This is a genomic window from Streptomyces sp. NPDC026092 (genome assembly GCF_040638605.1).
In the GTDB taxonomy this organism is placed as follows: domain Bacteria; phylum Actinomycetota; class Actinomycetes; order Streptomycetales; family Streptomycetaceae; genus Streptomyces.
This window is the reverse complement of record NZ_JBEZYN010000016.1, coordinates 1-112,934: the sequence shown is the minus strand read 5'-3', so window position 1 is coordinate 112,934 and position 112,934 is coordinate 1. Positions and strand designations below refer to the sequence as shown.

General features: G+C 71.8%; 102 protein-coding genes and 2 riboswitches (1 of these 104 running past the window's edge). Of the genes, 55 read left to right on the top strand and 47 right to left on the bottom strand.

What is annotated here, in order from left to right; translation table 11 throughout:
- A protein-coding gene (locus AB0F56_RS25065) for an SDR family oxidoreductase (protein WP_362013467.1) crosses the window boundary here: on the top strand, positions 1 to 533 show its 3' portion. It extends 388 nt beyond the left edge of the window; 533 of the gene's 921 nt are visible here — the last part of the coding sequence; its start codon lies beyond the left edge, outside the window; its stop codon occupies positions 531 to 533.
- 7 nt (positions 534 to 540) lie between these two features.
- On the opposite strand, the gene AB0F56_RS25060 is transcribed toward AB0F56_RS25065, so the two are convergent.
- From AB0F56_RS25060 to AB0F56_RS25035, 6 genes are all read right to left on the bottom strand, one after another.
- Positions 541 to 1,503, bottom strand: coding sequence for a WYL domain-containing protein (locus AB0F56_RS25060; RefSeq protein WP_362013465.1), 963 nt, complete (start codon positions 1,501 to 1,503; stop codon positions 541 to 543).
- A 52-nt stretch (positions 1,504 to 1,555) separates the two neighbouring features.
- Complete coding sequence (gene aceE / locus AB0F56_RS25055; RefSeq protein WP_362013463.1) at positions 1,556 to 4,270, bottom strand: pyruvate dehydrogenase (acetyl-transferring), homodimeric type; 2,715 nt, start codon at positions 4,268 to 4,270, stop codon at positions 1,556 to 1,558.
- 416 nt (positions 4,271 to 4,686) lie between these two features.
- Positions 4,687 to 5,310 carry a GntR family transcriptional regulator gene (locus tag AB0F56_RS25050; protein ID WP_362013462.1) on the bottom strand — a complete coding sequence of 208 codons (624 nt, stop codon included), beginning with the start codon at positions 5,308 to 5,310 and terminating at the stop codon, positions 4,687 to 4,689.
- Positions 5,311 to 5,441: 131 nt separating this feature from the next.
- A complete protein-coding gene (gene sucB / locus AB0F56_RS25045; RefSeq protein ID WP_362013460.1) occupies positions 5,442 to 7,196 on the bottom strand; it encodes a 2-oxoglutarate dehydrogenase, E2 component, dihydrolipoamide succinyltransferase in 1,755 nt (584 codons plus the stop codon).
- Positions 7,197 to 7,258: 62 nt separating this feature from the next.
- Entirely contained in the window at positions 7,259 to 8,647 is a 1,389-nt protein-coding gene (lpdA, locus tag AB0F56_RS25040; RefSeq protein ID WP_362013458.1) for a dihydrolipoyl dehydrogenase, read from the bottom strand.
- Positions 8,648 to 8,932: 285 nt separating this feature from the next.
- Positions 8,933 to 10,438 (bottom strand): leucyl aminopeptidase, encoded by a 1,506-nt coding sequence (locus AB0F56_RS25035; RefSeq protein WP_362013457.1) that lies wholly within the window; start codon positions 10,436 to 10,438, stop codon positions 8,933 to 8,935.
- A 324-nt stretch (positions 10,439 to 10,762) separates the two neighbouring features.
- Here AB0F56_RS25035 and AB0F56_RS25030 point away from each other — a divergent pair, with 324 nt between their 5' ends.
- The 4 genes from AB0F56_RS25030 to AB0F56_RS25015 are packed head-to-tail and all read left to right on the top strand — an operon-like array spanning position 10,763 to position 16,429.
- Positions 10,763 to 12,823 carry a hypothetical protein gene (locus AB0F56_RS25030; RefSeq protein ID WP_362013455.1) on the top strand — a complete coding sequence of 687 codons (2,061 nt, stop codon included), beginning with the start codon at positions 10,763 to 10,765 and terminating at the stop codon, positions 12,821 to 12,823.
- 55 nt (positions 12,824 to 12,878) lie between these two features.
- Entirely contained in the window at positions 12,879 to 14,399 is a 1,521-nt protein-coding gene (pelF, locus tag AB0F56_RS25025) for a GT4 family glycosyltransferase PelF (protein WP_362013453.1), read from the top strand.
- Positions 14,396 to 15,793: a hypothetical protein gene (locus AB0F56_RS25020; protein WP_362013451.1), complete on the top strand. Its 1,398-nt coding sequence runs from the start codon at positions 14,396 to 14,398 to the stop codon at positions 15,791 to 15,793. Before pelF ends, AB0F56_RS25020 begins: the two co-directional genes overlap by 4 nt.
- 9 nt (positions 15,794 to 15,802) lie before the next feature.
- On the top strand, positions 15,803 to 16,429 hold the full coding sequence (locus AB0F56_RS25015; protein WP_362013449.1) for a spherulation-specific family 4 protein: 627 nt from the start codon (positions 15,803 to 15,805) through the stop codon (positions 16,427 to 16,429).
- Between the two features lie 12 nt (positions 16,430 to 16,441).
- Here AB0F56_RS25015 and cobS read toward each other — a convergent pair whose 3' ends face one another.
- Positions 16,442 to 17,209: an adenosylcobinamide-GDP ribazoletransferase gene (gene cobS, locus AB0F56_RS25010; RefSeq protein ID WP_362013447.1), complete on the bottom strand. Its 768-nt coding sequence runs from the start codon at positions 17,207 to 17,209 to the stop codon at positions 16,442 to 16,444.
- Positions 17,210 to 17,276: 67 nt separating this feature from the next.
- Here cobS and AB0F56_RS25005 point away from each other — a divergent pair, with 67 nt between their 5' ends.
- Positions 17,277 to 18,077 carry a hypothetical protein gene (locus tag AB0F56_RS25005; protein WP_362013446.1) on the top strand — a complete coding sequence of 267 codons (801 nt, stop codon included), beginning with the start codon at positions 17,277 to 17,279 and terminating at the stop codon, positions 18,075 to 18,077.
- Here AB0F56_RS25005 and AB0F56_RS25000 read toward each other — a convergent pair.
- The 4 genes from AB0F56_RS25000 to AB0F56_RS24985 form a co-directional block, all read right to left on the bottom strand.
- Positions 17,984 to 18,727: a hypothetical protein gene (locus AB0F56_RS25000; protein WP_362013445.1), complete on the bottom strand. Its 744-nt coding sequence runs from the start codon at positions 18,725 to 18,727 to the stop codon at positions 17,984 to 17,986. The genes AB0F56_RS25005 and AB0F56_RS25000 overlap by 94 nt on opposite strands.
- Positions 18,724 to 20,484, bottom strand: a complete 1,761-nt coding sequence (locus tag AB0F56_RS24995; protein ID WP_362013443.1) for a phosphatidylglycerol lysyltransferase domain-containing protein — start codon at positions 20,482 to 20,484, stop codon at positions 18,724 to 18,726. The genes AB0F56_RS25000 and AB0F56_RS24995 overlap by 4 nt, the downstream gene beginning before the upstream one ends.
- A gap of 93 nt (positions 20,485 to 20,577) precedes the next feature.
- Positions 20,578 to 21,675: a nicotinate-nucleotide--dimethylbenzimidazole phosphoribosyltransferase gene (gene cobT / locus AB0F56_RS24990; protein ID WP_362013441.1), complete on the bottom strand. Its 1,098-nt coding sequence runs from the start codon at positions 21,673 to 21,675 to the stop codon at positions 20,578 to 20,580.
- Between the two features lie 62 nt (positions 21,676 to 21,737).
- Positions 21,738 to 22,940 (bottom strand): bifunctional adenosylcobinamide kinase/adenosylcobinamide-phosphate guanylyltransferase, encoded by a 1,203-nt coding sequence (locus AB0F56_RS24985; protein ID WP_362013440.1) that lies wholly within the window; start codon positions 22,938 to 22,940, stop codon positions 21,738 to 21,740.
- Positions 22,941 to 23,031: 91 nt separating this feature from the next.
- On the opposite strand from AB0F56_RS24985, the gene AB0F56_RS24980 reads away from it, so the two are divergent.
- A complete protein-coding gene (locus AB0F56_RS24980; RefSeq protein ID WP_362013438.1) occupies positions 23,032 to 23,241 on the top strand; it encodes a hypothetical protein in 210 nt (69 codons plus the stop codon).
- Between the two features lie 69 nt (positions 23,242 to 23,310).
- Here AB0F56_RS24980 and AB0F56_RS24975 read toward each other — a convergent pair whose 3' ends face one another.
- Positions 23,311 to 24,090, bottom strand: coding sequence for a methyltransferase domain-containing protein (locus AB0F56_RS24975; RefSeq protein ID WP_362013610.1), 780 nt, complete (start codon positions 24,088 to 24,090; stop codon positions 23,311 to 23,313).
- A 50-nt stretch (positions 24,091 to 24,140) separates the two neighbouring features.
- On the bottom strand, positions 24,141 to 24,737 hold the full coding sequence (locus tag AB0F56_RS24970) for a DUF3043 domain-containing protein (RefSeq protein WP_362013436.1): 597 nt from the start codon (positions 24,735 to 24,737) through the stop codon (positions 24,141 to 24,143).
- A 269-nt stretch (positions 24,738 to 25,006) separates the two neighbouring features.
- On the opposite strand from AB0F56_RS24970, the gene AB0F56_RS24965 reads away from it, so the two are divergent.
- From AB0F56_RS24965 to AB0F56_RS24945, 5 genes are all read left to right on the top strand, one after another.
- Positions 25,007 to 25,804 (top strand): PspA/IM30 family protein, encoded by a 798-nt coding sequence (locus AB0F56_RS24965; protein WP_362013434.1) that lies wholly within the window; start codon positions 25,007 to 25,009, stop codon positions 25,802 to 25,804.
- 42 nt (positions 25,805 to 25,846) lie between these two features.
- Positions 25,847 to 26,125, top strand: coding sequence for a hypothetical protein (locus tag AB0F56_RS24960; protein ID WP_362013432.1), 279 nt, complete (start codon positions 25,847 to 25,849; stop codon positions 26,123 to 26,125).
- Positions 26,126 to 26,212: 87 nt separating this feature from the next.
- The gene (locus AB0F56_RS24955; RefSeq protein WP_362013430.1) at positions 26,213 to 27,481 is read left to right on the top strand and encodes a sensor histidine kinase; all 1,269 of its coding nucleotides are present in this window, start codon (positions 26,213 to 26,215) and stop codon (positions 27,479 to 27,481) included.
- Entirely contained in the window at positions 27,478 to 28,170 is a 693-nt protein-coding gene (locus AB0F56_RS24950) for a response regulator transcription factor (RefSeq protein WP_362013428.1), read from the top strand. The genes AB0F56_RS24955 and AB0F56_RS24950 overlap by 4 nt, the downstream gene beginning before the upstream one ends.
- Positions 28,171 to 28,318: 148 nt before the next feature.
- A complete protein-coding gene (locus AB0F56_RS24945; protein WP_362013426.1) occupies positions 28,319 to 31,474 on the top strand; it encodes an efflux RND transporter permease subunit in 3,156 nt (1,051 codons plus the stop codon).
- A 102-nt stretch (positions 31,475 to 31,576) separates the two neighbouring features.
- Here the strand turns inward: AB0F56_RS24945 and nadA are convergent, their stop codons facing one another.
- A complete protein-coding gene (gene nadA, locus AB0F56_RS24940; RefSeq protein WP_362013424.1) occupies positions 31,577 to 32,758 on the bottom strand; it encodes a quinolinate synthase NadA in 1,182 nt (393 codons plus the stop codon).
- Between the two features lie 264 nt (positions 32,759 to 33,022).
- On the opposite strand from nadA, the gene erpA reads away from it, so the two are divergent.
- A complete protein-coding gene (erpA, locus tag AB0F56_RS24935; RefSeq protein ID WP_362013422.1) occupies positions 33,023 to 33,379 on the top strand; it encodes an iron-sulfur cluster insertion protein ErpA in 357 nt (118 codons plus the stop codon).
- 86 nt (positions 33,380 to 33,465) lie between these two features.
- Here erpA and AB0F56_RS24930 read toward each other — a convergent pair whose 3' ends face one another.
- Together AB0F56_RS24930 and AB0F56_RS24925 are read right to left on the bottom strand one after the other, a co-directional pair.
- Positions 33,466 to 34,911: a hypothetical protein gene (locus tag AB0F56_RS24930; protein ID WP_362013421.1), complete on the bottom strand. Its 1,446-nt coding sequence runs from the start codon at positions 34,909 to 34,911 to the stop codon at positions 33,466 to 33,468.
- An 86-nt stretch (positions 34,912 to 34,997) separates the two neighbouring features.
- The gene (locus AB0F56_RS24925; protein ID WP_362013420.1) at positions 34,998 to 35,204 is read right to left on the bottom strand and encodes a hypothetical protein; all 207 of its coding nucleotides are present in this window, start codon (positions 35,202 to 35,204) and stop codon (positions 34,998 to 35,000) included.
- Positions 35,205 to 35,335: 131 nt separating this feature from the next.
- Here AB0F56_RS24925 and AB0F56_RS24920 point away from each other — a divergent pair, with 131 nt between their 5' ends.
- Positions 35,336 to 36,310, top strand: coding sequence for a carbohydrate kinase family protein (locus tag AB0F56_RS24920; RefSeq protein WP_362013419.1), 975 nt, complete (start codon positions 35,336 to 35,338; stop codon positions 36,308 to 36,310).
- Between the two features lie 60 nt (positions 36,311 to 36,370).
- Here the strand turns inward: AB0F56_RS24920 and AB0F56_RS24915 are convergent, their stop codons facing one another.
- Positions 36,371 to 37,756, bottom strand: coding sequence for an aminotransferase class V-fold PLP-dependent enzyme (locus AB0F56_RS24915; RefSeq protein ID WP_362013417.1), 1,386 nt, complete (start codon positions 37,754 to 37,756; stop codon positions 36,371 to 36,373).
- A 357-nt stretch (positions 37,757 to 38,113) separates the two neighbouring features.
- On the opposite strand from AB0F56_RS24915, the gene coxB reads away from it, so the two are divergent.
- From coxB to AB0F56_RS24895, 4 genes are all read left to right on the top strand, one after another.
- A complete protein-coding gene (gene coxB / locus AB0F56_RS24910; RefSeq protein WP_362013415.1) occupies positions 38,114 to 39,040 on the top strand; it encodes a cytochrome c oxidase subunit II in 927 nt (308 codons plus the stop codon).
- Positions 39,037 to 40,779, top strand: a complete 1,743-nt coding sequence (ctaD, locus tag AB0F56_RS24905; RefSeq protein ID WP_362013413.1) for a cytochrome c oxidase subunit I — start codon at positions 39,037 to 39,039, stop codon at positions 40,777 to 40,779. Before coxB ends, ctaD begins: the two co-directional genes overlap by 4 nt.
- Positions 40,776 to 41,174: a cytochrome c oxidase subunit 4 gene (locus tag AB0F56_RS24900; RefSeq protein ID WP_361669642.1), complete on the top strand. Its 399-nt coding sequence runs from the start codon at positions 40,776 to 40,778 to the stop codon at positions 41,172 to 41,174. The genes ctaD and AB0F56_RS24900 overlap by 4 nt, the downstream gene beginning before the upstream one ends.
- Before the next feature lie 123 nt (positions 41,175 to 41,297).
- Entirely contained in the window at positions 41,298 to 42,551 is a 1,254-nt protein-coding gene (locus tag AB0F56_RS24895) for an Ig-like domain-containing protein (RefSeq protein WP_362013411.1), read from the top strand.
- Between the two features lie 15 nt (positions 42,552 to 42,566).
- On the opposite strand, the gene AB0F56_RS24890 is transcribed toward AB0F56_RS24895, so the two are convergent.
- The gene (locus tag AB0F56_RS24890; RefSeq protein WP_362013410.1) at positions 42,567 to 42,968 is read right to left on the bottom strand and encodes a hypothetical protein; all 402 of its coding nucleotides are present in this window, start codon (positions 42,966 to 42,968) and stop codon (positions 42,567 to 42,569) included.
- Between the two features lie 177 nt (positions 42,969 to 43,145).
- Here AB0F56_RS24890 and AB0F56_RS24885 point away from each other — a divergent pair, with 177 nt between their 5' ends.
- The 6 genes from AB0F56_RS24885 to AB0F56_RS24860 all read left to right on the top strand — a co-directional run bounded on the left by AB0F56_RS24885 (position 43,146) and on the right by AB0F56_RS24860 (position 50,331).
- Entirely contained in the window at positions 43,146 to 43,766 is a 621-nt protein-coding gene (locus AB0F56_RS24885; RefSeq protein WP_352189322.1) for a heme-copper oxidase subunit III, read from the top strand.
- 67 nt (positions 43,767 to 43,833) lie between these two features.
- On the top strand, positions 43,834 to 44,643 hold the full coding sequence (locus tag AB0F56_RS24880) for a c-type cytochrome (RefSeq protein WP_362013408.1): 810 nt from the start codon (positions 43,834 to 43,836) through the stop codon (positions 44,641 to 44,643).
- Positions 44,640 to 45,692: a Rieske 2Fe-2S domain-containing protein gene (locus AB0F56_RS24875; protein WP_362013406.1), complete on the top strand. Its 1,053-nt coding sequence runs from the start codon at positions 44,640 to 44,642 to the stop codon at positions 45,690 to 45,692. The genes AB0F56_RS24880 and AB0F56_RS24875 overlap by 4 nt, the downstream gene beginning before the upstream one ends.
- Entirely contained in the window at positions 45,689 to 47,314 is a 1,626-nt protein-coding gene (locus AB0F56_RS24870; RefSeq protein ID WP_362013405.1) for a cytochrome bc complex cytochrome b subunit, read from the top strand. Before AB0F56_RS24875 ends, AB0F56_RS24870 begins: the two co-directional genes overlap by 4 nt.
- Positions 47,315 to 47,444: 130 nt before the next feature.
- The gene (trpD, locus tag AB0F56_RS24865) at positions 47,445 to 48,509 is read left to right on the top strand and encodes an anthranilate phosphoribosyltransferase (RefSeq protein ID WP_362013403.1); all 1,065 of its coding nucleotides are present in this window, start codon (positions 47,445 to 47,447) and stop codon (positions 48,507 to 48,509) included.
- A 110-nt stretch (positions 48,510 to 48,619) separates the two neighbouring features.
- Positions 48,620 to 48,736, top strand: a riboswitch (SAM riboswitch).
- A 191-nt stretch (positions 48,737 to 48,927) separates the two neighbouring features.
- Positions 48,928 to 50,331 carry an aminotransferase class V-fold PLP-dependent enzyme gene (locus AB0F56_RS24860; protein ID WP_362013402.1) on the top strand — a complete coding sequence of 468 codons (1,404 nt, stop codon included), beginning with the start codon at positions 48,928 to 48,930 and terminating at the stop codon, positions 50,329 to 50,331.
- Between the two features lie 13 nt (positions 50,332 to 50,344).
- On the opposite strand, the gene AB0F56_RS24855 is transcribed toward AB0F56_RS24860, so the two are convergent.
- The 7 genes from AB0F56_RS24855 to AB0F56_RS24825 all read right to left on the bottom strand — a co-directional run bounded on the left by AB0F56_RS24855 (position 50,345) and on the right by AB0F56_RS24825 (position 56,508).
- On the bottom strand, positions 50,345 to 51,496 hold the full coding sequence (locus AB0F56_RS24855; protein ID WP_362013400.1) for a glycerate kinase: 1,152 nt from the start codon (positions 51,494 to 51,496) through the stop codon (positions 50,345 to 50,347).
- On the bottom strand, positions 51,493 to 52,926 hold the full coding sequence (locus AB0F56_RS24850) for an SLC13 family permease (RefSeq protein ID WP_362013398.1): 1,434 nt from the start codon (positions 52,924 to 52,926) through the stop codon (positions 51,493 to 51,495). Before AB0F56_RS24850 ends, AB0F56_RS24855 begins: the two co-directional genes overlap by 4 nt.
- A gap of 80 nt (positions 52,927 to 53,006) precedes the next feature.
- Entirely contained in the window at positions 53,007 to 53,669 is a 663-nt protein-coding gene (locus tag AB0F56_RS24845; RefSeq protein WP_362013397.1) for a response regulator transcription factor, read from the bottom strand.
- Positions 53,666 to 55,108, bottom strand: a complete 1,443-nt coding sequence (locus AB0F56_RS24840) for an ATP-binding protein (protein WP_362013396.1) — start codon at positions 55,106 to 55,108, stop codon at positions 53,666 to 53,668. The genes AB0F56_RS24845 and AB0F56_RS24840 overlap by 4 nt, the downstream gene beginning before the upstream one ends.
- Positions 55,083 to 55,346, bottom strand: a complete 264-nt coding sequence (locus tag AB0F56_RS24835) for a small hydrophilic protein (RefSeq protein ID WP_362013394.1) — start codon at positions 55,344 to 55,346, stop codon at positions 55,083 to 55,085. Before AB0F56_RS24835 ends, AB0F56_RS24840 begins: the two co-directional genes overlap by 26 nt.
- Before the next feature lie 131 nt (positions 55,347 to 55,477).
- Positions 55,478 to 55,759 carry an Lrp/AsnC ligand binding domain-containing protein gene (locus tag AB0F56_RS24830; RefSeq protein ID WP_362013392.1) on the bottom strand — a complete coding sequence of 94 codons (282 nt, stop codon included), beginning with the start codon at positions 55,757 to 55,759 and terminating at the stop codon, positions 55,478 to 55,480.
- Positions 55,756 to 56,508, bottom strand: coding sequence for a rhomboid family intramembrane serine protease (locus AB0F56_RS24825; protein WP_362013391.1), 753 nt, complete (start codon positions 56,506 to 56,508; stop codon positions 55,756 to 55,758). Before AB0F56_RS24825 ends, AB0F56_RS24830 begins: the two co-directional genes overlap by 4 nt.
- Before the next feature lie 155 nt (positions 56,509 to 56,663).
- Here AB0F56_RS24825 and AB0F56_RS24820 point away from each other — a divergent pair, with 155 nt between their 5' ends.
- The 5 genes from AB0F56_RS24820 (at position 56,664) to AB0F56_RS24800 (ending at position 62,070) form a co-directional block, all read left to right on the top strand.
- Entirely contained in the window at positions 56,664 to 56,906 is a 243-nt protein-coding gene (locus AB0F56_RS24820; protein WP_362013389.1) for a hypothetical protein, read from the top strand.
- A 34-nt stretch (positions 56,907 to 56,940) separates the two neighbouring features.
- A complete protein-coding gene (locus tag AB0F56_RS24815; protein ID WP_362013387.1) occupies positions 56,941 to 58,305 on the top strand; it encodes an NYN domain-containing protein in 1,365 nt (454 codons plus the stop codon).
- A gap of 255 nt (positions 58,306 to 58,560) precedes the next feature.
- Positions 58,561 to 59,589, top strand: coding sequence for an NlpC/P60 family protein (locus AB0F56_RS24810; RefSeq protein WP_362013385.1), 1,029 nt, complete (start codon positions 58,561 to 58,563; stop codon positions 59,587 to 59,589).
- 194 nt (positions 59,590 to 59,783) lie between these two features.
- Positions 59,784 to 60,800: an NlpC/P60 family protein gene (locus AB0F56_RS24805; RefSeq protein WP_362013384.1), complete on the top strand. Its 1,017-nt coding sequence runs from the start codon at positions 59,784 to 59,786 to the stop codon at positions 60,798 to 60,800.
- Between the two features lie 40 nt (positions 60,801 to 60,840).
- On the top strand, positions 60,841 to 62,070 hold the full coding sequence (locus AB0F56_RS24800) for a hypothetical protein (protein ID WP_362013382.1): 1,230 nt from the start codon (positions 60,841 to 60,843) through the stop codon (positions 62,068 to 62,070).
- Here the strand turns inward: AB0F56_RS24800 and AB0F56_RS24795 are convergent.
- Positions 62,027 to 63,316 (bottom strand): glycosyltransferase family 87 protein, encoded by a 1,290-nt coding sequence (locus AB0F56_RS24795; RefSeq protein ID WP_362013381.1) that lies wholly within the window; start codon positions 63,314 to 63,316, stop codon positions 62,027 to 62,029. The genes AB0F56_RS24800 and AB0F56_RS24795 overlap by 44 nt on opposite strands.
- Positions 63,317 to 63,413: 97 nt before the next feature.
- On the opposite strand from AB0F56_RS24795, the gene AB0F56_RS24790 reads away from it, so the two are divergent.
- Positions 63,414 to 64,556, top strand: a complete 1,143-nt coding sequence (locus tag AB0F56_RS24790) for a glycosyltransferase family 4 protein (protein WP_362013379.1) — start codon at positions 63,414 to 63,416, stop codon at positions 64,554 to 64,556.
- A gap of 66 nt (positions 64,557 to 64,622) precedes the next feature.
- Here the strand turns inward: AB0F56_RS24790 and AB0F56_RS24785 are convergent, their stop codons facing one another.
- Complete coding sequence (locus AB0F56_RS24785; RefSeq protein WP_362013378.1) at positions 64,623 to 66,419, bottom strand: AMP-dependent synthetase/ligase; 1,797 nt, start codon at positions 66,417 to 66,419, stop codon at positions 64,623 to 64,625.
- A gap of 254 nt (positions 66,420 to 66,673) precedes the next feature.
- Here AB0F56_RS24785 and AB0F56_RS24780 point away from each other — a divergent pair, with 254 nt between their 5' ends.
- The 6 genes from AB0F56_RS24780 (at position 66,674) to AB0F56_RS24755 (ending at position 71,492) form a co-directional block, all read left to right on the top strand.
- Complete coding sequence (locus tag AB0F56_RS24780; RefSeq protein WP_362013377.1) at positions 66,674 to 67,441, top strand: metallophosphoesterase; 768 nt, start codon at positions 66,674 to 66,676, stop codon at positions 67,439 to 67,441.
- A gap of 91 nt (positions 67,442 to 67,532) precedes the next feature.
- Complete coding sequence (locus AB0F56_RS24775) at positions 67,533 to 67,976, top strand: SRPBCC family protein (RefSeq protein ID WP_362013375.1); 444 nt, start codon at positions 67,533 to 67,535, stop codon at positions 67,974 to 67,976.
- A 66-nt stretch (positions 67,977 to 68,042) separates the two neighbouring features.
- Positions 68,043 to 69,167: an ArsA-related P-loop ATPase gene (locus AB0F56_RS24770; RefSeq protein WP_362013373.1), complete on the top strand. Its 1,125-nt coding sequence runs from the start codon at positions 68,043 to 68,045 to the stop codon at positions 69,165 to 69,167.
- A 41-nt stretch (positions 69,168 to 69,208) separates the two neighbouring features.
- On the top strand, positions 69,209 to 69,655 hold the full coding sequence (locus AB0F56_RS24765; RefSeq protein WP_362013372.1) for a DUF5304 domain-containing protein: 447 nt from the start codon (positions 69,209 to 69,211) through the stop codon (positions 69,653 to 69,655).
- 66 nt (positions 69,656 to 69,721) lie between these two features.
- Positions 69,722 to 70,663 carry an ROK family glucokinase gene (locus tag AB0F56_RS24760; RefSeq protein WP_362013370.1) on the top strand — a complete coding sequence of 314 codons (942 nt, stop codon included), beginning with the start codon at positions 69,722 to 69,724 and terminating at the stop codon, positions 70,661 to 70,663.
- Positions 70,664 to 70,739: 76 nt separating this feature from the next.
- Positions 70,740 to 71,492, top strand: a complete 753-nt coding sequence (locus tag AB0F56_RS24755; RefSeq protein WP_362013369.1) for an endonuclease/exonuclease/phosphatase family protein — start codon at positions 70,740 to 70,742, stop codon at positions 71,490 to 71,492.
- A 46-nt stretch (positions 71,493 to 71,538) separates the two neighbouring features.
- Here AB0F56_RS24755 and AB0F56_RS24750 read toward each other — a convergent pair whose 3' ends face one another.
- Together AB0F56_RS24750 and AB0F56_RS24745 are read right to left on the bottom strand one after the other, a co-directional pair.
- Positions 71,539 to 72,201, bottom strand: a complete 663-nt coding sequence (locus AB0F56_RS24750) for a hypothetical protein (RefSeq protein WP_362013367.1) — start codon at positions 72,199 to 72,201, stop codon at positions 71,539 to 71,541.
- Positions 72,194 to 72,976, bottom strand: a complete 783-nt coding sequence (locus AB0F56_RS24745) for an alpha/beta fold hydrolase (protein WP_362013365.1) — start codon at positions 72,974 to 72,976, stop codon at positions 72,194 to 72,196. Before AB0F56_RS24745 ends, AB0F56_RS24750 begins: the two co-directional genes overlap by 8 nt.
- A 226-nt stretch (positions 72,977 to 73,202) precedes the next feature.
- On the opposite strand from AB0F56_RS24745, the gene AB0F56_RS24740 reads away from it, so the two are divergent.
- The 5 genes from AB0F56_RS24740 to AB0F56_RS24720 all read left to right on the top strand — a co-directional run bounded on the left by AB0F56_RS24740 (position 73,203) and on the right by AB0F56_RS24720 (position 78,100).
- The gene (locus AB0F56_RS24740) at positions 73,203 to 73,934 is read left to right on the top strand and encodes a lysophospholipid acyltransferase family protein (RefSeq protein ID WP_362013609.1); all 732 of its coding nucleotides are present in this window, start codon (positions 73,203 to 73,205) and stop codon (positions 73,932 to 73,934) included.
- Between the two features lie 38 nt (positions 73,935 to 73,972).
- Entirely contained in the window at positions 73,973 to 75,184 is a 1,212-nt protein-coding gene (locus tag AB0F56_RS24735) for a DUF5931 domain-containing protein (RefSeq protein ID WP_362013364.1), read from the top strand.
- Positions 75,181 to 75,864, top strand: coding sequence for a response regulator transcription factor (locus AB0F56_RS24730; RefSeq protein ID WP_362013362.1), 684 nt, complete (start codon positions 75,181 to 75,183; stop codon positions 75,862 to 75,864). Before AB0F56_RS24735 ends, AB0F56_RS24730 begins: the two co-directional genes overlap by 4 nt.
- A gap of 109 nt (positions 75,865 to 75,973) precedes the next feature.
- A complete protein-coding gene (locus tag AB0F56_RS24725) occupies positions 75,974 to 77,002 on the top strand; it encodes a 6-phosphofructokinase (RefSeq protein ID WP_362013360.1) in 1,029 nt (342 codons plus the stop codon).
- Between the two features lie 99 nt (positions 77,003 to 77,101).
- A complete protein-coding gene (locus AB0F56_RS24720; RefSeq protein WP_362013359.1) occupies positions 77,102 to 78,100 on the top strand; it encodes a 2-hydroxyacid dehydrogenase in 999 nt (332 codons plus the stop codon).
- A 7-nt stretch (positions 78,101 to 78,107) separates the two neighbouring features.
- Here AB0F56_RS24720 and AB0F56_RS24715 read toward each other — a convergent pair whose 3' ends face one another.
- Both AB0F56_RS24715 and AB0F56_RS24710 read right to left on the bottom strand, forming a co-directional pair.
- The gene (locus tag AB0F56_RS24715) at positions 78,108 to 79,976 is read right to left on the bottom strand and encodes an anthranilate synthase family protein (RefSeq protein ID WP_362013358.1); all 1,869 of its coding nucleotides are present in this window, start codon (positions 79,974 to 79,976) and stop codon (positions 78,108 to 78,110) included.
- A 277-nt stretch (positions 79,977 to 80,253) separates the two neighbouring features.
- A complete protein-coding gene (locus tag AB0F56_RS24710) occupies positions 80,254 to 83,034 on the bottom strand; it encodes an N-acetylmuramoyl-L-alanine amidase (RefSeq protein ID WP_362013356.1) in 2,781 nt (926 codons plus the stop codon).
- Between the two features lie 157 nt (positions 83,035 to 83,191).
- On the opposite strand from AB0F56_RS24710, the gene AB0F56_RS24705 reads away from it, so the two are divergent.
- Together AB0F56_RS24705 and AB0F56_RS24700 are read left to right on the top strand one after the other, a co-directional pair.
- Positions 83,192 to 84,544, top strand: a complete 1,353-nt coding sequence (locus AB0F56_RS24705; protein ID WP_362013354.1) for a class II 3-deoxy-7-phosphoheptulonate synthase — start codon at positions 83,192 to 83,194, stop codon at positions 84,542 to 84,544.
- Between the two features lie 130 nt (positions 84,545 to 84,674).
- Positions 84,675 to 84,920 (top strand): (2Fe-2S)-binding protein, encoded by a 246-nt coding sequence (locus AB0F56_RS24700; RefSeq protein ID WP_362013353.1) that lies wholly within the window; start codon positions 84,675 to 84,677, stop codon positions 84,918 to 84,920.
- A gap of 46 nt (positions 84,921 to 84,966) precedes the next feature.
- Here AB0F56_RS24700 and bfr read toward each other — a convergent pair whose 3' ends face one another.
- Entirely contained in the window at positions 84,967 to 85,443 is a 477-nt protein-coding gene (gene bfr / locus AB0F56_RS24695) for a bacterioferritin (protein ID WP_362013351.1), read from the bottom strand.
- Between the two features lie 176 nt (positions 85,444 to 85,619).
- On the opposite strand from bfr, the gene AB0F56_RS24690 reads away from it, so the two are divergent.
- The gene (locus tag AB0F56_RS24690) at positions 85,620 to 86,252 is read left to right on the top strand and encodes a sulfite oxidase-like oxidoreductase (RefSeq protein ID WP_362013349.1); all 633 of its coding nucleotides are present in this window, start codon (positions 85,620 to 85,622) and stop codon (positions 86,250 to 86,252) included.
- Between the two features lie 47 nt (positions 86,253 to 86,299).
- On the opposite strand, the gene AB0F56_RS24685 is transcribed toward AB0F56_RS24690, so the two are convergent.
- From AB0F56_RS24685 to thiO, 6 genes are all read right to left on the bottom strand, one after another.
- Complete coding sequence (locus AB0F56_RS24685; RefSeq protein WP_362013347.1) at positions 86,300 to 86,836, bottom strand: DUF4396 domain-containing protein; 537 nt, start codon at positions 86,834 to 86,836, stop codon at positions 86,300 to 86,302.
- A gap of 82 nt (positions 86,837 to 86,918) precedes the next feature.
- Positions 86,919 to 87,770, bottom strand: coding sequence for a deoxyribonuclease IV (locus AB0F56_RS24680; RefSeq protein WP_362013345.1), 852 nt, complete (start codon positions 87,768 to 87,770; stop codon positions 86,919 to 86,921).
- Between the two features lie 6 nt (positions 87,771 to 87,776).
- Entirely contained in the window at positions 87,777 to 89,720 is a 1,944-nt protein-coding gene (gene pknB / locus AB0F56_RS24675; RefSeq protein ID WP_362013343.1) for a Stk1 family PASTA domain-containing Ser/Thr kinase, read from the bottom strand.
- 111 nt (positions 89,721 to 89,831) lie between these two features.
- Positions 89,832 to 90,626 carry a thiazole synthase gene (locus tag AB0F56_RS24670; protein ID WP_362013342.1) on the bottom strand — a complete coding sequence of 265 codons (795 nt, stop codon included), beginning with the start codon at positions 90,624 to 90,626 and terminating at the stop codon, positions 89,832 to 89,834.
- A 5-nt stretch (positions 90,627 to 90,631) separates the two neighbouring features.
- Entirely contained in the window at positions 90,632 to 90,847 is a 216-nt protein-coding gene (gene thiS / locus AB0F56_RS24665; protein ID WP_362013340.1) for a sulfur carrier protein ThiS, read from the bottom strand.
- Complete coding sequence (gene thiO, locus AB0F56_RS24660; protein ID WP_362013339.1) at positions 90,844 to 92,046, bottom strand: glycine oxidase ThiO; 1,203 nt, start codon at positions 92,044 to 92,046, stop codon at positions 90,844 to 90,846. The genes thiS and thiO overlap by 4 nt, the downstream gene beginning before the upstream one ends.
- Positions 92,044 to 92,156: riboswitch (TPP riboswitch) on the bottom strand. (Overlaps the previous gene by 3 nt.)
- Before the next feature lie 54 nt (positions 92,157 to 92,210).
- Between thiO and AB0F56_RS24655 the strand changes: the two genes are divergently transcribed.
- The 6 genes from AB0F56_RS24655 to AB0F56_RS24630 all read left to right on the top strand — a co-directional run bounded on the left by AB0F56_RS24655 (position 92,211) and on the right by AB0F56_RS24630 (position 97,102).
- On the top strand, positions 92,211 to 92,552 hold the full coding sequence (locus AB0F56_RS24655; RefSeq protein WP_362013337.1) for a hypothetical protein: 342 nt from the start codon (positions 92,211 to 92,213) through the stop codon (positions 92,550 to 92,552).
- A 40-nt stretch (positions 92,553 to 92,592) separates the two neighbouring features.
- Entirely contained in the window at positions 92,593 to 93,795 is a 1,203-nt protein-coding gene (locus AB0F56_RS24650) for an FAD-dependent oxidoreductase (protein ID WP_362013607.1), read from the top strand.
- Positions 93,796 to 94,066: 271 nt separating this feature from the next.
- Positions 94,067 to 94,432, top strand: a complete 366-nt coding sequence (locus AB0F56_RS24645) for an Rv2175c family DNA-binding protein (RefSeq protein WP_331908833.1) — start codon at positions 94,067 to 94,069, stop codon at positions 94,430 to 94,432.
- A gap of 89 nt (positions 94,433 to 94,521) precedes the next feature.
- Complete coding sequence (thiE, locus tag AB0F56_RS24640) at positions 94,522 to 95,172, top strand: thiamine phosphate synthase (protein ID WP_362013336.1); 651 nt, start codon at positions 94,522 to 94,524, stop codon at positions 95,170 to 95,172.
- A gap of 121 nt (positions 95,173 to 95,293) precedes the next feature.
- Positions 95,294 to 96,211, top strand: coding sequence for a methylenetetrahydrofolate reductase [NAD(P)H] (metF, locus tag AB0F56_RS24635; protein WP_362013335.1), 918 nt, complete (start codon positions 95,294 to 95,296; stop codon positions 96,209 to 96,211).
- Between the two features lie 51 nt (positions 96,212 to 96,262).
- A complete protein-coding gene (locus AB0F56_RS24630) occupies positions 96,263 to 97,102 on the top strand; it encodes a hypothetical protein (RefSeq protein ID WP_362013333.1) in 840 nt (279 codons plus the stop codon).
- A 27-nt stretch (positions 97,103 to 97,129) separates the two neighbouring features.
- Here AB0F56_RS24630 and AB0F56_RS24625 read toward each other — a convergent pair whose 3' ends face one another.
- The 5 genes from AB0F56_RS24625 to AB0F56_RS24605 form a co-directional block, all read right to left on the bottom strand.
- Positions 97,130 to 98,563, bottom strand: a complete 1,434-nt coding sequence (locus AB0F56_RS24625; protein WP_362013331.1) for an NAD(P)/FAD-dependent oxidoreductase — start codon at positions 98,561 to 98,563, stop codon at positions 97,130 to 97,132.
- A gap of 35 nt (positions 98,564 to 98,598) precedes the next feature.
- Entirely contained in the window at positions 98,599 to 99,222 is a 624-nt protein-coding gene (locus AB0F56_RS24620; protein WP_362013330.1) for a DUF4126 domain-containing protein, read from the bottom strand.
- A 287-nt stretch (positions 99,223 to 99,509) separates the two neighbouring features.
- The gene (locus tag AB0F56_RS24615; protein ID WP_362013329.1) at positions 99,510 to 100,118 is read right to left on the bottom strand and encodes a helix-turn-helix domain-containing protein; all 609 of its coding nucleotides are present in this window, start codon (positions 100,116 to 100,118) and stop codon (positions 99,510 to 99,512) included.
- Between the two features lie 29 nt (positions 100,119 to 100,147).
- Positions 100,148 to 102,235, bottom strand: a complete 2,088-nt coding sequence (locus AB0F56_RS24610) for a YhgE/Pip domain-containing protein (RefSeq protein WP_362013328.1) — start codon at positions 102,233 to 102,235, stop codon at positions 100,148 to 100,150.
- Positions 102,207 to 103,148 carry an ATP-binding cassette domain-containing protein gene (locus tag AB0F56_RS24605; RefSeq protein ID WP_362013326.1) on the bottom strand — a complete coding sequence of 314 codons (942 nt, stop codon included), beginning with the start codon at positions 103,146 to 103,148 and terminating at the stop codon, positions 102,207 to 102,209. The genes AB0F56_RS24610 and AB0F56_RS24605 overlap by 29 nt, the downstream gene beginning before the upstream one ends.
- Before the next feature lie 165 nt (positions 103,149 to 103,313).
- On the opposite strand from AB0F56_RS24605, the gene AB0F56_RS24600 reads away from it, so the two are divergent.
- The 3 genes from AB0F56_RS24600 (at position 103,314) to AB0F56_RS24590 (ending at position 105,327) form a co-directional block, all read left to right on the top strand.
- Positions 103,314 to 103,784 (top strand): SAV_6107 family HEPN domain-containing protein, encoded by a 471-nt coding sequence (locus tag AB0F56_RS24600; protein WP_362013324.1) that lies wholly within the window; start codon positions 103,314 to 103,316, stop codon positions 103,782 to 103,784.
- 80 nt (positions 103,785 to 103,864) lie between these two features.
- Positions 103,865 to 104,653, top strand: coding sequence for a methyltransferase (locus tag AB0F56_RS24595; protein WP_362013323.1), 789 nt, complete (start codon positions 103,865 to 103,867; stop codon positions 104,651 to 104,653).
- A gap of 269 nt (positions 104,654 to 104,922) precedes the next feature.
- Positions 104,923 to 105,327 carry a DUF3040 domain-containing protein gene (locus AB0F56_RS24590; protein ID WP_362013321.1) on the top strand — a complete coding sequence of 135 codons (405 nt, stop codon included), beginning with the start codon at positions 104,923 to 104,925 and terminating at the stop codon, positions 105,325 to 105,327.
- A 214-nt stretch (positions 105,328 to 105,541) separates the two neighbouring features.
- On the opposite strand, the gene AB0F56_RS24585 is transcribed toward AB0F56_RS24590, so the two are convergent.
- From AB0F56_RS24585 to AB0F56_RS24570, 4 genes are all read right to left on the bottom strand, one after another.
- A complete protein-coding gene (locus AB0F56_RS24585) occupies positions 105,542 to 107,968 on the bottom strand; it encodes a DUF3488 and transglutaminase-like domain-containing protein (protein WP_362013319.1) in 2,427 nt (808 codons plus the stop codon).
- The gene (locus tag AB0F56_RS24580) at positions 107,965 to 109,341 is read right to left on the bottom strand and encodes a DUF58 domain-containing protein (protein WP_362013318.1); all 1,377 of its coding nucleotides are present in this window, start codon (positions 109,339 to 109,341) and stop codon (positions 107,965 to 107,967) included. Before AB0F56_RS24580 ends, AB0F56_RS24585 begins: the two co-directional genes overlap by 4 nt.
- On the bottom strand, positions 109,341 to 110,360 hold the full coding sequence (locus tag AB0F56_RS24575; RefSeq protein ID WP_362013316.1) for a MoxR family ATPase: 1,020 nt from the start codon (positions 110,358 to 110,360) through the stop codon (positions 109,341 to 109,343). Before AB0F56_RS24575 ends, AB0F56_RS24580 begins: the two co-directional genes overlap by 1 nt.
- Positions 110,361 to 110,528: 168 nt before the next feature.
- Positions 110,529 to 111,059: a carbonic anhydrase gene (locus tag AB0F56_RS24570; RefSeq protein ID WP_362013315.1), complete on the bottom strand. Its 531-nt coding sequence runs from the start codon at positions 111,057 to 111,059 to the stop codon at positions 110,529 to 110,531.
- 312 nt (positions 111,060 to 111,371) lie between these two features.
- Between AB0F56_RS24570 and rsmH the strand changes: the two genes are divergently transcribed.
- Together rsmH and AB0F56_RS24560 are read left to right on the top strand one after the other, a co-directional pair.
- On the top strand, positions 111,372 to 112,331 hold the full coding sequence (gene rsmH / locus AB0F56_RS24565) for a 16S rRNA (cytosine(1402)-N(4))-methyltransferase RsmH (protein WP_362013314.1): 960 nt from the start codon (positions 111,372 to 111,374) through the stop codon (positions 112,329 to 112,331).
- Complete coding sequence (locus AB0F56_RS24560; RefSeq protein WP_362013313.1) at positions 112,328 to 112,834, top strand: cell division protein FtsL; 507 nt, start codon at positions 112,328 to 112,330, stop codon at positions 112,832 to 112,834. The genes rsmH and AB0F56_RS24560 overlap by 4 nt, the downstream gene beginning before the upstream one ends.
- Positions 112,835 to 112,934 lie beyond the last annotated feature (100 nt).

Here is a 112,934-nt window from a genome sequence, read left to right as displayed (position 1 = left end):
TGATGGAGCTCGGCGTGCGGACGCACGCGATCACCTCCCGCCTCGCGCTTCCGCTGCTGATCCGCCACCCGGGCGGACTCGTCGTCGAGATGACCGACGGCACCGCCGAATGGAACACGCGGTTCCGGGAAAACTTCTTCTACGACCTCACCAAGAACGCCCCGATCCGGATGGCCTTCGCGCTCGCCCACGACCTGAAGGACGTCGGCGCCACCGCGGTCTGCCTCACGCCCGGCTGGCTGCGCTCCGAGCAGATGCTGGCGGCCTTCGGCGTGAGGGAGGAGAACTGGCGGGACGCCATCGAGAAGATCCCCGGCTTCGAGATCGCCGAGTCCCCGACCTACGTCGGCCGCGCCGTCGCCGCCCTCGCCGCCGACCCCGACCGGGACCGCTGGACCGGCCAGTCGCTCTCCAGCGGCCAGCTGGCCAAGGTGTACGGCTTCACGGACGCGGACGGCTCCCAGCCGGACGCCTGGGGCTACATGCTCGCCGGCGAGTCGGGCGGAAAGCCGGACGTGGCCGACTACCGGTGACGGCCGACTATCGGTAAAGCGCCGACAGGCCCTCCGCCGCCGCCACGAAGCGGGCCCGGAGCGACTCCGGGCCAAGGACCTCCACCTCCGCGCCGAGCGCGAGCAGCTGGCTGAAGGCGACCTCCTCGTTCTCCACGAGGAGGGTCGCCGTCGTCCGGCCCGCCCGGTCCTTCGTACCGCCCGCCAGGGCCTCCTCGGCGGCCGCGCGGTCCGTCACGTACGGCAGGCGGCGCGCGCCCGCCTCCGAAAGCCGCAGCACGACCTCGGCGCGCAGGATCGAGCGGGCGAACTCCGCCGCGCGCTCCGCCCAGAACGCGGACAGGTCGAACTCCTCGTCCCGTACGAACCGTTCCTCCGTGAGCGCGACCGCCGTGAAGCGGTCCACCCGGTACGTACGAAGGGCCGTACCCGCACGCGCGCACAGGTACCAGACGCCCGCCTTCAGCACGAGGCCGTACGGAGCGAGGTCACGGTCCACCTCGCCGTCCCCGCGGCGGTAGCGGGCGGAGAGCATCCGGTCGTCCCAGACCGCCTCCGCGATCGGCGGCAGCAGGTCCGGCGTATCCGGCTCCTGGTACCAGCCGGGAGCGTCGAGCAGGAAGCGCTGAGCCGCCGACTCCGGGGCGTCGCGCAACGAGGGCACCAGCGCCGCCGACACCTTCAGCCGGGCCGCCGAGGCCGCGTCCTCAAGGCCCATGTCCCGCAGCGCGCCCGGCAGTCCGGACAGGAACAACGCCTCGGCCTCACCGCGCGCGAGACCCGTGAGCCGTGTGCGGTACCCGCCGATCAGCCGGTACCCACCCGCCCTGCCCCGGTCCGCATACACCGGAACCCCCGCCTCCGAGAGGGCGAGGGCATCGCGCGTGATGGTCCTTTCGGACACCTCCAGCTCCTCCGCCAGCTCGGCCGCCGTCATCGAGGGCCGGGACTGGAGGAGCAGCACCATCTTGATAAGCCGGGCGGCACGCATGAATCCATCATGCGTGCCGCCACTGACAAGCCGGGGGCAGACCCCGAGGCCCTTACAGGCCGTAGCGCTCGCGCGCCTCCTTCACGGCCGAGGCCGGGACCTCGCCGCGCCGGGCGAGCTGGGCCAGGGCCGCGACGACGATCGACTGCGCGTCGACACCGAAGTGGCGGCGGGCCGCGTCACGGGTGTCGGACAGGCCGAAGCCGTCCGCACCGAGCGAGGACCAGTCCTGCTCGACCCACTGCGCGATCTGGTCCGGGACCTGGCGCATGTAGTCGGAGACGGCCAGGACCGGGGAGTCCACGCCCTCCAGCGCCTTGCGGATGTACGGCACCTGCTCCTCGCCGCGCAGCAGCGCCGCGTCGGCCTCGAGCGCGTCGCGCCGCAGCTCCGTCCAGGAGGTCGCGGACCACACGTCGGCGCCCACGCCCCACTCGGCGGCGAGCAGCTTCTGCGCCTCCAGGGCCCAGTGGATGGCCGTACCGGAGGAGAGCAGCTGGATCCGGGCGGCGTTCGCCGGGAGGTCCAGGCCGGCCGACTCCGCCGTGTTGAAGCGGTACAGGCCCTTGACGATGCCCTCGTCGACGCCGGCCGGCTTGGCCGGCTGCGGCATCGGCTCGTTGTAGACCGTGAGGTAGTAGAAGACGTTCTGGTCCTCGCCCTCGGCGGCCTCGCCGTACATCCGGCGCAGACCCTCCTTGACGATCGCCGCGACCTCGTAGGCGAACGCGGGGTCGTACGTCAGGGCGGCCGGGTTCGTCGCCGCGATGACGGGGGAGTGCCCGTCGGCGTGCTGGAGACCCTCACCGGTCAGCGTCGTACGACCGGCGGTGGCGCCGACGAGGAAGCCGCGGCCGAGCTGGTCGCCGAGCTGCCACATCTGGTCGGCGGTGCGCTGCCAGCCGAACATCGAGTAGAAGATGTAGAACGGGATCATCGCCTCACCGTGCGTGGAGTACGCGGTGGACGCGGCGATGAAGTCGGCCATCGAACCGGCCTCGGTGATCCCCTCGTTGAGGATCTGGCCGTTGACGGCCTCCTTGTAGTACATCAGCTGGTCGCGGTCGACCGGCTCGTACGTCTGGCCCTTCGGCGAGTAGATGCCGAGCGACGGGAACAGCGACTCCATACCGAAGGTGCGGGCCTCGTCAGGGACGATCGGGACCCAGCGCTTGCCGGTCTCCTTGTCGCGGACCAGGTCCTTCACCAGCCGGACGAAGGCCATCGTCGTCGCGACCGACTGCGAGCCGGAGCCCTTGTCGAAGGCGGCGAAGGTCTTCTCGGCCGGGGCCGGCAGCGGGGCGAGCGGCTGCACGCGGCGGGCCGGGGCCGGGCCGCCGAGCGCCGCGCGGCGCTCCTGGAGGTAGCGGACCTCGGCGGAGTCGGCGCCGGGGTGGCCGTAGGGGACCACGCCGTCGACGAACTGCGCGTCGGAGATCGGCAGATCGAGCAGGTCACGCATGGCCTTGAACTCGTCCGTGCTGAGCTTCTTCATCTGGTGGTTCGCGTTCTTCGACGCGAAGCCCTCACCGAGGGTGAAGCCCTTGACGGTCTGCGCCAGGATGACGGTCGGCGCGCCCTTGAACTCCACGGCGGCCTTGTACGCGGCGTACACCTTGCGGGGCTCGTGGCCACCGCGGGAGAGGTGGAAGCACTCCAGGATCTTGTCGTCGCTCAGCAGCTGCCCCATCGCGACGAGCGCGGGGTCGGAGCCGAAGAAGTCCTGGCGGATGTAGGCGGCGTCGCGGGTCTGGTACGTCTGGACCTGCGCGTCCGGGACCTCGCGGAGGCGGCGGACGAGGGCGCCGTTGGTGTCGAGCGCGAAGAGCTCGTCCCAGGCGTTGCCCCACAGCGACTTCACGACGTTCCAGCCGGCGCCGCGGAACTGGGCCTCCAGCTCCTGCACGATCTTGAAGTTGGCGCGGACCGGGCCGTCGAGGCGCTGCAGGTTGCAGTTGATGACGAAGGTCAGGTTGTCCAGACCCTCGCGGGCGGCGAGTGCGAGGGCCGCCGTCGACTCGGGCTCGTCCATCTCGCCGTCGCCGAGGAACGCCCACACGTGCGAGGACGAGACGTCCTTGATGCCGCGGTTGGTGAGGTACCTGTTGAAACGCGCCTGGTAGATGGCGGAGAGCGGGCCCAGACCCATGGAGACGGTCGGGAACTCCCACAGCCAGGGCAGGCGGCGCGGGTGCGGGTAGGAGGGCAGACCGTCGCCGCCGGACTCCTGCCGGAAGTTGTCGAGGTGCGCCTCGGTGAGGCGGCCGTCGAGGAAGGCGCGGGCGTAGATGCCGGGGGAGGCGTGGCCCTGGATGTAGAGCTGGTCGCCGGAGCCGGCGGCGTCGCCGGACTCCTTGCCCTTGAAGAAGTGGTTGAAGCCGGTCTCGTAGAGCCAGGCCGCGGAGGCGAAGGTGGCGATGTGGCCGCCGACGCCGTGCTTGGCGCCGCGGGTCACCATGGCGGCCGCGTTCCAGCGGTTCCAGGCGGTGATCCTGCGTTCCATCTCCTCGTCGCCGCCCGCATCGCTGATGGAAGGCTCGGCTGCGGTGGGGATGGTGTTGACGTAGTCCGTCTCCAGCAGCTTGGGCAGGGCGAGACCCGCGCCCTCGGCGTGCTGGAGCGTGCGGCGCATCAGGTAGGCGGCCCGGTGAGGGCCGGCGGCCTTGGTGACGGCGTCCAGGGAGGCCGCCCACTCGGCGGTCTCCTCGGTGTCACGGTCCGGGAGCTGGTCGAGCTCGCTCGGAATCTTGCCTACGGGATCGGTCATGATCGCCGCCTTCCGGACAGATGGGGGTGGAGAAGGGGTGCCTTGTCTGGCAGGACAGGGCGAAGGGCCGGGTAGCGGCCCGCCGAAGACTGTAAGCCGCCGATCGATGATCGATCAAAGTGTTGAAGGGAAAAACTTCCCTGGAACCCAAAAGTCGGCACAGGGTGCCGCGAAATCGGGCACCCGGTGCCTTGTTTTCGCAGGTGGGGGAGCGGATGAGGGGTGCGTCGCACGAATGAGCGGTCTGTGGGTGGGGCGGCTTCGAAGGCTCTCTGCACGCGGCCCCGGGCGGCGCGGAGCTGCCGCCTGGGGGTCGGGGGCGGAGCCCCCGGAAGCAGCACTCCCCACCCCCGCCCCCGGCAGGGTTTCGGGAAGGGGTGGGGTGGGGGAGGTCCGGGGCTGCGCCCCGCGGAGCGTTACGCCCGCGGGGCGCAGCCCAGGACGTGGGCCTTCACCAGGGCGCCGATGTTCGGGTCGGCCCGGCGGAAGGCCTCCACCAGGTCCTGGTGCTCCTCCGCGTACGACTTCTGGACCGTGCCCAGCCAGCGGATCGAAAGCGCCGTGAAGACCTCGATGCCCAGGCCCTCCCACGTGTGCAGCAGCACGCTGTTCCCGGCCGCCTTCACCAGCTCGCGGTGGAAGCCCACCGTGTGCCGCACCTGCGCCGTCCCGTCGGCCGCCCGGTCCGCCTCGTACAGGGCCGCCACGTGCGGCTCCAGGGCCGAGCAGTCGGCCGCCAGCCGGTTCGCCGCCAGCTCCGCCGCGATCTGCTCCAGGCCCGCCCTGACCGGGTAGCTCTCCTCCAGGTCGGCCGCCGTCAGATTCCGTACCCGTACACCCTTGTTGGGGGAGGACTCGATCAGCCGCAGTGACTCCAGCTCACGCAGCGCCTCGCGGACCGGGGTCTGGCTGACCTCCAGCTCGGTGGCGATCCGGCGCTCCACGATCCGCTCACCCGGCTTCCAGCGCCCGCTGACGATGCCCTCCACGATGTGCTCGCGGATCTGTTCGCGCAGCGAGTGGACGACGGGGACGCTCATGAAGCCCCTCCTTAAGGGACGCGTTGACACTCAAGACAATACGGCGGCGCCCCCGTCCGGAAACACTTCCGGGCGGGGGCGCCGCAGGTGAGGCTTGTTACGTTGCCAAGCACGAGGCCAGGCACGTGCCCTTAGAGACCGAGGTCGACCTCGAACTCGCCGGCCTCCAGGATCGCCTTGACGGCCGTCAGGTAACGGGCCGCGTCGGCGCCGTCCACCAGACGGTGGTCGTAGGAGAGCGTCAGGTACGTCATGTCGCGGACGCCGATGACGGTGCCCTCGGCGGTCTCGATGACGGCCGGACGCTTGACCGTGGCACCGATGCCCAGGATGGCGACCTGGTTCGGCGGCACGATGATCGTGTCGAACAGCGCACCGCGCGAACCGGTGTTGCTGATGGTGAAGGTCGCACCGGCCAGCTCGTCCGGGGTGATCTTGTTGCCGCGGACCTTGCCGGCCAGCTCGGCCGTGGCCTTGGAGATACCGGCGATGTTCAGGTCGCCCGCACCCTTGATGACCGGCGTCATCAGACCCTTCTCGGAGTCCACGGCGATGCCGATGTTCTCCGAGTCGAAGTACGTGATGGTGCCTTCGTCCTCGTTGATCCGGGCGTTGATGACCGGGTGGGCCTTCAGCGCCTGGGCCGCCGCCTTCACGAAGAACGGCATCGGGGACAGCTTGACGCCCTCACGGGCGGCGAACGCGTCCTTGGCACGGGCGCGCAGCTTCATCAGCTTGGTGATGTCGACCTCGACGACCGAGGACAGCTGGGCCTGGCCGTGCAGCGCCTTCATCATGTTGTCGCCGATGACCTTGCGCATGCGGGTCATCTTGACGGTCTGACCGCGCAGCGGGGAGACCTCGAGGGCCGGGGCGGCCTTCGGCGCGGCGGCGGCCGGAGCGGCGGCGACGGGGGCCGGGGCGGCCTTCTTGGCCTCGGCGGCCGCGAGGACGTCCTGCTTACGGATACGGCCGCCGACGCCGGTGCCCTTGACGGACGCCAGGTCGATGCCGTTCTCGGAGGCCAGCTTGCGGACCAGCGGCGTCACGTAGGCGCCGTCGTCCACCGGCTGAGCGGCGGGGGCCGGAGCGACCGGAGCCGGGGCGGCCACCGGGGCGGCGGGCGCGACCGGGGCCGGAGCGGCGACCGGGGCGGCCGGAGCGACCGGGGCGGGAGCCGGGGCCGGGGCGGCCGGAGCGACCGGGGCCGGGGCGGCGGCGGCCGGAGCCGGGGCGGCCGGAGCCGGGGCGGCGGCCGGGGCGGCACCCGCGGCGCCGATGACGGCCAGCTTGGCGCCGACCTCGGCGGTCTCGTCCTCGGCGACGACGATCTCCAGGAGGACACCCGAAGCCGGGGCCGGGATCTCGGTGTCGACCTTGTCCGTGGAGACCTCGAGCAGCGGCTCGTCGGCCTCGACGGTCTCGCCGACCGACTTCAGCCAGCGGGTCACGGTGCCCTCGGTGACGGACTCGCCGAGCGCCGGCAGGACGACGTCCGTACCGGTGGCGCCACCGGCGGGGGCGGCGGCCGGAGCGGCGGCGGGGGCCTCGGCCACGGGGGCCTCGGCCACGGGGGCCGGGGCGGCCGGGGCGGCGGGGGCCTCGGCAGCGGCGGCGGCCGGGGCCGGCGCGGCGGCCGGAGCGCCGGAGCCGTCGTCGATGATGGCGAGCTCGGCGCCGACCTCGACGGTCTCGTCCTCGGCCACCTTGATGGAGGCCAGGATGCCCGACGCGGGCGCCGGGATCTCGGTGTCGACCTTGTCGGTCGAGACCTCGAGCAGCGGCTCGTCGGCCTCGACACGCTCACCCTCGGCCTTGAGCCAGCGGGTGACGGTGCCCTCGGTGACGCTCTCGCCGAGCGCCGGCAGGGTTACGGAAACCGACATGGTTTCAGTTGCTCCTAACGAATTGCGGGAAGTGGTCGTCGCGCCCGTTGATGACGTGAGCGTCAGTCGTGGGAGTGCAGAGGCTTGCCGGCCAGCGCCAGGTGCGCCTCGCCGAGAGCCTCGTTCTGCGTCGGGTGGGCGTGGATCAGCTGCGCGACCTCGGCCGGCAGCGCCTCCCAGTTGTAGATCAGCTGCGCTTCGCCGACCTGCTCGCCCATGCGGTCACCGACCATGTGGACGCCGACCACGGCACCGTCCTTGACCTGGACGAGCTTGATCTCGCCCGCGGTCTTCAGGATCTTGCTCTTGCCGTTGCCCGCGAGGTTGTACTTGAGGGCGACGACCTTGTCCGCGCCGTAGATCTCCTTGGCCTTGGCCTCGGTGATGCCGACGGAGGCGACCTCGGGGTGGCAGTACGTCACCCGGGGCACGCCGTCGTAGTCGATCGGAACGGTCTTCAGACCGGCAAGCCGCTCCGCGACGAGGATGCCCTCGGCGAAGCCGACGTGCGCGAGCTGGAGCGTCGGGACGAGGTCGCCGACCGCCGAGATCGTCGGCACGTTCGTACGCATGTACTCGTCGACCAGGACGTAGCCGCGGTCCATCGCGACGCCCGGCTCCTCGTAGCCGAGACCGGCCGAGACCGGGCCGCGGCCGATGGCGACGAGCAGGACCTCGGCCTCGAAGGTCTTGCCGTCGGCCAGGGTGACCTTGACACCGTTCTCGGTGTACTCGGCGGACTGGAAGAACGTGCCGAGGTTGAACTTGATGCCGCGCTTGCGGAACGCGCGCTCAAGAAGCTTGGAGCTGTTCTCGTCCTCGACCGGGACCAGGTGCTTCAGGCCCTCGATGACCGTCACGTCGGTGCCGAAGGACTTCCACGCCGAGGCGAACTCGACGCCGATGACACCGCCGCCGAGGATGATCGCCGACTCCGGGACACGGTCCAGGGTCAGGGCGTGGTCGGAGGAGATGATCCGGTTGCCGTCGATCTCCAGGCCGGGGAGCGACTTCGGTACGGAACCGGTGGCGAGGAGGACGTGACGACCCTCGACGCGACGGCCGTCCACGTCGACGGAGGTCGGGGAGGAGAGCCGGCCGTGGCCCTCGATGTACGTCACCTTGCGGGAGGCGACGAGACCCTGCAGACCCTTGTACAGGCCCGAGATCACGTCGTCCTTGTACTTGTGCACGGCCTTGATGTCGATGCCCTCGAAGGTGGCCTTGACACCGAACTGCTCCGCCTCGCGCGCCTGGTCGGCGACCTCGCCGGCGTGGAGCAGGGCCTTCGTGGGGATGCAGCCGTTGTGCAGGCAGGTGCCGCCGAGCTTGTTCTTCTCGATCAGTGCGACGTCCAGGCCCAGCTGCGCTCCGCGCAGCGCCGCGGCGTAACCGCCGCTACCGCCGCCGAGGATCACTAGGTCGAAAACGGTGCTGGCGTCGTTCGCCACGTCACGTCCTCCATGCATGTGCGCTCGTCGCCGGTCTCCTGTGACCGGGCGGCGGCTGGTGTCCGGCCGCTTTTATGTCGGCCCTGTGGTGGGGGCCCTGTCCTGCCGAGAACCCATCTTCGCACTTGTTGCCGGAAGGCGGGACGCGGGGCCGGTGTGTGAGACCGGCCGATCGCCCGTACGGACAGGTAACCGGGCCGTACGAACGTACGGATTTCGTCGAGGGTGAACACGCGCGGCCCCGGGACCGGGGTCCGGGGGCCGCGCTCCGTGTCACCGGACGGGTCAGAGCTCGCCGTCGGCGGTCTTCTCCGCCAGCTTCACCAGCGTGCGGACCGAGGAGCCGGTGCCGCCCTTCGGGGTGTAGCCGTACGGGGCGCCCTCGTGGAAGGCCGGGCCGGCGATGTCGAGGTGGGCCCAGGTGATGCCCTCGCCGACGAACTCCTTCAGGAAGAGACCGGCGACCAGGCCGCCGCCCATCCGCTCGCCCATGTTGGCGATGTCGGCGGTCGGGGAGTCCATGCCCTTGCGCAGGTCGGCGGGGAGCGGCATCGGCCAGGAGGCCTCGCCGACCTCCTCGGCGGTCTCGTGGATCGCCGTGCGGTAGTCGTCGTCGTTGGCCATGATCCCGAAGGTGCGGTTGCCGAGGGCGAGCACCATCGCGCCGGTCAGGGTCGCCACGTCGACGATCGCGTCCGGGTTCTCCTCCGAGGCGCGGGTCAGCGCGTCGGCCAGGACAAGACGGCCCTCGGCGTCGGTGTTGAGGACCTCGACGGTCTTGCCGCTGTACATCCGCAGCACGTCGCCGGGGCGGGTGGCGTTGCCGGACGGCATGTTCTCGGCGAGCGCCAGCCAGCCGGTGACGTTGACGGCCAGACCGATCCGGGCGGCGGCGACGACGGCGGCGAACACGGCGGCCGCGCCGCTCATGTCGCACTTCATCGTCTCGTTGTGACCGGCCGGCTTCAGGGAGATGCCGCCCGAGTCGTAGGTGATGCCCTTGCCGACCAGGGCGAGGGTCTTCTCCGCCTTCGGGTGCGTGTACGCGACCCGGACCAGGCGCGGGCCGCGGACGGCGCCCTTGCCGACGCCGAGGATGCCGCCGTAGCCGCCCTTGTCGAGCGCCTTCTCGTCGAGCACCTGGACCTTGAGGCCGTGCTCCTTGCCGGCGGCGGTCACGATGGCGGCGAAGGTCTCGGGGTAGAGGTCGTTCGGCGGCATGTTGATCAGGTCGCGGGCGCGGTTGATCTCCTCGGACAGCGCCTGCGCGCGCTCCGCGGCGGCCTTGAAGGCCTTGTCGCGGGGCTTGCCACCGAGCAGGGCGACCTCGCCGAGCGGCTTCTTGGCGTCCTTGGACTCCTGGTACGCGGTGTACGCGTACGCGCCGAGCAGCGCGCCCTCGGCGATCGCCTCGGCGTCCTCGGTGGAGGCGACGGGCAGCGCGAAGGCGGCCTTCTTGGCGCCGTGCAGGGTGCGGGCGGCGGTACCGGCGGCGCGGCGGAGCGTCTCGGCGCGGTACGACGCGCCGTCCTCGGGCACGGAGCCCAGACCGACGGCGAGCACGACGGGGGTCTTCAGACCCGCGGGGGAGGGCAGCTTGGTCGCCTCACCCTCGGCACCCGCAGCGCCCAGGGTCTCCAGGACGGCGGCCAGCTTCCCGTCGAACGCCTTGTCCACGGCCTCGGCGCCGGGCGCGACGACCAGGCCCTTGCCGGACTTGGCGACACCGACGACAAGAGCGTCCGCGCGCAGCGTCGCGGCGCCGGCTGTGCTGAGAGTGAGAGCAGTCACGGTGGTGAAATCTCGCTTCCATTGAGTTCTGTGGCGGTCGAGGGATGGGCCGACCATGCCCGCCGCATCGTATTTCGGCCCGGAGAGCGCCGAGAACGAGCCTACGCTCGCTCTTCGTGTTCGCTCACGGCGACGGTGATTCACTCATCCGTGGTGTCTCTTTCACGTTTACCCCTCAGAGTCGGTGAGCTCGTCCACACTCGCCTCATTCGCGCAAGGGCAGCACACGCTCCTTTGCATCATCCGCATCATCTCCACAGGTCCTCCGCGTCCGGCGGGCCTGTCGAGGGGGGACACCACACGATGGACTCTGCCGGATCCCGCATGCCCAGAACTTCCCCCAAGGCCTTCGGCCTGGGGGGTGCCCCCAGGACCGCCGCGATGGTCGCCGCCGCGCTCCTCGCGACCGTCGTTCCCTCGGCCGGGGCGAGCGCCGCCGCGCCGCCCGTGCCTCGGGTCGACCTCACCGTGCTCGTCGTGGACGACGGCGGCAGCGCCGTGCAGGCGATCGTCGCCGAGCTGCGCTCCACCGGCGTCCCGTACCGCCGGGTCGATCTGGCCGATTCCGGTCGCCCGGTCATCAACGCCGCCTTCCTCAGCGACACGGTGTCGGGGCGCCCCCGGGCCAAGTACCAGGGCGTCGTGCTGCCGCACGAGTCGGCGTTCGGGCCCGACTCCGCCGAGCAGGCCGCGCTCGCGGCATACGAGACGACCTTCAAGATCCCGCAGGTCGACGCGTACACCTGGTCCCACCCCGGCGTCGGCCTCGACTACACCAACGAGGGCGGCTACTCCGGCTCCCTCGACGGGGCCACCGCCGACCTCACGGCCGCCGGCAAGGCCGGGCCCTTCCGGTACCTCGACGGGGCGGTGACCTTCGAGGACAACGACGCCGCCATCACCGAGAGCTACGGCTACGCGGGCCGCCCGCGCGCGGGCTTCACCAGCCTCCTCGACGTGCCCGTGTCCGGCGGCGGACGGGCCAGCCTGATCGGCGAGTACGCCCACGACGGGCGCCGCGAACTCGTCGTCACCTTCGCCTACAACCAGTACCAGCGGCAGTTCCGGGTCCTCGCGCGCGGCATCGTCGAGTGGCTCACCGAGGGCGTCCACCTGGGCCAGAGCCGCAACTACTTCTCCGTCCAAGTCGACGACGTCTTCGCCCCCGACGCCCGCTGGGACACCGCGCGCAACTGCACCCCGGGCGACTTCGACTGCCCCGGCGGCGACGGCGAGGCCGGCGAGAACCCGGTCCGGATGACCGCCGCCGACGCCACGTACGCCGCCGCCTGGCAGAAGACCGCCGGCTTCACGCTCGACATGGTCTACAACGGCGGCCAGGGCGAGCAGTGGAAGACCGAGCACGCCGGCGCCGACCCGCTCGCCGCCAAGCTGATCGCCGACCGCGCCCAGTACCGCTGGATCAACCACACCTACACGCACCCCTTCCTCGGCTGCGTCCAGGACACCAGCACCGTCCCCTGGCAGTGCGCGAAGACCGCGGCCGGTGCCACCCAGTGGACCAGCCGGAGCACCATCGCCGCGCAGATCCGCGACAACCACAACTGGGCCGTCGCCAAGGGCATCTCCGTCGACCGCACCGAACTCGTCACCGGCGAGCACTCCGGCCTGAAGACCTCGCCGCAGCAGCCCGTCGACAACCCGAACCTGGCCGGCGCGCTCGCCGACAACGGCGTGAAGTGGATCGCCAGCGACAACTCCCGCGAGCCCCAGCAGCGGGCGGTCGGCGCAGCGAAGACCGTCCCGCGCCACCCGATGAACGTGTACTACAACGTGGGCACCGCCGCCGAGATGGCCGACGAGTACAACTGGATCTACACCTCGCGAGCCGACGGCGGCAGCGGGATCTGCGAGTCCAACCCGGCCTCCACCTGCCTGCCCGCCCCGCTCGACACCGCCACCGGGTACGCCGCCCACATCGTCCCGCAGGAGGCCCGCACGGCCCTCTCGCACGTGGTCGCCAACGACCCGCGCCCGCACTACGTCCACCAGTCCAACCTGGCCGAGGACCGCATCCTCTACCCCGTCCTCGACCGGGTCCTCGCCGACTACCGGGCCCTGTACGCCGACAACGCACCGCTGGTGAACCCCCGTCAGCGCGACGTCGGCACCGAGCTCGACCGCCGCGCCGCCTGGGACCGTGCGCTCGCGGCCGGCCAGGTCACCGCGTACCGCATCGGCACCGCCGTCACCGTCAAGGCGCCCTCCGGAGTGACCGCCCCGGTCACCGTCCCCGAGGGGACGCGCAAGCAACTCCTGCTCGGCACGGCGGTGTTCGGCACGGCCTACGCGGGAGCGCGCTCGGCCTGGACCGCCCCCGAGGCGCTCCAGTCCACGACCACGCTCAAGCTCCCGACGGCCTGACGACGACCGTACGACCGTACGAACCGACCACCGTACGTTCTGGGGGGAAACGCACATGCCGAGCCGTGGCCGTCACGTCACCATGCTCACCGAAGGCACCTATCCGCACGTGCACGGGGGAGTCAGCACCTGGTGCGACCAGCTCGTGCGGGGCATGCCCGAGGTCGACTTCGAGATCCTCGCCCTCACCGGCAACGGCCGCGAACCCGTGACCTGGGAGCTGCCGTCGAACATCTCCCGTCACACCGCCTTCCCGCTCTGGGGCTCCGCCCCGGAGCGGGGGCGGGCCCCACGGGGCCGTGAGCGACGCCGCTTCACCGACACCTACGAGCGCTTCCTGCTCTCCATCCTCGACCCCGACGCCGGCTGCGACTTCGGCGAGGGCCTCTACGCCCTCGCCGCGCTCGCCCGGCGCGGCGGACTGACCGCCGCGCTGCGCTCCGAAGGCGCGCTGCGCTCCCTGATGTGGATCTGGACCATGCCGCATCTGCCGACCGCGGCCGCCCGGCCCACGGTCCACGACGCGCTCACCGCGACCGACCTACTCGAACACGCGCTGCGCCCGCTCGCCGCCCGGATATCCGACGGCAGCGTCGCGCACGCGGTCTCCAGCGGCCTCGCGACGCTGCCGGCGCTCGCCGCCCAGCACTTCGAAGGGGTGTCCTTCCTGCTCACCGAACACGGCATCTATCTCCGCGAGCGCTACCTCGGCTACCGCACCGAGGCCCAGCGCTGGCCCGTCAAGGCCCTGATGCTCGGCTTCTACCGCGAGCTCAACACCCTCGGCTACCGCAAGGCCGACCTGATCACCCCCTGCAACCAGTACAACCGGCGCTGGGAGGAGCGCGGTGGCGCGCCCACCGCCCGGATCCGGACCGTCTACAACGGCGTCGACCCGCACGCGTTCCCCTACGCGGGGCCCGAGCCGGAGGTCCCCACCCTCAGCTGGTGCGGACGTGTCGACCCGATCAAGGATCTGGAGACGCTGATCAGGGCGTACGCGATCTCCCGCGCCGAACTCCCGGAGCTGCGGCTGCGGTTGTTCGGCCCGGTCCCGGCGGGCAACGAGGACTACCGCACCGGCCTGGAGAAGCTCGCCGCCGAGCTGGGTGTGACCGACGGGATCACCTTCGAGGGCCGGGTCTCCGACGTGGCCGGCGCGTACGCGGCCGGGAGCGTGGTGATGCTCTCCTCGATCAGCGAGGGGTTCCCGTTCTCGCTGATCGAGGCGATGTCCTGCGGTCGGGCCACGGTCTCCACCGATGTCGGCGGGGTACGGGAGGCCGTCGGCGACACCGGGATCGTCGTCCCGCCCCGCGAGCCCGCCGTGATGGCCGCGGCCGTCACGGAGCTGCTGCGGGACGGGGAGCGCAGGGCCGAACTGGGGCGCAGGGCCCGGCAGCGGGTCGTCGACCGGTTCACCCTGCACCGCTCGGTGGACGGCTTCCGCCGGATCTACCTGGAACTGGCCGGCGAGCCGCCCGTGCCCGCCGCGCCGGAGGCCCCGGAGGACTGGACCGTGCTGCTCACCGACCCCTGGCGGCCGGAACTCGTCGGCGGGGGGTCCCTGTCATGAGCGGTTCCCTCTGGCTGAAGAACGGCACGATGCGGGACACCCTGCCGGTGATCCCGCGCCAGCGGGTGGCGGGGGCGGGGACCCTCGCCGCCGACCCCGTCGACGAACTGGCGGACCGGCTGGCCGGGTTGGCGGCGGTCGCGGTGCATCCGGACGAGATCGCCGCGATCCTGGAGTCCGACGGCATGACGGACGACCACATCCGGCTCACCTACGGCCGCGCCGACTCCTTCGCCCTCGCCGAGGACCTCTACGCGCGCGTGGAGCGGCGCCACCCCGAGCCGGAGGCCCCGCCCGCGGGGCCGTGGCACCACGGCCTCGGCGGCTGTCTGCTGCGGGGCGTCGTCTTCGCCCTGCCCGGGCTCGCGTACGTCCTGGGGGCCCCGCTGTTCGGCGGTGCGGGAACGGTTCCCCTGCTCGCGGGCGCGGTGGCGGGCTGGGTCTGGAACCAGGCGCTGTCGCACCGCGCGTACACCTGGCTCGGGCTCGGCGACCGGGACTCCGCCGTGCGCAGCCTGCGCGTCGGCGCCCCGGCGGGCGCGCTTGTCGGCTCGGCGGTCGCCCTCGCGGTGGCAGGGCCAGGCGAGTGGCCGGTCGTCGTGTTCGCCGCGGGCCAGTCGCTCTACCTGGCGGCCGCGACCGTCCTCCTCGTCCTCGGCCGCGAACGCGCCCTGCTCTGCGCCCTCGCCCCGCTGGCGGGCGCGGTCCCGGCGTTCCGGTACGACGTCCCGGACGCCCTCAGGGCCGGCCTCCCGGCCCTCTCCCTGGTGGCGGCGATCACCTTCGCTGCCCTGGTGCTGCGGGGCGGGGGCGTACGGAGCCCCGCCCCCCGCCGCCCCCGCTCGGGCCCGCCGCTCCTCGCCTCCGTCCCGTACGGGCTCTTCGGGCTCGGGACCGGGCTGCTCGTGCTGTACGCGGGCGGTGACGACGCGCTCGTCACCGGGGCGGGGCCCGTGCTCGCGCTGACGCTCTCCATGGGGCCCGCCGAATGGCTCCTGCACCGGTTCCGGCGCCTGAGCGTCGCCGGGCTGCGGACCCTGACGAGTGCGCGCGAGTTCCGGCGGGCGGCTGCGGGGGCCCTCGCGCAATGCCTCGGCGCGTACCTCGCCGTGCTCCTCGCCCTGGCCGTCGTGGGCGTCCTGCTGTGGCCCGGAGCCCCCGGGCCCGACGGTGCCGGGCTGTTGGGGCTGCTGCTCGTGGGGGTGGTGCTCTGGCTCGGGCTGCTGCTCCAGGCCTTCGGCGCGGTGCGTGGCGCGGCCGCCGTGTGCACGCTCGCGGCGGCGGCCCAGACCCTCGCCCCGTCCTCGGGGCCGCTGGTCGCGGGGGCGGCGGCCGCCGCCATGGCCGTCCTGACCTGCGCCCTGCTCGTCCGACCGACCGCCCACCGTGTCTGAGGAAGGCTCGTGAACGCCCCCAGCCCCACCCTTCTCGTGCCCTTCTACGAGCACCCGGCCGACCGCCCCGACGCCTGGGAGGCCGTGGTCGAGGCGGCGCCGTCGCTGTACGGCGTCGTCCTCAACCCGGCGAACGGCCCGGGTACGGCCCCCGACCCCGCGTTCGCCGCCCTCGCGGCCCGGCTCCGCACCGCGGGCGTCCGCGTCCTCGGCTACACCGACACCGCGTACGGGCGCCGCCCGCACGGCGAGGTCGTCGCCGAGCTGCTGCGCCACCGCGACTGGTACGGAGCCGACGGCGCCTTCCTCGACCAGGTGCCGACCGCGCCCGAGGCGCTCGGCCATGTGCGCCGCATCGGCGTCGCCGCCCGCGCCGCCGGGGCCCGCACCCTGGTCCTCAACCACGGCGCCCACCCCGGCCCCGGTTACGCCGAACTCGCCGACCTGCTGGTCACCTTCGAGGGCCCCTGGGACTCCTACCGGGGCCTCGACCTGCCGGTCGCCGACCACTACTGCCACCTGGTCTACGCGGCCCCCCGCGACGCCCTCCCGACCACCCGGGTCCACTGCGCGGTCCCGGGCACCGGCGCCCACCCCTGGGGCACGCTCCCGCACGGCCTGGAACGGAGCCTTTAGCCTTTCGAGGCCCTAGAGTCCCAGCGTCAGCGCCACGAGCACCGCCGTGGCCGCCGTCTCCTCGACCGCGCCGAAGACATCGCCCGTCACCCCGCCGAACCGGCGGACGCAGCGGCGCAGCAGCAGGGCCGCCGCCGCGAGGCCCACGCCCGCCGCGAGGACGTGGCGCAGGGCGTCGTACGGGGAGAACAGCGCGGCCGTCGCGGCGCACGCCGCCAGGACGGCCGCCGTGACCAGGGCCGCGGCGCGGACCGGGACGGTGCCGGCGACCATCGCGCCCAGGCCCTCGGGGCGGGCCGCCGGGATGCCCTCGCGGGAGGCGTGGGTCAGGGCGAGGCGGGCGACGGTCGCGGCGAGGGCGGCGCCGACGGTGCCGTACGCCCAGCCCTCCTCGTACAGCCGGTACAGCGCGGCGACCTGGGCGAGCAGGACGAAGACGAGCGTGATCACGCCGAACGGGCCGATGTCCGACTGCTTCATGATCCGCAGCGCGTCCTCGGCGGGCTTCGCGCTGCCGAGCCCGTCCGCCGTGTCCGCGAGCCCGTCCAGGTGGAGGCCGCGGGTCATCAGCGCGGGGACGGCGGTCGTGGCGACCGCCGCCAGCAGCGGTCCCGAACCGAGCAGCAGGAGCACCCCGCCGAGCGCGGCCGCGAAGAGGCCGAGGACGAGGCCCGCGAGCGGTGCCCAGAGCATGCCGGCGCGCGCCGCGTCCCGGTCCCAGCGGGTGATGCGGGCGGGCAGCACGGTGAGGGTGCCGAAAGCGAAACGCAGGCCGTCCATCCGGGCAGGGTAAGGCAGAGCCTGACACGGTAAATTGCGCATCAGGCACAAATCGGAAGCAGGTGGCATGGGTCACTGGTTCTACCGCAACTTCGTCGAGCCGGGGAAGCTCCCGCTGCTCATCGCCCTTGCCTCCTTCATGATCACCTTCCTGGTCACGCGCACCATCGTGCGGATGATCCGGGCGGGGAAGGGGCCGTTCGGCAATGTGCAGTCCGCCGGCGGACTGCACATCCACCACGTCGTGCCAGGCGTCGTCCTCACCGTCATCGGCGGCTTCGGCGCGGTCGCCAGCGGCCGGGAAGGGGTCACGCCCTGCGTCTTCGCGGCGGTCTTCGGGATCGGCGCGGGGCTCGTCCTGGACGAGTTCGCGCTGATCCTGCACCTCGACGACGTCTACTGGAGCGACCAGGGTCGCCAGAGCGTCGAGATGGTCGTGTTCACCGCCGCCCTGGGCATGCTGGTCCTCGGCGGCTTCTCGCCGCTGGGGGTCAACGAACTGACCCCGGACGAACGGCAGAACCGGGGCACCTTCGTCCTGACGCTGCTCGTCAACTTCCTGTTCGTCCTGATCGCCCTCGTCAAGGGGAAGTTCCGGATCGCCGTCATCGGGACGCTGGTGCCCTTCGTCGCGATCGTCGGCTCCCTCCGGCTGGCCAGGCCCGGCTCCTGGTGGTCCCGCCGCTTCTACCGCCGGCGCCCCCGCGCCCGCGCCAAGTCCCGGCTGCGCACCTACCGGCACGACCGGCGCTGGGACAAGGTGCGACGGCGCGCTCAGGATGTGATCGGCGGCTTCCAGGAACGGGTGCCGGGACGGACCCCCGGCTCGGGGTCGTCCCCGCCCTCGGACCCCGGCGGCGGGGAGTGATGGCGCTCGTACCAGGCGACGACCGCGATCAGCGCGAGCACGCCGAGGATCGCCGCTAGGTGCTCCTTGCCCGCGAGGTTGGGCTTGATCAGCACCTCCACCACCATCGCGAGGACCACGAGCCCCGCGGTCCACCGGGCGCGGTAGCGCCAGCAGACGTACACCGCGAGGCCGACCACCGCCGCCGACGGGCCGGTGTCCACGACCCGCGCGTCGGAGGCGGGCAGCCCCAGCGGGTTGTCCGGACCGAGCGCGATGCCCACGCGCGCGTACAGCGTCCCGGCCAGCGTGGCGAGATAGGCGATGGCGAGCGTCCGCCACCGCCCCAGACAGATCTCGGCGATGCCGAAGACCAGCAGGATCTGCGCGAGGGCACCCCAGACCGGCAGATCGAGGGCGGGGACGAAGAGGGAGAGCGGGGTACGCAGCAGCGAGAGCCAGACCGGGTCCTCGGCGCGCACCGAGCCGATGTTCTGGACCGGCTGGTAGCCCCAGTCCTGGTTCTGGACCAGCTGGAAGAGGCCGGTGAGGCAGACGGCCGCCAGCGTCATCGGTATCGCTCGCCACCTCCTGGTGACGAGCGCGGTCCGTACGGTGGCGTACAGCGGCCCCCACTCGCGGCAGGCGAAGCCCTTCAGAGCGGACTTCACCGCCGGCCCTCCAGGTGCTTGCGGTGCAGCCACTTCGGCAGCCCCGGGGCCTCCAGGAAGCCCTCGGCGCGGCCGGCGGCGAGGCCGATGCGGAGCAGGTCGGCGCTCTTCTCGAAGAGCATGAAGCGGGGCTCCCAGATCGGTCGGTACTTGGCGTTGGCGCGGTACAGCGACTCGATCTGCCACCAGCGCGAGAAGAAGCTGAGCAGCGAACGCCACATCCTCAGCACAGGCCCCGCACCGAGCTTCGAGCCACGTTCGAAGACGGACCGGAACATGGCGAAGTTGAGCGAGACCTGGGTGATCCCGATCTCCTTGGCGCGCTGGAGGAGTTCGATGACCATGAACTCCATCAGGCCGTTCTCGGAGTCCCGGTCGCGGCGCATCAGGTCCAGGGAGAGCCCCTTCGGCCCCCAGGGCACGAAGGAGAGCACCGCCCGCAGGTCGCCGTCCTCGTCGGAGCACTCCAGCATCACGCACCGCCCGTCGCGCGGGTCGCCGAGCCGGCCGAGCGCCATGGAGAAGCCGCGCTCGGTGGCGCCGTCGCGCCAGTCGTCGGCCTTGCGGAGCAGCGCGTCCATCTCGTCGGCGGGGATGTCCTCGTGGCGCCGGATCCGTACCTCGTACCCGGCCCGCCTGACCCGGTTGAAGGCCTGCCGGACGGTTCGCATGGCCCGGCCGTCGAGGGTGAACTCGTCGGTCTCCACGATCGCCTCGTCGCCCAGCTCAAGGGCGTCCAGGCCGTGCCGGGCGTAGATGGTGCCGGCCTCCTCGCTCGCGCCCATGACGGCCGGGATCCAGCCGTGCTCGCGGGCCTCGGCGAGCCACGGCTCGATCGCGCCGGGCCAGGCCTCGGGGTCGCCGATCGGGTCGCCCGAGGCGAGCGAGACCCCGCCGACGACCCGGTAGGCGACGGCGGCCTTCGCGCTGGGGGACCACACCACGCTCTTCTCGCGGCGCAGCGCGAAGTAGCCGAGCGAGTCGCGGTCGCCGTTCTTGTCGAGGAGGGCCCGCAGCTTCTCCTCGTCGTCGTCGGTGAGCGGGTCGACGGCCCGCCGGGAGCGGAACGCGGCGTAGAGCACGGCGATGATCAGCAGCGTGGAGAGCACGTTGATGACGACGTTGACCCAGCCGGGGGTGGCGATCCCGTCGAAGGCCGAGTCGTCGGCGGCCAGGGTGATCAGCCGCATCACGCCGTACCGCCAGCGCTCCAGGAAGGTGGAGGTGCCGGTGGAGGTGTTGGTGACGGTGACGAGCACGGCGGCGAGCAGCGAGGTGACGAGCAGGCCGCCGACCGCCACGACGGCGGCCAGCCAGGGGTTGGAGCGGTCGCCCTTCGCGTAGAACTCCTTGCGGCCGAGGATCAGCGCGAGGACGAACGCGGCGGTGAGGACGAGCGAGATCCAGTTCTGGGCGTGCTGCCGGATCTCCGGGAAGAACATCGCGAAGGCGAAGAGCAGCAGGAAGAGCCCGCTGAGGACGATGTTGAGGATCCACGCGGCGCGCTTGCGGCGGCGCATGGTGATCGCCAGGAAGAGCGTGAAGACGCCCGAGGCGAAGCCCGCCGTCAGCATGTACGGAGTGAAGTAGTTGTCCGTGTTGTGCCGACGGAGGTCCTGGCCGAGGGAGACCCACACGGCGCTCAGGAAATTGATGAACGTGACGGCGCGCAGGTACCAGACGGCGAACGCGGCGCTGCGCCGCGAACGGGCCGTGCCCCTGGGCGTTCCTTCGGTGGACAAACGGACCTCTCCCATGAAAAGCGATCATATGGGGCATCGCTCGTCATGGCGGGGCGCCGGAAGCGGCCGCCCGTGTGTGGCGAAGTCGCTTCCGGCGCCCTGATCCGTCTAGTTCTCCCCGTCCGGCGAGTCCGCCGTGCTGTCCGAGGTGTCTTCCGGAGTGGTCGGCTCCGGCTTCTCGGGCAGCTCCGCCGCCAGTGCGGCGGCGGCCTGGACGAGGGGAAGAGCGAGCAGAGCCCCGGTTCCCTCGCCCACAGTGACGCCGTGGTCGAGCAGCGGGTTGAGTGCCATCCGGTCCAGCGCCTTCGCCTGCGCCGGCTCACCGCTCACCTGACCCGCCAGCCACCAGTCCGGCGCCCGGAACGCCGCCCGCTGCGCCACCAGCGCACAGGCCGCGCCCACCACGCCGTCCAGGATCACCGGCATCCGGCGCACCGCGCTCTGCAGCAGGAAGCCCGTCATCGCCGCCAGGTCCGCCCCGCCGACCGCGCCGAGCAGCGCCAACTGGTCGCCCAGGACCGGCCGCGCGCGCCGCAGCGAGTCCCGGACCGCCGCGCACTTGCGCATCCACGCCAGGTCGTCGATGCCCGCGCCGCCCCGGCCGGTGACCACCGAGGCGTCCGTCCCGCACAGGGCCGCGATCAGCGTCGACGCGGGCGTCGTACCGCCCACGCTCAGATCGCCGAGCACCACCAGATCCGTACCGGAGTCGGCCTCCTCGTCCGCGATCGCCACCCCGAGCCGGATCGCCGCCTCGGTCTCCTCGGCGCTCATCGCGTCCTCGATGTCGATCCGGCCGCTGCCGCGCCGCACCCGGTGCCGGACCACCTCGGCGGGCAGCAGCTCCGGCTCGCAGTCCAGACCGGCGTCCACCACCCGTACCGGAACGCCCGCGCTGCGCGCGAGGACCGCGAGCGGGCTCGCCCCGTCGAGCACCGAGCGGACCAGCTCGTACGCCGTGCCGGCCGGGCGGCCCGACACCCCGAGCGAGGCCACCCCGTGGTCGCCCGCGAAGAGCACCGCCTTCGGCTGCTCGATCGCCCGCACCTTGACCGAACCCTGCGCCGCCGAGAGCCACTCGCCGAGCTCGTCGAGCCGGCCGAGCGCGCCGGGCGGAACGATCAGCCGCTCCCGGCGTTCCTCGGCGTCACGCCGCACCCCGCCGTCGGGGCGCTCGATCAGATCGGAGAAGTCGTCCAGGTTCAAGGCTCGTCCTCGTGACGTCGACGTCGGCTGTGGCCAAGCTGTGGCCAATGGGTGATCGAACCCTACCCGCGCAGCACCAGCGCCTGCCCCGAGACGACCAGGAGGACCTGCTCGCACTCGTCCCCGAAGGCCGCGTTCAGCCGCCCCAGCTCGTCCCGGAACCGCCGCCCGGCCGCGCTGGCGGGAACGACCCCCGAGCCCACCTCGTTGGTCACGGTGACGACCGTGCGGGACGTGGCGCGCACCGCCGCCACCAGCTCCTCGACCCGCCTGCGCAGCGCCTCCTGGCCCCCGCTCGCCCACCGCTCGTCCTCCCAGGCGCCCACCTGGTCCATGGCGTCCGTCAGCCACAGCGACAGGCAGTCGATCAGCAGCGCGGGCCCCTCGGTCGCAAGCAGCGGGACGAGGTCGCAGGTCTCCTCCGTACGCCAGGAGCCGGGCCGCCGGTCCCGGTGCAGGGCCACCCGCTGCGCCCACTCCGGGTCCTCCTCCCGGGTCCCGCTCGTCGCCACGTACAGCACCTCGGGGAAGGTCTCCAGGCGCCGCTCGGCCTCCACCGACTTGCCCGACCGCGCGCCGCCGGTCACCAGCGTGCGGCGCGGCACGTCGGGCACGGCGTGGTACTCGCCGACGTACAGCGTCGTGCCGTCCGGGACCGCCCGCGCCCCCGCCGCCGCGAGCCGCCGGTCCAGCTCACGCCCGTTCGGCACGTCGTGGTCGAGGTGGACGGCGATCACGTCGGTGCTCGCCCCGACCGCCCCGGTCGCCCGCAGCCGCGCGAGCGCGTCCGGCCGGCCCGTGACGTCCATGACGACCATGTCGTACGGCGGCCGGTGGTTCTCCGGCAGACCGGCGGGGGAGCCCCCGGGCGGCAGGTAGAGCAGCCGCTCGCCCTCCGCCGAGGTCACCTCGTACCCCGTACCGGGGGAGTCCATCGGCACCGCCCGCACCCGGTGCCCGCTGATGAGCGTCAACTCGCGTCCGTCCGGCACCCTTCCGGCTGCCGGAAGCCCGGCAGGCACCTCCACCGCGGGCCCGTCGTGCGGGTGCGTGAGCAGCACCTGCCGTACGTTGACCAGCGAGTGCCCCGCCCGGGCGGCGGCCAGCGCGGCCCCCGGCGTCAGGTCGAGCAGCAGCGCCTCGTCCACGAGCAGCGCGGTGGCGGCGCGCGCCCGGGGGCCGCGGGAGGTCGCGCAGACGGCGCAGGGGCATTCGGGGCGGGGGAGCCCGAGGGGGGCGCCGGTGCCGAGCAGAGTCAGTTCCACCCAATGATCCTCCCGCGACACCGCGAGGGGTGCGCGCCCGGCTACGCTGCGGGCAGGAAACCGATCATCCGGTGAGCCTCAGGAGGCGGACATGGCATGGACGTGGCGGTTCGAGAAGGCCGACGGCACGGAGACCGCTCCCTCGGTGGAACCGGAGGACTGGACGACCCAGGGCGACGCCGAGTCCTGGATCGGTGAGGTCTGGAAGGACCTCCTGGAGGGCGGCACCGAACAGGCGTCGCTCTTCGAGGACGACACGAAGATCTACACGATGTCCCTCCGCGAGGCGGCGGAGAGCTAGCGGGACACCGGGGACCGCCCCAGGACGTGCTTGACCACGGCCCCGGCCCTCCGGGGCCGTGCGTCGTTCTCAGCCGCCCCGTACCCCGCACAGGTGCAGCAGCGCCGCCACCCTGCGGTACGGCTCCGTCCGCCCCGCGCGGTCCTCGGCGGTCAGCAGACGTTCCAGCTCCTCGGCGGCCGGCAGGCCCACCTCGCCGGGCACGCCGTCGGTGAAGACCCGTACGCCGTACCAGGTGTGCAGCGGCGCCGCGATCCCCGCCAGCGTCGACGTCAGCGCGTCGAGCCGGTCGGCCCGCACCTTCGCGCCGTTGCGGTCGGTGTACGTGTCCGAGTCGAAGCCGGTCAGCGCGTCCGACCAGGCCCCGGCGAGCCCCGGCCGCATGGCGAGGGCGTCGGCGTTCCGTACGACCAGGGAGAGCAGACCGCCGGGCGCCAGCATCCGGGCGAGCCCGGCGAGCAGCGCGTCCGGCTCGTCCGCGTACATCAGCACGCCGTGGCAGAGCACGACGTCGAAGCTGCCCGGCAGGAAGTGGACGCCCGTCTCGCGGCCGTCGCCCTCGATCAGCCGGACCCGCTCACGGATCCCGGCCGGTTCGGTGGCCAGCGCCTCACGCGCCGCCTTGAGCAGCTCGGGATCGGACTCCAGACCGGTCACGGTGTGACCGGCCCTGGCGAGGCGCAGGGCCTGGGTGCCCTGACCCATGCCCGCGTCCAGGATCCGCAGCCGCTGCCCCACCGGGTAGCGGCCGGCTATCTGCTCGTCGAGCTGGCGCGCGACGAGTTCCTGGCGGACGGTCTCGCGCAGCCCGCCGTACCCGCTCGGCCACGGGGAGGAGGCGGCGGCCAGCGGGCCGCTCGCCGTGCCGGACTCGGAGCTGTCCGTGCCGACGTCCGCGCTCAGGGCCGCTCTCCGCGCTTGACCTGCGGCTTCGGCAGTCGCAGTCGGCGCATCTGGAGCGTACGCATGAGGCCGTAGGCCACGGCTCCGCGCTTCGGCTCGTTCGGGAAGCGCTCGCCCAGCTGCTTCTTCAGACGGAGCCAGATGCCGATCGAGTCGATGACGATCATCACGATCACACCGAGCCAGAGCAGCAGCGAGACGTTCTGCAGCACCGGGACGCGGACCATCGACAGCACGAGGATCACCACGGCCATCGGCAGGAAGAACTCCGCGATGGCGAAGCGCGAGTCGACGAAGTCGCGCACGAAGCGGCGGACCGGACCCTTGTCGCGGGCCGGCAGATAGCGCTCGTCACCGCTCGCCAGCGCCTCGCGCTGCCGTGCCAGGTCGGAGCGGCGCGCCTCGCGCTGGCGCTTGGCGGCCTCCTTGCGGTCGGTCGGCACCGTCGCGGCGCGACGGCGCTGGGTCTGCGCCTCACTCCGCTTCGGGGTCGGGCGGCCCTTGGGGGCCTCGGGGTCGCGGGTCTGCTTGGAGAAGTCCACGCTCACCTTGTCGGTGGCGGCCTTCTCTTCCTTGGAACGGCTACGGAACACAAAACCCAGAGTACGTGGTGGGGGGTGTGGACCCCAGTGCGGGCGGGAACGATCTGGTATCGGACCGCGTCTGTGGGGGTACGCACGGACGACACGCACGGTTTCCCCGAGGTCCATCTACTCCCTGGGCCGGAGAGAGCCCGCTCGCAGTCGTCCTTGGGGAGGAGCACATCCGCCCCCGAACAGTGCGGTAATGGAGACAGGGACCGTACTGTGGATCCTGTTGGAGAGCTTGAGCCGAGTCCGTCAGAAGGGGGCGCGCGAAGCCCATGAGCGGTGTCATGAAGCGTATGGGGATGATCTTCCGCGCGAAGGCAAACAAGGCCCTTGACCGGGCCGAGGATCCGCGCGAGACCCTCGATTACTCCTACCAGAAGCAGCTGGAGCTCCTGCAGAAGGTCCGGCGGGGCGTCGCCGACGTGGCGACCTCGCGCAAGCGGCTCGAACTGCAGCTGAACCAGCTCCAGGGACAGTCCTCGAAGCTCGAGGACCAGGGCCGCAAGGCGCTGGCGCTCGGCCGTGAGGACCTGGCCCGTGAGGCGCTCTCCCGGCGCGCCGCCCTGCAGCAGCAGGTGAGCGACCTCGAAGTGCAGCACCAGACGCTGCAGGGCGAGGAGGAGAAGCTCACGCTGGCGGCCCAGCGGCTGCAGGCCAAGGTCGACGCCTTCCGTACGAAGAAGGAGACCATCAAGGCGACCTACACGGCGGCCCAGGCGCAGACCCGGATCGCCGAGTCCTTCTCCGGCATCTCCGAGGAGATGAGCGACGTCGGCGTGGCCATCCAGCGCGCCGAGGACAAGACCGCCCAGCTCCAGGCGCGGGCCGGCGCGATCGACGAGCTGCTCGCCTCGGGCGCGCTCGACGACCAGTCGGGCCTGGCCAAGGACGACATCCAGGCGGAGCTCGACCGGCTCTCCGGCGGCACGGACGTCGAGCTGGAGCTCCAGCGGATGAAGGCGGAGCTGGCCGGAGGGCCTTCGGCCTCGAAGCAGGCCATCGAGGGCGGCAACGGCACGGCCACGCCGCAGGACCAGCAGCAGTCCCAGCCCCGTTTCGACAAGCAGTAGAGCCCGCTGCGACCAGCAGGAACGAGCCCGAAGGAACGCGTCATGATCGTACGGATCATGGGGGAGGGCCAGTGGAAGCTGGCCGACAGCCACTTCGCCGAGCTGAACAAGCTCGACGACGAGCTGCTCGCGGAGATGGAGTCGGGGGACGACGAGGGCTTCCGCCGGACCCTGTCCGCGCTCCTCGACGAGGTCCGCCGGATCGGCGAACCCCTCCCCGACGACGCACTGGAACCCTCCGAGCTGATCCTGCCGGCGCCGGACGCGACCCTCGAAGAGGTCCGCGCGATGCTCTCCGACGACGGCCTCATCCCGGGCTGAGCCGCACTCTCCAACAGATCGGTGCCCCGCCCCTCCCCACCGGAGGAGCGGGGCACCGGCGCGTTCCACCCCGTACCGTTGCTTGTCGTGACCACCCTCGACAGCGGCTTCCCGCGAGGCCGGCAGTGGCTCCGGGCTCACCCCCTCGCCTTCGACGCGGCGCTCGCGCTCGGCGCGCTCATCTGCATGATCACCGCGTCCTTCGCCGACCCCCACGGCAGCCCCAACGGCCCCACCTTCGGCGACCGCACCCCCGACATCGGGAGCGTGGGCCTCATGGTGATCGGCGCCGCCGCCCTGATCCTGCGGCGCCGCGACCCGCTCGCCGTCCTGGCCTTCACCGGCGCGGTCACCCTCGTCGAGCTGATCGTCGACGACCGGCCCGCGCCCGTCGTGATGAGCGCCGTGATCGCGGTCTACACGGTCGCCGCGCGCACCGACCGGCCCACCACCTGGCGCGTCGGCCTCATCACCATGGCCGTGCTCACCGGCGCCTCGATGCTCTTCGGGCCGACGCCCTGGTACGCGCAGGAGAACCTGGGCGTCTTCGCGTGGACCGGCATGGCCGCGGCCGCCGGTGACGCCGTGCGCAGCCGCCGCGCCTTCGTCGACGCCATCCGGGAGAGGGCCGAGCGCGCCGAGCGGACCCGCGAGGAGGAGGCCCGCCGCCGCGTCGCCGAGGAGCGGCTGCGGATCGCCCGCGATCTGCACGACGTCGTCGCCCACCACATCGCCCTGGTCAACGTCCAGGCCGGAGTGGCCGCCCACGTCATGGACAAGCGGCCCGACCAGGCCAAGGAGGCCCTCGGGCACGTCCGGGCCGCCAGCCGCTCCGCCCTCGACGAGCTGCGGGCCACCGTCGGGCTGCTCCGCCAGTCCGGCGACCCCGAGGCCCCCACCGAACCGGCGCCCGGCCTCACCGTCCTCGACGAGCTCCTCACCACCTTCCGCAACGCCGGCCTCCCCGTGGAGCTGGCCTGCGCCGGCGACGACACCGCCCCCCTCAGCCACCGGCCGGGGGGCGCCCCGACGGCGCTCCGGCTGCCGGCGGCCGTGGACCTCGCCGCGTACCGGATCATCCAGGAGGCCCTGACCAATGTGCGCAAGCACGCGGGCCCGGGCGCCAAGGCCGAGGTGAGCGTGATCCGGGTGGGTCGTACGGTCGAGATCACCGTCCTCGACAACGGCGTGCCGCAGCCGACGCCGTCCACCGACACCGGCGGCCACGGGCTGCTCGGCATGCGCGAGCGGGTCACCGCCCTCGGCGGCACGCTGACCGCGGCACCCCGCTACGGCGGCGGCTTCCGGGTCCAGGCGATACTGCCCGCTACGGCCCGTACGGGGGAGGACGCATGACGATCCGGGTACTGCTCGCCGACGACCAGGCGCTGCTCCGCAGCGCCTTCAAGGTGCTCGTGAACTCCGAACCGGACATGGAGGTCGTCGCCGAGGCCGCCGACGGGGCCGAGGCCGTCGCCCTCGCCCGCTCCACCCGGGCCGACGTCGTCCTGATGGACATCCGGATGCCCGGCACGGACGGGCTCGCCGCCACCCGGCTGATCACGGCGGACCCGGAGCTCTCCGACGTACGGATCGTCATGCTGACCACCTTCGAGGTGGACGAGTACGTCGTGCAGTCGCTCCGCGCCGGGGCCTCCGGCTTCCTCGGAAAGGGCGCGGAACCGGACGAACTGCTCAACGCCATCCGGATCGCCGCCGCGGGGGAGGCCCTGCTCTCGCCCGTGGCGACCAAAGGGCTGATCGCCAAGTTCCTCGCCCAGGGCGGCAGTTCGGACCCCGACGACGAGGACGGCGCGCCGGCGTACTCGCAGCGCCTGGCAGCCCTCACCACCCGGGAGCGCGAGGTCCTCGTCCTCGTCGCCGGCGGCCACTCCAACGACGAGATCGCCGAACGCCTGGAGGTCAGCCCCCTCACGGTGAAGACGCACGTCAACCGGACGATGGCCAAGCTCGGGGCCCGCGACCGCGCCCAGCTGGTGGTCACCGCCTACGAGTCGGGGCTGGTACGTCCAAGGGTGGAGTGACGGAGTACCCCGGCGTACTCCAGACGCGGTATGCGCGGCATAAGGAATTGAGCCCCGGGGCCGAGGATCCGTTGCCTCTCATGGCTGATCGTGGATGCGGGCACCCATCACCGCCCGCCTGCCGAGCACGCCACAGAAGAGAGACCCCATGTCCTGGCTGTCAAGATTCAGCCTCGCGCAACGGGCCCTGATCGGGCTGATGTCCATCGTCGCCATCGTCTTCGGGGCGATAGCCATCCCGCAGCTGAAGCAGCAACTGCTGCCCTCGATCGAGCTGCCGATGGTCTCGGTCCTCGCGCCCTACCAGGGCGCGTCCCCCGATGTGGTCGAGAAGCAGGTCGTCGAACCGCTCGAGTCCACGATCAAGGCCGTCGACGGCATCAAGGGCGTCACGTCCACCGCCTCCGAGGGCAACGCCGTCATCATGGCCACCTTCGACTACGGCGACGAGGGCACCAAGCAGCTCGTCGCCGACGTCCAGCAGGCCGTGAACCGCGCGCGCGTCGCGCTGCCCGACGGTGTCGACCCGCAGGTCGTCGCCGGTTCCACCGACGACATCCCGACCGTCGTCCTCGCCGTCACCTCCGACAAGGACCAGCAGGCGCTCGCCGACCAGCTGGAGCGCACCGTCGTCCCCGCCCTGGAGGACATCGACGGCGTCGGCCAGGTCTCCATCGACGGCGTCCAGGACCTCCAGGTCTCCGTCACCCCGAACGACGCCAAGCTCGCGGCGGCCGGCCTGAACACCGGCAAGCTCGCCGAGGCCATCCGCTCCGGCGGCGGCACGGTGCCGGCCGGTTCGTTCTCCGAGGACGGCAAGAGCCGCACGGTCCAGGTCGGCGGCGGCTTCACCTCGCTGCAGCAGCTCCAGGAGCTGCGGATCAAGCCCGAGCAGGGCAAGGCGGTCCGCCTCGCCGACGTGGCCGAGGTGAAGCAGGAGGAGGCCTCCCGGGTCTCCATCACCCGTACCAACGGCAAGCCGAGCCTCGCCGTGATGGCCACCATGGACAACGACGGCAGCGCCGTCGCCATCTCCGACGCCGTCAAGGAGAAGCTGCCCGAGCTCCGCAAGGACCTCGGCGCGGGCGCCGAGCTGACCGTCGTCTCCGACCAGGGCCCCGCGGTCTCCAAGTCGATCTCCGGTCTGACCACGGAGGGCGCGCTCGGTCTCGTCATGGCTGTCCTGGTGATCCTGGTCTTCCTGACCTCGATCCGCTCCACGCTGGTCACCGCGGTCTCGATCCCGCTCTCGGTCGTGCTGGCCCTGATCGTGCTGTGGACCCGTGACCTCTCGCTCAACATGCTGACCCTGGGCGCCCTCACCATCGCCATCGGCCGGGTCGTCGACGACTCGATCGTGGTCCTGGAGAACATCAAGCGGCACCTCGGCTACGGCGAGGAGCGCCAGTCGGCGATCCTCACCGCCGTCCGCGAGGTCGCGGGCGCGGTCACCTCCTCCACGCTCACCACGGTCGCGGTCTTCCTGCCGATCGGTCTGGTCGGCGGCATGGTCGGTGAGCTGTTCGGCTCGTTCAGCCTGACGGTCACCGCCGCCCTGCTCGCCTCGCTCCTCGTCTCGCTCACCGTCGTCCCGGTCCTCTCGTACTGGTTCCTGCGCGCCCCCAAGGGCACGTCGGAGAACCCGGACGAGGCCCGGCGCCTCGCGGAGGAGAAGGAGAACAAGAGCAGGCTGCAGCGCCTGTACGTCCCGGTCCTGCGGTTCGCGACCCGGCGCCGGCTCACCAGCGTGGCGATCGCGATCGTCGTCCTGGTCGGCACCTTCGGCATGGCCCCGCTCCTGAAGACGAACTTCTTCGACCAGGGCGAGCAGGAGGTCATGTCCATCAAGCAGGAGCTGGCCCCCGGCACCAGCCTGGCGGCGGCCGACGCGGCCGCGAAGAAGGTCGAGCAGGTCATCGCCGACACCGACGGCGTGAAGGACTACCAGGTCACCGTCGGCTCCTCCGGCTTCATGGCCGCCTTCGGCGGCGGCACGGGCGCCAACCAGGCCTCGTACCAGCTGACCCTGGAGGACTCGGCCTCGTACGAGAAGACCCGGGACGCGATCGACGCGGCCCTCGGCAAGCTCGACGGCATCGGCGACACCACGATCGCGGCCGGCGACGGCTTCGGCAGCCAGGACCTCAGCGTGGTGGTCAAGGCCTCCGACGCGGACACCCTGAAGAAGGCCTCCGAGGCGGTCAAGGCCGAGGTCGCCAAGCTCGACGACGTCACCGACGTCCAGAGCGACCTCTCCCAGTCCGTGCCGCGGATCTCCGTCAAGGCGAACGCCAAGGCGGCGGAGCTCGGCTTCGACGACACGACCCTCGGCATGGCCGTCGCCCAGGCGGTCCGGGGCACCCCGGCTGGCAAGGCGATCCTCAACGACACCGAGCGGGACATCGTCCTGACCTCGGCGAACCCGGCCACCACCATGGCGAGCCTGAAGGCGCTGCCGTTCGGCCCGGTCAAGCTCGGCGACATCGCCGAGGTCGAGCTCGTCCCCGGCCCGGTCTCCATGACCCGGATCGACGGCTCGCGGGCCGCGACGATCTCGGCCAAGCCGACCGGTGACAACACCGGCGCGGTGAGCACCGAGCTCCAGTCGAAGATCAGCGCGCTCGACCTGCCGGAGGGCGCGACCGCGTCCATCGGCGGTGTCTCCGAGGACCAGTCCGAGGCGTTCCTCAACCTGGGCCTGGCGATGCTCGCGGCCATCGCGATCGTCTTCATGCTCCTGGTCGCGACCTTCAAGTCGCTGATCCAGCCGCTGATCCTGCTGGTGTCCATCCCGTTCGCGGCGACCGGCGCGATCGGTCTGCTCGTGATTACGGGTACGGCGATGGGCGTGCCGGCGATGATCGGCATGCTGATGCTGATCGGCATCGTCGTGACCAACGCGATCGTCCTGATCGACCTGATCAACCAGTACCGCGCCCAGGGCCTGGGCGTCGTCGAGGCGGTCGTCGAGGGCGGCCGGCACCGACTGCGCCCGATCCTGATGACGGCCCTGGCGACGATCTTCGCGCTGCTCCCGATGGCGCTCGGCATCACCGGCGAGGGCGGCTTCATCGCGCAGCCGCTCGCGGTGGTCGTGATCGGCGGTCTGATCACGTCGACGCTGCTGACGCTGCTCCTGGTCCCGACGCTCTACGCGATGGTGGAGCTCCGCAAGGAGCGCCGCGCGAAGAAGAAGGCGGCCAAGAAGGCGAAGAAGGGCAAGAAGGGCGACGGCACCGGCAACCCGGAGCAGCCGGACGTGACCCCCGCGGACGCGACCCTGCTGGACGCGCTGGACGTCTGACGTCCGTACCGGCGCAGGGAGGCCGGTACCGGCCCAGGTACGCCGAAGGGCGCCCCGCGAGATGCGGGGCGCCCTTCGTACGTCGTGTGCCGTGGGGAATCGTTACGGCAGGGCCAGCATCCGCTCGAGCGCCAGCTTCGCGAAGCTCTCGGTCTCCTTGTCGACCTGGATCCGGTTGACCAGCTTGCCCTCGGCGAGCGACTCAAGGGCCCACACCAGGTGCGGCAGGTCGATCCGGTTCATCGTCGAGCAGAAGCAGACCGTCTTGTCGAGGAAGACGACCTCCTTGTCCGGGTGCGCGTTGGCCACGCGGCGGACCAGGTTCAGCTCCGTGCCGATCGCCCACTTCGAGCCGGCCGGGGCCGCCTCCAGGGTCTTGATGATGTACTCCGTCGAGCCGACGTAGTCCGCCGCCGCCACGACCTCGTGCTTGCACTCGGGGTGGACCAGCACGTTGACCCCGGGGATCCGGGCCCGTACGTCCTCGACCGAGTCCAGCGAGAAGCGGCCGTGCACCGAGCAGTGCCCGCGCCACAGGATCATCTTGGCGTTCCGCAGCTCCTCGACGGTCAGGCCGCCGTTCGGCTTGTGCGGGTTGTACAGGACGCAGTCCTCCAGCGTCATGCCCATCTCGCGCACGGCCGTGTTCCGGCCCAGGTGCTGGTCGGGCAGGAAGAGGACCTTCTCGCCCTGCTCGAAGGCCCAGTCGAGGGCCCGCTTGGCGTTGGACGAGGTGCAGATCGTGCCCCCGTGCTTGCCGGTGAAGGCCTTGATGTCGGCCGAGGAGTTCATGTACGAGACGGGCACGACCTGCTCGGCGACGCCGGCCTCGGTCAGCACGTCCCAGCACTCGGCGACCTGCTCGGCGGTGGCCATGTCGGCCATCGAGCAGCCGGCCGCGAGGTCCGGCAGCACGACCTTCTGGTCGTCCGTGGTGAGGATGTCGGCCGACTCGGCCATGAAGTGCACACCGCAGAAGACGATGTACTCGGCCTCCGGGCGGGCCGCGGCGTCGCGGGCGAGCTTGAACGAGTCGCCGGTGACGTCGGCGAACTGGATGACCTCGTCGCGCTGGTAGTGGTGGCCGAGGACGAAGACCTTGTCCCCGAGCTTCTCCTTGGCGGCCCGGGCGCGCTCCACCAGGTCCGGGTCGGAGGGCGACGGAAGGTCGCCGGGACACTCCACCCCGCGCTCGCTCTTCGGGTCGGCCTCGCGGCCGAGCAGCAGCAGGGCGAGCGGCGTCGGCTGGACGTCCAGGGGCTGGGCGGTGGTCACGTCACGCACCCTTTCTTTCTGCGGAAGAGCTGGCTTTTCGTCTAAATGACGCTATCTATCATAACCGCTTCACGTCAGTTTGACGATGGCCATAGTGTCGATGTGACGAGTTCGCGTGCGCGCAGGCACTCGCTCCGGGTTCGCGAGCGGGTGTGCGAGCATGAAAGGGACAACGACGCGAAGCCGAGCCTCGCCCGGAATGAATCCGGGACCCCGCTGGTTGCAACCGTCGGCAAGCAGTCTCCGTCTCCGTACAACCCGGGAGAGAAGCAGATGTCCGTATCGGACGAGAAGACCACTGTCAGCGACGGCATCCTCCTGTCTGACGCCGCCGCGGCCAAGGTCAAGGCCCTGCTCGACCAGGAAGGCCGCGACGACCTGGCGCTGCGCGTCGCCGTACAGCCCGGCGGCTGCTCCGGCCTGCGCTACCAGCTCTTCTTCGACGAGCGCTCGCTCGACGGCGACGTCGTCAAGGACTTCGACGGTGTCAAGGTCGTCACCGACCGCATGAGCGCCCCGTACCTGCACGGCGCCTCCATCGACTTCGTCGACACCATCGAGAAGCAGGGCTTCACGATCGACAACCCGAACGCCACGGGCTCCTGCGCCTGCGGCGACTCGTTCAGCTAAGCCTCACGCAGTACGCCGAAGGCGGCCGCCCGGACTCCGGGCGGCCGCCTTCGCGCTTCTCAGGACGCCTCTCAGGGCGTCTCGGGTCACTTCCTCGGTACGGACTCCCCGCTCGCCCCGTCCACGACCGCACGGCCGCCCAGCGGCTGCTCCAGGGTCACCGTGCGGGTCACCTCGACCGCGATGGCGATGCACGCCCGGTCCGGGTCGATCGGCTTCTCCGTGATCCGTACGGAGACCTTGTCGGCGCTCTCCTGGGCCGTCGCCGTGTACGTGCTGCACACCCCGCCCCAGAAGGTCACCGACAGCTTCGTGCCGGCCCCGTCCACCCGGTACGACTGGATCTGCCGCGCGGGCGCCGTGCCCTCGCCCGGGTCCGGCGTCGTGGTCGGGGTGGGCGTCGGCTTCGCCGGGGGCACCAGGTGCTCGGGAGCCACGGCCGTGCGGACGACCGTGTGGGGCTTCGCCCCGGCCTCCGCCTCCACCTGGAAGAGCCACGACGGTACGAGCGCCCGCTCACCGTCCACGAACTGCGCCGCGAGCCCGAAGACCGCGCCCGTCACGGCCAGCTCGCGCGGCTCGTTCCTCGGCTCGCAGGGAGCCGTGGCCGTGTCCCCGGCGGAAGCGTCGGGCTTCTCCCCGGCCGGCGGGGCCGTCGCGCAGCCGCCGATGCCGATCGAGCCCGGAACGGCCGACCTGTTCAGCTCCTCCAGGGCCTTCTCCGCACCGACCACCGGATACTCGGCGCCCTTCGCCGGCTCCTTCAACTGGCCGCTGCCGGAGACCAGTTCACCGCCCGGGCCGACCTGGATCCCGGTCGACCAGCCGTACGTCGGCAGCCCGCCCACGACCGGGTCGGCGTTGACCACCCGGAGCGAGCCCATCAGCTGGCTCGCGTCCACCTTCGCGTCGTCCTGGCCGACCGCCTTCAGGACCGGCGCGGCCGCCGCCCGCGCCGCCGCCTCGCTCACCGGGCCGCCCTTCGGTGCCTCCGCCTCACCCGGGGGCGGGCAGGCCTTGCCCTTGAGGCAGGTGTCGCCGACCGGACCCCCGTCGTGCCGGGCGAACGTCCAGCTGCCCGGCGCCTCGGCCGACACGTCGAGCCGCAGCCCCGAGCCGTCCTTCTCCGGCGCGAGCTTCCAGACCTCGCCCTCGAGCCGCGGCGTGCCCGCGATGCCCAGGGCCTTCGCCAGCCGGGTCACCTCCGCCGAGGTGACCCGGCCCTCGGGCCGGTGGACCGCGGCCGAGGAGGGCCCCTTGGGGAGTGGACCCTTGGCCTTGTAGACGGCTCCGCCGCCGTTCGGGTCGGGCTCGCCGGGCGCGATACCGGGACCGCCGTCCCGGTTCGCGCCGTCGTCCGGGGCGTCCAGGCTCAGCGGCGGGGGCGCCGCCGGGGCGCCGCTCGACGTGGCGGTGCCGTCCGAGGTGTTCGCGAAGTACACCCCGCCGCCCCCGACGAGCAGGACGCCCGCCGCGACCGAGGCCACGAGGAGCGGCCGGGGCCGCGTCCGCCGGTTCTCCGTACCGCTCACCGCATCGCTCCTTCGTCCCTGGCCCGGGAGGACGCCTCCCGGAAGACATCAGTGGGACGGAACGGACGTGCGAGCGGTTCCGTCCCTCAGACGCCGTATTCGGGCGTGGCGTCGATCAGCCGCGCCGAAGCGGGCGGGACGACGACCCCGTGGATCGCCGCGGGGGAGACCCGTGCGGGTGCGGCGTCCGCCGGAACCACCCAGTGCGGAGCCATGCGCGCGCTGTCGCCGCGCAGCTGGGCGAGGCTGAACTCGGACTCCTGAGGCTCACGAGGAGCGGGTTGCGTGGACATGTGCGCACCGTACGCACGCCACCGCTCCGGGGAAAAGGCCTACTCTGGGGTAGTTTCCACTGTTCGGCTGGGGCCTCCGAGCCGGTAACGTGAGGTGTCAACCGCTTTCCGTCCCGCAGGAGCGCCCAGCCGTGCGTATCGCAGTCACCGGCTCCATCGCCACCGACCACCTCATGACCTTCCCCGGCCGGTTCGCAGACCAGCTCGTAGCGGACCAGCTGCACACGGTCTCCCTCTCCTTCCTCGTCGACAACCTCGACATCCGGCGGGGAGGCGTGGGCCCGAACATCTGCTTCGGCATGGGTCAGCTCGGCGGCAACCCGATCCTGGTGGGTGCGGCCGGTTACGACTTCGACGAGTACCGCGCCTGGCTCGACCGCCACGGTGTCGACACCGGCTCCGTGCGGATCTCCGAGGTCCTGCACACCGCCCGCTTCGTCTGCACCACGGACAAGGACCACAACCAGATCGGCTCCTTCTACACGGGCGCCATGAGCGAGGCCCGGCAGATCGAGCTGAAGGCCGTCGCCGACCGCGTGGGTGGCCTCGACCTGGTCCTGATCGGCGCCGACGACCCCGAGGCGATGCTGCGCCACACCGAGGAGTGCAAGACGCGGGGCATCCCCTTCGCGGCCGACTTCTCCCAGCAGATCGCGCGGATGAACGGCGACGAGATCCGCACGCTCCTGGACGGCGCCACCTACCTCTTCTCGAACGAGTACGAGAAGGGCCTGATCGAGTCCAAGACGGGCTGGAGCGACGAGGAGATCCTCGGCCGGGTCGGCCACCGGGTCACCACCCTCGGCTCGCGCGGTGTGCGCATCGAGAGCGTGGGCGGCGAGACCATCGAGGTCGGCTGCGCGGAGGAGGACGCCAAGGTCGACCCGACCGGCGTCGGCGACGCCTTCCGGGCCGGCTTCCTGACCGGTCTGTCGTGGGGCGTCAGCCTGGAGCGCGCGGCCCAGGTCGGCTGCATGCTCGCGACCCTGGTGATCGAGACCCTCGGCACCCAGGAGTACACCCTGCGCCGCGCCAACTTCATGGAGCGCTTCACCAAGGCGTACGGCGACGAGGCCGCCGCCGAGGTCCAGACGCACCTGAGCTGACGCGACGCGCCAGGGGCTCCGCCGCGGCGGAGCCCCTACGCGCTGTCCCTAAGGGCTGCCCTAGGACACCCGCCGCACCACGTACGCCACCCCGCCCTTCGGGGACGGCTCCTCGCCCATGTACTCCTGGCCGCGCATCTCGCACCAGGCCGGGATGTCCAGGCGGGCCGCCTCGTCATCGGCGAGGACCGTGACCGTGCCGCCCACCGGCACGTCGCCGATCACCTTCGCCAGCTCGATCACCGGGATCGGGCAGCGCCGGCCCAGCGCGTCCACCACGAGAGAGCCGGCCGGCCCCGGCTCCGCGGCGGCCGCCTCCGGCGCCCCGAGCCGCTCCCGCACCCCCGCGACCACGCCCGGCAGCACGGTCAGGAAGCGGTCCACGTCCTCCTCCGCCGTGCCCACCGGCAGCGACACCCGGACGTTCCCCTCGCTCAGCACCCCCATCGCGCGCAGCACATGGCTGGGCGTCAGGGTCGAACTCGTACACGACGAACCGGACGAAACGGAGAAACCCTCCCGGTCCAGCTCGTGCAACAGGGTCTCTCCGTCGACATAGAGACAGGAGAACGTGACGAGATGGGGGAGCCGGCGCACCGGATCGCCCACCACCTCCACGTCCGGCACCAGCTCCGGCACCCGCGCCCTGATCCGGTCCACCAGACCCCGCAGCCGCGCCCCCTCGGCCTCCGCCTCCGCCCGCACCGCCCGCAGCGAGGCCGCCGCGGCCACGATCGCCGGCAGGTTCTCGAAGCCGGCCGCCCGCCCCGACTCCCGCTCGTCCGCAGGACCTTGAGGGGCGAAACGGACACCCTTGCGGACCGCGAGCAGCCCCACGCCCGCAGGGCCGCCCCACTTGTGCGCGCTCGCCGCGAGCAGCGACCAGGCCCCCTCCACCGGCCCCCAGCCCAGCGACTGCGCCGCGTCCACGAGCAGCGGCACGCCCGCCGCCCGGCACGCCTCGGCGACCTCGGCCACCGGCTGCGCCGTCCCCACCTCGTGGTTGGCGGACTGCAGACAGGCGAGGGCCGTCCCCGGCCCCAGGGCCGCCGCGAAGGCCGCGGCCTCCACCGCGCCGGACCGGCCGACCGGAACCTCCGTCACCGTGCCGCCGGCCGCCGCGTGCGCCTCGCCCGCGTGCAGGACGGCCGAGTGTTCGACCGCCGAGACCACCAGGCCGGCCCCGACACGCCGACGCCCCGCGAGCGCGCCGGAAATTCCGGAATGCACCGACCTTGTCCCCGAAGGAGTGAACACGAGCTCGTCGGCGCGGCAGCCCACCGCCTCCGCCGCGGCCTCCCGCGCCGCGTCGAGCAGCATCCTGGCCCGCCGCCCCTCGCGGTAGAGCCGGGCGGGGTCGGCCCAGCCCTCGTCGAGGGAGGCAAGCAGGGCCTGGCGGGCGACGGGGTGGAGCGGCGCGGAGGAGGCGGCGTCGAAGTAGGGCACCGGACCACGCTAGCCCCCGCTCCGTAATCCCCCGTCAGATGCCCCGCCCGCAGCGCCGATCGCCCCACGTCCGGGGGGTCGCGACCGCCCGGCGGAAGCCCGGCGTCCACCCCTTCGGGGAGTCGGACGGCGCGTTGGGCACCCTCCCCGCGCGACCCCAAATAGCGTCCAGTAGGGTTTGGTCCGCATAAACATCCAAACCCCTGCCCGCGGCCGGGGCGGCGACCGACCACGAGACGGACGGCCGTGGCCGACCAGCGCGGGCCGAGACTCTCGGGAAGGCGCTACGTGAGTCCCAACGGCTCCGACCTCCCCCGCAGCCAAGGCGCGGGTGGTACCCCCACGTCTCGGCGCCCGATGCGGCGGAAGCTGCCGCAGGTGCTGACTGCGGGCCTGATCCTGGCGACAGCCACCGGCTGCTCGTACAACTGGGAAGACTTCCCCCGCCTTGGTATGCCCACGCCGGTCACGGAAGAGGCACCCATCATCCTCTCCCTCTGGCAGGGCTCGTGGGCGGCCGCGCTCGTCACGGGCGTGCTGGTGTGGGGGCTGATCGTGTGGTCGGTCATCTTCCACCGGCGCAGCCGCACCAAGGTCGAGGTACCTCCGCAGACGCGGTACAACATGCCTATCGAGGCGCTGTACACGGTCACCCCGCTCATCATCGTCTCCGTGCTCTTCTACTTCACGGCGCGCGACGAGTCGAAGCTCCTGTCGCTCTCCGACAAGCCGGCCCACACGATCAACGTGGTCGGCTACCAGTGGAGCTGGGGCTTCAACTACGTCGAGAACGTGCCGGGTGTGACGGGTGACGCGCAGACGGCCCCCAACCTCGACGCGATCCCGGACAAGTACCAGGACGACTTCCCGGCGAACGCCGGCGGCGTCTACGACGCCGGTATCCCCGGTGACCGGAACCCGCAGACCGGCAACCCGGGTCCGACCCTGTGGCTGCCGAAGGGCGAGAAGGTCCGGTTCGTCCTGACCTCCCGTGACGTCATCCACTCCTTCTGGGTGGTCCCCTTCCTGTTCAAGCAGGACGTCATCCCGGGTCACACCAACGTCTTCGAGGTGACTCCGACCCAGGAGGGCACCTTCATGGGCAAGTGCGCCGAGCTCTGCGGCGTGGACCACTCCCGGATGCTCTTCAACGTCAAGGTGGTCTCTCCGGAGCGCTACCAGCAGCACCTGAAGGAGCTGGCGGAGAAGGGGCAGACCGGCTACATCCCGTCGGGCATTGAGCAGACGGACCCGGCCAGGAATGCGGAGAAGAACCAACTGTGAGCATCCTCAACGAACCCCAGGGTGCGGCCGCGGCTGAGGACTCGTACGAGAACGAGCTCCCGGTACGCCGCAAGCAGCCCGGCAATGTCGTGGTGAAGTGGCTGACCACCACCGACCACAAGACGATCGGCACGCTGTACCTGGTCACGTCGTTCGTCTTCTTCTGCATCGGCGGACTCATGGCGCTCTTCATGCGCGCCGAGCTGGCCCGTCCGGGTACGCAGATCATGTCGAACGAGCAGTTCAACCAGGCGTTCACGATGCACGGCACGATCATGCTGCTGATGTTCGCGACGCCGCTGTTCGCCGGATTCGCGAACTGGATCATGCCGCTGCAGATCGGCGCGCCCGACGTGGCGTTCCCGCGGCTGAACATGTTCGCGTACTGGCTGTACCTCTTCGGCTCGATCATCGCGGTGGCCGGCTTCCTCACCCCGCAGGGTGCGGCCGACTTCGGCTGGTTCGCCTACTCCCCGCTGTCGGACGCCGTCCGCTCGCCGGGTGTCGGCGCCGACCTGTGGATCATGGGTCTGGCCTTCTCCGGCTTCGGCACGATCCTCGGCTCGGTCAACTTCATCACCACGATCATCTGCATGCGCGCTCCGGGCATGACGATGTTCCGTATGCCGATCTTCACCTGGAACGTGCTGCTGACCGGTGTCCTGGTCCTGCTCGCCTTCCCGGTCCTCGCGGCCGCGCTGTTCGCCCTGGAGGCGGACCGCAAGTTCGGTGCCCACGTCTTCGACGCGGCCAACGGCGGTGCCCTGCTGTGGCAGCACCTCTTCTGGTTCTTCGGACACCCAGAGGTGTACATCATCGCCCTGCCGTTCTTCGGCATCGTCTCCGAAGTGATCCCGGTCTTCAGCCGCAAGCCGATGTTCGGTTACATCGGTCTGGTGGCCGCGACCATCGCGATCGCCGGTCTCTCCGTGACGGTGTGGGCCCACCACATGTACGTCACCGGTGGCGTGCTCCTACCGTTCTTCTCCTTCATGACGTTCCTCATCGCCGTACCGACCGGTGTGAAGTTCTTCAACTGGATCGGAACGATGTGGAAGGGCTCGTTGTCCTTCGAGACACCGATGCTCTGGACGATCGGCTTCCTGGTCACCTTCACCTTCGGTGGTCTGACGGGCGTCATCCTGGCCTCGCCGCCGATGGACTTCCACGTCTCCGACTCGTACTTCGTCGTCGCGCACTTCCACTACGTCGTCTTCGGCACCGTGGTCTTCGCGATGTTCGCCGGCTTCCACTTCTGGTGGCCGAAGTTCACCGGCAAGATGCTGGACGAGCGGCTCGGCAAGATGACGTTCTGGACGCTGTTCATCGGCTTCCACGGCACGTTCCTGGTGCAGCACTGGCTCGGTGCCGAGGGCATGCCGCGTCGTTACGCGGACTACCTCGACGCCGACGGCTTCACCGCGCTCAACACGATCTCGACGATCTCCTCGTTCCTGCTCGGTCTGTCGATCCTGCCGTTCCTCTACAACGTCTGGAAGACCGCCAAGTACGGCAAGAAGATCGAGGTCGACGACCCGTGGGGCTACGGCCGTTCGCTGGAGTGGGCGACCTCCTGCCCGCCGCCGCGGCACAACTTCCTCACCCTGCCGCGGATCCGTTCCGAATCCCCGGCGTTCGACCTGCACCACCCTGAGATCGCGGCGGTCGACCAGCTGGAGAACAAGCCGCACGAGGCCGAGGCTCTCACCGCCGGCAGCAGCAAGGAGGCCGGCAAGTGAAGATCCAGGGCAAGATGTTCATCTGGCTGAGCGTCTTCATCCTCGCCATGGCGATCCTCTATGGCGTGTGGTCGAAGGAGCCGGTCGGCACCACGGCGCTCTTCCTGGCCTTCGGCCTCGCCATCATGATCGGCTACTACCTGGCCTTCACGGCCCGGCGGGTCGACGCGATGGCGCAGGACGACAAGGAGGCCGACGTCGCGGACGAGGCCGGCGAGGTGGGCTTCTTCGCCCCCCACAGCTGGCAGCCGCTCTCGCTGGCCGTCGGTGGTGCGCTCGCCTTCCTCGCCGTCGCGATGGGCTGGTGGATCCTGTACTTCTCGGCTCCGCTGATCCTGGTCGGCCTGTTCGGCTGGGTGTTCGAGTTCTACCGCGGTGAGAACCAGAACCAGTAGCACCACCCGCTTCACCCCGTAACACCCCGAGGGGCCCGGACACTTCGTCGCCACGAAGTGTCCGGGCCCCTCGTTTGCAGTACTCGACGCGCTGGTCGGCCGGAATGTTCTTACGGTGATGTCATGAACGACACGCCGCGCATTCGGACTGTTCTGAGCTGCACTCTTATGGCCCTGCTCGTCAGCGTGGGCGCCGGTGCCTGCGCGGGCTCCGACGGCCATCCGCTCTCGGCGAAGCCGTACGACGCGGCGGAGCAGGTCTCCTTCAGCGCCCCCGAGGGCGACAAGAAGGCGGACCCGGACAAGGCGCTGGAGATCACGGCCAAGGGCTCAGACGGCCGTATCACCGACGTCACGGCCGTCGACGCGACCGGGCACCACCTGGCCGGCGAACTGACCGCCGACGGCCGCCTCTGGCGCTCCACGGGCTCCCTGACGGCCGGCGCCCGCTACACCGTCAAGGTCTCCGTGGAGGACGAGGACGGGGCCCCAGGCACCCGTACGTTCACCTTCGAGACCGCCCCGGCCAAGCGGGCCCTGACCGTCGAGTTCGGCCCGGAGGCGGGCAAGTACGGCGTCGGGCAGCCGATCACGGCCGAGCTCAGCCTCCCCGTGAAGGACAAGAAGGCCCGCGCGGTGGTCGAACGGGCCCTGAAGGTGCGCTCCACGCCGGCCGTCGCGGGCTCCTGGCACTGGGTGGACGACCGGAAACTGCACTTCCGTCCGAAGGAGTACTGGCCCGCGGGCGCGTCGATCACCGTCACCGGCAACCTCGCGGGCGTCAAGGTCGGCGACAAGCTCTACGGCGGCGAATCGAAGCCGCTCAAGCTGACCATCGGCGACCGGATCGAGGCCGTCGCGGACGCGGGCTCGTACTCCATGACCGTGCGGCGCAACGGAGAAGTGATCAAGACCATGCCGGTGACCACCGGCAAACCGGGCTTCTCCACCCGTAACGGCATCAAAGTCGTGCTCGGCAAGGAGTACTACGTCCGGATGCGGGGCACCAGCGTCGGCATCGCCGAGGGCAGCTCGGAGTCGTACGACCTGCCCGTGTACTACGCCACCCGGGTGACCTGGAGCGGCGAGTACGTCCACGCCGCGCCCTGGTCCGTCGGCTCGCAGGGATTCGCGAACGTCAGCCACGGCTGTGTCGGCATGTCGACGGGGAACGCGGCCTGGTTCTTCGAGACCGTCCGCCCCGGCGACATCGTGCAGACCGTCAACAGCATCGGCGACACGATGGACCCGTTCGGCAACGGCTTTGGCGACTGGAACCTGGAGTGGGACAAGTGGCGCCAGGGCAGCGCCCTGGTGGCCGACACCAAGAGCGCCGCCCACGAGCCCGACCCCAGCCGCCTCGCGCCCTCGATCTAGGTCCTTCCGAGGCCGTTACGCGTCGATGGACAGGCGCTCGCGCAGCAGACCCGCCAGGGACGCCGCGAACTCGACAGGTTCCACCGGAAGAGTGACCGCGGCGTCCGCCCGGCTCCAGGTCGCCAGCCAGGCGTCCTGCGGCCGGCCGATCAGGAGCAGCACCGGCGGGCAGCGGAAGACCTCGTCCTTGATCTGCCGGCAGACGCCCATCCCGCCCGCGGGCACGGCCTCGCCGTCCAGGACGCAGGCGTCGATCCCGCCCTCCTCGAGGCGCGCGAGCACGGCCGGGAGTGTCGCGCACTCGATGAACTCGACCGGCGGAACGTCGGCCGCGGGCCTGCGCCCGGCAGCCAGCCGCACCTGTTCCCGCGTGTTCGCGTCGTCGCTGTAGACCAGGACCGTGGCGCTCGACTGCATCGTTCCTCCGTGAAGGTCATCAACCGATGCGCGGGATGCTACTCCGTCCCACACCCCGTCAACACCGGTACGACACCGGTTGGGAGGCCACTTCGATGGGCCGTTCGGGCTGGACAGAGGCCCCTGACACTCCGAACGGCACCCCCCGGAGTGAGGGCGGGATAAGCGACCGACATAATGTCGGTCGTGGCGACAGTAACGACAGTAGAAACCGGGCACGCGCACCCGTCGGTCAATCGACCGAACCTCACCAGCGTCGGAACCATCATCTGGTTGAGTTCCGAGCTGATGTTCTTCGCGGCCCTCTTCGCGATGTACTTCACCCTGCGATCGGTGACCGGCCCCGAGTTCTGGACGGAAAAGGCCGACGCCTTGAACTTCCCGTTCTCGGCGACCAACACCACGATCCTGGTGCTCTCCTCCCTCACCTGCCAGCTCGGCGTCTTCGCCGCGGAGCGGGGCGATGTGAAGAAGCTCCGGACGTGGTTCATCATCACGTTCGTGATGGGTGCGATCTTCATCGGCGGCCAGGTGTTCGAGTACACCGAGCTGGTCAAGCACGAGGGGCTCTCGCTCTCGTCGGACCCGTACGGCTCGGTGTTCTACCTGACCACCGGCTTCCACGGCCTGCACGTGACGGGCGGTCTCATCGCCTTCCTGCTGGTCCTGGGCCGGACGTACGCCGCCAAGAGGTTCACTCACGAGCAGGCAACCGCCGCCATCGTCGTGTCCTACTACTGGCACTTCGTCGATGTCGTCTGGATCGGCCTCTTCGCCACGATCTACATGATCAAGTAATCGGGTCCCGGGACCCGAGCACATCCAGCAAGCATCGACGCAGAAGATCCTGACACCGGGGTAATCCGTGAAAAAGCTCTCCGCACGACGACGCCATCCGCTGGCGGCGGTCGTCGTCCTACTCCTCGCGCTGGCGGCCACCGGGGGGCTGTACGCCGCGTTCGCGCCCGCGGGCACGGCGAAGGCCGATGAAACAGCCCAGTCCCTCGCCATCGAGGAGGGCAAGAAGCTCTACGCCGTCGGCTGCGCCAGCTGCCACGGAACCGGCGGTCAGGGCACCACTGACGGCCCGTCCCTGGTCGGCGTCGGTTCGGCGGCCGTGGACTTCCAGGTCGGCACGGGCCGTATGCCGGCCCAGCAGCCGGGCGCCCAGGTGCCGAAGAAGAAGGTCATCTACACGCAGGCTGAGATCGATCAGCTCGCGGCGTACATCGCCTCCCTCGGTGCCGGCCCGATCACACCGACCGAGGGCCAGTACAGCCCCGACGGCGCCGACATCGCCCGTGGTGGCGACCTGTTCCGCTCCAACTGCGCCCAGTGCCACAACTTCACCGGTGAGGGCGGCGCGCTGACGCACGGCAAGTACGCCCCGAACCTCGAAGGCGTGAGCCCGAAGCACCTGTACGAGGCCATGCAGACCGGCCCGCAGAACATGCCGTCCTTCCCCGACACGACCATGCCGGAGAAGGAGAAGAAGGACATCATCGCGTACGTCCAGGCTGTCAACGGCGAGAAGGCCGACAGCCCCGGCGGGCTCAGCCTCGGCGGCCTCGGCCCCGTCAGCGAGGGTCTGTTCGCGTGGGTGTTCGGTCTGGGTGCGCTGATCGCAGTTGCCGTCTGGGTCGCGGCCCACACCGCTAAGGCCAAGAAGTCATGAGTAGCCAAGAGATTCCAGAAGAGAACCTGCCCGCAGAGCAGGACACCGCGCACGGCGCGGTGAAGGTCCTCGACGACCCGTTCGCGGACCCGGGCCTCCCGCCCCACAAGCCGCGCATCCAGGACATCGACGAGCGGGCCGCCAGGCGGTCCGAGCGTGCGGTCGCCTTCATGTTCACGCTGTCGATGCTGGCCACCGTCGGCTTCATCGCCTCGTACGTGATCTTCCCGGTCGACAAGATCGTCTACATCTGGCCGTTCGGCCGGGTGAGCGCGCTCAACTTCAGCCTGGGTCTGACCCTCGGCGCGGCGCTCTTCTTCATCGGCGCGGGCGCGGTCCACTGGGCCCGCACCCTGATGTCCGACGTGGAGATCGCCGACGAGCGTCACCCGATCCAGGCGTCGCCGGAGACCAAGGCGAAGGTCATGGCGGACTTCGCGGCCGGTGCCGCCGAGTCCGGCATGGGCCGCCGCAAGCTCATCCGCAACACGATGTTCGGCGCGCTGACGCTCGTACCGCTCTCCGGCATCGTGCTGCTGCGTGACATGGGCCCGCTGCCCGAGAAGAAGCTCCGGTCCACCCTGTGGGCCAACGGCAAGCAGCTCATCAACATGAACACGCACGAGCCGCTGCGTCCCGAAGACGTCGCCGTCGGTTCGCTGACCTTCGCGATGCCCGAGGGCCTCACGGAGCACGACCACGACTTCCAGGTCCAGATCGCCAAGGCCGCCCTGATGATCGTCCGGATCCAGCCGGAGGACATCAAGGACAAGCGCGAGCTGGAGTGGTCGCACGAGGGCATCGTCGCCTTCTCGAAGATCTGCACCCACGTCGGCTGCCCGATCTCGCTGTACGAGCAGCAGACCCACCACGTGCTCTGCCCGTGCCACCAGTCCACCTTCGACCTCTCCGACGGCGCCCGTGTCATCTTCGGCCCGGCCGGTCACGCCCTTCCGCAGCTGCGGATCGGTGTGAACGACAAGGGCAACCTGGAGGCGCTCGGCGACTTCGACGAGCCCGTCGGCCCTGCCTTCTGGGAGCGCGGATGAGCACTGTGACCGATACGAAGAAGAAGGCACCCGCCGGCGAGCGGGTGGCCGACTGGGCCGACGGCCGCCTGGGGATCTACTCCCTGGCCAAGGCCAACATGCGGAAGATCTTCCCGGACCACTGGTCCTTCATGCTGGGCGAGATCTGCCTCTACAGCTTCCTGATCATCATCCTCACGGGTGTGTATCTGACGCTGTTCTTCCACCCGTCGATGAACGAGGTGGAGTACCACGGCAGCTACATCCCGCTGCAGGGTCAGCTGATGTCCGAGGCGTTCAACTCGACCATGCACATCTCCTTCGATGTGCGCGGTGGTCTGCTCATCCGGCAGATCCACCACTGGGCGGCGCTGATCTTCCTCGCCGGCATGTTCGTGCACATGATGCGCGTGTTCTTCACCGGCGCGTTCCGCAAGCCGCGTGAGATCAACTGGCTGTTCGGCTTCCTGCTGTTCTTCCTGGGCATGTTCACCGGCTTCACCGGTTACTCGCTCCCGGACGACCTGCTCTCCGGCACCGGTGTCCGCTTCATGCAGGGCGCGATCCTGTCCGTGCCGATCATCGGCACGTACCTGTCGATGTTCCTGTTCGGCGGGGAGTTCCCCGGCGGCGACTTCGTCGCCCGGTTCTACTCGGCGCACGTCCTGCTGCTGCCCGGCATCATGCTCGGCCTGGTGGTCGCCCACCTGATCCTGGTCTTCTACCACAAGCACACGCAGTTCGAGGGCCCCGGCCGTACGAACAAGAACGTCGTGGGCATGCCGCTGCTGCCGGTCTACATGGCCAAGGCCGGAGGCTTCTTCTTCCTGGTCTTCGGTGTCATCGCGGTCATCGCGGCGATCGCCTCGATCAACCCGATCTGGGCGCTCGGCCCGTACCGCCCGGACCAGGTGTCCACCGGCGCCCAGCCCGACTGGTACATGGGCTTCGCCGAGGGTCTGATCCGTGTCATGCCGGGCTGGGAGATCAACCTCTGGGGCCACACGCTCGTGCTGGGCGTGATGATCCCGCTGGCGATCTTCCCGGCGGTCCTCGCGGCCATCGCGGTCTACCCGTTCATCGAGTCCTGGATCACGGGCGACAAGCGCGAGCACCACATCGCGCAGCGCCCGCGCAACGCTCCGACGCGCACCGCCTTCGGTGTCGCCTGGATCACCGCGTACATGATCATGCTCGTCGGTGGTGGAAACGACCTCTGGGCCACCCACTTCCACCTGTCGATCAACTCGATCACCTGGTTCGTCCGGATCTTCTTCTTCGTCGGACCGGTCATCGCGTTCGTCGTCACCAAGCGGATCTGCCTCGGCCTCCAGCGCCGGGACAAGGACAAGGTGCTGCACGGACGCGAGTCCGGCATCATCAAGCGCCTGCCGCACGGTGAGTTCGTCGAGGTCCACCAGCCGCTCAGCCAGGGCGAGCTGTACAAGCTCACGGCGCACGAGCAGAACCAGCCGGCCGAGCTCGGCCCGCTGGTCGACGAGAACGGCGTCGAGCGCAAGGTCGGCCGCATGGAGAAGCTCCGCGTCAAGCTCAGCAAGGGCTACTACGGCGAGGACCACCAGATCGCCAAGCCGACCGCCGAGGAGTACAAGGAGATCACGAGCGGCCACGGCCACCACTGATCACCTGATCGCCTGACCGCAAGGTCGCCACAGCGAGAGCCCCGTCCATTCGATGGACGGGGCTCTTTGCCGTGCTCCCGGATCGATAGGGTGGGACCCGTATTCCGTTACGTGATGACCAGGAGCTGCCATGAGCGCTGCGACCCCCGCTGGAGGACCTACGTCGGCGGGCCGCTCCTGGCCTGGCGTCCTCGACGGACTGCTGACCGGCCGCGACCAGAGCGCCGAGGACACCGCCTGGGCCATGGACCGCATCCTGCGCGGTGAGGCCACCGACGCGCAGATCGCGGGCTTCGCCGTCGCGCTGCGCGCCAAGGGCGAGACCGTCGAGGAGATCACCGGGCTCGTGCGCACGATGTACGAGCACGCCAACCTGATCGAGGTCCCCGGACCGTCCGTCGACATCGTCGGCACCGGCGGCGACGGCGCCAAGACCGTCAACATCTCCACCATGTCCGCGATCGTGGTGGCCGGCACCGGGGCGAAGGTCGTCAAGCACGGCAACCGGGCCGCCTCCAGCGCGAGCGGCGCCTCCGACGTCCTGGAGAAGTTGGGCGTCAACCTCGAACTGACCCCGAAGCGGGTCGCCGAGGTCGCGGACGAGGCCGGGATCACCTTCTGCTTCGCCGTGAAGTTCCACCCGGCGCTGCGCCACGTGGCGGCGGCCCGGAAGGAGCTCGGCATCCGGACCACCTTCAACTTCCTCGGTCCGCTCACCAACCCGGCCCGCGTCAAGGCCCAGGCGACCGGTGTCGCCGACGCCCGGATGGCCCCGATCATGGCCGGAGTGCTCGCCGAGCGCGGCTCCTCCGCCCTGGTCTTCCGCGGCGACGACGGCCTGGACGAGCTGACGACCACGGCCACCTCACGGGTCTGGGTGGTACGGGACGGCCAGGTGCGCGAGGAGGCCTTCGACCCGAGGGACGTCGGCATCGAGCTGGTCCCGGTGGAGGCCCTGCGCGGCGCCGACGCCTCGTACAACGCGGACGTGGCGCGCCGGCTGCTCGCGGGCGAGACCGGTCCCGTACGGGACGCGGTCCTGCTGAACTCGGCGGCGGCGCTCGTCGCGCTGCACCCGGGGTCGGGCACCCTGGCGGAGCAGCTGCGCGAGGGGATCGCGCGGGCGGCCGAGTCGATCGACTCGGGGTCCGCCCGGAAGGCGCTGGAGCGCTGGGTGGTGGCGAGCAACGCGTAGCGCCGGCGCGCGCGGCAGAGGGGTCCGGGGTTGTCCGGGCCCCTTTTTCGCGTCCCGGATCCCGGACACGGGTTGCGCCGGAGCGATCACGTGGAATAGCTTCTTGGCCAGGTCATGAGTGACAGCTACGAAGCCCCGGCTTGCTGTCCGGCAACCCTCCGTCCGTGGCGGGGTGCCCCGGGTGAAGACCAGGCCGTGGACAGCAAGGTCCGCGGCAAGCGCGGACCCCTGCACACCCTGGGGTCCTGGTCCTCAAGGGAGCAGTCTCGTGAGCAAGCGAATGCGATAGGGCCTTCGGCCCCGTTTTCCCACCCTCCGCACGCCGTGTCGTGTGTCGAGGCAACACCCGTACGAGGCACCCACATCGTGCTGCCCTGCGGGCCCTTCGCTGCCCCAGTCCTGCCAGGGAGATACCGCCATGTCCGCGTACCCGAACGCCACCGTCACCACTGCCGCCACCGCCGCCGACGCCGAATCCGCCGACCCCTGCTGTGCCGCTCCGCTCCCGGTGCTCGGGCGGGACGTCACCGTGCCGCTCGTGACCGGCGGCGAGGTCACGTACGCCGCGCTCGACTACGCGGCCAGCGCGCCGGCCCTGCAGCGGGTGTGGGACGACGTCGCCGCGTACGCCCCGTACTACGGCAGCGTCCACCGGGGCGCCGGGTACCTCTCGCAGCTCTCCACCGACCTGTTCGAGAACAGCCGCGTCACCGTCGCCGAGTTCCTCGACTGCCGCCCCGAGGACCAGGTCGTCTTCACCCGCTCCACCACCGACTCGCTCAACCTGCTCGCCCAGGTCGTCCCCGAGGGTTGCGAGGTGTTCGTCTTCGAGACCGAGCACCACGCCTCGCTCCTGCCGTGGCAGGACGCCCGGGTCACCTACCTCAACGCGCCCCGCACGCCCGCCCAGGCCGTCGAGACCCTGGAGCGCGCCCTCGCCGACCGCGACCCCTACGGTCCCGCCCTCGTCTGTGTGACCGGCGCGTCGAACGTCACCGGTGAGCTGTGGCCGGTCAAGGAGCTGGCCGCCGCCGCCCACGCGCACGGCGCCCGGATCGTCCTCGACGCCGCCCAGCTCGCGCCCCACCACCCCGTCTCCGTACGGGAGTTGGACGTGGACTGGGTCGCGTTCTCCGGGCACAAGCTGTACGCCCCGTTCGGTTCGGGTGTCCTCGCGGGCCGCGCCGACTGGCTCCAGGACGCCGAGCCGTACCTCGCCGGTGGCGGCGCCTCCAAGAAGGTCGCCCGCCGCGCCGACGGCGGGGTCGACGTCGAGTGGCACACCACGGCCGCCCGCCACGAGGCCGGTTCGCCGAACGTCATCGGCGTCTACTCCATCGCCTCCGCCTGCAAGGCGCTCACCGAGGCCGGTTTCGACCAGCTCGTCGCCCGCGAGCAGCACCTCATCGACACCGTCCGCGCGGGCCTCGCCGAGGTGCCCGAGGTGAAGGTGCTCTCGCTCTTCGGCGACGACGCGCCGCGCGTCGGCGTCATCTCCTTCGTCGTCGAGGGGTGGAACAGCTCGCACTTCGCCGCCGCGCTCTCCGCCGAGTACGGCATCGGCGTCCGTGACGGCCTCTTCTGCGCCCACCCGCTCGTCCGCACCCTGCTCGGCAGCGACCCGCAGACCCAGGGCGAGTGCGGCGCGCCCGAGGCCGCGCCCGGCGAGAAGTCGCTCAACGCGATCCGGGTCAGCTTCGGCGCCGGTACGCCCGACGAGCACGTGGAGCGTTTCGTGCGGGCCGTGAAGGAGCTCGTCCGGGACGGCGCGCAGTGGAAGTACCGCACCGAGGACGGCCGTTGCGTCCCGGACCGCGGCTGACGATCAGGGCTGTTCAGGCCGCCAGCCGGGTGCCCAGCAGGACCATCCGCAGGGCGCGCTCGGCCGCGTCGGCGAGGAACTCCGCGCCCCGGTCGAGCGCCTCGGGCAGCGCCATCGGGGCGGGCAGGATCGAGCCGTAGGCGTCCACGCCCACCGCCCGTACGTGGTGGGCGCCCTGGCCGAGGGTGCCCGCGAGGGCGAGGACGGGGACGCCGTGGACCTTGGCCCGGCCGGCCACCTCGGCGGGGATCTTGCCCCGCACGGTCTGCCCGTCGAGGGCGCCCTCGGCCGTGATGACCAGGTCGGCGCGGGCGAGCCGGGCGTCCAGGTCGATCCGGTCGAGCAGCACCTCGAACCGGGGCAGCAGCCGGGCGCCGAGCGCGGCGAGCCCGGCGCCGAGACCGCCCGAGGCGCCCGTGCCCGGGGCGGTCCGCAGCGCGACCGGGCCGGGCAGGTCGCGGCCGAGGACGGCGGCCCACCGCTCCAGGGCCGCCGACAACTCCTCGACCTGCTCCGGGCTCGCGCCCTTCTGCGGGCCGAAGACCCGCGCCACGCCCCGCTCGCCGCACAGCACGTTGTACGGATTGCAGGCCACGAGGAGCTCGGCCTCGGCAAGGCGGGGGTCGATGTTCGTTGCGTCGATCCGGTCGAGGCGGTTCAACGCCAGTCCGCCTAGGGGTAGTTCGGCTCCTTCGGCGTCCAGGAGTCGGGCGCCGAGGGCCTGGAGCGCGCCCGCGCCGCCGTCCGAGGTGCCCGAGTCGCCGCAGCCGACCAGGACGCGGCGCGCCCCGGCGTCCAGCGCGGCGCGGATCAGCTCGCCGACCCCGAAGGTCGTCGTGGCGCCCGGGTCGCGCCGCCCGGCCGGCACCAGCGAGAGGCCCGCGACGGCCGCCATCTCGACCACCGCGGAGTCGGGGGCGAGGAGCGCGAAGTGGGTCCGGACGGGTGCGCCCAGCGGGCCGGTCGCGACCCGGGGCACGAGCCTGCCCCCGGTCGCGGCCGCCAGGGCCCGCGCCGTACCCTCACCGCCGTCGACCAGCGGGATCAGGTCGAGCACGGCGTCCGGGCAGGCCCTGCGCACCCCCTCGGCGATGGCCTCGGCTGCCTCGGGAGCGGACAGGGACTCCTTGAAACCGCTGGGGGCGACGGCGATACGGAAGGTCATGGCTGGGGCTCCAGAAGGACGGGCACGCCGAGCAGCGGCCAGACGAAGAGGGCGAAGCACAGCACGAGCGCGGCGCTGAGCGGGGCGAGCACGGCGGAGAGCCGCAGCAGATGGCCCGGGGTGAAGGTGGGGACGCCGTCGGGTGGTTCGGCGAAGAGCGCGACCGGTTTCGCGGAGGCGGGAAGGGTCTGGCAGAAGCCGGCCGCCGCCGTCGAGGCGAGCGCGGCGGCCACCGGGTTGACCCCGGCGGCGACCGCCGCCGCGATCACGAGCGGGACGAGCACGGAGGAGCGGGCGGAGCGCGACTGGAGGACCAGGTGCGCGGCCGTGCCGACCACCACGACCGCCGCGAGGAACCCCCAGGCGGGTATCCCGTCCACCGGAAGACCACCGACCAGCCACCCCGCCGCGCCCGAGTCGACGAGCGCCACGCCCATCGCGGTGGTCGCCGCCATGAACAGGAGCATCGGCCAGGGCACCGACCCGAGCCCCTCCTTGAGCCGTACCGTCCCCAGCGCCGGCGAGGAGGCCACCACCGCGCCGATCAGGGCCACCACCGCGGGCGACACCCCGTGCAGCGGCTCCGAGCACCAGAGCGCGACCACCGTGCCGAGCAGCAGCAGACAGCGGGTCTCCGCCGTGGTGAGCGGTCCCGAGACGGCGGCGGGGGAGTGCTCCTGGAGCTGGGTGACCGTGATCCGCACCGGCTCGCGCCGGTCCGCGCGGCGGGTGGTCGTCCACAGCACGGTCTCCGCCGCCAGATGGGAGGAGACCACCGCGAGCGGCAGCCCGAGCACCAGCCACTCCACGAAACCGATCCGCTCGCCCGTCCGTTCCAGGAGCAGGCTCACCGTGATGAGGTGCGCGCCCGCCCCGATCAGCGTGGCCACCGCCGAGAGCAGCACGACGGTCGGGAACAGCAGCGCCAGCATCACCACGAGCCGGCGCCGCTCGGCGAGGACCTGGGCGAGCGCGAGGAAGACGGGCAGCGCGAGCGCCGCGCGGCCCGAGGTGGCGGGGACGGCGAAGGCGGTCACCACCAGGGCGGCGGTGGTCAGATGGACCAACTGCCGTACGGTACGGGCCCCGCTGACCAGGAAGGCGGCCGCCCGCCCGGCGAGCCCGGTCCGGGTCACGGCGGCGGCGAGCACGAAGGCGCAGATCAGCAGCCAGATCGTCTCGTCGCCGAGGGTGCTGAAGAGCGTGTCGGCGCTGATCACTCCGGTCGCGGTGAGCGCGAGGCCCGCGCCGAGGGCGACGTAGGTGTCGTCTACGGGGGCGGCGATCCAGGCGCAGGTCGCGAGGGCGAAGACGGCCAGGGTGAGCCGGGCCTCGCCGCCGAGCTCCGGGGCGGTGCCGGGGACGGCGAGCAGGGCGCAGAGGCTCAGGGCCAGGCAGAGCCAGACCGCCTGACGGAGGGAGAGGTTCACGAGAACCACTCTCCGAGCGGGGGGTGAGCCGCCCATGAGCCCGCCATGAAGGAAGGTTCATGCGGGCGGCGGCCCGCTCGCTACGGCATGCGGTACCCCATGCCCCGTACCGTCTCCAGGCGTTCCGCCCCGAGCTTCTTGCGCAGCGCCCGGACGTACACGTCCACGATGTTCGAGCCGGGGTCGAAGTCGTAGCCCCAGACGTGGGAGAGGATCTGCTCCCGCGACAGGACCTGGCCGGGGTGGCGCAGGAAGAGTTCGAGCAGCACGAACTCACGGGCCGTCAGGTCCACCGTCCGCTCCCCGGACCGCGCCCGCCGGGTCCGCAGGTCCAGGCTCAGGTCCTCGCCGCCGCGCAGCACCGTCACCTCGGGGGTGCGGGCGGCGGTGCGCAGCCGCAGCCGGATCCGGGCCAGCAGCTCCTCGAAGCGGAACGGCTTGGTCATCCAGTCGTCCGCGCCGCCCTCCAGGCCGGCCACCGTGTCCCGTACCGAATCACGGGCCGTCAACACGATGACGGGCAGCGTCACCCGGGCCTCGCGCAGCTCCCGCAGCACGGTGAAGCCGTCCCTGCCGGGCAGCCCGATGTCCAGGAGCATCAGGTCGAAGCCGCCGGAGACGGCCCGGGCGAGGGCGGTGTCACCGTCGGCGGCGACCGTGGTGGTGAAGCCGTTGGCACGCAGCCCCTTCTCCACGAAGGAGGCGATCCGGTCCTCGTCCTCGGCGATCAGAATGCGGTTCACGGCGACTCCTGGAGGTCGAGGACGAGGACGAAGGTGGCTCCGCCGCCCTCGGTCGGGCGGAGCTCGACGCGCCCGCCCCGATGGCCTTCGGCGATGGCCCGGACGATGGAGAGCCCGAGCCCGGCGCCGCCGGTCCGGGCGCCGCGGCGGGCGGTGCCGCGCCGGAACCGTTCGAAGATGATGTCGGCGTCCTGCTCCTGGACGCCCGGTCCCGCGTCGGCGACGTACAGCTCGATCCGGTCCTCGACCGCCCGCGAGCCGATCGCTATCCGCTGCCCGGCGACGGTGTGCTGGACCGCGTTCTGCGCGAGCTGCACCATGGCCTGGGTGATCCGCTGCGGGTCGAGGACGGCCGCCCGGTCGGCGACCCCGTCCAGGACCCAGTCCCGTTCGCCGAGGGCCCGCGCCTTCACGAAGACGTCGGCGGTCAGTTCGGCGAGCTGGACGGGCTCGGTACGGACGAAGTCCGGCCGTTCGGCCTTGGCGAGGAGGAGCAGGTCCTCCACGATCCGGCTCATCCGGTCCAGCTCGTCGGTCACGAGCCGTACGGTCTCGCGCTGTTCGGCCGGGTCCTCGCCCATCAGCTCCAGATGGCCGCGCACGATGGTGATGGGCGTGCGCAGTTCGTGCCCGGCGTCGTCGACGAACTGGCGCTGCCCGGCGAACGCCTGTTCAAGCCGGTCCAGCATCGCGTTGAAGGTCTCGGCGAGCGCGGCGATGTCGTCCCGGCCCTGCACGGGGATCCGCTGGGTCAGATCGCGCTCGGTCAGCTCGGCGGCGGTCGCGCGTACCACTCGTACGGGTGCAAGGATGCGGCCCGCGACGGCCCAGCCGATCCCGGTCGTCATCAGCAGCGCCACGCCCGATATGGCGAGCAGCGCGCGGAACGCCTCGTCGGCGACGGCCCGCTCGCGGTCCGCGTGGAAGGCGACCACGAAGGCCGCCCCACGTGCGGCGTCGCTCCTGATCGGCACCTTCGCCCAGCGGACCTCGCCGCGCGCGCGGTCGAGCCGTCCCGAGGAGGCCCCGGAGGCGGCGATGGCGTCCAGCGAGGGGCGGTCGCGGTGCAGGGCGACGGAGGCGGGGAGTTCACGGGACTGCCGGATGACCCGGAGCCCCTGGCCCGACGGGCCGACCAGGCCGAGGAGTTCCTCGTCGGGGTCGGAGTACTGGCGCTGCAGGAAGACCCGGAGCAGCGCGTCCGGGTCGGTGAACGGGCCGCCCGTCGCGGGGTCGACGCCCTGCGCCACGAAGTTGGCGAACTCCCCGGTCTCCTGGGTCAGGAGCTGGTTGATCCGGTGGTCCACGTCCCGCAGCAGGATCGAGCGGGTGGCCACGGCGACGGCGGCCAGAGCCACGGCCATCACGAGCAGCAGCCAGAGCAGGATGCGGACGCGGGCGGACACCCGGTGGTCAGCCCTCGTCACGGACGTCGTCATCGTCGTCGCCGGTGGCCGAGGGCCCGGGAACCACGGCGTCGGACGGCGGCGGGGTCGAGGGCGTCCCGCTGGTCGTCGGCGTGTTTGTCGTGCCTGGGGTCGGCGAGGAGCTCAGCTCCACGGCCGGCGGCACCCGGGGAGCCTCGGGCTCGTCGGTCAGGGCGTAGCTCGTCGCCGCTATCCCCAGCGGGATGGCGACGACGGCCGCGAGCGTGGCCATGCGATGGGTGAAGGACATGCGATCAGGCTCGCGCGCGCGGGCGCCTGCGAGGATGAGGCCCCGATGAGGATTCCTTCATCTTCGAGGCCTTCACCTTCGAGGACTGCATCGTCGAGGCCGTCGCCGCGAGCCCCGTCCCGCCGGGAGGGTCAGGACTCCAGGCCGATGGCGAAGGCCGCTTCCAGGTCGTGCTGCGAGTACGTACGGAACGCCACGTGCGTGTCCGTCGCCTCGACGCCCGGGATCTTGCTGATCCGGCCGGGGATGACGTCCGCCAGGTCGTCGTGCCGGGGCACGCGGACCATGGCGATCAGGTCGTACGTACCGGTCACCGAGAAGACCTCGCTGACGCTGTCGAGCGAGGCGATCGACTCCGCGATCTCGGGGATGCGGTCCACGCTGGTCTTGATGAGCACGATCGCGGTGATCACGGCTGGCTTTCTCCCTCGGTCGCCGCGGCTGGGGGTTTCACTGTATCCCCACCCCGGTAGCGGCCCCAGGCGTAGAGGAAGCCGACGGCGAAGCCCACCACATGGGCCAGATACGCCACGCCCGGGCCCGCGCCCGCCGCGCGGGCCGCGAGCCACTGCAGCACGAACCAGAAGATGAGCACGATCCAGGCGGGGAAGCGCAGCGGAAGGAAGAGCAGGAAGGGGAAGAGGCTGGTCACCCGGGTGCGGGGGAAGAGGAACAGGAACGCGCCGAGCACCCCCGAGATCGCCCCCGAGGCCCCCACCAGCGTCTGCTCGCTGCTCGCGTGCGCCGCCGCGTAGCCGAGCAGCGCCAGATAGCCGCAGCCCAGATAGAAGAGGCCGAACGCGAGCGGGCCCATCCGGTCCTCGGTCATCGCGCCGAAGACGTAGAGGAAGAGCATGTTCCCCAGCAGGTGCAGCCAGCTGCCGTGGACGAAGAGGGCGGTCAGCGGGGTGAGCAGGGTGCGCGGCGGCCCGCCGCCCATCAGCTCGGCCGGTACGACGCCCCAGTCGTGGAAGTACGCGCTCTGCGCCGCGAGGGCGGCGTCCCCGGTCCCGTACACGGGATTGAGCCCCGACACCGGGCTGATCAGGAACACCACGCAGCAGGCGGTGATCAGGGCGTACGTCACCGAGGGGCCGGTCCGGGCGCCCCGCCAGGTGTCGAGGGCCGTCCGCCGCCAGTCGATCCGCCGCCAATCGATCATGGACAGATCATGGCGTAACGGTGCCGACCTGGACAGAGTGCCTCGCCGCGACACGGGGTACCCGCAAGGCCGTAGGGTTACGCGTTGTACCTCCGCAGTTCGACGGCGCACCGCGGCACCCGCACCCGCATCACGCAATGAAAGAGGACGGCACGATGACGACGGTTCCCCTGCCGACCGCCGAGACCCGCTGGCGCTGCACCCTCTGCGGCAACCTCACCCGGTTCGATGTGACCCGCTCCTCCAAGGTCGTCGAATACGTCCATCTGGATCTCGCGGGTGAGCCGAAGGTGGAGGAGCGCGAGGTGGTCAGTGAGACCATCGAGTCGGTCCGCTGCCGCTGGTGCAACGCGGTGGACCAGATCGAACTGGTGGACAGGCCCGGCAGCGCCTCCTGACGGAGCGGTGCGAATGACAATGGGGTGACGGATCGTGGAGCAGCCCGCGCACGGTGGAGAGCCGGCCGGCGCGGCAGGTGACGCTGCCGAGGCGCTCGACCGCCCGCTGCCCGACGGCGTACGGCGCAGGGTCGTCGCGCTGGTCTCGGACGCCTTCGGCGGGCTGACCGTCGCCGAACTTCCGGCACCCCTGCGGCAGTACGCCCGCTTCACCGCGAGCCGGCGGGCCAAGTTCGCCGGCAACGCCATGGCCGCCGCCCTGGAGAGCGATCCGCTCTTCCGGCAGCGGATCGGCGAGCGCTTCAAGGAGGCGCAGCCCGAGCTGGCCGGGGCCGTCGAGACCGGCGCCCCGCCGGCCGCCGCCGACCCCGTCGACGTCGCCGCGGCCGCCTATGTGCTGCGCCCGACCGGCTGGGTCAAGCTGGTCGCCGCCGCCGGCGAGGAGGCTCAGCGGGCGGACGCCGAGCGGGCCGACGAGGCCGGCCGGCGCGAGCTGGAGCGGCTGCGCGAGGAGGTCGCCTCCGCCAAGGACCGCGGCCGCGCGGAGACCGAGCAGCTGCGCCACGATCTGGAGGCGGCCCGCAGGGAAGCCGAATCGCTTCACCGCAAGCTGCGCAGCGCCCAGAGCGATGTGAAGCGCGGCGAGGCCGCCCTGCGCAGGACCCACGCCGAGATCGACACGATCAGGTCGGAGGCGGCGGCGCAGGTGTCGGCCGCCGAGAGCGAGACCCGCCGGCTCAAGGCCCGGCTCGGTGAGGTCGAGGCCGCCCTGGAGGCAAGCCGCCGGGCCGCCCGCGAGGGGCGCTCGGTCGAGGACATGCGGCTGCGGCTGCTGCTCGACACGGTGCTCGACGCCGCCCAGGGGCTCCGGCGCGAACTGGCCCTGCCGCCCGTCTCCGTCCACCCCGCCGACACCGTCGACGCGGTGGAGCCCGGCCGGATGTCCCCGAAGGACATCGCGGCCCGCGCGCTCTCCGAGACCGATCCGGCGCTCCTGGACCAGCTCCTCGCGCTGCCGCAGACGCATCTGGTCGTGGACGGCTACAACGTCACCAAGACCGGCTACCCGACGATGCCTCTCGAGAAGCAGCGGCTGCGGCTGCTCGGCGGGCTCTCCGCGCTCGCGGCCCGCTCGGGCGCCGAGGTCACCTGTGTCTTCGACGGGGCCGAGCTGGCCGCCCCGGTCCTCCTCGCGCCGCCGCGCGGGGTGCGGGTGCTGTTCTCCAAGCCGGGTGTCACGGCAGACGAGTTGATCCGCCAGCTGGTCCGCGCCGAGCCGCCGGGCCGTCCGGTCGTGGTCGTCTCCACCGACCGCGAGGTGGCCGACGGGGTCGCCAAGGCCGGTGCGCGGCCCGTCGCGTCCGCCTTGTTGCTGAAGCGGCTTTCGCGCATGTCGTGACGGATCGCAAGTCCTGGGCGTAATGCCCGAATTCTGGAGGGCGCAGGGTCAAGTGCCCATTACCGCCCGTGTGGTGCGTGTAAATAATGTGCCCTGTGAGCGAGATTTTGCCCATGAGGATTTGAACTGATCACAAGATGGTCACTAGGGTCGGGCCTCGAACCTTCGCGCGGTTGATCATCCATCCGGGATGTCAGCGGAGGAACCGCCTGACGCACTTCGGTTGGGCGGCTCGAGGAAGAGGAGCTCGCCTTCGTGGCGTCCCACCGTCGACCCAAGCAGCCGAGCCGCACCCGTGTGACCGTGCTCGGCGTCACCGCCGCCGCTGCTGTTGCGCTCACCGCCCAGACCGGCGCCCAGGCGGCTCCCAAGCCGAAGATCGACGATGTGAAGTCGAAGGTCGACAAGCTCAACCACGAGGCCGAAGAGGCCACGGAGCAGTACAACCTGGCCGACGAGCGGCGCGGCAAGCTCCAGGGCGAGATCAGCACCCTCCAGGACAAGGTGGCCCGCGGCCAGCAGGAGCTCAACACCCTGCGCAACAGCATCGGTTCGGTCGCCTCCGCGCAGTACCGCTCCGGTGGCATCGACCCGGCGCTCCAGCTCTTCCTCTCCTCCGACCCGGACACCTACCTCGACAAGGCGTCCGCGATCGACCAGCTCGGCGCCAAGCAGGCCGACGTGCTCCAGTCGATCCAGTCCAAGCAGCGCACGCTCGCCCAGCAGCGCGCCGAGGCGACGACGAAGCTCGCCGACCTCGAGGACGTCCGCAAGACCCTCGGTGAGAAGAAGAAGAGCTACCAGGGCAAGCTGGCCGAGGCCCGCAAGCTGCTCAACACCCTCACCGCCGCCGAGCGCGCCAAGATCCAGCAGGACGAGCAGCGCGCCAGCCGCGCCGCCGGCGAGCGCGTCGACCTCGGCAACGAGGTCCCGGCCTCCCAGCGCGGTGCCGCCGCGCTCAGCGCCGCCGCCACCCAGCTCGGCAAGCCGTACGTCTCCGGCGCCGAGGGCCCCAACTCGTACGACTGCTCCGGTCTGACGCAGTGGGCCTACCGCCAGGCCGGCGTGAAGCTCACCCGCACCACGTACACCCAGCAGAACGACGGCGTGAAGATCGGCCGCAGCCAGCTCAAGCCCGGCGACCTGGTCTTCTTCAACGGCCTTTCGCACGTGGGTCTGTACGCGGGCAACGGCACGATCCTGCACGCGCCGAAGCCGGGTGCCGTGGTCCGCTACGAGTCCATGAGCTACATGGGCACCTTCCAGTTCGGCGTGCGCATCTGACGCGCCCGACTCCCGCGACCTGACGCCCAATCGGGTGGATTGTCGCCTCCTTCGCTGACGTGACGCCCCGCCGGTGACCTTGTGGTCTCCGGTGGGGCGTCACTTTGCGTGCCCGAGAGCTTCGTTGGACGGCGAGTGATCACCGGCTACTGTCTGCCGCGCCAGCCCGGGCAACACCGAACGGAGCGCGATACGTGGCGTCCCACCGACGACCCGCCAGGGTCACCGTCCTGACCGCCGCCGCGGCCACCGCCGCCACGGCCTTCGGCGCCGTCCCCGCGAACGCCGACCCGGTCGGCACCCCGGAGTCGACGCGCGCCACGGTCGACCGGCTCTTCGAGGAGGCCGAACAGGCCACCGAGGGCTACAACAAGGCCGACGAGCGGGCGGACGGGCTGCGCAGGACGGTCGCCCAGGCGCGGGACAGCGTGGCGCGCGGCCAGGAGCGCGTCAACCGCATGCGGGACGCGCTCGGTTCGGTCGCCGGCGCCCAGTACCGCTCCGGCGGCATCGACCCGGCCCTCGCCCTGCTGCTCTCCGCCGACCCGGACTCGTATCTCGAACGGGCCTCCGTCCTCGACCGGGTGGCCGCGCGGCAGGGCCTGGAGCTCGGCCGGCTCAAGGACGAGCAGCGCCGGCTGAACCAGGAACGGACCGAGGCGACCCGGCTCCTCGCCGAGCTGGAGATCAGCCGCACCCAGGTCGGCCGGCACAAGCGCACCGTCGAGCGGAAGCTCGCCGAGGCCCGTCGGCTGCTGCAGTCGCTGACGGCCGAGGAGCGCGCGGACTTCGAGGGCCGGGCCTCCCGCTCGGGCCGCGACGGACTCGAGGAGCTGCCGCCGCTCGCCGACCTCGGCCCGGCCTCCTCGCGGGCCGCCGCCGCGGTGATCGCCGCCCGCAGCGCCATCGGCAAGCCCTACGTGTGGGGCGCGACCGGTCCCTCCGGCTTCGACTGCTCGGGCCTGATGGTCTGGTCGTACCGGCAGGCCGGGATCAGCCTGCCCAGGACCTCGCAGGCGCAGCGGTACGCGGGCCGGCAGGTCCCGCTCTCCCAGGCGCAGCCCGGCGACCTCGTGACGTACCGCGGCGACGCCAGCCACGTCGGGATCTACGCGGGCAACGGCCAGGTGATCCACGCCCCCTATCCCGGGGCCCGGGTGCGCTACGACCCCGTGGTGATGATGTCCCACGTGACGGTGACGCGGGTCTGACCGGACACCTGTCCATCCGCCTGCCCGTACGATCGGGTGCGTGGCAGGTCAGGGACGTGGTGCGGGGCGAAGGGCGGCGGCCTGTCTGCTGACGGCGCTGCTCGTCCTCGCCGGGTGCGCGGCCCCCGAGCCGGCCGACCCCGCGCCGCAGGAGATCGGCGCGCTCCTCGACCGGTACGCGCGGGCGCTGCTCGCCCGCGACGAGGCGGCCTACGCGGTGGCCCTCGACCCCGCGTACGCGCCCGCCGCGATCGCCGAGTTCGACCGGCTCGCCGAGGTGCCGCTCGCCTCGTGGGGCTACCGGCTCAAGGCCGTCGAGCGGCAGGGTGGGGACCGGGCGGAAGGCGACCGGGCCACGGTCCGCGCCGAGCTGAGCTACCGGATCGACGGCTACGACTCCGGGCCCGTCACCACCGAACGCGTCCTGGACCTCACCGAGCGGGACGGCCGCTGGTACGTGACCGGCGACCGGCCCGCCGAGGGCGCCACCCAGCAGCTCTGGCAGCAGGGCGACGTCGAGACCGTGCGGGGCGAGCACAGCCTCGTTCTCGGCGTCGGGCAGTCGGAGGAGCGCCTCAAGACGATCGCGGCGTACGCGGACCGGGCGGTGCCCGCGGTCTCGGCGGCCTGGCCCGAGGACTGGGCCCGCAGGGTCGTGGTCCTCGTCCCCGCCACGCTGGACGGCATGGGCGGGCTCCTCGGGGCCCCCGCGGCCTCGTACCGGGGGATAGCGGCGGTCACGACCGGGGAGGTCGGCGGCGGCCCGGACGCGCCCGCGGACCGGGTGATCGTCAACCCCGAGGCGTACGGCGTGCTCGGGGAGTTCGGGCAGCAGGTGGTCCTCACCCACGAGACCACCCACGTGGCCACCCGCGCCACGACCTCCGCGGCCACCCCGGTCTGGCTCTCCGAGGGCCTCGCCGACTGGGTGGCGTACCGCGAGACGGGCCGCACGGCCGCGCAGGCGGCCCCGGAGCTGCGCCGCGCGGTCCGCGCGGGCGACCTGCCGGCGGCGCTCCCGGACGACAAGGCCTTCGCCTTCGGCGGCGACTCGGACGCCCTGGCCCGCGCCTACGAGGGCGGCTGGCTGGCGTGCGCGATGATCGCGGAGCGCTGGGGCGAGGCGGAACTCCGGGCCTTCTACCGCGCGGTGGGCGCCCACCCGCAGCGCGAGGGCGCCGTGGAGAAGGCGCTCGCCGAGGTCCTCGGCACCACCCCGGAGGAGTTCACCGACGACTGGCGGACGTACCTGCGGCAGAGGCTGGGGTAGCCGACCGCAGCGGCTCCCGCTGGGCCGGGATCGACAGCGGGGTCAGGCGCGGCTCGGTCACCGTCTGCCGCCACAGGATCCGGCAGGCCGACACCGACGCGACGACAAGCAGCCCGTTCCGTGCGAGCAGCAGCGCGACGCCCAGCGGATCGCTGTCCGTGACGTGCGAGAACCAGACCGGGAACTCCAGCTGCGTCACCGCCGTCGCCCACAGCACCAGGTGCGCGGGCCGGCGCATCCGGCTCGCCCGGTGGACCATGCACACGGCGGCCAGGCCCACCAGCCAGATCATGTACTGCGGGCTTATCACCCGGCTCGTCGTGGTGAAGAGCAGCACCGCCACGAACGCCGCGTCCGCCGTCGTCGACGTCGCGAACGCCCGGGCCCGGATCCGCCACACCAGCAGCCAGCCGAAGGCGGCGAAGGTCAGGGCCATGGCCGCGGTGGAGACGGAGGAGACGTACGGGCCGAGGAACTCGATCGAGCCGTAGTTCATCCGCACCTCGCCGTCCCAGCCGAAGTGCCGGGCCACATGGAAGACCAGGGCGCCCAGCGACTCGACCTCCGTGCCCCGGTCGCGCTGGAAGTTCAGGAACGCAAGGGCTCCTGGCGCCGCGAGCACGCACAGCAGGAGCAGCCCCGCCGCGGCGCCCGCCGCCGCGGGCCACGAGCGGAACGTGGCGCGGCCGCGCGGGGTGCCCGCGAGCAGCAGCGCCGGCCAGACCTTCAGCATCGCCCCGAAGCCCGCGAGGGCCCCGAGCGCGCCCGGCCGCCGCGCCCCGGCGAGCAGCGCGGCCACGGCGACGGCGGTGACCATCAGGTCGTACCGGGCGTACGCGGTCGGGCCGAGCAGCGGCACGCCCGCGATCCAGATCCACGCCCCGCGCGGGCTGCGGCCCTGTCGCCGTCCCGTGTACCGCAGCAGCCCGTAGACCAGCGCGTCGCAGAGGAAGGCGAGGACGAAGAAGGCGGCGGCGTAGTCCAGGAACGGCAGCAGCGCGGGGGAGAGGATCGCCACGGCGGCGAGCGGCGGGTACTGCCAGGTCACGTCGTCCAGCGGGTACGTGCCCGTCCTCAGGACCTCGAACCAGCCCCGGTAGATCTGGTCGATGTCGCTGGTGACGTCGGGGCCGGGGACCCTGAGGACCTTGAAGACGCACAGGAGCAGGACGATCCGGGTGACCGCCCAGACCAGGTCGGGGTTCCTTCTCGCGCGCTCGGCAGCCGTACCCAGTACGCCCGTCATTCCTGACTCGTCCAATCCGTCGGTCGGTCTGTTCGGTCCGCGCGGGCGGAGGGTGGTGTTGCCGGGCGGGGGGTGCCGTCACGTACATTCGGCGACGATGCACAAGACCCTGATCGTAACCAACGACTTCCCGCCCCGACCCGGTGGAATCCAGGCCTTCCTGCACAACATGGCGCTGCGCCTGGATCCCGAGCGGGTCGTGGTCTACGCCTCCACCTGGAAGCGCAGCCGCGAGGGGATCGAGGCGACCGCCGCGTTCGACGCCGAACAGCCTTTCACGGTCGTCCGGGACCGCACCACCATGCTTCTGCCCACACCCCGGGTCACCGCCCGGGCCACCGCGCTGCTGCGCGAGCACGGCTGCGAGTCGGTCTGGTTCGGGGCGGCCGCGCCCCTCGGCCTGATGGGCCCCGCGCTGCGCAGGGCGGGCGCCAGGCGGCTCGTGGCGACGACGCACGGCCACGAGGCGGGCTGGGCGCAGCTGCCCGGCGCGCGGCAGCTGCTGCGCCGGATCGGCGAGGGCACGGACACGCTCACGTACCTCGGCGAGTACACGCGCTCGCGGATCGCCGGCGCGCTGACCCCGGCCGCCGCGGGGCGGATGGTCCAGCTGCCGCCGGGCGTCGACGAGAAGACCTTCCACCCGGGCTCGGGCGGCGACGCGGTACGGGAACGGCTCGGGCTCAGCGACCGCCCCGTGGTCGTGTGCGTCTCGCGGCTCGTCCCGCGCAAGGGCCAGGACACGCTGATCAGGGCCCTGCCGGAGATCCTGCGCCGGGTGCCGGACACGGTGCTCCTGATCGTCGGGGGCGGGCCGTACGAGAACGATCTGCGGAAGCTCGCCGCGGAGACCGGCGTGGCCGATTCCGTACGGTTCACGGGGGCCGTGCCGTGGGCCGAGCTCCCGGCCCACTACGGCGCCGGCGACGTCTTCGCGATGCCCTGCCGCACCCGCAGGGGCGGCCTGGACGTCGAGGGCCTCGGCATCGTCTACCTGGAGGCCTCGGCCACCGGCCTCCCGGTCGTCGCGGGCGACTCGGGCGGCGCGCCGGACGCGGTCCTGGACGGCGAGACGGGGTGGGTGGTGCGCGGCGACGCCCCGGAGGAGTCGGCCGACCGCATCGCGACCCTCCTCCTCGACCCGGAGCTGCGCCGGCGCATGGGCACCCGGGGCCGCGAGTGGGTCGAGGACCGCTGGCGCTGGGACCTCCTGGCGGAGCGCCTGAAGGAACTGCTGTAGGAGACGTGAGGAGGGCCCCTCGGTGCGGGTGCACCGAGGGGCCCTCCTCACGTCGTGGGGTCCGCGTCAGGCGCGGTAGATCGCCTCGATCTCGTCCGCGAAGTCCTTCGCCACCACGTTCCGCTTCAGCTTCAGGGACGGCGTGATGTGGCCCGCCTCCTCCGTGAACTGCGCGGGCAGGACGCGGAACTTCCGGACCGACTCGGCCTTCGACACCGCCGCGTTGCCGTCGTCCACCGCGCGCTGGACCTCCGCGAGCAGCTCCGCGTCGTCGCGCAGCGTCGCCGCCGTCGAGCCCGCGGGCTTGCCGTGCTCGCTCGCCCAGCGGCCGAGGAACTCCTCGTCCAGGGTGACGAGCGCGCCCACGAACGGCCGCCCGTCGCCGACCACCATGCACTCCGCGACCAGCGCGTGCGCCCGGATCCGGTCCTCGATGACCGCGGGGGCGACGTTCTTGCCGCCCGCCGTCACCAGGATCTCCTTCTTCCGGCCGGTGATCGCGAGGTAGCCGTCCTCGTCGAGGGTGCCGATGTCGCCGGTGTGGAACCAGCCGTCGGCGAGCGCCTCGGCCGTCGCCGACTCGTTCTTCCAGTAGCCCGAGAAGATGTGCTCGCCGTGCAGCAGCACCTCGCCGTCGTCGGCGATCCGCACCACCGAGCCCGGCAGCGGCTGACCGACCGTGCCGATCTTCTGCCGGTCCCACGGGTTGAACGCGGTCGCCGCGCACGACTCCGTCAGGCCGTAGCCCTCCAGGACCGTGAAGCCGATCCCGCGGAAGAAGTGGCCGAGCCGCTCACCCAGCGGCGCGCCGCCCGAGATCGCGTACTCGCCGCGCCCGCCGAGCACCGCCCGCAGCTTGGAGTAGACGAGCTTGTCGAAGATCTTGTGCTTGAGCTTCAGGCCGAACGACGGGCCCTGCGGGGTGCCGATCGCCCGGCTGTACGCGATCGCCGTGTGCGCGGCCTTGTCGAAGATCTTGCCCTTGCCGTCCGCCTGGGCCTTGGCCCGCGCCGAGTTGTAGACCTTCTCGAAGACGCGCGGCACACCGAGGATCAGCGTCGGCCGGAAGGAGGCCAGCTCGTCCGTGAGGTTCTTGATGTCCGGTACGCAGCCCAGCTTGATGGGCGCCATCACGGACGCGACCTCGACGAGCCGTCCGAAGACGTGCGCGGCGGGCAGGAAGAGCAGGACCGAGCACTCGCCGGTCCGGAACAGCGGCTTCAGGCGCTCCACCACGTTGCCGCACTCCGCGAAGAACGCGCGGTGCGTCAGGACACAGCCCTTGGGGCGGCCGGTGGTGCCCGAGGTGTAGACGATCGTCGCCGGGTCGTCCGCGTGCGCGGTCGACATCCGCTGGTCCAGGAGCTCGTCGGTGATGTCCGCGCCGGTCCCCGCGAGGTGCCCGATCGCGTCGTCGTCGATCTGCCAGATCCCCTTGAGGTCGGGCAGGTTCGCCTGGATCGAGACCACGGCGTCCTGGTGGGCCGCCGACTCGACGATGGCGAGCGTGGCGCCCGAGTCGCCGAGGATCCACTGGATCTGCTCCGGCGAGCTGGTCTCGTACACCGGCACGGTGACCGCGCCCGCGCTCCAGATCGCGAAGTCGAGGAGCACCCACTCGTACCGCGTCCTGGACAGCAGGGCGACCCGGTCGCCGGGCTCCACGCCCGCCGCGATCAGCCCCTTCGCGGTCTCTCTGACCTCGGCGAGGAACTGCTTGGCGGTGACGTCCGTCCAGACGCCGGCCACCTTGCGTCCCATCACGGCGGTGTCTGGGTGCTGAGTGGCGTTGCGGCGGATGAGATCCGTCAGATTGCCGTCCGTGGGGACCTCGTACAGGGCCGGAAGGCTGAACTCGCGCAAGACTGCTGCTCCTCATCGGGCGCCGGCGCCACGGCTCTGTGTAATGCACCGGTGCGGTCCAAGATCGGGCAGGTGCTCAGTGGGGTGAGCACAACTGGACTGCCCGGACGTTACCCATCAGTACTGGGTTCCCGATAGGGGGTCCTGGTCAGATGTTCCGTGCGTCACACAGCTGTGGCGGTGCTCCGCGCACAGTAGTCCACAGCTTTGACGACTCGGAAGTAACCGCAGGTCCGACCCCCTACGCTGACCGCATGAGGATCAACGTGGTCAGCGACGTGCACGGGAACAGCGGGGCCCTCGCGAAGGCGGGTCAGGGGGCGGACGCTCTCGTCTGCCTCGGTGACCTGGTGCTCTTCCTCGACTACGCCGACCACAGCCGGGGCATCTTCCCCGACCTCTTCGGCGTGGAGAACGCGGACCGGATCGTCGAGCTGCGCACCGCCCGCCGCTTCGACGAGGCCCGTGACCTGGGGCGGCGGCTCTGGTCGGAGCTCGCCGTCGACCGCGACACGGCGATCGAGGGCGCGGTGCGCCGCCAGTACGAAGAGCTCTTCGCGGCCTTCCCCACCCCGACGTACGCGACCTACGGGAACGTCGACATCCCGGGGCTCTGGCGCGAGTACGCCCGCCCGGGGACCACGGTCCTGGACGGCGAGCGGGTCGAGATAGGCGGGCTCGTCTTCGGCTTCGTGGGCGGCGGTCTGCGCACGCCGATGCGCACGCCGTACGAGATCTCCGACGAGGAGTACGCGGCGAAGGTCGAGGCGCTCGGTGCGGTGGACGTGCTGTGCAGCCACATCCCGCCGGACGTCCCGGAACTGACGTACGACACGGTCGCCCGGCGCTTCGAGCGCGGCAGCCGGGCCCTGCTCGACGCGATCCGGCGCACCAGGCCGCGGTACGCCCTCTTCGGCCACGTCCACCAGCCGCTGGCCCGGCGCATGCGGGTCGCGGGCACGGAGTGCGTGAACGTGGGTCACTTCGCGGCGACGGGCCGGCCGTGGACGCTGGAGTGGTGACGGGGCGCCGGTGAGGGCGCGATAGCCTTCGAGTCGGCACGTTCGTGCCGCGAGAACTTCCGCCGGACCGCACAGTGGAGGAGCCACCACGATGGCCGAACACACCAGCTCGAGCATCACCATCGAGGCGGCGCCGGCCGACGTCATGAGCGTCATCGCCGACTTCGCGCGCTACCCCGAGTGGACGGGCGAGGTGAAGGAGGCCGAGGTCCTGGAGAAGGACGCGGCCGGCCGCGCGGAGAAGGTCCGGCTGCTGCTCGACGCGGGCGCGATCAAGGACGACCACACGCTGGCGTACACCTGGACCGGTGACAACGAGGTCTCCTGGACGCTGGTGAAGTCCCAGATGCTCCGCGCCCTGGACGGCTCCTACCAGCTGGCCCCGGCCGGCGACGGCACGCGCACCGAGGTGACGTACCAGCTCACGGTGGACGTCAAGATCCCGATGCTCGGCATGATCAAGCGCAAGGCCGAGAAGGTCATCATCGACCGCGCCCTGGCGGGCCTGAAGAAGCGCGTCGAGTCGGGCGAGTAACCCGACACGGGGGCGGGGTGCCCGCCCGGGATCGGGGCCCCTCCCCGGCCGGTAACGTTGCGCCGTATGGGGATCTTGCTTGTCACCGGGGCCGGGGGCGCCGGGCGCAGTACCGTCGCCGCCGCCACCGCGCTCGCCGAGGCGCTTGCCGGGCGGCGCGTGCTGCTCGTCTCGGCGGACGCCGACGAGGGGCTCGGGGTGGACGTCCTCCGGCCCACCCCCGCCGCCGACTTCCGCCGGGAGTTCCTCGCCCTGCAGGAACGCTCCGCCACCGCCCTCGACCTCCTCGGCGCCGCCCCCTTCGAGGACGCCGAGCTCACCGAGCTCCCCGGCAGCGCCCCCTTCGCCCTGCTCCGCGCCCTGCGCGACGCCGCAGCGCGGCCTGACCTGGACCTCGTCGTCGTCGACCTGCCCCCGCTGCTCGACGCGATCGCGCTGCTCGCCCTGCCCGAGCAGCTCCGCCGCTACCTCCGCCGCCTCCTGCCGCCCGAGCGGCAGGCCGCCCGCGCCCTGCGCCCCATGCTGGCCCAGCTCGCCGGCGTCCCCATGCCCGCGCAGTGGCTCTACGAGACGACCGCCCGCTGGGAGGCCGAGCTCGCCGCCGTCCAGGCCGTCGTCGACGCCCCCACCACCGCCGTACGCCTGGTCGTCGAGCCCGGACCCGCCGCGACCGAGACCCTGCGCACCGCCCGCCTCGGGCTCGCCCTGCAAGGCCTCGCCCTCGACACCGTCGTCGCCAACAGGCTGCTCCCCGCCGAGTCCCCCGACCCCTGGTTCGCCGCCCTGACCGCCCAGCAGCACGAGCACCTGGACCGGCTCCGTACCGGACACGACGGAGCCGTCCACGCCCTCCCGCACCTCGGCCGGGACCCGCGCGGCGCCGAGGACCTCGCCCTGCTCGCCGTGGACACGAAACCCGAGCCCGCCCCCGCCCCCGAGTGGACGGTCGAGGACCGCCGTACCGAGGACGGCATCCTCGTCTGGCACATCCCGCTGCCCGGCGCCGTCAAGGAGGAGCTCTCCCTCGTCCGGCGCGGCGACGAACTGCTCCTCGCCGTCGGCCCGTTCCGCCGCAACGTCCCGCTCCCGCCCGCCCTGCGCCGCTGCACGGTCGCCGGGGCGGGGCTCGTCGACGGAGATCTGAGGGTCAGGTTCGCCCCGGACGCCGGTCTCTGGCCGAAGGCCCCCTGAGGGCGTGTACCGTCGACGGTATAAGCCGTAAGGAGTACGCCATGAGCGATCAGGACGCCTGGGCCAAGGCGTGCGCCGAGGACCTGGAGGCCGAGAAGGCCCGCCGCCGCGCCGCCTCCGGCGCGGAGCCCGGCTCGGCCGCCGAGGAGTTCCGCAAGCTCTTCGACGCCGTCGCCGACAAGGTCTCCACCCTGCGCGGCCCGCTCGCGGGCATGGCCGCCCAGGGCACCGTGCAGCAGTTCGTCAACCAGGCGAAGGCCGCCGTCGAGCCGATCATCGAGCGCAACCCGCAGGTCTTCGACCACCTCGCGGCCGCCGGGAACGAGCTGCTCGCCGCCTACCGCTCGGCGGTCGAGAACCACGAGACCCGCTGGACGCGCGACGAGCCGAACGACCCGCGCCGGGACGAGACCCCGAAGGACGCCCCGAAGGACCCCAAGTCCGAGGACGACGGGCCCGGTCCCGGGCGCCCCATCGATCTGGACTGATCAGTACGGGTGGCCCCCTCGGGTACGGTTGGCCCTAGCGGGGCTCGACCGAAAACTGAGGGACACATGGGACTCACCATCGGCGTCGACATCGGCGGCACGAAGATCGCGGCCGGCGTGGTCGACGAGGAGGGCAACATCCTCGACACGCACAAGGTGCCCACCCCGCCGACCCCCGAAGGCATCGTCGACGCGATCTGCGCCGCTGTCTCCGAGGCCGGCAAGGGCCATCAGATCGAGGCTGTCGGCATCGGTGCCGCGGGCTACGTCGACGACAAGCGCGCCACCGTCCTCTTCGCGCCGAACATCGACTGGCGGCACGAGCCGCTGAAGGACAAGGTCGAGCAGCGGGTCGGCCTGCCCGTCGTCGTCGAGAACGACGCGAACGCGGCGGCCTGGGGCGAGTACAAGTTCGGCGCGGGCAAGGGCCACGAGGACGTCATCTGCATCACCCTCGGCACCGGCCTCGGCGGCGGCATCATCATCGGCAACAAGCTGCGCCGCGGCCGCTTCGGCGTCGCGGCCGAGTTCGGCCACATCCGGGTCGTCCCGGACGGCCTGCTGTGCGGCTGCGGCAGCCAGGGCTGCTGGGAGCAGTACGCCTCCGGCCGCGCCCTCGTCCGGTACGCCAAGCAGCGCGCCAACGCCACGCCCGAGCGCGCCGAGGTCCTCCTCGGCCTCGGCGACGGCACGCCCGAGGGCATCGAGGGCAAGCACATCAGCCAGGCGGCCCGCGCGGGCGACCCGGTGGCCATCGACTCCTTCCGCGAGCTGGCCCGCTGGGCCGGCGCCGGCCTCGCCGACCTGGCGTCGCTCTTCGACCCGTCCGCCTTCATCGTCGGCGGCGGGGTCTCGGACGAGGGCGAGCTGGTCCTCGACCCGATCCGGAAGTCCTTCCGCCGCTGGCTGATCGGTGGCCAGTGGCGCCCGCACGCCCAGGTCCTCGCCGCCCAGCTCGGCGGCAAGGCCGGCCTCGTCGGCGCGGCCGACCTGGCCCGCCAGGGGTAGCCATCGCGTGGTCGTACGTCCACCCGCCCGTCGCGTCCCCTGGGGAGCGGCGGGCGGGTGTCGTATGTTGCAGGGCATGGCGATCACCCCGCTGCCCAACTCCCGCACCGAGGCGGACGGTTCGGCCGTCGTCCGGGTCCTGAGCTACAACATCCGTTCGATGCGGGACGACGAGGACGCCCTCGCCCGTGTCATCCGGGCCTGCGCGCCCGATCTCGTCTTCGTCCAGGAGGCGCCCCGGTTCTTCCGCTGGCGCAAACACGCGGCCCGGCTCGCCGCGAAGAGCGAGCTCGTCCTGCTCAGCGGCGGCGCGACGGCCGCGGGGCCGCTCCTGATGTGCTCGCTGCGGGCCACCGTCGAACGCACCGAGGACGTGCTCCTGCCGCTCACCCCCGGACTCCACCGGCGTGGCCTCGCCACCGCAGTCGTACGGTTCGCGGGCGCCCGGGTCGGCCTGATCAGCTGCCATCTGAGCCTGCGGAGCGAGGAGCGGTACGCCCAGTCCGGGATGCTCCTCGACCGGGTGGCCGGGATGGACGCCCCGCACGTGATCGTGGCCGGAGACCTCAACGAGCGCCCCGGCGGCCGGAGTTTCACCCGGCTGACCAAGGAGCTCCAGGACGGCTGGGAGGTCAGCCCCTGGGGCGGCGAGTACACCTCCACACCCGACGACCCGCACCAGCGCATCGACGCGATCCTGGCGACGCGGGGCGTGGAGTTCCTCGGCTGCGGCGTCCCCCAGGACCTCGACGGCCTCGACCCGGCCGACCTGCGCGCGGCCACCGACCACCTGCCGGTCCTGGCCGCCGTACGGCTCCAGGCGTCCTGAGCCGTACGGCCGGTCCACGGACAGGGCGCCCGGACCCGCGGCGCGGTCACACCACCGCGCCGCGCCCCGGGTCGTCGTAGCCGTCGTCATCGTCGTCGTGCTTCATCCGGGCGACCAGCGTCGCGAAGCCGCCCAGGAAGCCGCCCACGCACACCGTCGTGAGCCACCACGTCATGTCCCACGAGAGCAGGACGGCGAGGAGCAGCAGCACCGGGCCGCCGATCACGCCCAGCCACGCGAACTTCGTCGTCGCGTCCGCCTCCGGCAGCGGCGGGGGCTCAGGCGGGACGAAGTGGCCCTCGCCGTCGTCGTCCTTCTTCGCCTTACCGGCCTTCTTGCCGTCCTCGTCCGCCCCGTCCGTCTCGTCGGGCTCGGCGTCCGGGTCGGCCAGCTCGTAGTCCCGGGGGCCGCCGCCGCCCACGCCGACACCGACGCCGGGCGCGAAGACGATCGAGCTGCCGAGCGCGGGCTTCGCGGGCCCGTCCCGGTCCTCGTCGTCCTCGTCCTCGTCGGCGTCCGGGTCACCGTCACCGTCGCCGTCACCGTCGCCGTCCACCGGCTCCGGGAGCGCCAGGTCCTCCACCGACCGGAACGGCTTCGCGCCCGGAGGGTCCGCCGGCTCGTCGCCGTACCCGGCGACGATCGCGGCCCAGGCCGCCTCCTCGTCGATGGGCTGCGGGTCGCGCTCCCCGTCCTGCTGCTCAGCCACCGCTCGTGCTCCCCTTCTCCCCGACGACGTCCGGAGCGAGCCGGCCCACGAACGCCCAGCTCTCCTCGAAGATCCGCTCCGCGTCGTGGTCCAACGTCGCCACGTGGTAGCTCTGTTCCAGCAGGAGCTCCTTGACGTCCGTGGACGAGATCCGGCTGAGCACCCGCGCCGAGTCGGCCGGCGGGACCACGTGGTCCTGCGGGCTGTGCAGCACCACCACCGGCTGCGTGACCTGGGGCAGCTCCGCGTCCACGGTCCGGAAGAACTGGCGCAGGGAGTGCGCCGCGTGCAGCGGCACCCGGTCGTAGCCGACCTCGACCGAGCCCTCCTTGGCGATGTCGCTCGCGATGCCCGGCGCCGAGCGGACGAAGTGGCGGGCGACCGGCAGCGCGTGCGCGGCCAGGCCGTGCACCTTGTTGCCCGGGTTCACCAGGACCAGACCGCGCACCGCGTCCCCGTGCTTGGCCGCGAGGCGCAGCGCCAGCGCCCCGCCCATGGAGAGGCCGAAGACGAAGACCTGCTCGCAGCGGGCGAGGAGGTCCCGGAGCTCGCGGTCCACCTCCGCGTACCAGTCGTGCCAGGTGGTGAGCTGCATGTCCTCCCAGCGCGTGCCGTGCCCGGGCAGCAGGGGCACCGACACCGTCAGCCCGCGCTCGGCCAGGTACTCGGCCCAGGGGCGCATCGACTGCGGGGAACCGGTGAATCCGTGACAGAGAAGGACGCCTACCTTGCCGCCGTCGTGGCGGTACGGCTCGGCTCCAGGAAGGACCGGCACCGGGGTCTCCTGTTCAGGGGGTTCGGCTTCGAGGAGGGCGGGGCTTCGACGAAGCGAGGGCATAAAGGGGAAGGACTTCACGGTACGCGACCGGACCGACACCCGACCAGGTCCGAATCCACGAAGGTGCCCCGTCCTCGGCCGCACCGGAGCGGGCGGGCGGGAAAAGGCGGGATAAGGTCTGTCCGACGGCACACGGAAGGTACTCGAGTTGATCTACGGCGCAATGAAGTTCTCCATCGGCGGCTCCCTGAAGCTCGCCTTCAGGCCGTGGGTGGAGGGCCTCGAGAACATTCCCGCCGAGGGGCCGGCGATCCTCGCGAGCAATCACCTCTCCTTCTCGGACTCCTTCTTCCTGCCCGCCGTCCTCGACCGCAAGGTCACCTTCATCGCCAAGGCCGAGTACTTCACCTCGCCCGGTGTGAAGGGCAAGCTCACCGCCGCCTTCTTCAAGGGCGTCGGCCAGCTCCCCGTGGACCGCTCCGGCGGCCGGGGCGCGGGCGAGGCGGCGATCAAGGCCGGCATCGAGGTCATCGAGAAGGGCGGGCTCTTCGGCATCTACCCCGAGGGCACCCGCTCGCCCGACGGCCGGCTCTACCGGGGCAAGCCCGGCGGCCTCGCGCGCGTGGCCCTGGCCACCGGCGCGCCCGTGATCCCGGTCGCCATGATCGACACCGAGAAGATCCAGCCGCCCGGCAAGGTCGTGCCCAAGCTGATGCGCCCGGGCATCAAGATCGGCGAGCCGCTGGACTTCACCCGCTACCAGGGCATGGAGGGGGACCGCTTCATCCTGCGCTCGGTGACCGACGAGGTCATGTACGAGATCATGAAGCTGTCCGGCCAGGAGTACGTCGACATCTACGCGACGGCCGCCAAGCGTCAGATCGCGGAGGCCGAGAAGGCCGCCAAGGAGGCCGTGAAGGCCGAGATCGCGGCACGGGAAGAGTCCGGCGCCTGACCCCTGCTGGGGGGAGGCGGCGTCCGGGGGTGGGGGAGATGGCCAAGCGCGAGCGTGTCGTGCGGATGTCGGTGGAGCAGCCGTTGTGGCGTGCGCTCACCGCGTACCGCGTCCTGACGATGATCTATGCCGTCCTGATCTTCGTCTTCGGCCGGGACCGCTACGAGCGGCCCTGGGTGGCCGTCGTCTTCCTCGCGTTCCTCTGCGTCTGGACGCTGGCGACGCTCCCGAAGGTGGCCAACGCGGCTGGCTGCACCAAGCGTTTCCTCGTCGCGGACCTCACCGTCGCCCTCACCGGCATCCTGCTGACCCCGCTCGCCGACGAGCAGGCGCGCACGGTCGACAGCCCCACCCTGCCGTCCATATGGACCGCCGGGGCCGTCCTCGCGTACGCGATCAAGGGCGGCTGGCGCTGGGCCGGGTTCGCCTCCTCGCTGGTCGCCGTCGCCAACATCATCGAGCGCGCCCACCCCACCCGGGACACCCTCCACAACGTCCTGCTCGTCTGGGTCGCGTCGATCGCCATCGGGTACGTCGTCGAGGTCGCCCGGGCCTCCGAGCGCACCCTCGCCCGCGCCCTGGAGATCGAGGCCGCGACCCGGGAGCGGGAACGCCTCGCGCGGGACATCCACGACAGCGTCCTGCAGGTCCTCGCGATGGTGCAGCGGCGCGGCACCGCCCTGGGCGGAGAGGCCGCCGAGCTGGGCCGGATGGCCGGGGAGCAGGAGGTCGCCCTGCGCACCCTGGTCGCCGGCGGGCTGGCCCGGCCCTCGCTGGTCTCCGAGGACGAGTCGGAGGGGGCGGTGGTCCGGATCGTCGAGGAGCCGGACGACGACTCCCCGGTCGATCTGCGGGCCCTGCTCGCGCCGCGCGCCGGGGCACGGATCACGCTCGCGGACCCGGGCGCCCCGGTCCTGCTGCCGCCGGAGGCCGCCCGCGAGCTGGCCTCCGCCGTCGGCGCGGCCCTGGACAACGTCCGGGTGCACGCGGGCGACGCGGCCCAGGCCTGGATCCTGGTCGAGGACTGGCCGGACGAGGTGATCGTGACCGTACGGGACGACGGCCCGGGCATCCCGGAGGGACGGCTCGCGCAGGCCGAGGGCGAGGGGCGGATGGGGGTCGCCCTCTCCATCCGCGGCAGGCTGCGCGACCTGGGCGGCACGGCCGAGCTGATCTCGGTACCGGGCCAGGGCACGGAAGTGGAACTGAAGGTCCCGAGGGACACACGGGGGAAGGCGGGAACGCGATGAGCGACGAGCGGATCGAGCGGCAGATCAAGGTGATGGTCGTGGACGACCATCCGATGTGGCGGGACGCGGTCGCCCGCGACCTCGCCGAGGCGGGCTTCGACGTGGTGGCCACGGCGGGCGACGGCGAGCAGGCCGTGCGCCGCGCCGGGGCGGCGGGCCCGGACGTCCTCGTCCTCGACCTCAACCTGCCCGCCAAGCCGGGCGTCCAGGTCTGCAAGGAGCTGGTCGGCGCCAACCCCGCCCTGCGGGTCCTGGTGCTCTCCGCGAGCGGCGAGCACGCCGACGTCCTGGAGGCGGTCAAGTCCGGCGCCACCGGCTATCTGCTGAAGTCGGCCAGCACGGCCGAGCTGATCGACGCGGTGCGCCGCACGGCCGTCGGGGACCCCGTGTTCACGCCCGGCCTCGCGGGCCTGGTCCTCGGCGAGTACCGCCGGCTCGCCTCCGAGCCGCTCCCCGCCCCCGGGGCCGACGAGCCCGGGGCGCCCCAGCTGACCGAGCGCGAGACCGAGGTGCTGCGGCTCGTGGCCAAGGGCCTGAGCTACAAGCAGATCGCCGAGCGCCTGGTCATCTCGCACCGGACCGTCCAGAACCACGTCCAGAACACGCTCGGCAAGCTCCAGCTGCACAACCGCGTCGAGCTCGTCCGGTACGCCATAGAGCGCGGCCTCGACGACGCCTGACCCCATCCGGGTGGAGCCCGACAATTCACCCTCCATGCCGTGTCGGAGTGACCCACGTCACTACTAGCGTGGGTCGTCACCACGTCCGCCACGGCGAAGGAGAGGCTCCATGCGCGTCGGCGTACTGACCGGAGGCGGCGACTGCCCCGGTCTCAACGCGGTCATCCGCGCCATCGTCCGCAAGGGCGTCCAGGAGTACGGCTACGAGTTCACCGGGTTCCGCGACGGCTGGCGCGGGCCTCTGGAGGGCATCGCCGTACCCCTCGACATCCCCGCCGTCCGGGGCATCCTGCCGCGCGGCGGAACGATCCTCGGCTCCTCCCGCACCAATCCGTTCACCGCCGACAACGGCGTCCGGCGGATCAGGGAGAACCTCGCCAAGTACGAGATCGACGCCCTGATCGCGATCGGCGGCGAGGACACCCTCGGCGTCGCCGCCCGGCTCGTCGACGAGCACGGTGTCCGCTGCGTGGGCGTCCCGAAGACCATCGACAACGACCTCTCCGCCACCGACTACACCTTCGGCTTCGACACGGCCGTCGGCATCGCCACCGAGGCCATCGACCGGCTCCACACCACCGCCGAGTCCCACATGCGGGTCCTGGTGGTGGAGGTGATGGGCCGCCACGCGGGCTGGATCGCGCTCCACTCCGGTCTCGCGGGCGGCGCCAACGTCATCCTCATCCCCGAGCAGCGCTTCGACGTCGACCAGGTCTGCGCCTGGGTCCACTCCCGCTTCCGGGCCACCTACGCCCCGATAGTGGTCGTCGCCGAGGGCGCGATGCCCAAGGACGGGGACATGGTCCTCAAGGACGGCACCCTCGACTCGTACGGACACGTGCGGCTCTCCGGCGTGGGCGAGTGGCTCGCCAAGGAGATCGAGCGCAGGACCGGCAAGGAGGCCAGGACCACGGTCCTCGGCCATGTGCAGCGCGGCGGCACGCCCAGCGCCTTCGACCGCTGGCTCGCCACCCGCTTCGGGCTGCACGCGATCGACGCCGTCCGGGACGGCGACTGGGGGCGGATGGTCGCGCTGCGCGGCACCGACATCGTCCGCGTCCCGATCTCGGAGGCCACGGCCCGGCTCAAGACCGTCGATCCGGCGCTCTACGCGGAGGTGGGCGTCTTCTTCGGCTGAGCGCCGCCGACAGGGACGGCAGCTCACGCGGACCGCTCCCGGGAACCGTATATTCGCCGGTGACCAGACAATTCCGGCAGAACCCCCGGGAGTGGATCCGTGGACATCCTGGCATTCGGCGTGCAGGCCGACGAGAAGCCGCTGATCGAGAAGGCCTTCGCGGGACACCACGACGTCCGCTGCCTGGACGTGTTCCTCACCGAGGACACGGCCGCCATCGCGACCGGCTACGAAGCCGTCTCCACCAGCGTCAACGCCGACCTCGGCGCCCGGGTCCTGCGTACCCTCGCCGCCGGCGGGACCAAGCTGATCGCCCAGCGCTCCACCGGCTTCAACAACATCGACCTCGACGTGGCCGCCCAGCTCGGCCTCACCGTCGCCCGGGTCTCGTACTACTCGCCGTACTCCGTCGCCGAGTTCGCCTGGACCCTGGCGATGGCCGTCAACCGGCGGATCGTCCGCGCCTCCAACCGGACCCGCGACTTCGACTTCCGGCTCGACGGGCTGATGGGCCGCGACCTGCACGGCCGTACGGTCGGCGTCCTCGGCACCGGGAAGATCGGCGAGGCCTTCACCCGGATCGCCCACGGCTTCGGCATGAACCTCCTCGGCTGGGACGTCGCCGAGAACCCCGCGTGCCTCGAACTCGGCATGAAGTACGTCGAGAAGGAGCGGCTCCTCGCCGAGTCCGACCTGGTCAGCCTGCACGTGCCGCTGCTCCCTGCGACCCGGCGCATCGTCGACGCGGCCGCGCTGCGGACGATGAAGGACGACGCCATCCTGGTGAACTCCAGCCGGGGCGGCCTCGTCGACACCGAGGCCCTGGTCTCCGAACTCCGCGCGGGCCGCTTCGCCGGCGTGGGCCTCGACGTGTACGAGGCGGAGGCGGGGCTCTTCTTCCTCGACAAGTCCCTGGAGGTCGTCGAGGACGACACCCTGGCCCGCCTGGTGACCTTCCCGAACGTGGTGGTCACCTCGCACCAGGCGTACTACACCGTGGACGCGGTCGGCCAGATCGTGGACACGACCGTCCAGAACGTCCTCGACTACGCGGCGGGCCGCCGCAGCGAGAACGTCCTGGTCCCGGCCGACTCGTAGACGCGGGTCAGACGAGCACGCCGGCGAGCAGGGAGGCGGTCAGCTCCGCGCCCTCCATCGTCAGCACCGACTCCGGGTGGAACTGCACCCCCGCGAAGCCCGGCCCGCGCAGCGCGTGGACCTCGCCCGTCTCCTCGTCCCGGCTCACCTCGATCCGGTGCAGGGCCAGCTCGGTGGCGGTCCGCTCGTCGCAGCGGGCCGTGAAGCTGTTGTAGAAGCCGACCGTCCGCTCCTGCCCGAAGAGATCGATCCGCACCTGCGCGCCCTGGAACGGGGTGCGCTTGCGGACGATCTCCAGGCCCAGTTCGGCCGCGATCAGCTCATGGCCGAGGCAGACGCCGAGCAGACCGTGCCGGTGGTCCCGTACGAGATCGGCGGTGAGCCCGCGCAGGAAACGCATCTTCGGATCGGTGGCGTCGGACGGATCCCCCGGCCCCGGGCCGAGCACCACCGGGCCTTCGTGGGCGAGCGCCAGCTCCCGCAGCCCCGGCTCGTCGTAGCGGACGACGGAGACCTCCAGGCCCGAGGAGCGCAGCAAGTGCGCGAGCATCGCGGTGAAGGTGTCCTCGGCGTCGATCACCAGCGCGTGGCCGGTCAGCTCGGCGGAGCGGACCTGCATCCGCAGCCAGAACGGCGCCAGGTCGGCCCGCCGGGCGTCCAGCGCCGCCCGCACCCGGGGATCGTCCGCGAGCCGGACCGCCACCGGCGCCTCGTCCTGCGGCCGCCCCTCCCGTACACCGAGCGCCGCGAGCACCCCGGCCGCCTTCGCGTGCGTCTCGGCGACCTCGCCGTCGGGGTCGGAGTGCCGGACGAGCGTCGCGCCGACCGGTACGCGCAGGGCCCCGTCGCGGGAGATGTCGGCGGTACGGATGAGGATCGGCGAGTCCAGGGTCTGGAGCCCGTTCTCGTCGGTGCCGAGCAGGGCCAGGGCGCCCGCGTAGTAACCCCGACCGCCGGCCTCGTGCCGCTCGATGACCCGGCAGGCGTTCTGCACCGGAGAGCCGGTGACCGTCGCCGCGAACATCGTCTCCCGCAGCACCTCCCGCACGTCCAGGGAGGAGCGGCCCCGCAGCTCGTACTCGGTGTGCGCGAGGTGCGCCATCTCCTTGAGCCGGGGCCCGATCACCACCCCGCCCATGTCGCCGACCGTGCACATCATCTTCAGCTCCTCGTCGACCACCATGGAGAGCTCCTCGGTCTCCTTGCGGTCCGCCAGGAACGTCAGCAGGTCCTCGGGGGTCGGCGCGGCCCCGGCCGGGTAGCGGTACGTGCCGGAGATCGGGTTCATGACGACCGTGCCGCCGGCCATCCGCACGTGCACCTCCGGGCTCGCGCCGACCAGGGTCCGGTCGCCGGTGTGGACGACGAAGGTCCAGTACGCGCCCCGCTCACCCGCGAGCAGCCGCCGGAACAGGGCGAGCGCGTCGGCGCGCCCGAAGCCGGGGATCTCCCCGGTGTACGTCCGCCGGATGACGAAGTTGGCGCCCTCGCCCGCGCCGATCTCCTCCTCGATCACGCGCCGCACGGTCCCGGCGTACGCCTCGTCCGACACGTCGAACCCGCCGCCCTCGACCCGTACCGCGTGGGTCGGCAGCCGGTCGAGCGCGTCGGCGAGCGGCAGCTCGTACGTCTCCTCGGCGACGAGCACGGAGAGCGGGGTGCCGTCGTCGCGGACGTCGAAACCGCGCTCGCGGATCTGCCGGAACGGCACCAGGGCGAGGGTCGGCAGCTCACCGACGGGCAGGTCGGCGAGGCGCTCGGCCTCGTGCACCGCGCCGATCAGCACCTCGACGGTGTCGTGGTCACGGCCGGGGGTGCGCCTGCGGAGCAGGGCGAAGGGCGGACAGGCGTCGTCGAGGAGACGGGAGAGGTCCATGAGGTGTGTTCCTTCCGGGAGACGGAGAGGAACGGCCCTGGGAACGCAGAAGGCCGCCCTCTCGGGCGGCCTTCGCGTGTGGTGTGGGGGTACGCGCAGTCAGTGGGCCGCCGGAGGAGCGGGCCACCACCAGTTCAGGGTCGTCTGCGCGAACATGCGAGCACTGTAACGCAGCCGGGCAGCGCGAAGGGGCCCGGTTCACACCATGGACGGTGCGAGCCGGGCCCCTTCGGTGGCCTCGCTGATCTACCGATCTACCGGTCTGCCGACCCGTGGATCAGAAGATCAGGTTGTAGATCTGCCAGCCGCTGCCGACCTTGACGCGGGGCGCGTACGGGGCGGTGGCGCTGCCGGTGCCCTTGTAGTACCAGAGCGCTCCGGTGGTGTCGCGGCCGATGAGGTCGACCTTGCCGTCACCGTTCAGGTCGCTCGGTCCGACGAGCTGGTTGTACGTCTGCCAGCCGCCGCCGACCTTGACGCGCGCGGCGAACGGCGTGGTGGAGCTGCCGGTGCCCTTGTAGAACCACAGGTCGCCGGCGGGGTCGCGGGCGATGAGGTCGGCCTTGCCGTCGGCGTTCACGTCGCCGGTGGAGACGAGCTGGTTGTACATCTGCCAGCCGCCGCCGACCTTGACGCGCGCGGCGAACGGGGTGGCCGGGTTGCCCGTGCCCTTGTAGAACCAGAGCAGGCCGGACTTCTCGCGGGCTATCAGGTCGGGTATCGCGTCACCGTTCAGGTCACGCGCGCCGATGATCCGGTCGTAGATCTGCCAGCCGCCACCGGTCTTGAGCCGCGCCTTGAACGGCGCGGACGGGTTGCCGGTGCCCTTGTAGTACCAGAGGTCGCCGGCCGGGTCCCGGGCGACCATGTCGCCGGTGCCGTCCGCGTGCAGCGCGGTCATCGGCGTGACGGCGTTGTACATGTTCCAGCCACCGCCGACGCGGTACCGGGTGAGGAACGGCGCGGTGGCGCTGCCGGTGCCCTGGTACTGCCAGAGGACACCGGAGGCGTCACGGGCGAGGAGGTTGTAGCGGCCGGCGGCGGAGACGGGCGCGGCCGCAGGGGCCTCGGTGACATCGGTCGCCTTCACCCACGCCATACGGTGGTTGTACCTGATCGGGATGTACTCGTCGGTGCCCACGACGTTCTTCTGGGAGCTGCCGAACCAGTCGTCACCCTTGATCGCGGGGCCGGCCTTCACGTAAGCCTGGCCCGCAGGGAGCGAGTACCTCGTGAAGTAGGCGCCCGGGTCCGACGGCGGGGCCTCGCCGGCCGCGGTGTAGGCGGCGGTCTCGGGGAAGGAGCGTCCGTAGATCCGGGCCGTGACGCCGGCCTTGGCCTTGATCACGGTCGGGGAGACGGTGACCGGGGCCGTGTACTGGCCGCCGGGGTTGTAGAACCAGGCCTTCTGCCCGCCGTACCAGATCGCGGTCCAGTCGGTGCGGGTTTCGGCGACGACGTACGTGCCGCCCGCGCGGACCTTGTTCCCCCAGTTCGGTCCGTCACTCCACACCACGTTGGGGATGTACGGGTCCTTGATGGGCGTCGCGGTCGAAGCGGTGGTGTACAGGTAGCCGAAGTTCGCGGGCCGGGCGGCGACGGTGCTGCCGCCGTACGTGATCTTGGGCTGGTTCGCCGTGGTGAACGGCGGTACGACACGGACCAGCTGACCGGCCTTGAGCAGGCCGCCGGCGCCGCCGGCGCCCGTCGGGGCACCCATCAGCGACATGTAGTGGTTCCAGTCCCAGAACGGGCCCGCGTCCCAGTGCATGCCGGCGATCTTGGCGTCGTTGTATCCCGCCACCTCGTCGTGGCCGATGATGTGCTCGCGGTCGAGCGGGATGCCGTACTTGGCCGCGAGGAACTTCACCAGTGCGGCGGAGGACTCGTACTGCGGCTCCGTGTACCAGCTGCCCGCCTTGATGGCGTAGCCCTCGTGCTCCACGCCGATGGCGTGCGAGTTGGTGGTCCAGTTGCCCGCGTGCCACGCGATGTTCTTGTTCTCGACCATCTGGGTGACCAGACCGTCCGAGGCGCGGATCAGGTAGTGCGCGCTGCCCTTGGCCGTCGCGCTCTGGAACGTGGCGATGGTGCCGGCGTAGCTGCCCTCGGTGTCGTGGACGACGATCTGCCGGATGTCGACACCGCCGGCCGGGCGAGGGGCGAGCGTGTAGTTGCGCTGTCCGGTGCTCGGGACCTCGGCCGGGATGTAGTTGCACTGCAGACCGGACGGGCACTCGGGCGTCGGCGTCGCGGTCGTCGCCGCGAAGCTCGCGGCCAGCGGCACGTCCGACGGCTTGACCGGTTCGACCGACGGGTCGGCCGGCAGGACGACCTGCTCGCCGTCCGTGGTGAGCTCCCGCTCACCCGTCTTGATCGATTCGAAGACGCGCTTCGCGAAGAGGTCGGCGCCCTTCTTGTCCGGCGACTCGCTGAAACGCGCCACAGCGGCGTACCACTGGCCCGGGTCGTCCGGCAGGTCACCGGTCGCCTGCTTCTGGTACTCCGCGAGCAGCGCCGCACCGGCGCGGATGCTCTCCCCGGTGTCGTTCTTCAGGGTCTCGGCGGAGCCGTCGATCAGCCCGGCGGCCTTGTCCAGCGTGTGCAGCCGCGGATCGTCGGTGTCGACGGTCTCCTTCGGCAGGTTGCGCAGCGCCTTGGCCTTGTCGAAGGTCTTCTCGATCTCCTCCTTGCCGCTGGCGTTGAGGTGCGCGAGGCGCTCGTCGTCGTCGTGGACCGCGACGTCCTCCGGGTCGACGTCCGTCAGACCCATGACGTTGTACGCGCCGCTCGTGCTCGGCTCGCCGTCGTGCGACTCCCACCGCGTCTGTCGGTACGACACGGCCATCAGCACGCTCTGTGGAACGTCGAACTCATCGGCGGCCGAGGCGAACTGCGCCTGCAGTGACGATTCCCCACCCGCCTTGCCGTCCGAGGAGTCCAGCATGCCCGGCGATGCCACGGCGATCGTGCCGATCGTCGCCGTCGCGACGACGGCCGCCGCAGCGCCGTACAGCAGCCGTCTCTTCTTGCGGTCCCTGCGGTGCCCTTGGCTCACGCCCACCCCTGTGAAGTATTTAGGCCTCAGATGTTTAAACGCGCGTGAGGGTAACACCACCCGAAGGCGTGGTCCGCGTGGGCGGACATTACGGACGCGCGTCTCAGCCATTGGGCGGCGCGATGGACAGGGCGTCGGACACCGTAATGTGGTGGTTGTGACCGTGAACGCTAAGACCACCGCAACCGGTGGCAACACCTGGCGAGACCTTCCCGCGGCGCAGCAGCCCGAGTACCCCGATGCCGAGGCTCTGCGCGATGTGATCGCGGACCTCGAGTCGTATCCGCCGCTCGTCTTCGCGGGCGAGTGCGATCAGCTGCGCGCCCGTATGGGAGCCGTCGCCCGTGGCGAGGCGTTCCTGCTCCAGGGCGGCGACTGCGCCGAGGCCTTCGACGCCGTCTCCGCCGACCACATCCGAGCCAAGCTCAAGACGCTGCTCCAGATGAGCGCCGTCCTCACGTACGCGGCCTCCGTGCCCGTCGTGAAGGTCGGCCGCATCGCGGGGCAGTACTCCAAGCCCCGCTCCAAGGGCACCGAGACCCGCGACGGGGTGACCCTGCCGACGTACCGCGGCGACTCCGTCAACGGCTTCGACTTCAACGAGAAGGCCCGCATCCCGGACCCCGAGCGCCTGAAGCGGATGTACAACGCCTCCGCCTCCACGCTCAACCTGGTGCGCGCCTTCACCACCGGTGGCTACGCCGACCTGCGCCAGGTGCATGCCTGGAACCAGGACTTCGTGAAGTCGTCCCCGTCGGGTCAGCGCTACGAGGCGCTCGCCCGCGAGATCGACAACGCCCTGAACTTCATGAAGGCCTGTGGCACCGACCCGGCCGAGTTCAAGGCCGTCGAGTTCTACGCCTCCCACGAGGCGCTGCTGCTCGACTACGAGGGCGCCCTCACGCGTACCGACTCGCGCACCGGCAAGCTGTACGACACCTCCGGCCACATGGTCTGGATCGGTGAGCGCACCCGCCAGCTCGACCACGCCCACATCGAGTTCGCCTCGCGGATCGCGAACCCGATCGGCATCAAGCTGGGCCCGACGACCTCGGTCGACGAGGCGCTGACGTACATCGACCGGCTCGACCCGGACCGCGAGCCCGGCCGGCTGACCTTCATCGTCCGCATGGGCGCCGACAAGGTCCGGGACAAGCTCCCGGAGCTGGTCGAGAAGGTCACCGCCTCCGGCGCGACCGTCGCCTGGGTGACCGACCCGATGCACGGCAACACCTTCGAGGCGGCCTCCGGGCACAAGACCCGCCGCTTCGACGACGTGCTCGACGAGGTCAAGGGCTTCTTCGAGGTCCACAAGAGCCTTGGCACCCACCCGGGCGGCATCCACGTCGAGCTCACCGGTGACGACGTCACCGAGTGCGTGGGCGGCGGCGACGAGATCTTCGTCGACGACCTGCACCAGCGCTACGAGACGGCCTGCGACCCGCGGCTCAACCGCAGCCAGTCCCTGGACCTGGCGTTCCTGGTGGCGGAGATGTACCGCGATCAGTAAGTAGCTTCGTACGACGATGGGGCGCGGATCACTGTGATCCGCGCCCCATGTCATATGCAGAGCTTTACACCTCGGAGGCGCCGGGTAAGGTTAGGTTAGCCTTATCGATCTCGGCGGGAGGTGAATCCGCGTGTACGTCTGCTCATGCTTCGGGGTCACCGAGAAGCAGGTCAAGGAACACGCGGACGCGGGCGCCTGCACGCCCCGCCAGATCGCCTCCGCCTGCAAGGCGGGAACGGACTGCGGTTCCTGCGTGCGACGCATCCAGGCCATACTCGGGCGCGGCAACTGCCCGCGCCGGGATCTGATCGACCAGGGGATTCCCGCCCTGGCGGCGGAGATCAACGAGCCGGACGAGCTGTCCGAAGCCGCCTGATCCAAAGCCGGCCGATTCGAAGCTTTCCGATCCAAAGCCGTCCGAGCTAGCTCGGCTGCTCGATCAGCGTCGAGATGTACAGCGCCTCGCCCAGGCTCTCGATCAGCTCCAGCTGCGTGTCGAGGTAGTCGATGTGGTGCTCCTCGTCCGCGAGGATCTCCTCGAAGAGGTTGGCCGAGGTGATGTCGCCCTTGGCCCGCATGACATCGATCCCGCGCTTGAGGCGGTCGATCGCCTCGACCTCCACCTGGCGGTCCGCCTGGAACATCTCGGTGACCGTCTGGCCGACGCGTACGTGGAAGAGCCGCTGGTAGTTGGGCAGACCGTCGAGCATCAGGATGCGCTCGGTGATCTTGTCCGCGTGCTTCATCTCATCGATGGACTCTTCGCGGGTGTACTTGGCGAGCTTGGTCCAGCCCTTGTTGTCCTGGATGCGGTAGTGCAGCCAGTACTGGTTGATGGCCGTCAGCTCGCCGGTCAGCTGCTCGTTGAGGAACTCGAGGACCTCGGGGTCGCCCTGCATCGCAGAGGCTCCTTCCACGCATGTCTAAGTCGTGACTGGGCAGGATGGCCGCATCCTTGCACCACGGTTGGGGACCGTCCAGTAAGTGCAGGCTTAGTGGGAGTTGCCCCAAAGCTGCCCTGCTGGGGAGGTTGGCTGGTCATGACCACCCCTCGCGGTCTGTCACCATGGATGACATGGGTCAGCCGGAGAGCGGGGTACACCGGGAAGCAGGGCAGACGGATCTTCCGCCGGGGCAACGGCTGCAGCGCGGCTGGCCGGTCACCCACTACGGCCCCGTCCCCAAGTTCAAGCCCGACCGCTGGGAGTTCCGGGTCTTCGGGGCGACGGCGGACGGCGACAAGCGGTGCTGGAACCACGAGGAGTTCTCGGCCCTCCCGTTCGCGACGGTCGTGGCCGATCTGCACTGCGTGACGAAATTCAGCATGCTCGGGGCCGAATGGGGTGGGGTGCCGGCCCGGACGATCCTGGATCTGGCCCCGCCGGCCGGCAACGTGACGCATGTGATGGTCTGGGCCGAGTACGGCTTCAGCGCGAACCTGCGGCTCTCCGACTTCGCCTCCGACCAGACGATCTTCGCCACCCACAAGGACGGTGAGCTGCTCACCGCCGAGCACGGCTTCCCGCTGCGGCTCGTGGTGCCGCACCTGTACGCCTGGAAGGGGCCCAAGTGGGTCCGGGGCGTGGAGTACATGACCGCCGACCGCCGCGGCTTCTGGGAGGAGCGCGGCTATCACAACCTCGGCGACCCCTGGAAGGAACAGCGGTACTCGTACCAGGAGGAGCCGGGGGACGGCCCGGAACTCTGATCGGTGCCGGTGCCGGTGCCGGTGCCGGTGTCGGTGCCGGTGCTCGGTCAGTGCTGGTGGTACTGGTGGACCACCGCGTGGCCCTTGCCGCGGCCGATCAGCCACTTGTTGACGGGCGTGGTGATCAGGAAGGCGACGAGGAAGGCGAACGCCAGGGCGCCCCAGAAGAGCGCGTCCGAGAGGTGCGCGTCCATCGCGCCCGGCACCAGGAGCAGCACTCCGTTGTCGACGAGTTCCATGACGGTGATCGAGAGCGTGTCGGCGGCGAGCGCGACGCCGATGGCCGCCTTCAGGCTCAGGCCCGCGCGGACGACCGCCCAGAGCGTGAGCGAGTAGCCGAAGAAGAAGGCCAGGGCGATGGCCAGGACCATCGTCGGGGCGTTGCCCCAGCCGAGCGCGGTGCCGATGATCATGCCGAGGACCTCGCCGATGGCGCATCCGGTCAGGCAGTGCAGGGTGGCCTTCATCGCCATGGACCAGCTGGCCTTGGCCGGGGGCTGTCCGTGGCCCTGTCCGTGGTCGTGTCCGTCGTGACCGTGTCCGTCGTGGTGGGCGTGCGGGTCGGCGTGCGCTTCGTGCTGCATGGGTTCCCCCAATGACCGATTGCGGTTCCTGCTGCCTACACAGGAACCGTATACCCCCTAGGGGTATTCCTCAACGGGAATCTCAGCCCCGGAGCTTCTTCAGCCGCTCCACGTCCGCGACGTGGCCTTCCTTCCCGCCCGGCGTCTCGATGATCAGCGGCACGCCCTCGGTCGCGTGGTGCCGCATCAGCTCGCGGAACGGGTCCTCGCCGATGTGCCCGGCCCCGATGTTCGCGTGCCGGTCCTTGTGCGCGCCGACGACGTCCTTGGAGTCGTTGGCGTGGATCAGCTTCAGCCGGCCCTCGCCCACCGTCGCCACCAGCTCGTCGAGCGTCTGCCGCATGCCGTGCGGGCCGGTCAGATCGTGTCCCGCGGCGAAGATGTGGCAGGTGTCGAGGCAGATCCCGAGCTTCGGGTGGTGGTCGAGTGCCTCGAAGTACGGGCCGAAGTCCTCGGCGCGCGAGCAGAGCGAGAAGCCCTGCCCGGCCGTCGACTCCAGGAGCAGGAACGGATCGTCCGGGTGCGTCAGCTCCTCCAGCAGCGGCCGCATCCGCTCCCGTACCTGCGCGAGCGCCTCCGCGCGCGGACGGCCGCCGGTCGCCGAGCCGGTGTGCACGACCACGCCCTTCGCCCCGATCTCGCGGCCCCGGCGCAGCGAGTGCCGGAGCGACTCGACCGACTTCTCGACGGTGGCCTCGGTGTGGGAGCCGAAGTTGATCAGGTACGGGGCGTGCACCCAGGCCGACAGGGACTCGGCCTCGCACCCGGCGCGGAACAGCTCGTCCTGCGCCGGGTTGCCGACGGGCGTCGCCCAGCCGCGCGGGTTGGCGACGAAGACCTGGACCGTCTCCGCGCCCAGTTCGCGGGCGTAGCCGAGACCGACCGTGGCGAGACCGCCGGCCACGGGGACATGACCGCCGACGGGGTTGCGCATGAGTTCTTACAGTCCCTTGATCGTGATGGCGATGGTGGAGCCCTCGGGCGCGGTGGTGCCGCCGTCGACGGACTGGCCGGAGACCGTGTCGCCGAGGAAGGGGAAGGTCTTCTCGACCTTCACCTCGAAGCCCGCCGCCTCCAGCTTCGTGCGCGCGGAGTCGGTCGACTCGCCCGTCACGTCGGGGACCTCGATCATCCGCGGCCCCTTGGAGACCGTGAGGACGATCCGGTCGCCCTGGGCGGCCCGGCTGCCCTCCGCGAGCGACTGGGCGGCGACCGTGGCGGCCGCCTCGGCGGAGTGGATCTGCTCGGTCGCGATCTCCACCTTGAGCCCGGCGTCCTGGAGCGTGCTGGTGGCGTCGGCCACCGAGTCGCCGGCCACGTCGGGAACGTCGATCGGGCGGCCCTTGCTGACCACGAGCGCCACGGCCGAGTCGGGGCTGCGTTCGGTGCCCGGCTCCGGGTCGGAGCTGATCACGGCGCCCTGCGGGATGTCCTGGCTGAAAGCCGTCGTCGTCACGCCGACCAGCAGGCCCTCGTCGGCGAGCAGCCGCTTGGCCTGCGCCAGCGGCTTCCCCTTGAGCCGGGGGACCTTCACGATCTCCGGGCCCCGGGAGATGGTGAGCGTGACCGTGCCGTTGCCCCGGATCCGCTGGCCCGAGGCCGGGTCGGTGGCCATGACCGTGCCGCGCTCGTACACGTCGCTGAACGCCCGCTTCGTCGCGCGGACGTCGAGCCCCGCGTCCGTCAGCCGCTTGGTCGCCTTCTCCTCGGTCTGGCCGAGGACGGCCGGGACGCGGGTGAACTGGCCGGAATTGATGTACCAGACGCCCCCGCCGATCCCCAGCGCGAGCAGGACGGCCACGACGACGAGCAGCGGACCGCGCGGCCGGCGCCGGCCACGGTCCCGGCGCTCCGCCCGGCCCTCGGAGCGGAGCTCCTGCCCGAGCTCGGTCGGCGGCATCGGGAGCCGGCTGGTGTGCTGGACGTCGTCCTCAGGACGGGCGGCCGCCGACGCGACCCGGGGGATCACGCTGGTCCGGTCCTCCGCCCCCGTACGCTCCTCGGCGTGCGCCTGCGGCGGTACGGCGTCCAGCTGCGCGTCCCCGAGGGCCGCCCGGGCCTCCCGGGCGTGCGCGAGGAGCGCGACGGCGTCGTACGGGCGGACCTCGGGGTTGCGGGCGGTGGCGGTCGCCACCAGCTCGTCCAGTTCGAGGGCGAGGCCGGGCACGGCCGCCGAGGGGGCCGGGACGTCGGTGTTCAGGTGCTGGAAGAGGACCTGGGCGGGGGTGTCCCCGGAGTGCGGCTTGGAGCCGGTCAGCATCTCGTACAGGACGACACCGCAGGCGTACACGTCGGCGCGGGTGTCCGCCGTGCCGTGCTCGATCTGCTCCGGCGCCAGGTACGAGACGGTGCCCAGGACCGACCCCGTGGTGTTGGTGGCCGAGCCGACCGCCCGTACGAGACCGAAGTCGGCGACCTTCACCCGGCCGTCGTCCCCTATCAGGACGTTCTCCGGCTTCATGTCCCGGTGCACGAACCCGGCACGATGCGCGGCCCCGAGCGCGGCGAGCACCGGCTCCAGGATGTCGAGCGCGGCGCGCGGCTGGAGCGCCCCGCGCTCGCGCAGCACGTCGCGCAGGGTGCACCCGGCGACGTACTCCATGGCCAGATAGACGTACGCGCCGTCCGCGCCCTGGTCGAAGACCCCCACCACATTGGGGTGGGAGAGCCGGGCGACGGACTTGGCCTCGCGGATGAACCGCTCGACGAACGCGGCGTCGGTGGCGAGGGCCGGGTGCATCACCTTGAGCGCGAGCACCCGGTCGAGCCGGGTGTCGACGGCCCGGTAGACCGTGGCCATCCCGCCGACGGCGATGCGCGCGTCGACGCGGTAGCGGCCGTCGAGCAGCTGCCCGACGAGGGGGTCCTGAAGGGTCGTGTCCACGGCCCCGAGTTTACGAGCCGGTGAGGCCACCCCGTTCCCCACCGGCCCGACCGCAGCACACCTGTGACGCGACGCACGGCGCGCCTCGGGTCCCGAAGGGCTCCCGCGGGCTCAGAACGCGGGGCGTTCCGGGTCCAGGACCGCGCGGCCGTCCGTGGGGGAGGAGGCCTCGGCGAAGTGCCGGCGCGGGATCCGGCCCGCCCGATGGGCCAGGCGGCCAGCCTCCACCGCGTGCCGCATCCCCTCCGCCATCAGGACCGGGTCCTGCGCCCGGGTCACCGCGGAGGCGAGCATGACCGCCGAGCAGCCCAGCTCCATCGCCAGGGCGACGTCCGAGGCCGTGCCGGCCCCCGCGTCCAGGATCACCGGGACGCCCGCGCGATCGACGATCAGCTCGAAGTTGTGCGGGTTGCGGATCCCGAGCCCGGAGCCGATCGGCGAGCCGAGCGGCATGATCGCCGCGCACCCCACGTCCTCCAGCTTCCGCGCGAGGACCGGGTCGTCGTTGGTGTACGGCAGGACGATGAAGCCGTCGTCGACCAGCGTCTCGGCCGCGTCGAGGGTCTCGACCGGGTCCGGCAGCAGGGTCCGCTCGTCGGCGATGACCTCCAGCTTGATCCAGTCGGTGCCGAGCGCCTCCCGGGCCAGGCGTGCGGTCAGGATCGCCTCGCCCGCCGTGTAGCAGCCCGCCGTGTTCGGCAGCACGCGGATCGAGAGCTTCTCCAGGACGGAGAGGACCGAGCCCCGCACGGTCGGGTCGAGCCGCCGCATGGCGACCGTGGTCAGCTCGGTGCCGCTGACGGCCAGGGAGCGTTCGAGGATCTCCAGGCTCGGGGCGCCGCCCGTGCCGAGGATCAGCCGGGAGGAGAACTCCGTACCGCCGAGGAGGAAGGTGTCGTCGGACATCGCGCTCAGCCTCCCTGGACGGCGGTGAGGACCTCGACCCGGTCGCCCTCGCCGAGGACGGTCGCGGACCACTGGCTGCGCGGCACGACGGTCTCGTTGACGGCCGCCGCCACGCCCGAGGGCGCGGTGGTGAGCGTGGTGACCAGGGCGTCGAGGGTCGTGGGCGCGGCGAGGACACGCGCCTCGCCGTTGACGGAGACGGTCGTGTTCGTGGCGGTCATGCGGGCTGCTCCTGTCGTACGGGGGAGAAGCGGCGGGGAGTGAAGGGGCGGGCCTCGTCAGGAAGCGCGCCGGTGGTGAGGAACTCGGCCATGACGTCGCCGGTGACCGGAGTGAGCAGCACGCCGTTGCGGTAGTGCCCGGTGGCGAGGCGGAGGCCGTCGAGCGCGGTCGGGCCGAGCAGCGGCGCGTTGTCCGGCGACCCGGGGCGCAGGCCCGCCAGGGTCTCGGTGAGCGGCAGCTCGGTGAGGCCGGGGACCAGCTCGTGGGCGTCGCGGAGCAGCTCGTACACCCCGCCCGCCGTGACGGTGGTGTCCCAGCCCAGCTCCTCGCTGGTCGCGCCGACGACCAGCTCGCCGTTCTCGCGCGGGACGAGGTAGACGTGGCTGCCGCGCACGACCGCCCGGACGGTCCGGGACAGGAACGGCGCGAACGCGGGCGGCACGGTCAGCCGCAGGACCTGTCCCTTGACGGGACGTACGGGCGGCAGGACCTCCGGCGGTACGCCCGCGAGCCGGCCGCTGAGGCTGCCCGCGGCCAGCACGACCTGGTCCGCGGTGAGCTCGGTGCCGTCGGCGAGCGTCACGCCCGTGGCCCGGTCCCGTACCACCGTGAGGCGTTCGGCGAGGCTCCGGTGGAAGACCACCCCGGCCCGCTCGCAGGCGGTGACCAGGGCGGCGGCGAGGCGGCGCGGATCGACCTGGTGGTCGCCGTCGACCCGCAGTCCGCCGCGCACGCCCGGGGCGAGCATCGGCTCGAGGCGGCGGCACTCGCGCCCGTTGAGCCACTCCGACTCCAGGCCGGAGCGGATCTGCAGGGCGTGCAGATCGCGCAGATGGGCCCGGTCGTCGGCGTCGAGCGCGACGGCGAGCGTGCCGCAGGCGCGGTAGCCGACGTCGTGCCCGGTGGCTTCCTCGAGTTCGGCGACGAACGCGGGGTAGCGGTGCGCGGAGGCGAGGTTGAGGGCGAGCAGGGTCTCCTCGCCGTAGTGGAGTTCGGTGACGGCGGCGAGCATCCCGGCCGCCACGCGGGCGGCCCCGCCGCCGGGTTCGGGGTCCACGACCGCCGTGCTCAGCCCGCGCTGCGCGGACCGCCAGGCGGTGACCAGGCCGATGATGCCGCCCCCGACGACGAGAACGTCGGAGGTACCGCCTGTGCTGCGGGTACTGCCTGTACTGCCCGTACTGCGTGTACGCGACATGGGCGTCCAGCCCCTCCCTTCGCCGGCATGACCCGGATCAGGTTCGTACGGTCGGAGGCCGGCCAGCCTCCCTCTCAGCCCGGTGCGTCCGGGCTCCCGCGAGTGCTCTACGTTGACCGTCAGCCTAACCCCAGCCCCCGACGCCCAGTAAGGGAGCCTCCACCGTGCCCCGTTCTCTCGACGGACTCGTCCTCGCGCCGGTCGCCGACCAGGCCCCCGGTCAGGTCGGGACGCGTACCCGGTTCACGTACCACGAGGAGGAGGGCCGGATCTGGGCCGAGTACGCGGGCGGGGACGTCGTGCGCGGGTTTCTCGTCGGCACGCGCGCGGGGGACCGGCTCGACTTCCGTTACGTCCAGCTGAAGCAGGACGGAACGACCTCTTCCGGGCATTGCGTCTCGCTCGTGGTGGAGCTGCCGGACGGGCGCGTTCGGCTGGAGGAGAGCTGGGCATGGGAGTCCCAGGAGGGCTCCGGCACCAGCGTCGTGGAACAGCTGCCTTCCTGACGGTACGTCAGATAGTTAAGGTGAACGGGTGAGCGAGCAGATGCAGGCAGAGCAGCGGGTCGTCGTCGTGGGCGCCGGGATGGCGGGGGTGCAGACCGCCGTGGCCCTGCGCGAACAGGGCTTCACCGGGGCGGTCACCCTCATCGGGGCCGAGCCCCACCAGCCCTACGACCGGCCGCCGCTGTCCAAGGCGGTCCTCCTCGGCAAGGCCGAGGACTCGGCTTTCGACGTCGACTTCGAGGCGCTCGCCATCGAGCTGCGCCTCGGCCTCGACGTGACCGGGCTGCGCGCCGACGCTCACGAGGTCGACACCGAGGCCGGGCCCGTCCCGTACGACGTCCTGGTCCTCGCCACCGGCGCCGAACCGATCACCCTGCCCGGCACCGAGGGCGTCCCCGGGGTCCACCTGCTGCGCACCCTCGACGACGCCGCCCGCCTCAAGCCCGTCCTGGAGCGCCGCCACGACATCGTGGTCGTCGGCGCCGGCTGGATCGGCGCCGAGTTCGCCACCGCCGCGCGCGAGGCGGGGTGCGCGGTCACCGTCGTCGAGGCCGCCGACCGCCCGCTCGCCGGCGCGCTGCCCGCCGAGGTCGCCGCCCCGATGGCGCGCTGGTACGAGGAGAGCGGCGCCGAACTCCTCACCCACGCGCGCGTGGAGTCCGTCGAACCCGGCACGGTCGTCCTCACCGACGGCCGGCGGCTGCCCGCCGACGCGGTCGTCGTCGGCATCGGCGCCCGGCCCGCCACCCGGTGGCTCACCGGCTCCGGCATCGCCCTGGGCGCGGACGGCTCCGTCACCGCCGACGACCGGCTGCGCACCTCCCTGCCCGACGTGTACGCCGTCGGCGACTGCGCCTCCTTCCCCTCCGCCCGCTACGGCGCCCGGCTCCTCGTCCACCACTGGGACAACGCGCTCCAGGGCCCGAGGGCCGTCGCGGCCGACATCATCGGCGAGACCCCCACGGTCTACGACCCGGTGCCGTACTTCTGGTCCGAGCAGTTCGGCCGCTTCGTGCAGTACGCCGGCCACCACAGCGGAGCCGCCGAACTGGTCCGGCGCGGTGACCCGGCCGACCCCTCCTGGTCCGTCCTCTGGCTCCACGACGGCTCCCTCGTCGCCCTGCTCGCCGTCGGCCGCCCCCGCGACCTGGCCCAGGGCCGCAAGCTGATCGAGTCCGGCGCCAAGCTCGACCCCACCCGCGCCACCGACCCCACCGTCCCTCTGAAGGCCGCAGTCCAGTAAGGGGCTGTCCGGCGGATCATGGCCGGGGCCGCGACGCCTGGCACGGCACTCCCCCAAGCTCTTCGAGCAGGGGGGACCCCCACGCCGCGTTGCCGAAACGCCCCGATAGCTCCGCTATCGAGACGCTCCGGCGCCTTGCGATGCGTCCCCTGGGCCCAGAGGGCCTGGGGAGGCCCCATGCGCCAGACGCCGCGTCCTTTCCGGCCCTGATCCGCCGGACAGCCCCTAGCCCGACTACCGACTGTCAGTCCGGGATGGCAGGCTTGTTCCCGTGACCGAGATTGACGCAAAGACCGATGCTCTCGTCCCCGCCTGGCTCTACCTCCCCGACATCGCGGAAATGCTCGATGTCGAGGTGACGCGCGTGCGGCAGCTGGTCAAGGAGGGCCAGCTCATCGCCGTACGACGCGGCGAGAACAAGGCGCTTCAGGTGCCCGCCGCCTTCATCGACGGCGACAAGGTGGTCAAGGGCCTCTCCGGGACCCTGACCCTCCTGAAGGACGACGGCTTCACCGACGAAGAGATGCTGGAGTGGCTCTTCACTCCCGACCCCACCCTGCCGGGCACGCCCGCGCAGGCCCTCAGCGAGAATCGCGGCACGGAGGTGAAGCGCCGCGCCCAGGCGCTCGCCGTCTGACGCACACGCTCCGAAACACCACAGGAGGCCCTGGGGGCCGGCTCCGCCCGGCCCCCTCGGACCGCCGCACCCAACGGGGGGAACCACCCATGTCCACGCCTCGCGCGCAGCTCGCCGACGCCCGGCTCTACCTCTGCACGGACGCCCGCAGGCGCCAGGGAGACCTGCCGGCCTTCCTCGACGCCGTGCTCTCCTCCGGCGTGGACATCGTGCAGCTCCGCGACAAGGGCATGGAGGCCGGTGAGGAGCTGGAGCACCTCGCCGTCTTCGCCGAGGCCTGCCGTCGGCACGGCAAGCTGCTCGCGGTGAACGACCGGGCCGACGTCGCCCACGCCATCGGCTCCGACGTGCTGCACCTGGGCCAGAACGACCTGCCCGTCCCCGCCGCCCGGAAGATCCTCGGCGAGGACGTGCTCATCGGCCGCTCCTGCCACGCCGAGTCCGAGGTGGACGCGGCCGCCGCCGAGCCCGGCGTGGACTACTTCTGCACCGGCCCCTGCTGGCCCACCCCCACCAAGCCCGGGCGGTACGCCCCCGGCCTCGGCCTCGTGCGGTACGCCGCCGCCCTTGAGCAGGACCGCCCCTGGTTCGCGATCGGCGGTATCGACGAGACGAATCTCGACGAGGTCCTGGACGCGGGCGCCCGCCGCATCGTCGTCGTCCGCGCGATCACCGAGGCCGACGACCCGGCCGCGGCGACGGCCCGCCTGGCCAAGCGGATCCGCGAGCGCTCCGCCTAGCGCACACCCTCCGTGGCGCCCCGACGGGCGGCAGGGAAACCCCGTCCGAACGGTGTCCAAAAAGGTGTCCACGACTCGGACACCACTTCGTCGGCCGCAGCACCCCGTCTAACCTGCCGGTATGGCCCTAGGTACCGCTTCCACCCGCTCGGACCGCGCACGCACGGTCCGCGAGATCCTCGCGTCCGGCAAGCCGTCGTACTCGTTCGAGTTCTTCGCGCCCCGCACCGAGAAGGGCGAGCGGAGCCTCTGGAACGCCATGCGCCGCGTCGAGGCGGTCGGCCCCAGCTTCGTCTCCGTGACCTACGGCGCCGGCGGCACCACCCGCGGCGGCACCGTCAAGGCCACCCAGAAGATCGCCGGCGACACCACCCTCACCCCCGTCGCCCACCTCACCGCCGTCGACCACTCGGTCGCCGAGCTGCGCAACGTGCTCGGCCAGTACGCCGACGCCGGCATCCGCAACATGCTCGCGCTGCGCGGCGACCCGCCGGGCGACCCGCTGGGGGAGTGGGTCGAGCACCCCGAGGGCGTGCAGTACGCAGCCGACCTCGTTCGGCTGATCAAGGAGTCCGGCGACTTCTGCGTGGGCGTCGCCGCCTTCCCCGAGATGCACCCGCGGTCCACCGACTGGGACACGGACATCCGTCACTTCGTGGACAAGTGCCGGGCCGGCGCGGACTACGCCATCACCCAGATGTTCTTCGATCCCGAGAACTATCTGCGGATGCGCGACAGCGTCGTGAAGGCCGGCTGCGAGACGCCGATCATCCCCGAAGTCATGCCTGTTGTGAACGTGAAGACCCTCGACAGGCTGCCCCAGCTGAGCAACGCTCTCTTCCCGGCGGATGTGAAAGACCGCATCCTCGCCGTCAAGGACGATCCGGCCGCTGTACGCTCCATTGGCATCGAGTTCGCGACGGAGTTCTGCGCACGTCTGCTCTCCGAGGGTGTCCCCGGACTGCACTTCATCACGCTGAACAACTCCACCGCGACGCTGGAGATCTACGAGAATCTCGGACTGCACGTGCAGTCGTGACCGGCGTACCCGCCCCAGACCCGCGGCGGTGGCCGTAGGAGAGGGGCGGGCATGGGGTGGACGGTCCTCTACATCGCGTTCGGTGTCGTCGCGTTGTGGCTGCTGGGTGAGGTGCTCCTGCAGTACAAGGCGAGGCTGCGCTGGCGCGTGCTCGCCTTCTGCGGCTTCCTCGGGGTCGTCCTCGGTGTGCTGATGCCGTCCGTCGCGGTGATCATCGTGGGCGCGGTGGCCTTCGCCGTCGGCCAGACGTACGTGACGCTCTCCTTCCGCCGCGGCTTCTCCACCGGCTGGGCGATCGGCGGCAGCCCCGGCGCGAGCCGCCGCCGCAAGTCCGGCCCGCCCGCCGAGGCCGCAGGCCCCACGCTGGAGGTCAGCGACCTCGCGTACGAGCCGGTCGACCCCGCGCACGACGAGACACAGGCCGAGACGACGGCCGTCTACGAGCCCCAGCCGATGCCCGAGGACACCGGGCAGTACGGCATCTACACCCCCGCGTACGACCATGCGCAGGCCCACGCCGAGACTCCGCAGCACTCCTACGGGGGATATGACGGCGGCTACGGCGGCTACGAGCAGCACCCGGGGTACGCACCGCAGCCCGGGTACGAGCAGCCCGCCTACGACTACGACGGCGGCAGGCAGCAGTACGCCGCCTACTCCGACCCGTACATCGGCCCGGGCACGGACGGCCAGCAGTACGCCGCGTACGACTACGGCACCGGCGGCCAGCAGTCCTACGCGGACCCGTACGCGCCCTCGTACGCCTACGACACCCCGCCCGGCGGGGTGTGGGTGCCGCAGCAGCGGGACGGCGAGCAGCCCGCCCCGCCGCCGCAGCAGGGCGGCCAGGAGTACTACGGCTACGACAACGACCAGCAGTACCGGTACTGAGACGTACGCCGGCTCCCGGGCTCGCCTCTACCGGGAGCCGCGGAAGTCGTCGCCCTCGACGATCAGTCCGGCCACCAGCGCGCCCGACATGCCCGCGTGGGCGAGCCCGCCGCCCGGGTGGGACCAGCCGCCCGCGAAGTACAGGCCCGGCAGCGGGGAGCGGTTGGCCGCCGGGAGGTACATGCCCCGGCCGCCCGCGAGCGCGGGCCCGGGGACCTCGGCGGCGCCCGTCTCGCGCCGGGTGTCCTCGGGGGTGCGGACCTCCTGCCAGAGCAGCCGCTCGCGGAGCCCCGGCACGGCGGACTCCGCCGCCGTGACCAGCTCCCCGGCGAGCTCCGCCCAGTCGTGCTCGGGGTACAGGTCCACCGTCGCGGAGAGCGTCACCGACTCGTGGCCGGCGTCGGGGCGCAGCGCCGGGTCGTCGGGCCGCAGCACGGTCACCGTCGGCCGGTCGCCGGCCGCGTGCACCACCGTGCGGTGCGCGGCCCCCGCCTCGCGCGCGCCGCGCAGGGCCAGACAGACCGTCAGCCGGCCCGTCGTGTCCGTCTGGTACGACGGCCAGTCGTCCTGGCGCTCCCAGGCCACGACGTGCTCGCCGTAGAGCGCCGGCAGGGGCGCCCCCGCGACCACGTGGTCGGCCGCCACGATCTCGCCGCCCGCCAGCTCGACCCCGGCCGCCCGGCCGTCCTTCTCCACGACCCCCGTGACGGCGGAGTCGAAGACGAACTCCACCCGCCGCTTCAGGCACCGCTGGTGCACCGCGTCCGCGAGGGCCCGGATGCCCCCGCTCACGTACCAGGACCCGAAGGTCTGCTCCATGTACGGCAGGACGGTCGCCGAGGCGGGGGCGGTGGCCGGATCGAAGCCGTACGCCCACGCGTACGCGTCGAGGAGGGCGACGAGCCGGGGGTCCCGCAGCTCCCGCGCGCCGACCTGGGCGAGCGTGGTCGTGGGGCGGCGCAACAGGCCCGCCTTGAGCGCCGGGTACGGCTCCCGGGCGAGCGGCGTGGTGTCCGCGGCCTGCGGCTCCTCCAGGAGGGGGCGGCGCGTGCGGTCCCAGGCCTCGCGGGCCCGGACCAGGAAGTCGCCCCAGCGCTCGCCCGCGCCCGCGCCGAGCGCCGCGTCCAGGGCGGAGACGGTGCCGGACCGTGAGGCGTTCGGCAGATCCACGCGGGTGCCGTCGGCGAAGACATGACGGCTCGCCGGGTCGACCTGCGTCAGCTCGACGAGCTCCTCCAGGGGCTCCTTGCCGGTCTTGACGAACAGATCGCGGTATACCGCGGGCAGGTGCAGCAGACCGGGGCCGGTGTCGAAGCCGAACCCGTCCCGCTCGAAGCGGCGCACCGCACCGCCGTACGTCCCGCCGCGCTCGTACACCGTCACCCGGTGGCCCGCCACGGCCAGCCGGGCGGCCGCCGCCATGGCGCCCATCCCGGCGCCGATCACCACAATCCGTGCCATGTCAGGGACCCTATCGGCCGCCACCGACAGCCTTGTCAGTCGGGCGGGACCGAGTGCCGAGGCTGCGCGGCGGCCAGCCGGCGCTCCTCCCTGCGCTGCGCCCTGCGGCGCAGGAAGCGGCGGATGGCGTGGGCCAGGAAGATCAGTATCACCAGGCCGAGCACGAGCAGGACGGCCGCGATGATCGCCGCCGCCTGGGGGTTGAACATGGCGAAGGTGATGATCCCGGCGACGCCCAGGTCCTCCGCCGTGCTCATGGCGATGTTGGAGAACGGTTCCGGCGAGGTGTTGATCGCCATCCGGGTCCCGGCCTTGACGAAGTGGCTCATCAGCGCGGTCGAGCCGCCGACCGCGCCGGCCGCCAGGTCGGAGAGCGAACCGGACTGTCCGGCCAGCAGGGCACCGACCACGGCTCCGGCCACCGGCCGGATCACGGTGTGGACGGAGTCCCAGACGGAGTCGACGTAGGGGATCTTGTCCGCCACCGCCTCGCAGAGGAACAGCACTCCGGCGGCGATCAGGACGTCGGTGCGCTGCAGCGACTCGGGCACCTCGTCGGTGAGACCGGTCGCGCCGAAGACGCCGAGCAGGAGGACCACCGCGTACGCGTTGATCCCGCTCGCCCAGCCGCTGGTGAAGACCAGGGGGAGTACGGACACGTCCGCGATCGTAACCAGCTCTGAGTATCCGTACCTAGGTGTCGAGATGAGTAGGTACGCGGATGGGCTCCGACCTGCGCGGACGAGAGAGTGGTGTCCACGGAAGGGGCGCGGCTCCGGGACCGCCGACACGGGGTGGCGGAACGGGGCCGCGCGCCTGCCGGTACGGGGGCACGGGGGGCACGGGGGGCACGGGGGTGCACGGGGGTGCAGGGAACGCGAACGGCGAGGCTCGGGGGGATCGAGCCTCGCCGTTCGTCGTGTCGCCGTCGTGTGTGATGGGGGGGCTAACGCCCGCTCACGCGCCCGTGCAGCAGCCGGGACAGGGCGCTGTGGACGTCGTCGAGTGAGCGCTCCCGCTGGAAGGCCTGCCAGTCGAGGGCGGCCACCAGGACCATCCCGACCAGCGCCGCCGCCGTGAGCGGAATGTCGATCTCCCCGCTCAGCTCGCCCTCCTCGACGCCCTGGCGCAGCACACCCTCCACCACCGCGACCGCCTGCTGGCGGACCACCAGAAGGGTCGAGTTCCAGGCCCGGTTGGTGCGCCAGAGCTCGGCCACGTACAGCTGGGTGAAGGCCGGATAGCGGTCGATGAAGACCAGTCCCGCCCGGATCATCGCGTCCAGCGCGTCGATCCGGCTCCCGCCCTGCCGCTCCGTCTCCTCGGCCGCCTCCCGAAGGGAGGCGGTGAGCAGACCGACGCCGTGCCGCAGCAGCTCCTCGAAGAGCTCGGTCTTGCTCTTGAAGTTGTAGTAGACCGTGCCCTTGGCGACCCCCGCGCGCTCCGCGATCTCGTCCACCGTCGTCGCCGAGAAGCCCTGCTCGGCGATGAGCGTGACGGCGGCCTCGTAGAGCTTCGCGCGCGTGGCCTGGCGTCTGGTGCTGCTGCTGTCCATGGGCTCGATTCTCACAGGTTCCGGTGGTGTCACAGGCTCAGATCGGGGTGCAGCCGGTCGAGCGTCCAGACCTGCTTGCGCCGGGCCGACACGGCGGTCAGGGCGAGCGCCCCGAGCGTGAACGCGGCGAGCACCGCGCACGCCTGCCAGACGGGTCCGATCCCGCCGCCCGAGATCAGCCGGCGCAGCGACTCGACCACGTAGCTCATCGGCAGGAAGGGGTGGATGGCGTTGAAGAAGCCGGGGCTGGTCTGCACCGGGTACGTGCCGCCCGCCGAGGTCAGCTGGAGCATCAGCACGGCGAGCACCAGGATCCGGCCCGCCGCGCCGAAGCGGGCGTTGAGCCACTGGATGATCGCGGCGAAGCAGCAGGTCACCAGGGCGAGGAAGCCGACCGTTCCGGCAGCCCTCGCCATCTGCAGGCCGAGACCCCAGTGCAGGACCGACATCAGCGCGGCGACCTGGAGCAGCCCGATGGCCGCGACGGGCAGCCAGCCGGCCAGGGCGATCCGCCAGGCGGAGGCGCCGGCGGCGAGCGCGCGCCGGTTGAGGGGCTGGATGAGCATGTACGCCACCATCGCGCCGACCCAGAGGGAGAGCGGGATGAAGTACGGGGCGAATCCGGTGCCGTAGTTGGGCGCCTTGTGGAGCGACTGGGAGGCCAGCTCGACCGGGTCCGCCATGACCTCCGTACGCCGATCGCGCTCGTCCTTGTCGTAGTCGGGGATCCTGGTGACCCCGTCCTTCAGGCCGGTGGCCAGCTCGCCCGAGCCGTCGGCCAGCTTGAACAGGCCGCCGTCGAGGTCCCCGGCGCCCTTCTTCAGCTTGCCGACGCCGGTGTCGAGGTTCACCGAGCCGCCCTTGGCGCTGGTCAGGCCCGTGTGGAGCTCGTCGGCACCCTTGGCGACCTTCTGGGCGCCCTCGTTCAGCTTGTTGATCTTCTTGACGGCGTCCTCGAGGTCGGTGTCGAGGTGCGGGGCCGCCTTGGCGACCTCGGCGGCCTGCTTCTGGACGGTGGCGAGCTTGGCGTCGAGCTTCTTCAGGTCGCCGTCGCTGTCCTTGGTCAGCTCGTGGAGATCGTCGGCGATCTTGGCCACGTCGTTCGCCGAGACCTTGGCCTCCTTGAGGACCTCGCAGGCCTTGGCGTCGGGGAGCAGGGCGTCGACGCACTGCTTCTTGTGGAGCGCCTCCAGCTTGTCGTCGGCCAGGTGCGCGGCGCTCCGCGCGAGCGGGGCGCGCCGGACCACGTCGGCAAGGTCGTTGCGGACCGCCGTGGCCGCGTCGCCGACCAGGCGTGCGGTGTCGCCGATCGCCTTGCCGTTGTCCTTCAGGTACGGGCGGACCTTGGCGGCCGTCCCGTTGACCTTGTCGGCGAGCTCCTTCGTACCGGCCGCGACCTGCCGGGAGCCGGTCTCCAGCTGGTCCGCGCCCTTGTCGAGCTTCTTCAGGCCGCCTGCCAGGTTCCCGCTGCCGCTCTTGGCGTCCTTCAGCCCGTCGGCCAGGTCCTTGGAGCCCTTCTTGGCCTTGTCCACGCCGTCCTTGACGTCACCCGCGCCCTTGGCCGCCTCGGCGGTGGCCTCGTGGATGTCCGAGAAGGAGATGAAGATCTTGTCGAGGAAGGAGCGCGAGGACTTGGTCGAGGCGGCGGTGCGGACCTCGGAGAAGACCGTCCGCGAGATCTGCCCGACGATGTAGTTGTTGGCGTCGTTCGTGCGGACCTGCAGCGCGCCGGTCTCCGGGGAGTCGCCCGAACTGGAGGCGATCCGGGAGCTGAAGTCGCCGGGCATGGTCAGCGAGAGGTAGTACGTCCCGTCCTCCACGCCCTCGCGCGCCTCGGCGTCGCTCACCTGGTGCCACTCGAAGACCTTGCTGTCCAGCAGGTTCTCGGTGATGTCGGCGCCCGCGGTGATCTTCTTGCCGTCGGCGGTCGCGCCCTTGTCCTCGTTGACGAGCGCGACGGGTATCCGGTCGAGCCTGCTGTACGGGTCCCAGAAGGACCAGAGGTACAGCGCGCCGTACAGCAGCGGCAGCAGCAGGATCGCGACGAGCGCGGCGCGCGGCAGCTTCCCCCTGCCGAACCGCTTCAGCTCAAGCGCGGCCAGTTTCGGCGAGCGCATCGGCTTCCCCCTCCTCGGTCGTGTCTTCGTCGGTGCCGGCGGCGGTGTCTTCGTCTTCGGTCTCGCCGGCCGTGGCGTCTTCGTCGGCGTCCTCGGTCTCGCCGGCGGCGGCTTCTTCGCCGGCGCCCTCGGTGCTGTCGGCGCTCTCGGCGCTCTCGGCGTCCGTGTCGCCGCCGTCCTCCGCGGTCTCCGTGGCGTCCGCCGAGCGCGGTGCGGTGGTGATCTTCAGGGCGTCCTCGGGGGCCTCGCTGCACACCGCGAGCACGGTCGTGCCCGCGTCGGCGATCGAGCGGAGGAGCTTCCAGGCCTCGGCCCGGTCGGCGGCCGAGAGCTTGAGGTCGGTGTCGTCCAGGGCGAGCAGCCGGGGGCGACCGATCAGCGCCAGGGCCACGGAGAGGCGCAGCGCCTCCAGGCGCTCCAGGTCGCGTACGGAGGTCCGCTCGGCCTTCGGCAGGGCGTCAAGGTCGAGCCCTGCGGCCTCCAGGGCCGCGTCGATCCGCGCCTTCGCGGCGGCGGCGCGCTCGGCGGGCGGCCGGAACAGGGCCCGTACGGCGCCGTCGTACCGGCGCTGGAGCAGGGCGCGCTCGCGCAGGTGCTCGGCGACCGTGAGCGAAGGGTCGAGGTCGCTGACCCCGGGCACCGGGCCGAGCGCGCTGATCCGGCGCACGGCGGCCATCCGGCGGGGCAGCGGGAGCCCGGCGACCTCGGCGTGGCCCTCTTGGGGCTTCATCCGGCCGGTCAGCGCGAGCAGGAGACAGGTGCGCCCCGACCCGGACGGGCCCTCGATCGCGACGAGCGCGCCGGGTTCGGCCCGGAAGCCGACCTCGCGGAAGACCCAGCCGCGCGGCCCCTTCAGCCCGAATCCGTCCGCGACGACGGCGGCGCCGTGCGGCTCCTCCGGCTTCGCATCCACCGGTCCACCCCCCGTTTCCCCTTTTGAACTGACCAGTCAGTGCAAAAAACTTACCCCTGGATCGGCGATCTCGGCAAAACCGCAGGTCAGCGCGATTGTCAGTGGTGCCCGTCACGATGGACACATACGGACACCGAGCCGTCACACGACGACAGGAGGCACGTCATGAACAGCTCCTCCGCAGCCGCCGTCCACCCCGTGCTGCGCCGCCAGACCGCGCCGCCCGCCGCCCTCGATCTGCTCGCCCAGGCCGCCGCCGGTCTGGACGAGGCCGCCGGTCTCGACCGGCCCAACGAGCGGTACGCCACCGCCCACCTCGCCGCCCTGCGCACCGCCGCCGCCGTGCTCGCCGTCCGGGGCAGGCCCGAGACCAACCCGCGCAAGCGGACCCGGATCCGCAGCGCCTGGGAGGTGCTGCCGGAGATAGCGCCGGAGCTCACGGAGTGGAGCGCCCTGTTCGCCTCCGGTGCCGCCCGCCGGGCCCGCGCCGAGGCGGGCATCCCGGGCGCGGCCACCCCGAGGGACGCCGACGACCTGATCCGGGACGCCGGGATGTTCCTGCGCCTCGTCGAGCGGCTCCTCGTCCTCCAGCCCGTACTGCCCCGCCGACCGGCCGACGGGGAAGCCACCGGGTGAGGGGGCGGCTGAGCCGGGGACGGCCCGCGAGGCCATAGGGTGGGAGGCGTTCGTACACCGTCACCGAGGAGTCAACAGCCGTGTCGGACCCTTCCCCTGTCTTCGGTCGAGAGGCGTCGTCGCGCCCGTCGCGCGCCTCCCTTCGTACGGCCGTCGTCTGGGACGTCCTCAAGGACGCCCTCGACCGCCGGGTCAAGGCCACCGGGAAGGACAGCCTCGATGTCCTCGACACGGGCGGCGGCTCCGGCAACTTCGCGGTCCCGGTGGCCCGGCTCGGCCACCGGGTCACGGTCGTCGACCCCAGCCCCAACGCCCTCTTCGCGCTGGAGCGCCGGGCCGCCGAGGCCGGCGTGGCCGAGCGGGTCACCGGGGTCCAGGGCGACATCCACGGCCTCTTCGACGTGGTCGGCCGCGACGGGTACGACGTGGTGCTCTGCCACGGCGTCCTGGAGTACGTGGACGACCCGGCCGAGGGCGTACGGAACGCGGCCGCCGCACTGCGGGACGGCGGCGCCCTCAGCCTGCTCGCGGCGGGCGTCGGCGGCGCCGTCCTCGCCCGCGCGCTGGCCGGACACTTCACCGAGGCCAGGAACGCCCTCGGCGACCCCGACGGACGCTGGGGCGACGGCGACCCGGTGCCCCGGCGCTTCACCGCCGACCAGCTCACCGGGCTGGCCCGCGCGGCCGGTCTGGACGTCGGCGCGGTCCACGGCGTACGGGTCTTCGCCGACCTCGTCCCCGGTGTCCTGGTGGACACCGAGCCCGGCGCCGCGGAGGCGCTGCTCAAGCTGGAGGCCGCCGCGGCGGAGCTTCCGTCGTTCCATGCCATCGCCACCCAGTTGCACCTCCTGGGCGAGAAGCGCGCCTGATACCCGGGGGTGGTGCGCTGATCAGCGACGCAGCCGCACATGGAGTACGCCACAGAACCTCCGGTCGACGGCTTTGCCCCGTATGATCGGGGGACACGATCCGGCATGACGGGCAAGGTGCTGGGGAATCAACGCCTCAGCAACCCGACCGCGTGGCGGCCCGGATTGACGAATAGGCGTTGAGGGCGGGTTTCACGGGGGCGAATCCCTGCCTATCCTGAAAGGGCCGCATCCCGGTCGCCCCCGCGACCGACGACTAGGAGGACTCCGTGCCGCTCTCGGAGCACGAGCAGCGAATGCTCGAGCAGATGGAGCGAGCGCTGTACGCCGAAGATCCCAAGTTCGCGACAGCGCTCGAGGGAAGCGGGCTGCGTACGTACACCCGGCGACGGGTCTACCAGGCAGTCGCCGGCTTCCTGGTGGGTATCGCGCTCCTCATGGCTGGAATGGTCGCTCAGCAGTGGTGGATCAGCGTGGTGGGGTTCCTCGTCATGCTGGGCTGCGCGGTGATGGCCGTGACAGGCTGGCGCAAGGCGCCCAAGCCGGGTGAGCAGCAGGCGAGTGCGGGGGAGGCGGCCGGTGGCCGTCGGACCCGACAGCGTCGCTCGATGATGAACCGGATCGAGGAGCGCTGGCAGCGCCGCCGCGACGAGCAGCAGGGCGGCGGCCACTGAGGCCGCGCCGAGGGCCCTGCCCCTGACAGGTGGTTTCCCGAGCGAGCCCCGTGGGCCCGGAACGCGACAACGCGTCCCGGGCCCACGGGGCTCGTCGCATGTCTCGTGGAGTTGCGATGTAGGCGTCACCCGATCCGCTGCGGGGCCGGCGCCGAAAACGCCGGGGGCCGGTGCCCCGCCCCCGTAAGGGCGGGGCACCGGCCCCCGGCCGGCGTCAGCCCTCGTGGCGGGACGGGCGCTGGAACCGGGCGGTCGCCCGGGCCTTCAGGGCGTCGCGGCGGGCGCCCCAGGCCGTCGTCGTGGCCGACCACCAGGAGGAGGCCCGCCAGATCACCCGGACGGTCGAGCGCGGCGCCAACAGGGCGCGGAGCCGGACCCGTCGGGAGGCGACCGCCGCGAAGCCCGACCGGACCAGCGCCACCTCGTCCACGAGGCCCGTTCCAGGGCGGGGCTCCGGGGCGTAGAGCACCTGCTCGACCGCCCGCGCCACCCGGTGCACCGCATTCGCCGGCTCGCCCTCAAGGGAGCCGAGCCGCACGATCCGCGCCGCCGTCCTGCGGGGCGTCATCGACTCGTCCGGGACCACCCCGTGGTCCCAGGCCGTGTCGTTGATCTCCTGCCACGCGGCCAGCGTCCTGGCCACCCCGTCCTCGGCCGTACGGCCCGGGGAGCCGAGCCGCCGGGCCCGTACCCGGGTCCGGTACAGCAACGGCGACAGCGGGATCAGCAGCGCCACCGCGACCCCCAGGGTCACCAGCGCCACCGTCAGGAGATCCGGGCCGCCGCCGTCCGACGCGTCGGCGCCCGCCGGCTCGTCCTGGCCGCACTCGCCCTGCCGGCGCATCTGCGCCGGGCAGCTCTCCGAGGTCCTCGGCGCCGCGGACGGCGTCGCCGACGAGCCCGTCGACGGCTGCGCCGACTCGCTCGGCGTGCCCGAGGGGGACTGCTCACGCGTGTACTCCGGCGTGGAGCCCCGGGACGGGGTCGGCTCGAACCGGGTCCACCCCGCGCCCTCGAAGTACAGCTCGGGCCAGGCGTGGGCGTCCCGGATGCCGACCGACATCGTGCCGTCGGACTGCCGGCTGCCCGGCATGAAGCCGACCGCCACCCGCGCCGGGATCCCGAGCGAGCGGGCCATCGCCGCCATCGAGAACGAGAAGTGGACGCAGAAGCCCTCGCGGCGCTCCAGGAAGCGCGAGATCGCCTGGACTCCCGTACCGGACTCCACCTCGACGTCGTAGCGGAAGCCGCCGTCCGTCGTGAACCAGTCCTGGAGCTTCACCGCCCGCTCGTAGTCGTTCCGGGCGCCCTTCGTGACCTGCAGAGCCGTCGCCCGGACGTCGAGCGGCAGCGAGTCGGGGACCTTGGTGTACTCCGTACGGAGCGCCTCCGGCGCCGGAGGCGCCGCCGCCAGCTGCTGGGCCGTCGGCCGGACGTCCAGGCTGGTCACCGTGTACCGGGCGCCCTTGGTGTTCTGCCCGTCGTCGCCGACGAGCATCCGCCCGGCCGGCTCGTACCGCCAGCGCCCGCCGATCTCCACCCGGTCCGCCGGGAAGGGCATCGGCAGCCACTTCTGCTCGTACGTCGGGGAGGCGACGAAGTTGCCCGTCACCTCGACCGTGCGGACCTGGTCGCTCAGCCCGGCCGGCCGGGGCAGCCGCTCGGGCACGTCCTGGATCGGCCGGACCGAGGACTTCCACGACGTGCCGTCGAACTGGTCGAGCGCCACGAGCCGCAGATACATGCCGCTCGTGTCGGTCGCGTTCGTCCGGTACCGGAGCACCTCGCGGTCCTCGGGCTGCCGCAGGTTGTCCTGGAGCGAGACCAGCGGGTTGACCGCCGAGATCGTGCCGCCCTTGCCCCGGTCGCCGGGGCCCTCGCCCGCGCCGAACAGGCCGCCCGAGAGCGTGGGCAGCACGGCCGGAACGGCCAGCGCGACACCCATGGCGAGCACGCCGATCCGCCGACCGGTCCGCACGGCGGCGAGCGCCTTCCCGCCCCCGCCCCCGGAGCCGGCCGGCGTCCCCGGACTGCCGGCCCGCGCCGCGCCGCCGAAGACCCGGCCCCACTGCGAGAGCCGGTCCCGGCTCTCGGCCAGGAGCAGCAGGAGGTAGCCGGAGGCCGCGAGCAGGAACCAGATCCAGCTCGCCCCGCCCTCGGAGAGCCCCGCGGCCACCGAGTACAGCGCAAGCAGCGGCAGGCCCGCGGGGGCCGCGCTGCGGAAGGTCACCGCGACGGTGTCCACCAGGAGCCCGATCAGGAGCACGCCGCTGACCACCATCAGCCGGATGCCGTCGGTGTCCGGGGCGGGCGGGGCGTACGTGCCGACGTCATTGGCGCCCGCCTGGAACAGCGCGGCGAACCGCTCGAAGGCCTGCGGCCCCGGCAGGATGCCGAGCAGCGCCTCCTGCCGGGCGAAGACCAGGGTCAGCGCGAGGAGCGTGACGACGAACTGGGCCGCCACTGTCAGCGGCCTGGCCAGCGGCACGCGCCGGGTCAGCGCGCCGACCCCGCTCTGCAGCGCGAGCAGGAACGCCGCCGTGAAGATCCACGTCGACGGGTTCACCAACGGCAGGAGCGCGCCCGCCGCCATCAGCGTGGCCGCGTAGGCGCCCAGTGTCAGCCGCCCGCGGCCGCTCATGCCCAACCTCCGTACGTGTCACCCGGGGCGCTCTCCGCCCGGATGCCGCTCGCCTGCCGCCACAGCTCGGCGAGCCTGGCCCCCGGGGGCACGGCCAGCGCCGTCCACCCGGCCTCGCGCAGCTGCCGCAGCCGCTCGTCGACCGCACCGGCCACGGCGCCCCCGGTCAGCCATGTCCCGGAGTCCAGGACGAAGGCGACGGCCGCGCCACCGCGCTGGCGCATCCGGGCGGCCAGTGCGGCCTGCTCCTCGTCGATGTCGCCGACGAAGGCGACCAGCAGGCCTTCGTTCCCCCCGCGCAGCATGTCGTACGCGCGGGAGAGCCCGGCCCCGTCGGAGTGGTCCACGACGGCCAGGGCGTCCATCATCAGCCCGGCCGCCTCGGCCGAGTCCTGCGAGGTGCCCGCGAACCCCTCGGCGCCCTCGCCGGGCACCGCAGTGCCCGTGTCGGTGAGGAGCCGTACCGAGAAGCCCCGCTCCAGCATGTGGACCAGGACGGAGGCCGCGCCGGACACCGCCCACTCGAAGGCCGAGTCCGGGCCCGCGCCCTGATAGGCGATCGCACGGGTGTCCAGCAGCACCGTGCAGCGGGCCCGCTGCGGCTGCTCCTCACGGCGCACCATCAGCTCGCCGTAGCGCGCGGTGGAGCGCCAGTGCACCCGGCGCAGGTCGTCGCCGTGGCGGTAGGCGCGCGGAATGATGTCGTCGTCCCCGGCCAGCGCCAGCGAGCGCAGGGAGCCGTCGCCGTACCCCGACGCCTCGCCGGTCAGCTTCACCGCGGGCAGCGCCTCGGTCCTGGGGACGACGGTCAGGGTGTCGTACGCACTGAACGAGCGGGTCAGCTCGCACATCCCGAACGGGTCGTTCAGCCGCAGCTGGAGCGGCCCCAGCGGGAACCGGCCGCGCAGATCGGAGCGGACCCGGTACGACACCTCGCGCCGGCCGCCCGCCTCGACCCGGTCCAGGACGAACCGGGGCCGCGGCCCGAGCATGTACGGGACGTGGTCCTGGAGCATGAGCAGCCCGGTGGGCAGCTTGGAGACGTTGTCCATCCGGAGATGGACGCGGGCCTCCGAGCCGACCGCCACCCGCTGCGGGGAGAGCCGCCGGCTGCCCGCGACCCGGTAGCGGGTGCGGTGGAGCACGCCGACGCAGATCAGCGGCAGCGCGGCGAGCAGCAGGCCGACACGCAGCAGGTCGCCCTGGCCGAGGACGTAGGCGCAGATCCCGGCGGCGACCCCGGCGGCCAGGAAGGACCGGCCGCGCGTGGTGAGACCGCTCAGGGCGGCGCGCAGACCGGTCGGATCCTCACCCGGGCGACCGTCCCGGTCGTCGTCGCCCCGCTGCCCCTCCGGCGCGGCGGAGGTGGCCATCACAGCGGCCGGACGCCGGGCTGCTGCTGGCCGTAGTGCGGGCCGGCGGGCGGCGCCGCGGCGGGGACGGGCGTGCGCTGCAGGATGTCGCGGACGACCTGCTCCGAGGTGCGCCGGTTCAGCTGGGCCTGCGCCGTCGGCAGCAGCCGGTGGGCGAGGACGGGCACGGCGAGGGCCTGGAGATCGTCCGGCAGGACGTACTCGCGGCCGCTCAGCGCGGCGGACGCCTTGGCGGCGCGCAGCAGGTGCAGCGTGGCCCGCGGGGAGGCGCCGAGCCGCAGGTCCGGGTGGGTGCGGGTGGCGGCGACGACGTCCACCGCGTACCGGCGGACGGAGTCGGCGACGTGGACCGCCCGTACCGCGTCGATCAGCTTGACGATGTCGTGGGCGTGCGCCACGGGCTGCAGGTCGTCGAGCGGGTTGACCGCCCCGTGGATGTCGAGCATCTGGAGCTCGGCCTCCGCGCTGGGGTAGCCGATGGAGACCCGGGCCATGAAGCGGTCGCGCTGCGCCTCGGGGAGCGGGTACGTGCCCTCCATCTCCACCGGGTTCTGCGTGGCCACCACCATGAACGGGCTCGGCAGCTCGTACGTCTGCCCGTCCACCGTGACCTGCCGCTCCTCCATGGACTCCAGGAGCGCGGACTGGGTCTTCGGCGACGCGCGGTTGATCTCGTCGCCGATCACGATCTGGGCGAAGATCGCGCCCGGCTTGAACTCGAAGTCACGCCGCTGCTGGTCGAAGATCGACACGCCCGTGATGTCCGAGGGCAGCAGATCGGGCGTGAACTGGATGCGGCGCACCGAGCAGTCGATGGACCGCGCCAGCGTCTTGGCCAGCATCGTCTTGCCGACGCCGGGGACATCCTCGATCAGAAGATGTCCCTCGGCGAGCAGCACGGTCAGCGAAAGCCGTACGACCTCAGGCTTGCCCTCGATCACACCCTCCACCGACCTGCGGACACGCTCCGCTGTGGTGGTCAGATCTGTGAGGCTCGCTCGATCGTCATAGGTCGTCACCCGGCCCTCCTCGGCCCCTCCGTAAACACCGACACCTGCCCCCGCGGTGATTCGGGGGGTGTCACCCGAGCATTCTTGTTGCCCTGGCCGGGTTGTGTCACTTGGCTGTGGACAAGTGGGATCGATATGCCGGGGTTTGCTCTGTTGCGCCCAGGAGATCGGGGCCGATCAGGCCGGGTCGATCTCACGGAGCAGACCGGTGGTCACGTCGAAGACGAAGCCCCGGACGTCCTCGGTGTGCAGCAGGAACGGCGAGGTGCGCACCCGCTGCATCGACTGCCGGACGTCCTGCTCGACATCGCGGAAGGACTCCACGGCCCAGGCCGGCCGCTGGCCGACCTCCATCTCGATGTCGTGCCGGAACTCCTCGGTGAGGGACTCCAGGCCGCAGCCGGTGTGGTGGATGAGCACCACGCTGCGCGTGCCGAGGGCGCGCTGGCTGATCGTGAGGGAGCGGATCACGTCGTCGGTGACGACACCGCCCGCGTTGCGGATGGTGTGGCAGTCGCCGAGTGAGAGGCCGAGCGCGGCGTGCAGGTCGAGCCGGGCGTCCATGCAGGCGACGACGGCCACGTTCAGGACGGGCCGGGCGTCCATGCCCGGGTCGGCGAAGTCGGCGGCGTATCGCGCGTTGGCCTCGACGAGGCGGTCGGTGACGGTACCGGCGGATTCGGCGGAGAAGTGCGCAGAGGTCGACATGTTGATGACGGTAGTGGTCACGTGCGTGACAAGCCCGCTGTGAGAGCGGACAAAGAACATCAATGAGCCTTGTTGTGAGGTAACCCACAGGAAGGAGAAGGCGGGGTCCATTCGGGTGAGTCGACATGAATGTCCGGCTCCGCTCGAAGGCCCGCGCGACGCGCCAGCCGGTTGATTGACCGTCGGGGTCAGTGGACTAAAGTGGCGCGGAGTTTGACGGAGACAATGAGCGATTTCCGCAGTTTCTCCCCCGCGTGTGCGGCGGATGCGTAGCGGCCGCGCCGAATCTGAGCCGAATTCTGAGAGGGCGCATTGAGCAACGACCGACACGTCCCGGTGATGCTCCAGCGGTGCCTGGACATGTTGGCCCCCGCACTGGAGCGCCCCGGCGCGGTCGTCGTCGACTGCACCCTCGGCCTCGGCGGGCACAGCGAGGCGCTGCTCAAGCGGTTCCCCGAGGCGCGCCTGGTCGCCCTCGACCGGGACAAGGAGGCGCTGCGCCTCTCCGGCGAGCGGCTCGCCCCCTACGGGGAGCGCGCGAACCTCGTCCACGCGGTCTACGACGAACTGCCCGAGGTCCTCGACCGGCTCGGCGTCCCGCGCGTCGACGGCATCCTCTTCGACCTGGGCGTCTCCTCCATGCAGCTCGACGAGGCCGACCGCGGCTTCGCGTACGCGCAGGACGCGCCGCTCGACATGCGCATGGACCAGACGACCGGGGTCAGCGCGGCGGAGGTCCTCAACACCTACCCGGCCGGCGAACTGGTCCGGATCCTGCGGGCGTACGGCGAGGAGAAGCAGGCCAAGCGGATCGTCTCGGCGATCGTGCGCGAGCGCGACAAGGAGCCGTTCACCAACAGTGCCCGCCTGGTCGAGCTGATCCGGGACGCGCTCCCGCAGGCCGCCAAGCGCACCGGCGGCAACCCGGCCAAGCGCACCTTCCAGGCCCTGCGCATCGAGGTCAACGGCGAACTGACGGTCCTTGAGCGGGCGATCCCGGCGGCCGTGAAGGCGCTCGCGGTGGGCGGCCGGATCGCGGTCCTGTCGTACCACTCCCTGGAGGACCGGCTGGTCAAGCAGGTCTTCGCGGCGGGCGCGGCCAACACCGCGCCGCCCGGCCTGCCGGTGGTCCCGGAGCAGTACCAGCCCCGCCTGAAGCTCCTCACCCGCGGCGCGGAACTCCCCACCGAGGAGGAGATCGCCGAGAACCGCCGCGCGGCCCCGGCCAGGCTCCGAGGGGCTCAGCGCATCCGGGAGGACGTCCCCGCATGACGACGAAGGGGCCGCTCAAAGGGCGGGCCGCGCGGCTCGGGCGGCTGATGCCGTCGGGGCCGAGCAGTGCGGCCCGTACCCCCTTCGTCCTCCTCGTCGTCGTGCTCCTCGGCGGCGGGCTCATCACGCTCCTGCTGCTGAACTCCGCCCTCAACCAGGGCTCCTTCAAGCTGCGCGACCTCAAGAACCGCACGACCGAGCTGACCGACGAGGAGCAGGCCCTCCAGCGGGACGTGGACGACCGCTCCGCGCCCGACGCGCTGGAGCGGCGGGCCCGTGAGCTCGGCATGGTCCCCGGCGGCAGCCCGGCCTTCCTGGAGCCGGACGGGACGGTCAAGGGCAAGCCGTCCAAGGCCTCGGCCCCGAAGCCCGACCCGACGCCGACCACGAAGCCCGCCCCCACGGCGACGGCCACCCCGAGCGGCCCGCCGCCCGCGAGCCCCACCACGGCGCCACCGCCCGCGCCCACGACCGCGCCCGCCCCGACGAACTCCGGCAGGTGACCTCAGTGCCCCCCAAGGAGCCCCCGCGCCGCCGCGTGCCCGGCCCCGCGCACCCCGGCCGCCCGGCCCGCCCCCGGCCCTCGGCCGCCGCACGTCCGGC

Excerpts from the sequence above, each read along its gene's own strand:
- AB0F56_RS25060 (WP_362013465.1), bottom strand. The coding sequence starts at position 1,503 with ATGCGTGCCGCCCGGCTTATCAAGATGGTGCTGCTCCTCCAGTCCCGG.
- aceE (WP_362013463.1), bottom strand. The coding sequence starts at position 4,270 with ATGACCGATCCCGTAGGCAAGATTCCGAGCGAGCTCGACCAGCTCCCG.
- AB0F56_RS25050 (WP_362013462.1), bottom strand. The coding sequence starts at position 5,310 with ATGAGCGTCCCCGTCGTCCACTCGCTGCGCGAACAGATCCGCGAGCAC.
- sucB (WP_362013460.1), bottom strand. The coding sequence starts at position 7,196 with ATGTCGGTTTCCGTAACCCTGCCGGCGCTCGGCGAGAGCGTCACCGAG.
- AB0F56_RS25030 (WP_362013455.1), top strand. The coding sequence starts at position 10,763 with ATGCCCAGAACTTCCCCCAAGGCCTTCGGCCTGGGGGGTGCCCCCAGG.
- pelF (WP_362013453.1), top strand. The coding sequence starts at position 12,879 with ATGCCGAGCCGTGGCCGTCACGTCACCATGCTCACCGAAGGCACCTAT.
- AB0F56_RS25020 (WP_362013451.1), top strand. The coding sequence starts at position 14,396 with ATGAGCGGTTCCCTCTGGCTGAAGAACGGCACGATGCGGGACACCCTG.
- cobS (WP_362013447.1), bottom strand. The coding sequence starts at position 17,209 with ATGGACGGCCTGCGTTTCGCTTTCGGCACCCTCACCGTGCTGCCCGCC.
- AB0F56_RS25005 (WP_362013446.1), top strand. The coding sequence starts at position 17,277 with ATGGGTCACTGGTTCTACCGCAACTTCGTCGAGCCGGGGAAGCTCCCG.
- AB0F56_RS24995 (WP_362013443.1), bottom strand. The coding sequence starts at position 20,484 with ATGGGAGAGGTCCGTTTGTCCACCGAAGGAACGCCCAGGGGCACGGCC.
- AB0F56_RS24980 (WP_362013438.1), top strand. The coding sequence starts at position 23,032 with ATGGCATGGACGTGGCGGTTCGAGAAGGCCGACGGCACGGAGACCGCT.
- AB0F56_RS24965 (WP_362013434.1), top strand. The coding sequence starts at position 25,007 with ATGAGCGGTGTCATGAAGCGTATGGGGATGATCTTCCGCGCGAAGGCA.
- AB0F56_RS24960 (WP_362013432.1), top strand. The coding sequence starts at position 25,847 with ATGATCGTACGGATCATGGGGGAGGGCCAGTGGAAGCTGGCCGACAGC.
- AB0F56_RS24950 (WP_362013428.1), top strand. The coding sequence starts at position 27,478 with ATGACGATCCGGGTACTGCTCGCCGACGACCAGGCGCTGCTCCGCAGC.
- AB0F56_RS24945 (WP_362013426.1), top strand. The coding sequence starts at position 28,319 with ATGTCCTGGCTGTCAAGATTCAGCCTCGCGCAACGGGCCCTGATCGGG.
- erpA (WP_362013422.1), top strand. The coding sequence starts at position 33,023 with ATGTCCGTATCGGACGAGAAGACCACTGTCAGCGACGGCATCCTCCTG.
- AB0F56_RS24925 (WP_362013420.1), bottom strand. The coding sequence starts at position 35,204 with ATGTCCACGCAACCCGCTCCTCGTGAGCCTCAGGAGTCCGAGTTCAGC.
- coxB (WP_362013415.1), top strand. The coding sequence starts at position 38,114 with ATGCGGCGGAAGCTGCCGCAGGTGCTGACTGCGGGCCTGATCCTGGCG.
- AB0F56_RS24895 (WP_362013411.1), top strand. The coding sequence starts at position 41,298 with ATGAACGACACGCCGCGCATTCGGACTGTTCTGAGCTGCACTCTTATG.
- AB0F56_RS24890 (WP_362013410.1), bottom strand. The coding sequence starts at position 42,968 with ATGCAGTCGAGCGCCACGGTCCTGGTCTACAGCGACGACGCGAACACG.
- AB0F56_RS24885 (WP_352189322.1), top strand. The coding sequence starts at position 43,146 with ATGTCGGTCGTGGCGACAGTAACGACAGTAGAAACCGGGCACGCGCAC.
- AB0F56_RS24875 (WP_362013406.1), top strand. The coding sequence starts at position 44,640 with ATGAGTAGCCAAGAGATTCCAGAAGAGAACCTGCCCGCAGAGCAGGAC.
- AB0F56_RS24870 (WP_362013405.1), top strand. The coding sequence starts at position 45,689 with ATGAGCACTGTGACCGATACGAAGAAGAAGGCACCCGCCGGCGAGCGG.
- trpD (WP_362013403.1), top strand. The coding sequence starts at position 47,445 with ATGAGCGCTGCGACCCCCGCTGGAGGACCTACGTCGGCGGGCCGCTCC.
- AB0F56_RS24860 (WP_362013402.1), top strand. The coding sequence starts at position 48,928 with ATGTCCGCGTACCCGAACGCCACCGTCACCACTGCCGCCACCGCCGCC.
- AB0F56_RS24855 (WP_362013400.1), bottom strand. The coding sequence starts at position 51,496 with ATGACCTTCCGTATCGCCGTCGCCCCCAGCGGTTTCAAGGAGTCCCTG.
- AB0F56_RS24840 (WP_362013396.1), bottom strand. The coding sequence starts at position 55,108 with ATGACGACGTCCGTGACGAGGGCTGACCACCGGGTGTCCGCCCGCGTC.
- AB0F56_RS24835 (WP_362013394.1), bottom strand. The coding sequence starts at position 55,346 with ATGTCCTTCACCCATCGCATGGCCACGCTCGCGGCCGTCGTCGCCATC.
- AB0F56_RS24825 (WP_362013391.1), bottom strand. The coding sequence starts at position 56,508 with ATGATCGATTGGCGGCGGATCGACTGGCGGCGGACGGCCCTCGACACC.
- AB0F56_RS24820 (WP_362013389.1), top strand. The coding sequence starts at position 56,664 with ATGACGACGGTTCCCCTGCCGACCGCCGAGACCCGCTGGCGCTGCACC.
- AB0F56_RS24795 (WP_362013381.1), bottom strand. The coding sequence starts at position 63,316 with ATGACGGGCGTACTGGGTACGGCTGCCGAGCGCGCGAGAAGGAACCCC.
- AB0F56_RS24790 (WP_362013379.1), top strand. The coding sequence starts at position 63,414 with ATGCACAAGACCCTGATCGTAACCAACGACTTCCCGCCCCGACCCGGT.
- AB0F56_RS24780 (WP_362013377.1), top strand. The coding sequence starts at position 66,674 with ATGAGGATCAACGTGGTCAGCGACGTGCACGGGAACAGCGGGGCCCTC.
- AB0F56_RS24775 (WP_362013375.1), top strand. The coding sequence starts at position 67,533 with ATGGCCGAACACACCAGCTCGAGCATCACCATCGAGGCGGCGCCGGCC.
- AB0F56_RS24770 (WP_362013373.1), top strand. The coding sequence starts at position 68,043 with ATGGGGATCTTGCTTGTCACCGGGGCCGGGGGCGCCGGGCGCAGTACC.
- AB0F56_RS24765 (WP_362013372.1), top strand. The coding sequence starts at position 69,209 with ATGAGCGATCAGGACGCCTGGGCCAAGGCGTGCGCCGAGGACCTGGAG.
- AB0F56_RS24760 (WP_362013370.1), top strand. The coding sequence starts at position 69,722 with ATGGGACTCACCATCGGCGTCGACATCGGCGGCACGAAGATCGCGGCC.
- AB0F56_RS24755 (WP_362013369.1), top strand. The coding sequence starts at position 70,740 with ATGGCGATCACCCCGCTGCCCAACTCCCGCACCGAGGCGGACGGTTCG.
- AB0F56_RS24740 (WP_362013609.1), top strand. The coding sequence starts at position 73,203 with ATGAAGTTCTCCATCGGCGGCTCCCTGAAGCTCGCCTTCAGGCCGTGG.
- AB0F56_RS24735 (WP_362013364.1), top strand. The coding sequence starts at position 73,973 with ATGGCCAAGCGCGAGCGTGTCGTGCGGATGTCGGTGGAGCAGCCGTTG.
- AB0F56_RS24730 (WP_362013362.1), top strand. The coding sequence starts at position 75,181 with ATGAGCGACGAGCGGATCGAGCGGCAGATCAAGGTGATGGTCGTGGAC.
- AB0F56_RS24725 (WP_362013360.1), top strand. The coding sequence starts at position 75,974 with ATGCGCGTCGGCGTACTGACCGGAGGCGGCGACTGCCCCGGTCTCAAC.
- AB0F56_RS24715 (WP_362013358.1), bottom strand. The coding sequence starts at position 79,976 with ATGGACCTCTCCCGTCTCCTCGACGACGCCTGTCCGCCCTTCGCCCTG.
- bfr (WP_362013351.1), bottom strand. The coding sequence starts at position 85,443 with ATGCAGGGCGACCCCGAGGTCCTCGAGTTCCTCAACGAGCAGCTGACC.
- AB0F56_RS24690 (WP_362013349.1), top strand. The coding sequence starts at position 85,620 with ATGGGTCAGCCGGAGAGCGGGGTACACCGGGAAGCAGGGCAGACGGAT.
- AB0F56_RS24685 (WP_362013347.1), bottom strand. The coding sequence starts at position 86,836 with ATGCAGCACGAAGCGCACGCCGACCCGCACGCCCACCACGACGGACAC.
- AB0F56_RS24680 (WP_362013345.1), bottom strand. The coding sequence starts at position 87,770 with ATGCGCAACCCCGTCGGCGGTCATGTCCCCGTGGCCGGCGGTCTCGCC.
- AB0F56_RS24670 (WP_362013342.1), bottom strand. The coding sequence starts at position 90,626 with ATGTCCGACGACACCTTCCTCCTCGGCGGTACGGAGTTCTCCTCCCGG.
- thiS (WP_362013340.1), bottom strand. The coding sequence starts at position 90,847 with ATGACCGCCACGAACACGACCGTCTCCGTCAACGGCGAGGCGCGTGTC.
- thiO (WP_362013339.1), bottom strand. The coding sequence starts at position 92,046 with ATGTCGCGTACACGCAGTACGGGCAGTACAGGCAGTACCCGCAGCACA.
- AB0F56_RS24650 (WP_362013607.1), top strand. The coding sequence starts at position 92,593 with ATGCAGGCAGAGCAGCGGGTCGTCGTCGTGGGCGCCGGGATGGCGGGG.
- thiE (WP_362013336.1), top strand. The coding sequence starts at position 94,522 with ATGTCCACGCCTCGCGCGCAGCTCGCCGACGCCCGGCTCTACCTCTGC.
- metF (WP_362013335.1), top strand. The coding sequence starts at position 95,294 with ATGGCCCTAGGTACCGCTTCCACCCGCTCGGACCGCGCACGCACGGTC.
- AB0F56_RS24630 (WP_362013333.1), top strand. The coding sequence starts at position 96,263 with ATGGGGTGGACGGTCCTCTACATCGCGTTCGGTGTCGTCGCGTTGTGG.
- AB0F56_RS24625 (WP_362013331.1), bottom strand. The coding sequence starts at position 98,563 with ATGGCACGGATTGTGGTGATCGGCGCCGGGATGGGCGCCATGGCGGCG.
- AB0F56_RS24615 (WP_362013329.1), bottom strand. The coding sequence starts at position 100,118 with ATGGACAGCAGCAGCACCAGACGCCAGGCCACGCGCGCGAAGCTCTAC.
- AB0F56_RS24610 (WP_362013328.1), bottom strand. The coding sequence starts at position 102,235 with ATGCGCTCGCCGAAACTGGCCGCGCTTGAGCTGAAGCGGTTCGGCAGG.
- AB0F56_RS24600 (WP_362013324.1), top strand. The coding sequence starts at position 103,314 with ATGAACAGCTCCTCCGCAGCCGCCGTCCACCCCGTGCTGCGCCGCCAG.
- AB0F56_RS24585 (WP_362013319.1), bottom strand. The coding sequence starts at position 107,968 with ATGAGCGGCCGCGGGCGGCTGACACTGGGCGCCTACGCGGCCACGCTG.
- AB0F56_RS24580 (WP_362013318.1), bottom strand. The coding sequence starts at position 109,341 with ATGGCCACCTCCGCCGCGCCGGAGGGGCAGCGGGGCGACGACGACCGG.
- AB0F56_RS24570 (WP_362013315.1), bottom strand. The coding sequence starts at position 111,059 with ATGTCGACCTCTGCGCACTTCTCCGCCGAATCCGCCGGTACCGTCACC.
- AB0F56_RS24560 (WP_362013313.1), top strand. The coding sequence starts at position 112,328 with ATGACGACGAAGGGGCCGCTCAAAGGGCGGGCCGCGCGGCTCGGGCGG.